General features: G+C 61.2%; 104 protein-coding genes, 1 other RNA gene and 2 pseudogenes (2 of these 107 running past the window's edge). 71 read left to right on the top strand and 36 right to left on the bottom strand.

Translation table 11 applies throughout. The features are described 5' to 3' along the window. The 6 genes from FLQ44_RS21005 to FLQ44_RS20980 all read left to right on the top strand — a co-directional run. On the top strand, nt 1–62 hold the 3' portion of the coding sequence (locus FLQ44_RS21005; protein ID WP_147695927.1) for a YmfQ family protein. Its footprint begins 508 nt before the window's first position; the window shows 62 of its 570 coding nt (coding positions 509–570); the start codon falls outside the window, past its left edge; its stop codon occupies nt 60–62. Between the two features lie 2 nt (nt 63–64). After that, a complete protein-coding gene (locus tag FLQ44_RS21000; protein ID WP_147695926.1) occupies nt 65–940 on the top strand; it encodes a glycine-rich domain-containing protein in 876 nt (291 codons plus the stop codon). 2 nt (nt 941–942) lie between these two features. Next, nucleotides 943–1491 carry an HI_1402-related protein gene (locus tag FLQ44_RS20995; protein WP_240801366.1) on the top strand — a complete coding sequence of 183 codons (549 nt, stop codon included), beginning with the start codon at nt 943–945 and terminating at the stop codon, nt 1489–1491. Then, nucleotides 1479–1781: a hypothetical protein gene (locus FLQ44_RS20990; protein ID WP_147695925.1), complete on the top strand. Its 303-nt coding sequence runs from the start codon at nt 1479–1481 to the stop codon at nt 1779–1781. The genes FLQ44_RS20995 and FLQ44_RS20990 overlap by 13 nt, the downstream gene beginning before the upstream one ends. A gap of 140 nt (nt 1782–1921) precedes the next feature. Next, nucleotides 1922–2122, top strand: a complete 201-nt coding sequence (locus FLQ44_RS20985) for a Com family DNA-binding transcriptional regulator (protein WP_206209033.1) — start codon at nt 1922–1924, stop codon at nt 2120–2122. After that, complete coding sequence (locus FLQ44_RS20980; RefSeq protein ID WP_147695924.1) at nt 2070–2864, top strand: DNA adenine methylase; 795 nt, start codon at nt 2070–2072, stop codon at nt 2862–2864. Before FLQ44_RS20985 ends, FLQ44_RS20980 begins: the two co-directional genes overlap by 53 nt. 184 nt (nt 2865–3048) lie before the next feature. Here the strand turns inward: FLQ44_RS20980 and ssrA are convergent. Further along, nucleotides 3049–3410, bottom strand: a transfer-messenger RNA (tmRNA) gene (ssrA, locus tag FLQ44_RS20975). A 54-nt stretch (nt 3411–3464) separates the two neighbouring features. Further along, a complete protein-coding gene (locus FLQ44_RS20970) occupies nt 3465–4322 on the bottom strand; it encodes a hypothetical protein (RefSeq protein ID WP_147695923.1) in 858 nt (285 codons plus the stop codon). Between the two features lie 115 nt (nt 4323–4437). Between FLQ44_RS20970 and typA the strand changes: the two genes are divergently transcribed. Beyond that, entirely contained in the window at nt 4438–6252 is a 1815-nt protein-coding gene (gene typA, locus FLQ44_RS20965; protein ID WP_147695922.1) for a translational GTPase TypA, read from the top strand. 107 nt (nt 6253–6359) lie between these two features. On the opposite strand, the gene FLQ44_RS20960 is transcribed toward typA, so the two are convergent. The 4 genes from FLQ44_RS20960 to ilvA all read right to left on the bottom strand — a co-directional run bounded on the left by FLQ44_RS20960 (nt 6360) and on the right by ilvA (nt 11887). Next, complete coding sequence (locus FLQ44_RS20960) at nt 6360–7958, bottom strand: diguanylate cyclase domain-containing protein (RefSeq protein ID WP_147695921.1); 1599 nt, start codon at nt 7956–7958, stop codon at nt 6360–6362. A gap of 2 nt (nt 7959–7960) precedes the next feature. Continuing rightward, entirely contained in the window at nt 7961–9490 is a 1530-nt protein-coding gene (locus FLQ44_RS20955; protein WP_147695920.1) for a FecR family protein, read from the bottom strand. Nucleotides 9491–9643: 153 nt separating this feature from the next. Beyond that, nucleotides 9644–10291 carry an HAD family hydrolase gene (locus tag FLQ44_RS20950; RefSeq protein WP_147695919.1) on the bottom strand — a complete coding sequence of 216 codons (648 nt, stop codon included), beginning with the start codon at nt 10289–10291 and terminating at the stop codon, nt 9644–9646. Between the two features lie 66 nt (nt 10292–10357). Then, complete coding sequence (ilvA, locus tag FLQ44_RS20945) at nt 10358–11887, bottom strand: threonine ammonia-lyase, biosynthetic (RefSeq protein WP_147695918.1); 1530 nt, start codon at nt 11885–11887, stop codon at nt 10358–10360. 216 nt (nt 11888–12103) lie between these two features. On the opposite strand from ilvA, the gene FLQ44_RS20940 reads away from it, so the two are divergent. Genes FLQ44_RS20940 through lipA form a run of 4 tightly spaced genes read left to right on the top strand, consistent with a single transcriptional unit; the run spans nt 12104 to nt 15176 of the window. Beyond that, nucleotides 12104–13246 carry a D-alanyl-D-alanine carboxypeptidase family protein gene (locus tag FLQ44_RS20940; protein WP_147695917.1) on the top strand — a complete coding sequence of 381 codons (1143 nt, stop codon included), beginning with the start codon at nt 12104–12106 and terminating at the stop codon, nt 13244–13246. A 56-nt stretch (nt 13247–13302) separates the two neighbouring features. Beyond that, nucleotides 13303–13581 (top strand): HP0495 family protein, encoded by a 279-nt coding sequence (locus tag FLQ44_RS20935; RefSeq protein WP_147695916.1) that lies wholly within the window; start codon nt 13303–13305, stop codon nt 13579–13581. 3 nt (nt 13582–13584) lie between these two features. Next, nucleotides 13585–14208 (top strand): lipoyl(octanoyl) transferase LipB, encoded by a 624-nt coding sequence (gene lipB / locus FLQ44_RS20930; protein WP_147695915.1) that lies wholly within the window; start codon nt 13585–13587, stop codon nt 14206–14208. After that, nucleotides 14205–15176 carry a lipoyl synthase gene (lipA, locus tag FLQ44_RS20925; protein WP_147695914.1) on the top strand — a complete coding sequence of 324 codons (972 nt, stop codon included), beginning with the start codon at nt 14205–14207 and terminating at the stop codon, nt 15174–15176. Before lipB ends, lipA begins: the two co-directional genes overlap by 4 nt. Nucleotides 15177–15318: 142 nt before the next feature. On the opposite strand, the gene FLQ44_RS20920 is transcribed toward lipA, so the two are convergent. The 3 genes from FLQ44_RS20920 to FLQ44_RS20910 form a co-directional block, all read right to left on the bottom strand. Beyond that, nucleotides 15319–16626 carry an NAD(P)/FAD-dependent oxidoreductase gene (locus FLQ44_RS20920; RefSeq protein ID WP_147695913.1) on the bottom strand — a complete coding sequence of 436 codons (1308 nt, stop codon included), beginning with the start codon at nt 16624–16626 and terminating at the stop codon, nt 15319–15321. A 242-nt stretch (nt 16627–16868) separates the two neighbouring features. Continuing rightward, nucleotides 16869–18134: a Y-family DNA polymerase gene (locus tag FLQ44_RS20915; RefSeq protein WP_147695912.1), complete on the bottom strand. Its 1266-nt coding sequence runs from the start codon at nt 18132–18134 to the stop codon at nt 16869–16871. Further along, nucleotides 18131–18559, bottom strand: coding sequence for a LexA family protein (locus FLQ44_RS20910; RefSeq protein ID WP_147695911.1), 429 nt, complete (start codon nt 18557–18559; stop codon nt 18131–18133). The genes FLQ44_RS20915 and FLQ44_RS20910 overlap by 4 nt, the downstream gene beginning before the upstream one ends. Before the next feature lie 281 nt (nt 18560–18840). On the opposite strand from FLQ44_RS20910, the gene FLQ44_RS20905 reads away from it, so the two are divergent. Continuing rightward, nucleotides 18841–20298 (top strand): aminoacyl-histidine dipeptidase, encoded by a 1458-nt coding sequence (locus FLQ44_RS20905; protein ID WP_147695910.1) that lies wholly within the window; start codon nt 18841–18843, stop codon nt 20296–20298. A gap of 547 nt (nt 20299–20845) precedes the next feature. Here the strand turns inward: FLQ44_RS20905 and FLQ44_RS20900 are convergent. The 4 genes from FLQ44_RS20900 to FLQ44_RS20885 all read right to left on the bottom strand — a co-directional run bounded on the left by FLQ44_RS20900 (nt 20846) and on the right by FLQ44_RS20885 (nt 25366). Continuing rightward, nucleotides 20846–22474 (bottom strand): methyl-accepting chemotaxis protein, encoded by a 1629-nt coding sequence (locus FLQ44_RS20900; protein WP_147695909.1) that lies wholly within the window; start codon nt 22472–22474, stop codon nt 20846–20848. A 199-nt stretch (nt 22475–22673) separates the two neighbouring features. Beyond that, nucleotides 22674–23465 (bottom strand): NAD(+) diphosphatase, encoded by a 792-nt coding sequence (gene nudC, locus FLQ44_RS20895; RefSeq protein ID WP_147695908.1) that lies wholly within the window; start codon nt 23463–23465, stop codon nt 22674–22676. 74 nt (nt 23466–23539) lie between these two features. Next, complete coding sequence (locus FLQ44_RS20890) at nt 23540–24223, bottom strand: ATP-binding cassette domain-containing protein (protein ID WP_170253050.1); 684 nt, start codon at nt 24221–24223, stop codon at nt 23540–23542. 111 nt (nt 24224–24334) lie between these two features. Next, nucleotides 24335–25366 carry an NAD(P)H-dependent flavin oxidoreductase gene (locus FLQ44_RS20885; RefSeq protein ID WP_147695906.1) on the bottom strand — a complete coding sequence of 344 codons (1032 nt, stop codon included), beginning with the start codon at nt 25364–25366 and terminating at the stop codon, nt 24335–24337. 72 nt (nt 25367–25438) lie between these two features. Here FLQ44_RS20885 and FLQ44_RS23870 point away from each other — a divergent pair, with 72 nt between their 5' ends. The 23 genes and pseudogenes from FLQ44_RS23870 (at nt 25439) to FLQ44_RS20775 (ending at nt 44182) form a co-directional block, all read left to right on the top strand. Then, complete coding sequence (locus tag FLQ44_RS23870) at nt 25439–25615, top strand: hypothetical protein (protein ID WP_170253049.1); 177 nt, start codon at nt 25439–25441, stop codon at nt 25613–25615. Between the two features lie 142 nt (nt 25616–25757). Then, a complete protein-coding gene (gene rpsB / locus FLQ44_RS20880) occupies nt 25758–26486 on the top strand; it encodes a 30S ribosomal protein S2 (protein ID WP_017509526.1) in 729 nt (242 codons plus the stop codon). Between the two features lie 73 nt (nt 26487–26559). Next, a complete protein-coding gene (gene tsf / locus FLQ44_RS20875; RefSeq protein WP_147695905.1) occupies nt 26560–27426 on the top strand; it encodes a translation elongation factor Ts in 867 nt (288 codons plus the stop codon). Nucleotides 27427–27520: 94 nt separating this feature from the next. Then, nucleotides 27521–28240 carry a UMP kinase gene (gene pyrH / locus FLQ44_RS20870; RefSeq protein ID WP_017509528.1) on the top strand — a complete coding sequence of 240 codons (720 nt, stop codon included), beginning with the start codon at nt 27521–27523 and terminating at the stop codon, nt 28238–28240. Nucleotides 28241–28318: 78 nt separating this feature from the next. Beyond that, nucleotides 28319–28876: a ribosome recycling factor gene (gene frr, locus FLQ44_RS20865; protein WP_147695904.1), complete on the top strand. Its 558-nt coding sequence runs from the start codon at nt 28319–28321 to the stop codon at nt 28874–28876. A gap of 10 nt (nt 28877–28886) precedes the next feature. Beyond that, entirely contained in the window at nt 28887–29636 is a 750-nt protein-coding gene (gene uppS / locus FLQ44_RS20860; RefSeq protein ID WP_439144955.1) for an undecaprenyl pyrophosphate synthase, read from the top strand. Nucleotides 29637–29639: 3 nt separating this feature from the next. Further along, nucleotides 29640–30443 carry a phosphatidate cytidylyltransferase gene (locus FLQ44_RS20855; protein WP_147695903.1) on the top strand — a complete coding sequence of 268 codons (804 nt, stop codon included), beginning with the start codon at nt 29640–29642 and terminating at the stop codon, nt 30441–30443. Between the two features lie 7 nt (nt 30444–30450). Next, the gene (gene ispC / locus FLQ44_RS20850) at nt 30451–31629 is read left to right on the top strand and encodes a 1-deoxy-D-xylulose-5-phosphate reductoisomerase (RefSeq protein WP_147695902.1); all 1179 of its coding nucleotides are present in this window, start codon (nt 30451–30453) and stop codon (nt 31627–31629) included. Continuing rightward, nucleotides 31626–32963: an RIP metalloprotease RseP gene (gene rseP / locus FLQ44_RS20845; protein ID WP_147695901.1), complete on the top strand. Its 1338-nt coding sequence runs from the start codon at nt 31626–31628 to the stop codon at nt 32961–32963. Before ispC ends, rseP begins: the two co-directional genes overlap by 4 nt. A gap of 13 nt (nt 32964–32976) precedes the next feature. Further along, nucleotides 32977–35262, top strand: coding sequence for an outer membrane protein assembly factor BamA (gene bamA, locus FLQ44_RS20840; RefSeq protein ID WP_147695900.1), 2286 nt, complete (start codon nt 32977–32979; stop codon nt 35260–35262). 9 nt (nt 35263–35271) lie between these two features. After that, nucleotides 35272–35760 (top strand): OmpH/Skp family outer membrane protein, encoded by a 489-nt coding sequence (locus tag FLQ44_RS20835; protein WP_147695899.1) that lies wholly within the window; start codon nt 35272–35274, stop codon nt 35758–35760. Nucleotides 35761–35823: 63 nt separating this feature from the next. After that, complete coding sequence (gene lpxD / locus FLQ44_RS20830; protein ID WP_147695898.1) at nt 35824–36867, top strand: UDP-3-O-(3-hydroxymyristoyl)glucosamine N-acyltransferase; 1044 nt, start codon at nt 35824–35826, stop codon at nt 36865–36867. Next, a complete protein-coding gene (gene fabZ / locus FLQ44_RS20825; protein WP_147695897.1) occupies nt 36864–37331 on the top strand; it encodes a 3-hydroxyacyl-ACP dehydratase FabZ in 468 nt (155 codons plus the stop codon). Before lpxD ends, fabZ begins: the two co-directional genes overlap by 4 nt. A gap of 2 nt (nt 37332–37333) precedes the next feature. After that, nucleotides 37334–38110, top strand: coding sequence for an acyl-ACP--UDP-N-acetylglucosamine O-acyltransferase (gene lpxA, locus FLQ44_RS20820; protein WP_147695896.1), 777 nt, complete (start codon nt 37334–37336; stop codon nt 38108–38110). Nucleotides 38111–38113: 3 nt separating this feature from the next. Further along, complete coding sequence (lpxB, locus tag FLQ44_RS20815) at nt 38114–39283, top strand: lipid-A-disaccharide synthase (protein WP_147695895.1); 1170 nt, start codon at nt 38114–38116, stop codon at nt 39281–39283. Continuing rightward, a complete protein-coding gene (gene rnhB, locus FLQ44_RS20810) occupies nt 39277–39861 on the top strand; it encodes a ribonuclease HII (protein ID WP_147683593.1) in 585 nt (194 codons plus the stop codon). The genes lpxB and rnhB overlap by 7 nt, the downstream gene beginning before the upstream one ends. A 10-nt stretch (nt 39862–39871) precedes the next feature. Beyond that, nucleotides 39872–40354, top strand: a complete 483-nt coding sequence (locus tag FLQ44_RS20805) for a DNA-deoxyinosine glycosylase (protein WP_147695894.1) — start codon at nt 39872–39874, stop codon at nt 40352–40354. A 22-nt stretch (nt 40355–40376) separates the two neighbouring features. Beyond that, nucleotides 40377–40583: a hypothetical protein gene (locus FLQ44_RS20800; RefSeq protein ID WP_147695893.1), complete on the top strand. Its 207-nt coding sequence runs from the start codon at nt 40377–40379 to the stop codon at nt 40581–40583. Between the two features lie 73 nt (nt 40584–40656). Next, the gene (locus FLQ44_RS20795) at nt 40657–41844 is read left to right on the top strand and encodes a molybdopterin molybdotransferase MoeA (RefSeq protein WP_240801361.1); all 1188 of its coding nucleotides are present in this window, start codon (nt 40657–40659) and stop codon (nt 41842–41844) included. After that, nucleotides 41841–42182: a 2Fe-2S iron-sulfur cluster-binding protein gene (locus FLQ44_RS20790; RefSeq protein WP_147695891.1), complete on the top strand. Its 342-nt coding sequence runs from the start codon at nt 41841–41843 to the stop codon at nt 42180–42182. The genes FLQ44_RS20795 and FLQ44_RS20790 overlap by 4 nt, the downstream gene beginning before the upstream one ends. A 22-nt stretch (nt 42183–42204) precedes the next feature. After that, nucleotides 42205–43290 (top strand): annotated as a pseudogene (locus FLQ44_RS24495) (DUF3616 domain-containing protein). 41 nt (nt 43291–43331) lie between these two features. Then, the gene (locus FLQ44_RS20780; RefSeq protein ID WP_017509546.1) at nt 43332–43568 is read left to right on the top strand and encodes a hypothetical protein; all 237 of its coding nucleotides are present in this window, start codon (nt 43332–43334) and stop codon (nt 43566–43568) included. Further along, entirely contained in the window at nt 43565–44182 is a 618-nt protein-coding gene (locus FLQ44_RS20775) for a 3'-5' exonuclease (RefSeq protein ID WP_147695890.1), read from the top strand. The genes FLQ44_RS20780 and FLQ44_RS20775 overlap by 4 nt, the downstream gene beginning before the upstream one ends. A 71-nt stretch (nt 44183–44253) precedes the next feature. Here FLQ44_RS20775 and FLQ44_RS20770 read toward each other — a convergent pair whose 3' ends face one another. Next, nucleotides 44254–44823, bottom strand: a complete 570-nt coding sequence (locus FLQ44_RS20770; RefSeq protein WP_147695889.1) for a flavin reductase family protein — start codon at nt 44821–44823, stop codon at nt 44254–44256. Then, the gene (moaC, locus tag FLQ44_RS20765) at nt 44824–45321 is read right to left on the bottom strand and encodes a cyclic pyranopterin monophosphate synthase MoaC (RefSeq protein ID WP_147695888.1); all 498 of its coding nucleotides are present in this window, start codon (nt 45319–45321) and stop codon (nt 44824–44826) included. On the opposite strand from moaC, the gene FLQ44_RS20760 reads away from it, so the two are divergent. The 7 genes from FLQ44_RS20760 to FLQ44_RS20730 all read left to right on the top strand — a co-directional run bounded on the left by FLQ44_RS20760 (nt 45314) and on the right by FLQ44_RS20730 (nt 53930). Then, the gene (locus tag FLQ44_RS20760; protein WP_147695887.1) at nt 45314–45718 is read left to right on the top strand and encodes a hypothetical protein; all 405 of its coding nucleotides are present in this window, start codon (nt 45314–45316) and stop codon (nt 45716–45718) included. The two genes, moaC and FLQ44_RS20760, sit on opposite strands and share 8 nt — an antisense overlap. Then, on the top strand, nt 45694–46995 hold the full coding sequence (gene tig / locus FLQ44_RS20755; RefSeq protein WP_147695886.1) for a trigger factor: 1302 nt from the start codon (nt 45694–45696) through the stop codon (nt 46993–46995). Before FLQ44_RS20760 ends, tig begins: the two co-directional genes overlap by 25 nt. Nucleotides 46996–47022: 27 nt before the next feature. Then, nucleotides 47023–47655 carry an ATP-dependent Clp endopeptidase proteolytic subunit ClpP gene (clpP, locus tag FLQ44_RS20750; RefSeq protein ID WP_147695885.1) on the top strand — a complete coding sequence of 211 codons (633 nt, stop codon included), beginning with the start codon at nt 47023–47025 and terminating at the stop codon, nt 47653–47655. A gap of 17 nt (nt 47656–47672) precedes the next feature. Further along, nucleotides 47673–48956, top strand: a complete 1284-nt coding sequence (clpX, locus tag FLQ44_RS20745) for an ATP-dependent Clp protease ATP-binding subunit ClpX (protein WP_147695884.1) — start codon at nt 47673–47675, stop codon at nt 48954–48956. A 144-nt stretch (nt 48957–49100) separates the two neighbouring features. Next, a complete protein-coding gene (gene lon, locus FLQ44_RS20740) occupies nt 49101–51518 on the top strand; it encodes an endopeptidase La (RefSeq protein ID WP_147695883.1) in 2418 nt (805 codons plus the stop codon). Nucleotides 51519–51692: 174 nt separating this feature from the next. Beyond that, complete coding sequence (locus FLQ44_RS20735) at nt 51693–51962, top strand: HU family DNA-binding protein (protein WP_017509554.1); 270 nt, start codon at nt 51693–51695, stop codon at nt 51960–51962. Nucleotides 51963–52100: 138 nt separating this feature from the next. Continuing rightward, on the top strand, nt 52101–53930 hold the full coding sequence (locus FLQ44_RS20730) for a SurA N-terminal domain-containing protein (protein ID WP_147695882.1): 1830 nt from the start codon (nt 52101–52103) through the stop codon (nt 53928–53930). Between the two features lie 91 nt (nt 53931–54021). Here the strand turns inward: FLQ44_RS20730 and sodB are convergent, their stop codons facing one another. Then, nucleotides 54022–54603, bottom strand: a complete 582-nt coding sequence (sodB, locus tag FLQ44_RS20725; RefSeq protein WP_147695881.1) for a superoxide dismutase [Fe] — start codon at nt 54601–54603, stop codon at nt 54022–54024. Between the two features lie 133 nt (nt 54604–54736). Here sodB and FLQ44_RS20720 point away from each other — a divergent pair, with 133 nt between their 5' ends. The 4 genes from FLQ44_RS20720 to FLQ44_RS20705 all read left to right on the top strand — a co-directional run bounded on the left by FLQ44_RS20720 (nt 54737) and on the right by FLQ44_RS20705 (nt 58371). Beyond that, on the top strand, nt 54737–55906 hold the full coding sequence (locus FLQ44_RS20720) for a BaiN/RdsA family NAD(P)/FAD-dependent oxidoreductase (protein ID WP_147695880.1): 1170 nt from the start codon (nt 54737–54739) through the stop codon (nt 55904–55906). A gap of 92 nt (nt 55907–55998) precedes the next feature. Next, nucleotides 55999–57405 (top strand): replicative DNA helicase, encoded by a 1407-nt coding sequence (dnaB, locus tag FLQ44_RS20715; protein WP_147695879.1) that lies wholly within the window; start codon nt 55999–56001, stop codon nt 57403–57405. 49 nt (nt 57406–57454) lie between these two features. After that, nucleotides 57455–57763 carry a (2Fe-2S) ferredoxin domain-containing protein gene (locus FLQ44_RS20710; RefSeq protein ID WP_147695878.1) on the top strand — a complete coding sequence of 103 codons (309 nt, stop codon included), beginning with the start codon at nt 57455–57457 and terminating at the stop codon, nt 57761–57763. Next, nucleotides 57763–58371: an alpha/beta hydrolase gene (locus FLQ44_RS20705; RefSeq protein WP_147695877.1), complete on the top strand. Its 609-nt coding sequence runs from the start codon at nt 57763–57765 to the stop codon at nt 58369–58371. The genes FLQ44_RS20710 and FLQ44_RS20705 overlap by 1 nt, the downstream gene beginning before the upstream one ends. 58 nt (nt 58372–58429) lie before the next feature. Here the strand turns inward: FLQ44_RS20705 and FLQ44_RS20700 are convergent, their stop codons facing one another. After that, nucleotides 58430–58828, bottom strand: coding sequence for a hypothetical protein (locus FLQ44_RS20700; protein ID WP_147695876.1), 399 nt, complete (start codon nt 58826–58828; stop codon nt 58430–58432). Nucleotides 58829–59011: 183 nt separating this feature from the next. Between FLQ44_RS20700 and FLQ44_RS20695 the strand changes: the two genes are divergently transcribed. Continuing rightward, the gene (locus tag FLQ44_RS20695; RefSeq protein ID WP_147695875.1) at nt 59012–59854 is read left to right on the top strand and encodes a flagellin N-terminal helical domain-containing protein; all 843 of its coding nucleotides are present in this window, start codon (nt 59012–59014) and stop codon (nt 59852–59854) included. Between the two features lie 54 nt (nt 59855–59908). Here the strand turns inward: FLQ44_RS20695 and FLQ44_RS20690 are convergent, their stop codons facing one another. Together FLQ44_RS20690 and FLQ44_RS20685 are read right to left on the bottom strand one after the other, a co-directional pair. After that, entirely contained in the window at nt 59909–61063 is a 1155-nt protein-coding gene (locus tag FLQ44_RS20690) for a GGDEF domain-containing protein (protein WP_147695874.1), read from the bottom strand. A 182-nt stretch (nt 61064–61245) separates the two neighbouring features. Next, on the bottom strand, nt 61246–61899 hold the full coding sequence (locus FLQ44_RS20685) for a GntR family transcriptional regulator (RefSeq protein ID WP_147695873.1): 654 nt from the start codon (nt 61897–61899) through the stop codon (nt 61246–61248). 285 nt (nt 61900–62184) lie between these two features. Here FLQ44_RS20685 and FLQ44_RS20680 point away from each other — a divergent pair, with 285 nt between their 5' ends. The 3 genes from FLQ44_RS20680 to FLQ44_RS20670 all read left to right on the top strand — a co-directional run bounded on the left by FLQ44_RS20680 (nt 62185) and on the right by FLQ44_RS20670 (nt 66992). After that, on the top strand, nt 62185–63522 hold the full coding sequence (locus FLQ44_RS20680; protein WP_147695872.1) for a glutamine synthetase family protein: 1338 nt from the start codon (nt 62185–62187) through the stop codon (nt 63520–63522). Continuing rightward, nucleotides 63515–64966 (top strand): aspartate aminotransferase family protein, encoded by a 1452-nt coding sequence (locus tag FLQ44_RS20675; protein ID WP_240801360.1) that lies wholly within the window; start codon nt 63515–63517, stop codon nt 64964–64966. Before FLQ44_RS20680 ends, FLQ44_RS20675 begins: the two co-directional genes overlap by 8 nt. A gap of 115 nt (nt 64967–65081) precedes the next feature. Next, on the top strand, nt 65082–66992 hold the full coding sequence (locus FLQ44_RS20670) for a hypothetical protein (protein WP_147695871.1): 1911 nt from the start codon (nt 65082–65084) through the stop codon (nt 66990–66992). An 85-nt stretch (nt 66993–67077) separates the two neighbouring features. Here the strand turns inward: FLQ44_RS20670 and recN are convergent, their stop codons facing one another. From recN to FLQ44_RS20630, 8 genes are all read right to left on the bottom strand, one after another. Beyond that, entirely contained in the window at nt 67078–68739 is a 1662-nt protein-coding gene (gene recN, locus FLQ44_RS20665; RefSeq protein WP_147695870.1) for a DNA repair protein RecN, read from the bottom strand. A 9-nt stretch (nt 68740–68748) separates the two neighbouring features. Beyond that, nucleotides 68749–69624: an NAD kinase gene (locus FLQ44_RS20660; protein ID WP_147683541.1), complete on the bottom strand. Its 876-nt coding sequence runs from the start codon at nt 69622–69624 to the stop codon at nt 68749–68751. Further along, complete coding sequence (locus tag FLQ44_RS20655; protein WP_147695869.1) at nt 69621–70268, bottom strand: response regulator transcription factor; 648 nt, start codon at nt 70266–70268, stop codon at nt 69621–69623. Before FLQ44_RS20655 ends, FLQ44_RS20660 begins: the two co-directional genes overlap by 4 nt. Further along, nucleotides 70268–72559, bottom strand: a complete 2292-nt coding sequence (locus tag FLQ44_RS20650) for an ATP-binding protein (RefSeq protein ID WP_147695868.1) — start codon at nt 72557–72559, stop codon at nt 70268–70270. The genes FLQ44_RS20655 and FLQ44_RS20650 overlap by 1 nt, the downstream gene beginning before the upstream one ends. 116 nt (nt 72560–72675) lie before the next feature. Further along, nucleotides 72676–73215, bottom strand: coding sequence for a peptide-methionine (S)-S-oxide reductase MsrA (msrA, locus tag FLQ44_RS20645; RefSeq protein WP_147695867.1), 540 nt, complete (start codon nt 73213–73215; stop codon nt 72676–72678). After that, nucleotides 73215–74120, bottom strand: coding sequence for a histone deacetylase family protein (locus FLQ44_RS20640; protein WP_147695866.1), 906 nt, complete (start codon nt 74118–74120; stop codon nt 73215–73217). The genes msrA and FLQ44_RS20640 overlap by 1 nt, the downstream gene beginning before the upstream one ends. After that, nucleotides 74114–74347 (bottom strand): DUF1653 domain-containing protein, encoded by a 234-nt coding sequence (locus FLQ44_RS20635; protein WP_147695865.1) that lies wholly within the window; start codon nt 74345–74347, stop codon nt 74114–74116. Before FLQ44_RS20635 ends, FLQ44_RS20640 begins: the two co-directional genes overlap by 7 nt. A gap of 48 nt (nt 74348–74395) precedes the next feature. Continuing rightward, on the bottom strand, nt 74396–74881 hold the full coding sequence (locus FLQ44_RS20630; RefSeq protein ID WP_147695864.1) for a GNAT family N-acetyltransferase: 486 nt from the start codon (nt 74879–74881) through the stop codon (nt 74396–74398). A 30-nt stretch (nt 74882–74911) separates the two neighbouring features. On the opposite strand from FLQ44_RS20630, the gene FLQ44_RS20625 reads away from it, so the two are divergent. The 4 genes from FLQ44_RS20625 (at nt 74912) to FLQ44_RS20610 (ending at nt 81759) form a co-directional block, all read left to right on the top strand. Beyond that, nucleotides 74912–75874 carry a tRNA dihydrouridine synthase gene (locus tag FLQ44_RS20625; protein ID WP_147695863.1) on the top strand — a complete coding sequence of 321 codons (963 nt, stop codon included), beginning with the start codon at nt 74912–74914 and terminating at the stop codon, nt 75872–75874. A 293-nt stretch (nt 75875–76167) separates the two neighbouring features. Next, nucleotides 76168–77388, top strand: coding sequence for an exonuclease subunit SbcD (sbcD, locus tag FLQ44_RS20620; RefSeq protein WP_147695862.1), 1221 nt, complete (start codon nt 76168–76170; stop codon nt 77386–77388). Continuing rightward, entirely contained in the window at nt 77385–80798 is a 3414-nt protein-coding gene (locus tag FLQ44_RS20615) for an AAA family ATPase (RefSeq protein ID WP_147695861.1), read from the top strand. Before sbcD ends, FLQ44_RS20615 begins: the two co-directional genes overlap by 4 nt. Nucleotides 80799–80820: 22 nt before the next feature. Next, complete coding sequence (locus FLQ44_RS20610; protein ID WP_147695860.1) at nt 80821–81759, top strand: DUF4394 domain-containing protein; 939 nt, start codon at nt 80821–80823, stop codon at nt 81757–81759. Between the two features lie 86 nt (nt 81760–81845). On the opposite strand, the gene FLQ44_RS20605 is transcribed toward FLQ44_RS20610, so the two are convergent. Both FLQ44_RS20605 and FLQ44_RS20600 read right to left on the bottom strand, forming a co-directional pair. Further along, complete coding sequence (locus FLQ44_RS20605) at nt 81846–82424, bottom strand: HD domain-containing protein (RefSeq protein WP_147695859.1); 579 nt, start codon at nt 82422–82424, stop codon at nt 81846–81848. Between the two features lie 171 nt (nt 82425–82595). Further along, a complete protein-coding gene (locus FLQ44_RS20600) occupies nt 82596–83126 on the bottom strand; it encodes a hypothetical protein (protein ID WP_147695858.1) in 531 nt (176 codons plus the stop codon). A 522-nt stretch (nt 83127–83648) separates the two neighbouring features. Here FLQ44_RS20600 and FLQ44_RS20595 point away from each other — a divergent pair. Then, the gene (locus tag FLQ44_RS20595) at nt 83649–84680 is read left to right on the top strand and encodes an ABC transporter substrate-binding protein (protein ID WP_206209030.1); all 1032 of its coding nucleotides are present in this window, start codon (nt 83649–83651) and stop codon (nt 84678–84680) included. Nucleotides 84681–84716: 36 nt separating this feature from the next. Here the strand turns inward: FLQ44_RS20595 and FLQ44_RS20590 are convergent, their stop codons facing one another. After that, nucleotides 84717–85604 (bottom strand): LysR family transcriptional regulator, encoded by an 888-nt coding sequence (locus FLQ44_RS20590; RefSeq protein WP_147695856.1) that lies wholly within the window; start codon nt 85602–85604, stop codon nt 84717–84719. A gap of 109 nt (nt 85605–85713) precedes the next feature. Here FLQ44_RS20590 and FLQ44_RS20585 point away from each other — a divergent pair, with 109 nt between their 5' ends. From FLQ44_RS20585 to FLQ44_RS20520, 14 genes and pseudogenes are all read left to right on the top strand, one after another. After that, a complete protein-coding gene (locus FLQ44_RS20585) occupies nt 85714–86733 on the top strand; it encodes a zinc-binding alcohol dehydrogenase family protein (protein ID WP_147695855.1) in 1020 nt (339 codons plus the stop codon). 124 nt (nt 86734–86857) lie between these two features. After that, nucleotides 86858–87709: an archaetidylserine decarboxylase gene (asd, locus tag FLQ44_RS20580; protein ID WP_147695854.1), complete on the top strand. Its 852-nt coding sequence runs from the start codon at nt 86858–86860 to the stop codon at nt 87707–87709. A gap of 263 nt (nt 87710–87972) precedes the next feature. After that, nucleotides 87973–89703 (top strand): ShlB/FhaC/HecB family hemolysin secretion/activation protein, encoded by a 1731-nt coding sequence (locus tag FLQ44_RS20575; protein ID WP_147695853.1) that lies wholly within the window; start codon nt 87973–87975, stop codon nt 89701–89703. 11 nt (nt 89704–89714) lie between these two features. Then, nucleotides 89715–90239, top strand: a complete 525-nt coding sequence (locus tag FLQ44_RS20570) for a toxin-activating lysine-acyltransferase (protein ID WP_147695852.1) — start codon at nt 89715–89717, stop codon at nt 90237–90239. Beyond that, on the top strand, nt 90236–96604 hold the full coding sequence (locus FLQ44_RS20565; protein ID WP_147695851.1) for a hemagglutinin repeat-containing protein: 6369 nt from the start codon (nt 90236–90238) through the stop codon (nt 96602–96604). Before FLQ44_RS20570 ends, FLQ44_RS20565 begins: the two co-directional genes overlap by 4 nt. Then, entirely contained in the window at nt 96601–97095 is a 495-nt protein-coding gene (locus tag FLQ44_RS20560) for a hypothetical protein (RefSeq protein ID WP_147695850.1), read from the top strand. The genes FLQ44_RS20565 and FLQ44_RS20560 overlap by 4 nt, the downstream gene beginning before the upstream one ends. 612 nt (nt 97096–97707) lie before the next feature. Next, nucleotides 97708–98142 (top strand): hypothetical protein, encoded by a 435-nt coding sequence (locus tag FLQ44_RS20555; protein ID WP_147695849.1) that lies wholly within the window; start codon nt 97708–97710, stop codon nt 98140–98142. A gap of 19 nt (nt 98143–98161) precedes the next feature. Then, a pseudogene (locus tag FLQ44_RS25110) lies at nt 98162–98308 on the top strand (hemagglutinin repeat-containing protein); the annotation flags it as partial. A gap of 96 nt (nt 98309–98404) precedes the next feature. After that, nucleotides 98405–100099 carry a VENN motif pre-toxin domain-containing protein gene (locus tag FLQ44_RS20545; RefSeq protein WP_147695848.1) on the top strand — a complete coding sequence of 565 codons (1695 nt, stop codon included), beginning with the start codon at nt 98405–98407 and terminating at the stop codon, nt 100097–100099. 2 nt (nt 100100–100101) lie between these two features. Then, nucleotides 100102–100686, top strand: coding sequence for an Imm42 family immunity protein (locus tag FLQ44_RS20540; protein WP_240801363.1), 585 nt, complete (start codon nt 100102–100104; stop codon nt 100684–100686). A 102-nt stretch (nt 100687–100788) separates the two neighbouring features. Next, nucleotides 100789–101343 (top strand): DUF6990 domain-containing protein, encoded by a 555-nt coding sequence (locus FLQ44_RS20535; protein ID WP_147695846.1) that lies wholly within the window; start codon nt 100789–100791, stop codon nt 101341–101343. A 21-nt stretch (nt 101344–101364) separates the two neighbouring features. Further along, nucleotides 101365–101649 (top strand): DNA/RNA non-specific endonuclease, encoded by a 285-nt coding sequence (locus tag FLQ44_RS20530; RefSeq protein WP_147695845.1) that lies wholly within the window; start codon nt 101365–101367, stop codon nt 101647–101649. Between the two features lie 8 nt (nt 101650–101657). Then, on the top strand, nt 101658–102332 hold the full coding sequence (locus tag FLQ44_RS20525; RefSeq protein WP_147695844.1) for a hypothetical protein: 675 nt from the start codon (nt 101658–101660) through the stop codon (nt 102330–102332). 19 nt (nt 102333–102351) lie between these two features. Further along, on the top strand, nt 102352–103041 hold the full coding sequence (locus FLQ44_RS20520) for an outer membrane beta-barrel protein (RefSeq protein WP_147695843.1): 690 nt from the start codon (nt 102352–102354) through the stop codon (nt 103039–103041). 201 nt (nt 103042–103242) lie between these two features. Here FLQ44_RS20520 and FLQ44_RS20515 read toward each other — a convergent pair whose 3' ends face one another. From FLQ44_RS20515 to FLQ44_RS20490, 6 genes are all read right to left on the bottom strand, one after another. Next, on the bottom strand, nt 103243–104445 hold the full coding sequence (locus FLQ44_RS20515; RefSeq protein ID WP_147695842.1) for a branched-chain amino acid ABC transporter substrate-binding protein: 1203 nt from the start codon (nt 104443–104445) through the stop codon (nt 103243–103245). 271 nt (nt 104446–104716) lie between these two features. Continuing rightward, on the bottom strand, nt 104717–105937 hold the full coding sequence (locus FLQ44_RS20510; protein WP_147695841.1) for a branched-chain amino acid ABC transporter substrate-binding protein: 1221 nt from the start codon (nt 105935–105937) through the stop codon (nt 104717–104719). Nucleotides 105938–106198: 261 nt separating this feature from the next. Then, nucleotides 106199–107284 (bottom strand): ferrochelatase, encoded by a 1086-nt coding sequence (hemH, locus tag FLQ44_RS20505; RefSeq protein WP_147695840.1) that lies wholly within the window; start codon nt 107282–107284, stop codon nt 106199–106201. A gap of 98 nt (nt 107285–107382) precedes the next feature. Continuing rightward, the gene (locus tag FLQ44_RS20500; RefSeq protein ID WP_147695839.1) at nt 107383–109683 is read right to left on the bottom strand and encodes a DNA translocase FtsK; all 2301 of its coding nucleotides are present in this window, start codon (nt 109681–109683) and stop codon (nt 107383–107385) included. A 73-nt stretch (nt 109684–109756) separates the two neighbouring features. After that, a complete protein-coding gene (locus FLQ44_RS20495; RefSeq protein ID WP_147695838.1) occupies nt 109757–110866 on the bottom strand; it encodes an anhydro-N-acetylmuramic acid kinase in 1110 nt (369 codons plus the stop codon). A 53-nt stretch (nt 110867–110919) separates the two neighbouring features. After that, on the bottom strand, nt 110920–112254 hold the full coding sequence (locus FLQ44_RS20490) for a M23 family metallopeptidase (RefSeq protein WP_147695837.1): 1335 nt from the start codon (nt 112252–112254) through the stop codon (nt 110920–110922). 269 nt (nt 112255–112523) lie between these two features. On the opposite strand from FLQ44_RS20490, the gene FLQ44_RS20485 reads away from it, so the two are divergent. Both FLQ44_RS20485 and recJ read left to right on the top strand, forming a co-directional pair. After that, nucleotides 112524–113531, top strand: a complete 1008-nt coding sequence (locus FLQ44_RS20485; RefSeq protein WP_147695836.1) for a hypothetical protein — start codon at nt 112524–112526, stop codon at nt 113529–113531. After that, a protein-coding gene (gene recJ, locus FLQ44_RS20480; RefSeq protein ID WP_147695835.1) for a single-stranded-DNA-specific exonuclease RecJ crosses the window boundary here: on the top strand, nt 113528–113874 show its start. Its footprint extends 1339 nt past the window's final position; 347 of the gene's 1686 nt are visible here — the first part of the coding sequence; the start codon lies at nt 113528–113530; its stop codon lies beyond the right edge, outside the window. Before FLQ44_RS20485 ends, recJ begins: the two co-directional genes overlap by 4 nt.

The following is a 113874-nucleotide window of genomic DNA, read 5'->3' as shown; positions in this document are numbered from 1 at the left end:
CGCTGTTCAAGGACCTGAAGCCCGCACACACCTTTGTTTATTTCGCTTATCAGGAGGTTTAACCATGCAGCACAAAATGCCCCCCGTTGCTACAGCCGACGGGATGTTCCATGACGGTAACCCGGCCACGGGTGAGCCGGGGACAATCGTTTCGGCTTTGTGGCTAAACGCATTGCAAAGCGCTACCCGTAATGTGCAGGCCGAGCTGTTATCTGTTCTGGAAGCTGCCGGGGTTGAAGCTGATCCAGACGAAATCAACCAGCTGGAGGCGGCCATCAAGCAGCTGGCCTGGGGGGCGCTACAGCGGCCAAGCACCGTCAGTGGCTATGGCATCACTGATGCCCTGCGCGGACAGGTGCAGCACATTACGGCAACAGGCCAGTTTGTTGTCCCAGCGGGCGTGCACCGAGTTTGCGTCACGCTTGCTGGCGGCGGTGGCGGTGGCGCGGGTGCCATCATGGGTACCCCTTATTTGCCAGCTGGTGGTGGTGCCGGCCAGGTCAAGTACCGCGAGTTTCTGGATGTTGTGCCGGGTCAGCGCATCACGGTCACAGTCGGTACTGGCGGGCAGGAGGGAATAGGTTCTGCCAGTGGGGGGAACTACACGAACAGTAATGGTATGCCTGGTGGGGTCAGCAGCTTTGGAGCGCTACTATCGGCTGCTGGTGGTGCTGGCGGTGCATGCCAGCCTTCGCACAGTTATGGGGGGGCGGCGGGTGGTGGGCCATTTGCCGAACGGGGGGCGGATGGGGATGTGAGTACTGCGCAAACGCTGGGCGCGGTGGGTGGTGGCAATATCCTGGCACCGGCCATGCATGCCAGTTATCACGCCAGTGGTACTGCACTGGGGTATGGGGCGGGTGGTTGTGGCGGTCGGGCGGCGGGTTATTGGCAGAATGGCGCAGCCGGCGGGGCCGGTGTGTGCATCGTGGAGTGGTGAACATGGCTAAAGCAAAATCGGGCGTAACTTATGCGCAAGTAGTGGGTGGCAAGGTGCATTGGCTATTTACACGTGCAGACCTTGCCGAATGGGATGATGGGAGTATCCACGTGGTGGAGGCTGTCGGGCAGGTTGCCATCGGCGATACCTACGATGGGGAGCTGTTTTTACCGGCTGGGACGCCAGAGCCGCAAGCGCTGCGTCTGGCTGGGGTGGCATTGATCAATGCCGCTAGTAATAACGCATTGCAGGCATTGACGGCAGCCTACCCGGAGCGTGAGATCAACAGCTGGCCACAGCAAGAACGCGAGGCACGCAGCCTGGAGCAGGATGTATCAGCGGCTGTGCCATTACTGTCTGCCATCGCTAGTGCACGCGGCCTGGACGTGGCAGAGCTTGCCGCAAGGGTGCGGGAGAAATCCGACGCATTTGCCATCGCCAGTGGAGCCATTATTGGCCGCCGTCAGGCACTGGAAGATGTGCTGGCTGCTATCGACCTGGACGCGCCGGATGCGGCAAGCCAGATTGAGGCCGTGCAATGGGGCGATTGATCCTGCTGGGCTTGTGGCTGGCGGCCCTGACGGCAGTAGCGTTGGCGTTGGCGATGGCACTGCTGCAGGTGCTGGCGGGTAGCACCCGTGCAGTACGTGTATTTGTCGGGGCGGACCAAACCTTGAATGCCGCCATGGGCGGCAGCGAGGACGAAACCATCAGCAGCCGTGCAGGTAAAGGCGCAAAGCAAGGTGTGTGGCGCTACTGCTTGCTGTGCCGGCTGCTGGAGCAAATCGACCCAGGCCACTGCGCACGCAGCATCGAGCCAGACGAAGGTGTAGTGAAATAATCAGAGAACAGCAACCGGCCGGGTGCTACGAACACCCGACCGGCTAGCTGACCCGCAGATGTAGCCTGCAAGTCACCCCTAGGCTGCCACTTTCAGCGCTGAAAGCCCGGCAAGTTTAGCGGTATTTTTGACACTTGCAGATGAAAAACGACATGCGCTGCGATGCCTGCCATCGCAAGCTGGCCGAAGGGCTGGCCATCAGACTCACGATCAAATGCCCGCGTTGCGGTGCAATCAATCACTTTTCAACGACAGAGCGCCCGCGAGCGCCAAGCCAAGGACACACCGATGGATGCGAATCCGGTCATCCCCTGGCTGGGCGGCAAGCGCCGTCTGGCTGACAAGCTGTTCCCGCTGTTCCCCAAGCATGACTGCTATGTGGAGCTGTTCTGCGGCGGTGCCGCGCTGTACTTCCTGCGCCATAGCCGCGCCCACTGCGAAGTGCTGAACGATGTAAACGGCGAGCTGGTGAACCTGTACCGGGTGATCCAGCATCACCTGGAAGAGTTCGTGCGGCAGTTCAAATGGGCACTCAGCAGCCGCGAGGTGTTCAAGTGGCAGCAAATGACGCAGCCGGAAACCCTCACCGACATCCAGCGCGCTGCGCGGTTCTTCTACCTGCAGCACCATGCCTTTAGCGGCAAGGTAGAAGGCCAGCATTACGGCACGGCCACCACCGCACCGATGGTCAACCTGTGCCGCATCGAAGAAAACCTGAGCGCCGCGCACCTGCGGCTATCCGGTACCAATATCGAGCACCTGCCGTGGCAGCAGTGCCTGAAGCGCTACGACCGCCCGCATACCTTCTTCTACGCCGACCCACCGTACTGGCAAACCGAAGGCTACGGCGTACCGTTCGACTTTGACCAATACCAGCAACTGGCCGAGGCCATGCGTAGCTGCAAGGGCAAGGTGATGGTGAGCATTAACGACCATCCGGACATACGGGAGGCGTTCAAGGGCTTCTGGATGGAAGGGCTGGATATCAAGTACAGCACCGCCAACACGCACGGCGCGCCGGAGACCAGCAGGGAGCTGGTGATACTGAACTGGGAGCCGGATGCGATGGGGGGATTGTTCTAAGGTGTGGCACCGGCTAGCTGTGCCAATACCCTAGCAAAGCGACCGGCGCGGCAGGTGACAAAAGCGGCGTGAAAATGTGCCAAAATGCGCGCGACGCTACATAATGTCAGTGTCGATGTCAGTATTTGCGAGAATGTCGGACTAAAAGAAAAAAGCCCTGAAAAATCAGGGCTTTTGAGTGTTCTGGTGGAGGCGGCGGGAATCGAACCCGCGTCCGGAAATCCTCTACGAAGAGATCTACATACTTAGTCGTGTCATTTGGATTTAACCGCTACCACGCCGACGGACAGGCTGGGTATTGGCGAGTTACCTTAAGTTTAGCCTCTGATCAAGTAACCCGGTCAAAGGCGATCTGATGTGAAATGACTCTACCGGGGTTGCCCCCACAGCCCATCAGCAAGCTGCTGTAGAGTCTAGCTGCGATTAAGCAGCTAGAGCGTAAGTTTCGTCGTTTGCGACTAAAAAAATTCAGTGTTTAACGGGATGACTGAAATCCCGGTATGCCCTCATCCGCTTCGCAACCCCCGTCGAAACCAGGTCGCCCCCAGATAAGAGTGCAGAGTATAGCGCCATTCCCGCACGGGCGCTAGCGTGCGGGGCTTATTGTACGGGGGACAGCGCTTCGATCAGGGCCACTTCCTGGGTGTAGCTCAGGGCTTTCAGGCGCTCCAGCAGGGCGTCGCCGTCGGCCTGGTGTTTTTGGTCCAGCTCGTCGTGCAGGATGCGGCTTTCTACGGCCAGCCACAGGCCGCGGCACGATTCGGCAGTTTCAAAACGGGTGCTGCGCAATACTTCGGCTACCAGGCGCAGCTCGTTGTCGCTGAAGCGGCGCGACAGCATGGCTTGTTCGCGGCGGATGATTTCGGCGTAGCGGTCACACATTTCCTGGATGCGCGCGTCGAGCGGCGGCTCGGCCGGGGCGTCTTCCAGTGCTTCGGCGTTGTACCAGGCGGCGGCGTCCAGGGTGAGGCTTTCGGCGGCTTCTTGCCAGGCTTGCTGCAGGGCTTGGGTAAATTGCGGGTTGGCCGCAAAGCTCAGATTAAAGGCCATGGCGGGCGGCTCGTCGGGGTGGAGCAGGGCGCCGTTGGCGGCCAGCTCGCCGTCTTCCGTGCAGCTGACTTCGGCGCGCCAGATGCCTTCTTCTTCGGTGGCCAGGTTGTCTACCAGCACTTCGAGGTAGGGCAGCGCCAGTGCCTGGCCTTCGTCGGCGGTCACCAGGCGGATGGCGATGTCGAACAGGTGCTGTTTGGCCAGGGTCATGATCTGCAGGCCGTTGTCGTGGCGCAGCAGGGTGTAGCTGCTGCCGGTGTCGTACACGGCCAGGTCGTGTGCGTCGCGCGCGCTCTTGCTGAGTATGCCGTTTAGCTGGCTGGCCAGCTGGTTTATGTCGGTGTCTGGCGCACCGTAGCTGGTGCGATAGTCAAGGTGGGCGTGCCACAGTGCGTTCCAGTCGTACATATGTGTTCTTTCTTGCTAGAAAACGGCGCCAGTGTACAGAAAAAATCACGTGAGAACTGTAGAGTTGGCCGCGGCATGGTAGAATCCGCGCGACTTTTTAAAATGACGTATCCCCATGACCCGACAAATTCGTAACATCGCCATTATTGCTCACGTTGACCACGGCAAGACTACGCTGGTTGACCAACTGCTGCGCCAGTCCGGCACATTCCGCGAAAACCAGCAGGTTGACGAGCGTGTAATGGACTCCAACGATCTGGAAAAAGAACGCGGCATTACCATTCTGGCCAAGAACACCGCCATCGATTACGAAGGCGTGCATATCAACATCGTTGACACCCCGGGCCACGCCGACTTCGGCGGTGAAGTAGAGCGCGTTCTGGGTATGGTGGATGGCGTACTGCTGCTGGTGGATGCTGTAGAAGGCCCGATGCCGCAAACCCGCTTTGTTACTAAGAAAGCCCTGGCCCTGGGCCTGCGCCCTATCGTGGTAATCAACAAGGTAGACCGCCCGGGCGCACGCCCTGACTGGGTGGTAGACCAGACTTTCGACCTGTTCGACAAGCTGGGCGCGACCGACGAGCAGCTGGACTTCCCGATCATCTACGCTTCCGGCCTGAACGGCTTTGCCAAGCTGGAGCTGGAAGAAGAGTCCGACAACATGCGCCCGCTGTTCGAAACCGTGCTCAAGCACGTGCCTACCCCACCGGGTAGCCCGGACGCGCCGCTGCAGCTGCAGATTTCTGCACTGGACTACTCTACTTATACCGGCCGCCTGGGTGTGGGCCGCGTACTGAACGGCCGTATCAAGCCAGGCCAGGCTGTGGTGGTGATGAACCATGACGACCAGGTGGCTTCGGGCCGTATCAACCAGGTGCTGGGTTACCAGGGTCTGGACCGCGTACCGGTAGAAAGCGCCGAAGCTGGTGACATCATTATTATTTCCGGTATCGAGGATATCGGTATCGGTGTGACCATCTGCGACAAAGAGCAGCCAGTTGGCCTGCCTATGCTGTCGGTGGATGAGCCTACCCTGACCATGGACTTCATGGTGAACTCGTCCCCGCTGGCCGGTACCGAAGGCAAGTTCGTAACTAGCCGCCAGATTCGCGACCGTCTGACCAAAGAGCTGCTGACCAACGTGGCCCTGCGTGTTGAAGACACCGAAGATTCCGACGTGTTCCGTGTATCCGGCCGTGGCGAGCTGCACCTGACCATTCTGCTGGAAAACATGCGTCGCGAAGGTTTTGAAATGGCTGTAGCCAAGCCGCGCGTGGTGTTCAAGGACATCGACGGCGAGAAGAGCGAGCCGTACGAAAACCTGACCATCGACCTGGAAGATTCGCACCAGGGCGGCGTGATGGAAGAAATCGGCCGTCGTCGTGGCGAGCTGACCAATATGGAATCGGATGGCCAGGGCCGTACCCGTCTGGAATACCACATTCCGGCACGTGGCCTGATCGGCTTCCAGTCCGATTTCATGACCATGACCCGCGGTACCGGCCTGATGAGCCACGTATTTGACGACTACGGTCCGGTAAAAGCCGACCTGCCAGGCCGTCACAATGGCGTGCTGATCTCGCAGGATAACGGCGAAGCCGTAGCCTACGCACTGTGGAACCTGGAAGATCGCGGCCGTATGTTCGTGTCCCCGGGCGACAAACTGTACGAAGGCATGATCATCGGTATCCACAGCCGTGATAACGACCTGGTGGTTAACCCGCTGAAAGGCAAGAAGCTGACCAACGTTCGTGCCTCCGGTACTGACGAAGCCGTGCGTCTGACTACCCCGATCAAGCTGACGCTGGAATCGGCCGTAGAGTTCATCGACGACGACGAACTGGTGGAAATCACCCCGAAATCCATCCGTATCCGCAAGCGCTTCCTGCAAGAGCACGAGCGTCGCCGTATGTCCAAGCAAGAAAACTAAGCAGCGTTTAGCCTGCTAGCCATGCCGCCCCGGTGCAAGCCGCGGCGGCATTTTTCATGGTGGTGGCGGGTAAAAGGTTGGCCGCAGGCCGTGGCCGGCTGGGTGAATTAGACGCGGGTGGCCAGCAGGCCGTCGGCTACGCAGGCCTGGTCGCGGCCGTTGCGTTTGGCTTGGTACAGGGCCTGGTCGGCTTGCTCGAAGATGCTGCGCACGGTGGCGTCCGGCTCGGGTGTGCCGGCATAGATGCCGATACTGCAGCTGACGCGGCCAAGCGGGCTGCTGTGATGGGGAATCTGGCGGCTGAGCAGACGAAAGCGCAGCTCGTTGGCGATGGCCTCGGCTTGCTTTTGCGAGGTATCGGGCAGCAGCAGCGCAAATTCTTCGCCGCCAATGCGCGCCACGGTGTCTTGCGGGTTGCGCACCATGCTGGCAATCACCTGGGCGATCTGGCGCAGGATGTCGTCACCGGCGGCGTGGCCGTAGTGGTCGTTGTAGCGTTTGAAATGGTCTACATCCAGAATCAGCAGCGCCAGTGCTTGCTGCTCCAGCTGGCTGTGCTGCAGTGCCATCACAATGCGTTCGTCAAAGTGGTGGCGGTTGGCCAGACCGGTAAGCTTGTCGGTAAAAGCCAGCTTCTTGAAGTGGCTTTGCAGCAGGAAGAAGTTGCTGGCGGCGGCCAGCAAGATCAGCAGGCCGAGTGTGGCGGTGCCCAGCTCGATGTGCAGCAGCTGGTAAAGCAGGGTGTCGCCCAGCAGCATGGCGCCAACAAACAGCGCGGCCTGGCGGATGGGGTGCTGGCTTTTGCGGCGGCTGGCCAGTAGCTGCCAGCCTAGCGCCAGCCCGAGTAACAAGCCGGCACGCCAGGCCGGTGACAGGGGGCTGGCCAGGCGGTTTTGCTGCAGGCCTTGTGCCAGCGCGGCGTTGATGAAGACGCCGCTGGTTTTGGGCTGGCTGCGCTGGATGGCGGTGAAGTGCTCGTCGCCGCTGCCCGCGGCAGTTACGCCGATAAACACGGTTTTGTCTTGCAGGCGCGGGTCTGGCTGGCTGGACGATAGCAGCACCGTCATGGAAAGGGTGGTAAAGCCCGTGTCGCTGGCCAGATAGGGCAGCAAGCGGGGCTGGCTGCGGCTCCAGTCGCCTTGCCCGGTGCCTGTGGTGGTGGCAACTGGCTGGCCGGCCACCAGGGCGGCAAACGAGGCTAGCCGCGTGTCGCCGGGCCCGCTGGCCAGGTAGGTGCGGCGGATTTCGCCATGGCTTTCTGGCGGAAAGTCGCTTATGCCTACGCCGCGGGCAGCGTGGGCCAGCATAGGCAAGGGCAAGGTTGGCCGCAGGGTGTTGCCATCCGGCTCGGGGAAGGCGGGCAGGTAGACTTTGCCGTTTTGCGCAATGGCCTGCGCCAGTACCTGGTCGGATTCCGGGTGTTCGGAATGCTCGGCCAGCAGCAGGTTCAGCCCCACGGCCCGGGCGTGGCCCAGTTTACCGATGGCGTCGGCCAGCAGCTCGCGCGGCCAGGGCCAGCGCCCCAGCTGGGCCAGGCTTTTTTCATCGATGGCCACAATCACGATCTGTTCGCTGGCGTCCGGTGCCAGGGCCTGGTTGATCAGGTCCTGTACGCGGTAGTCCAGTGTCGAGGGGGCCATGCCTAGCCAGACGGCAGCGAGTGGCAGCAGGATGCCAGGCAGGGTGCGTGATGTGGGGGTGGGCATGGCTAGTCGACCAGCAGAATGTCTTCCAGTTCGGTGGCCTGGTAGCCATCTGGCGTGCTGACTTTGTAGCTTACCCGGTAGCGGCCACTAAACAGGCGTTCGCTGTCTTGCCATGCGGGCTTGTCGTTGCTGTAGACAAAGGCCTGGCTGTCGCGGCCCAGCAGCTGCAGCGTAAGCTGGTAGCGCGCATTGGCCAGCGGGTAAGGCCGGCCGCTGATCTGCATGCCGCGCTGGTAGCTGGCGCGCCACAGGCCGGCATCGGCTTGCAGGCTGTAGGTCTGGCTATAGGGGCCGGGCTTGCCTTGCTTGTCCAGGCGGGCTACCTGCCAGTACCACTGGCCACCGTCTTCCAGCTGGCGGGTGGTGTCGGGCTGGCTGATATCCCAGCTGGTAGCCAGTTGCTGCATGTCTGGCTGGCGCGACAGCGCTACGCGGTAGCGTGTGCCGTTGTCGCCACTGAAGCGGAAGGTGACCTGGCGGCCCGCCAGGCGGCTGCCATCTGCCGGGCTCATGACCAGCGGCGGGGTGGGGTGGGCGTGTACGACAAAGTCTTGCTTTGCCGGGTAGCCCTGCAGCCCGTTGGGCAGCTGGCTGCGCACGGTAAGCTGGTATTGGCCGTTTTCCAGTGCGGGGTACCACTGTGCGGTTTTTAGCAGCTTGTCGTCCACCATGCGGCGGCCAGGCTGGGTGCGCATCAGGTTGGCCTGGTAGGCGGCCATGCCTTCGGCAGGCACCCATTGCAATATGGCGGGCGAAAAGGCCTGCACGGCTGGCAGCGGGCTCAGGTCGGGGGCGGCGGGTAGTTTGATGCTACCGCTGGGCGCTTCACCACGGCGGGTAACGCTGCCGAAGCCTGCCGCCACGGCCTGGCTGCCGCTGTGGCCGCTCACTTCTACCTGGCCTTCTACTACCTCGGTGGCCGAGCTGTCGCTATCGGCCACATTCACACGAAACCCGGTGCCACGTACTGCAGTGATGGCGCTGGGGGTCTGGATGGTATGCCGGTTTTGCATGAGCGGGTTTTTCACCACGCTATTGTCCAGGCTGCCGCTTTCTATGCTGAGCCAGGTGGTGCTGGCGCCGGTGCTGGGGAAGTGCGTGGCTTCCTTGATAATAAAGCGGGCATTGGGGCCAATGCTCACCAGGCTGCCTTCTTCCATCAGCAGCTTCAGTGCGCTGTTAGGGCCGGTGCGGATAATCTTGCCGGCCTCCAGCGGGTAGCGCCTGCCGGCGTCCAGTACCTGGCCGTCCAGTGTGGCCTCGCCGACCAGGTCGGTGACGGTGGCGCTGGCGCCGTGCTGGCGCATCAGCTGCAGCGGGATGCGCAGCGTGGTGTCCGGTTTGAGTGCGTACGGGTTGCGTATGGCGTTCAGCTTTTGCAGTGCGGGGGCATGCGCCAGGCTGCCCAGGTGGGCGCGGGCAATGCTCCATAGCGTATCGCCTGGTTTGATGATGTATTGCCAGTCGTTGCTATCGGCATGGCTGGTGCCGGCTAGGCAGAGTGTCAGGGCTATCAGGCGTTTGGCGTGCATGGCGGGCGGTGGCGGATGGCCAAAATTGATTCGCTGCAATTATAAAATGACAATTGTAAAACTTGTAACTGCTTTGTGCAGCAAAGGCTCGGCTTGCTGTGGCATGGCGGTGGCGCGGGTGGTGTGCGCCGCGCCATGCTATCTGTCGGGTGCTTACAGGTGAGCCAGTAGCTCGCCTGGCTGGTTGATGGTGATATCGGCCTGCCAGCTGGCGGTGTCGTCGCTGTCGGCAATATAGCCCCAGTTCACCAGCACGGTTTTCATGCCCACGGCGCGGCCGGCCTGGATGTCGCGCTCGGCGTCGCCCACGTACAGGCAGTGGCGCGGGTCGGTGTCGATCAGCTGGCAGGCGTGCAGCATGGGCGCCGGGTCCGGCTTGGCGATGCCCACGGTGTCGCCGCTGACCACTACGGCTGGCGGGGTGGCAAACGGTAGTACCGGCACCAGGCGGTCGGTAAAGCGCATGGGTTTGTTGGTGATGATGCCCCACTGCAGGCCGCGTGCCTCCAGCGCCAGGATCAGCTCGTTGATGCCGTCAAACAGCGTGGTGTGGCTGGAAAAATCGTGGTCGTACTGCTCCAGAAAGCGCAGGCGGTATTCCTCGAAGCGCGGGTGGGTTTTGTCTATGCCAAAACCCAGGCTCACCAGGCCGCGCGCGCCGTGGCTGGCGATGGGGCGCACCGCTTCGTAGGGCTGTGGCGGCAGGTTTTCTTCGGCCAGCAGGCGGTTAAGGGCGGCGCCCAGGTCGCGGGCGGTGTCGGCCAGGGTGCCGTCCAGGTCAAACAATACTGCCTTGATCATGCAAGCGTTCTCCAAAGAAATGCGGCCAACCTTTAATAAAAGGTTGGCCGCAAGTTTACGTGAGCCTCAGCGTACTGTCTTGCCGAGGAACAGCTTGTAGGCCGGGTTGTCGGTTTCTTCTACCCACGGGTAGCCCAGCTGCGCCAGGAAGGTCTGGAACGCGGCGTTGTCTTCGTGCGGTACCTGGATGCCGATCAGCACGCGGCCGTAGTCGGCACCGTGGTTGCGGTAGTGGAACAGGCTGATGTTCCAGCCGGTCTGCATGGCTTCCAGAAAGCGCATCAGCGCGCCCGGGCGCTCGGGGAACTCGAAGCGCAGCACGCGCTCGTCTTTCAGCTGTGGCGCATGGCCGCCTACCAGGTGGCGGATATGCAGCTTGGCCAGCTCGTTGTCGGTCAGGTCCAGGCCGTCCAGCTCGTTGGCCTGCAGGTCGGCCACGATGCGGCCAACGTCTTCGCGGCCGGTAATCTGTACGCCCACAAAGACATGCGCGGTGCCGGGGTCGGCAAAGCGGTAGTTGAACTCGGTAATATTGCGGCTGCCGATCACGCTGCAAAACTTCTTGAAGCTGCCCGGCTTTTCGGGAATGGTCACGGCAATCACCGCCTCGCGGCGCTCGCCCAGCTCGGAGCGCTCGGACACGTGGCGCAGGCGGTCGAAGTTCATGTTGGCGCCGCAGTTGATGGCCACCAGCGTTTTGCCGCTGCAGCCCTCGCGCTCTACATAGGCCTTGGCCGCTGCCACGGCCAGTGCGCCGGCCGGCTCGGTAATGGAGCGGGTATCCTCGAAAATGTCCTTGATCGCGGCGCAGATGGCGTCGGTATCCACCAGCATGATTTCATCCAGCAGCTCGCGGCAGATACGGAAGGTTTCCTCGCCCACCAGCTTTACCGCCACGCCATCGGCAAACAGGCCCACGTCTTTCAGCTCCACGCGGTAGCCAGCGTCGATGGACTGCTTCATGGCGCTGGAATCCACCGGCTGCACGCCGATGATCTTGATCTGCGGCTTCAGGCGCTTGATGTAGCTGGCCACGCCAGCGGCCAGGCCGCCACCGCCGATGGCGACGAATACCGCCTCGATATCGCCCGGGTGCTGGCGCAGGATTTCCATGCCGATGGTACCCTGGCCGGCAATCACGTCCGGGTCGTCAAACGGCGGGATATAGGTCTTGCCGGTTTCTTCCACCAGCGTCATGGCGTGCTGGAAGGCATCGCTGAACGATTCGCCAGCCAGTACCACCTTGCCGCCACGGCGGGTAACACCGTCGATCTTGATGGCCGGGGTAGTGGCGGGCATCACGATGGTGGCTTCACAGCCGAGCTTGCTGGCCGATAGCGCCACGCCCTGGGCGTGGTTGCCGGCGCTGGCGGTAATCACGCCGCGCGCGCGCTGCTCGGGGGTAAGCTTGGACATTTTGTTGTAAGCGCCGCGCAGCTTGAACGAGAACACCGGCTGCAAGTCTTCGCGCTTTAGCAGAATGGTATTGCCGGTACGGCGGCTTAGGTTGGTGGCCAGCTCCAGCGGGCTTTCGATGGCAACGTCGTAGACGTTGGAAGTAAGGATGCGCTCCAGATAGTCCTTGGGGTGTGGCATGGCGATATATTCCGAGTAATTTTTTTGTCCCTGAAAGGGCAGAGTAACAGGAACTAAGCGAGCTGCGAAGGGTATAAAAGGCTCTGTAGTGCGGGCTGCCACCCGCTGGCGCCGGTACTATGCGGGCAATATTTTGTATCCCGTGGCGCAACCTCCGCTGGCCCGGCGTGTATAATGCCCGGCTGTTTTGCGACAAACCCACCGTCTATTGTTTCAATGAAAAAAACCACCTCGCTTTTGCTGACGGCAGCCTTGTCGCTGTCCACCCTCGCACACGCCACCACGCCGTTTGTGCCCCCTGTGCCGGAAATCGCCGGCAAGGCCTACTTTATTACCGATTTTTACAGCGGGCAGGTTGTTGCCGCCCGCGACCCGGATACCCGCATCGAGCCTGCGTCGCTGACCAAGCTGATGACGGCGTACCTCACCTTCAAGGCGCTGAAGGAAAAGCGCCTGACGCTGGACCAGATGCTGACCGTGTCCCAGGTGGGCTGGAAGCAGGAAGGCTCGCGCATGTTCCTCGACCCGAAAGTGCCGGTGTCGGTGGACAACCTTATCAAAGGCATGATCGTGCAGTCCGGCAACGATGCCTGCGTCACGCTGGCCGAAGCCATTGCCGGTAGCGAAGAAGTGTTTTCGCAGATGATGACAACCGAGGCCAAGCGCCTGGGCATGAACGCCAGCAGCTTCAAGAACTCCACCGGCCTGCCGCACCCGGAGCACTACACCACCACGCGCGACCTGGCCACGCTGTCTACCGCCATCATTCATGACTTCCCCGAGTTCTACCCCATCTACTCGATGAAGTCGTTCAGCTATAACAACATCACCCAGCCAAACCGCAACCTGCTGCTGTACCGCGACCCGAACGTAGACGGCATGAAAACCGGCCACACCGCCAGCGCCGGCTACAACCTGATTGCCTCCAGCAAACGCGATGGCCGCCGTGTGGTATCGGTCGTGGTAGGCACCACCAGCCCCGAAGCCCGTGCGGTGGAAAGCTCCAAGCTGCTGAACTACGCACTGCAGTTCTTTGAAACGCCCAAGCTGTACGACGCCAAAAAGCCGGTATCGGAAGTAGCCGTCTATAAAGGCGCCAGCAGCAAGCTGCCGATAGGCTTTGCCAGCGACGTGTACATCACCGTGCCCAAAGGCCAGGCCAGCCAGCTGAAAGCCGACCTGACCACCACGCAGCCCATGATTGCCCCGGTAGCCGCCGGCCAGACAGTCGGCAAGCTGACCGTGAGCCTGGCAGGCAAAGTGGTGCTGGAGCGCCCTGTGGTCGCGCTGCAGGCAGTGGAAGAGGGCGGTTTCTTCAGCCGCCTGTGGGATAGCATCAAGCTGTGGCTGGGCTGGTAATTTGAATGGTTGGCCGCATGTATGCGGCCAACCCTTTTTGTATTCAGGATGTGCATATGAGCAACCCGACAAGCGATATCAAAGACCTGCTGGAATTCCCGGCACGCTTCCCCATCAAGGTAATGGGCGAGCGCACCGACGCCTTCCTGCCTACCATCTTCGACGTCGTGCGCCTGCACGCGCCAGACCTGGAGCAGGCGCATATCGTGTCGCGCGACAGTTCCAGTGGCAAATACGTGTCGCTGACCGTGACCGTTACCGCTACGTCCAAAGAGCAGCTGGACAACATCTACCGCGCGCTGTCCGGCCACCCGCTGGTGAAGTGGGCCCTGTAAAACATGAGCCGCATCGTCAAACACCTGGGGCAGGTTGACTACACGCCCACCTGGCACGCCATGCAGGCGTTTACCGAAGCCCGTACCGACACCACGCCAGACGAGCTGTGGTGCCTGGAGCACCCGCCGGTATACACCCTGGGTCTGGCCGGCAAGCCGGAACACCTGATCATGCCCAGCAGCATCGAGGTGGTAAAGTGCGACCGCGGCGGCCAGGTCACCTACCACGGCCCCGGCCAGCTGGTGGTGTACCTGATGATCGATTTCAAGCGCATGGGCATTGGCGTGCGCGAGCTGGTGCGTCGTATCGAGCAATCGGTCATCGACCTGCTGGCCGAACTGGGCATTACCGCCTACGGCGACGTCAACGCGCCGGGGGTGTATGTCGCGGGCGAGAAAATCGCTTCGCTGGGGCTAAGAATCAAAAACGGTGCGGTGTACCACGGGCTAAGCCTGAACGTGGACATGGACCTGACACCGTTCAGCTGGATTAACCCTTGCGGCTATGCCGGCCTCAAGGTGACGCAACTCAAACACCACGGAGCCACCCTTACCGTGGCAGAAACCGCCGCACAACTGCTGCCCCATCTGGAGCGCAACCTGACGGTGATGAAGGAGACAGCATGAAACTGGACAACCAGGCAGGCGTAAAACACAAAGGCGCCGACAAGACCGCACGCATTCCCATCAAGATCGTGCCGCTGGACGAAAAGCTCAAAAAGCCGGAGTGGATTCGCGCCAAGCTGCCCAATGGCCAGCGCTTCAACGAGATCAAGCAGATCCTGCGCGAGCAGAAGCTGCACACTGTCTGTGAAGAAGCCACCTGCCCGAATATCGGCGAATGCTTCAGCAAAGGCACCGCCACCTTCATGATCATGGGTGACATCTGCACCCGCCGCTGCCCGTTCTGCGACGTAGGCCACGGCCGCCCGAACCCGCTGGACGTGAACGAGCCGCGCCATCTGGCCGAAACCGTGGCCGCGCTCAAGCTGCGCTATGTGGTGATTACCTCGGTAGACCGCGACGACCTGCGCGACGGCGGTGCCCAGCACTTTGCCGACTGCATCAGTGAAATCCGCAAACTGTCGCCCGATACCCAGATCGAAGTACTGGTGCCGGACTTCCGCGGCCGCCTGGACGTAGCGCTGGATATCCTCAGCAAAACCCCGCCGGACGTGATGAACCACAACCTGGAAACCGCGCCGCGCCTGTACAAGCAGGCTCGCCCGGGTGCCGACTACATCCACTCGCTGGAGCTGCTCAAGCAGTTCAAGGCCCTGTGCCCGGACGTGCCGACCAAATCCGGCATCATGGTCGGCCTGGGTGAAACCGACGAAGAAGTGTACGAAGTGATGGCCGATATGCGCCGTTACAACATCGACATGATCACCATCGGCCAGTACCTGCAGCCTACCGACGGCCACCTGCCGGTACTGCGCTACGTACACCCGGACCTGTTCAAAGCCTTCGAGAACAAGGCTTACGACATCGGCTTCAAACACGCCGCCGTCGGCGCCATGGTGCGTTCCAGCTACCACGCCGACGTACAAGCCCACGAAGCTGGCGTGGTGGATGCCAGCGCGATCGTCGGTTAATGCCCGCTAGCCAGGGCACTGCGTAGCCGGTGCCTGGCCCGCCACAGCCCCCCTCTGGCCACGCCAGACGGGGGCTGTTTGCATGTGGGCGGGTCTTTCTGGTGGTGCAGCGTACTGGGGTTGCGGGCAGGGGCAGCCTGCCTTAGCGCAGCTTTTCCAGCATCTGGTAGTACCACATGCCGGCGGCCAGTAGCGGGTTGCCCAGCTTGCTGCCTAGCGGTACGCGGATGTGTTTGCAGGCGGCAAAGGTGTCGAACTGGCCCAGGGTGCCGGTGATGGCTTCGGCCATGATTTCGCCCATGATGTGGCTGGTGGCCACACCGTGGCCGGAGTAGCCCTGGCAGTACCATACGTTGTCCGATAGCTTGCCCAGCTGCGGGATGCGGTTCACCACAATGCCCATGGCGCAGCTCCACTGGTAGTCGATTTCCACCCCTTTCAGCTGCGGGAAGGTGCGCTCTATGCAGGGGCGCAGCTCGGCGGCGATGTCGCGCGAGTCGCGGCCGCTGTAGTTGGCACCGCCGCCAAATAGCAGGCGGCCGTCGGCGGTCATGCGGTAGTAGTCCAGCACAAAGCGGCAGTCGTATACCGCCAGGTCGTGCGGGTTCAGGGTGCGGGCCAGCTCGCCCAGCGGGCGGGTGGTGACGATACCGCCCATGGCGGGGAAGATCTTGCCGCCCAGCTTGTCTTGCGCCAGCTTGTGGTACACGTCGCCGGCCAGCAGGATGTGGCTGGCGTTGACGCGGCCTTGCGCGGTGACGATGGCGGGGCGGCTGCCGTGCACGATGTCCAGCACTTCGGTGTGTTCGTATAGCTGTGCGCCCAGGCTGGCGGCGGCGCGGGCTTCGCCCAGGCACAGGTTGAGCGGGTGAAGGTGCAGGTTGCGGCGGTTTTTCAGGGCGCCGCAGTACAGGTCGGTGGCCAGGTGTTCGCGCACGCCGGCGGCGTCCAGCAGGGTCACGTCGTCGCCCATGCCACGGCGTTGAGCCTCGTGGTAGCTGGCTTGCAGCTCGGCCATGTGGGCGGGCTTCATGGCGGCGTGCAGGTGGCCGTGCTTGAGGTCGCAGGCAATGCCGTAGCGCGCCACACGCTGCTGGATGATGTCGTGGCCGCGCCAGCGTAGCTGCCAGATAAAGTCGTCTACGTCCTGGCCCAGGGTTGGCCGCATCTGCTGGCGCATGGCGCCGTCGCCGGACAGGCTGCCGGTCACCTGGCCGCCGTTACGGCCGCTGGCACCCCAGCCTATCTTGTTTTGCTCCAGCAGCACCACGCGCAGGCCGCGCTCGGCCAGCTCTACGGCGGTGGCCACGCCGGTAAAGCCGCCGCCGATAATGGCCACATCGGCGTCTACGGTGCCTTGTAGCGTGGGGTAATCGCTTTCCTGGGTGAGGGTGGCGCTGTAGTAGGAGGGGCTGCGTGGCTGGCTGGCGGGCTGGTGGCGTGCGTTCATGGTGGTTCCTGTGGCGGTGGTGCGCTGTGCGGCAGGCGGGCGCTCGTCATGCGGGGCAATGCTTTGTCAAACGGTGCTGGCAGGGGTTGCCCTGCTGCGGTTTTTCGCATATTGCCGCCTGACAGGCGCCGCCGTATCAAAAATAGCGTTAACAGGCCCTAGCTTGCGACAGGATGATGTGTGAGTTAAATCATCACTTTCTTATGTAAACTTTTACTTTTTCTCAACTGATGCGCTGCGCCCTAGCGTACCCGTGGCAGCTCGTCCCATTGCGTGGTCCAGCGTGGCGAGCGCAGCTCCTGGCGCATGGCCCAGCCGTCGTGCAGGTTTTCTGCGGCCAACCTGAGCGTGCCATGGCCAAACTGGCGGTTGATGCGGTCCAGCGTGTGCATGAGCTGCTGGCGGCGCGGGTTGGCGGCGCTGCCCAGCAGGCTTTGCTGGCCATGTGTGGTGCTGCCTAGCCCCATCAGTACCACGCCAGCTTTTTTGTAGCTGCAGTCTTCTCGATAAATCTGGCGCAGGCCGGCCAGCGCCGCGCGGGTGAGGTCGGCACTGTCGCTGCTGGGGCCGGGCAGGGCGACCACAATCCAGCCACGGTATTGGCGATCTTGCTCGCGAAAGCGGTTGGTACGGATGCTGACGCCTACCAGGTTGGCCAGGCCGTGCTGGCGGCGCAGCTTTTCGGCGCAGCGCGCGGCGTGGTGGCTGATGGCGCTGGCCAGGGTGTCGAAGTCGCTTACCTGCCGGGCAAAGCTGCGGCTGGAGATGAGCTGCTGTTTGTCGGCGTGAATGTCGTCGGGGCCGATGCAGGCTTCGCCGTTGAGCTCGGCCACGGTGCGGGCTACCACCACATTGAACTGGCGCTGGATGTTGGCCGCATCGGCGTGTTTGAGCGCCAGTGCGCTGTGTATGCCGCAGGCGGCCAGGCGGCTGGCCAGCTGCCGGCCTATGCCCCATACCTCGCCCACGGCTAGCCGGCTCAGCAGCAGGTCCTGGTAGTGCGGTGTCAGCCAGTCCCAGCCGAATACCCCTTGGCATTGCGGCCGTGTCTTGGCTACGTGGTTGGCCAGCTTGGCCAGCGTTTTGCTGCGGCCTATGCCCACGCAGCAGGGGATGCCGACGCGCAGCAGGACGTCGGCGCGAAGGTTGGCCGCATGCTGGCGCTGATCGGTGATGCCATCCAGGCCAAGAAAGCATTCGTCGATGCTGTATACCTCCTGGCTGACGCCCCAGCGTGCAATCACCTGCATCATGCGCCGGCTCATGTCGCCGTACAGGGCGTAGTTGGAGCTGAACACCGCTACGCCATGGTGGCGGCATAGCGCCTCTACCTGGTGGTAAGGCGCAAAGCCGGGGATGCCCAGCGCCTTGGCTTCGGCGCTGCGCGCCACCACGCAGCCGTCGTTATTGCTTAGCACGATGATGGGCTTGCCGGCCAGGTCGGGGCGGAACACGCGTTCGCAGCTGGTATAGAAGCTGTTGCCGTCTACCAGGGCAAGGCTGCTCATGGCAGCAGGCGCCGCACGCAGGCGCTCACCACGCCCCAGATGTGCAGCTCCTGGCCGGGGCCGATGTCGATGGGCGGGTAGGCGGGGTTGTCCGGTAGCAGCGCGGTGCGGCCGCCCTGCTGGTGCAGGCGCTTCACGGTAAAGTCGCCTTCTACCACCGCCAGCACGATGTGGCCGTGGCGGGCGGCCAGGCTGCGGTTGATCACCAGCAGGTCGCCATCGAGTATGCCTGCGCCCTGCATGCTGTCGCCGCTGACCCGTACCATGAAGCAGGCCGCGCTGTCGTCTATCAGGTAGCGGTTCAGGTCCAGCTGGCCTTCCAGATAGTCGTCGGCAGGCGAGGGGAAGCCTGCCGGCACCCGGCTGCCGTATAGCGGCAGGGGGCAGGCGGTGGCGGCGGGGTGGGGCAGGTAGCAGGCGGGCATGGCGATCTCCTTTTGTTGATTATGTACAAAATCAAAAGCCGCGCCAAGTGCCCGTTAACTAGCCTGTGCACCAAAGGCAGTACGCTGCGCTATTGATAAATGCCACCGCCGCTTTGTTGCTGTGGGCGGGCAAATACTGGCCGATTAGTGCAAATGACGCTGGGTGGGCTGCGTGTTACAGTACAGGCAAGCAGATTGTGGGGCGGCACCGCGGCCGCCCCTTGTTCATGGCGCACAAGGCTGTGAGCTGTCCCCTGAATACCGCAAAGGAGCTTGTTGTCGTGGTAAACATTGCCGAATTCGAACCCCGTGTCGTCTGGGAACACTTCCAGACCCTGTGTGACATCCCGCGCCCGTCCAAGCACGAGCAGGCGCTGCGCGACTACCTGAAAGGCTGGGCCGAGCTGCGTGGCCTGGACACCGCCGTGGACGAGGTGGGCAACCTGGTGGTGCGCAAACCCGCCACGCCCGGCATGGAAGACCGTATCGGCGTGGTGCTGCAGGGCCACCTGGACATGGTGTGCCAGGCCAATACCGGCACGGTGCACGACTTCTTCAACGACCCGATCCGCCCGGTGCTGAAAGACGGCTGGCTGATCGCCGAAAACACCACGCTGGGCGCCGATAACGGCATTGGCGTGGCGCTGGGCCTGGCCGTACTGTCGGCCGACGACATCGCCCACGGCCCGGTAGAAGTACTGATGACGCTGGACGAAGAAGCCGGCATGGGCGGCGCGCTGGGACTGTCGCCCACGCTGCTGCAGGGCCAGATGATGATCAATATCGATACCGAAGAGTGGGGCGAGTTCTACATGGGCTGCGCCGGCGGTATCGATGTGAACGTACGCCGCACTTACGCCGCAGAGCCGCTGCCGGCTGGCTACACCGCGCAGCAGCTGGTGGTATCCGGCCTGGTGGGTGGGCACTCCGGTGCCGATATCCACCTGGGGCGCGGTAACGCCAACAAAGTGCTGGTGCGCCTGCTGGCCGAGCTGGCCGCCACGCTGCCGCTGCGCCTGGTGTCGTTCAACGGTGGCACCGCCCGCAATGCCCTGGCGCGCGAAGCTTTTGCCGTGGTGGCCTACCCGGCAGCGCAGGCCGAGCAAGTGGCCGCCGCGATCGATGCCTACCAGGCGCTGATGCGCTTCGAGCTGGCCGGCGTGGACGAGGGCGTTACCCTGGCTACCCGGCCCGCCGCTGCCAGCAGCATGATGGCGCAAGCCGATCAGGACGCCATTCTGGCCGCGCTGCATGCCGCACCGCATGGCGTGAAGCGCATGAGCCAGCGTGTGGCCGGCGTGGTGGAAACCTCCAACAACCTGGGCGTGATTGCCATCGACGAGGGCAAAGTGTTTGCCAACCTGATGGTACGCTCGCTGCTGGACAGCGGCTTCCGCAACCTGGCCGCCGAGATCGTAGCGCTGTTCCAGCTGGCCGGTTTTGCCACCGAAACCGAAGGCGGCTACCCCGGCTGGGCGCCGAACCCGGCATCGCCGCTGTTGGCGCTGTGCCAGCGCGTGTACCAAGCGCAGTTTGGTGCCGAATCGGGCGTGCAGGTGATTCACGCCGGCCTGGAGTGCGGCATTATCGGCGCCAAGTACCCGCATATGGATATGGTGTCGTTTGGCCCCAATATCCGCGGCGCGCACGCCCCGGGCGAGCGCGTGGAGGTGGCCTCGGTCGGCCACGCCTGGCAGCTGCTGAAAGCGGTGCTGGCGGCGGTACCGGCCAAAGCCTGAGCGTAGCCTGGCCGTCTTCTCGTGCAACACCCCCTTGCTATCGTGGCAAGGGGGTGTTGTTTTTGGCGGGCGCAAGGTTGGCCGCAGGCGTGAAAAAGCCACCCCGTGGGGTAATGCCAGTCAGTTAGGCGAATAGGCTTGGCCATCAAGTGGTAGCGCGCGAGTGAAACGCCCCATCCCGTTGGCGCGAGCCGGGCACAATGGTGCGCCCCAGGATTGTGCTGAGCGAATCAAAGATTCGCACGCGCAAGCAGCCGATTTGTTTGAGCCGCGTGACGTTAGCACGCGGCGAGTTCGGCGGCGCCTGGGGCGTGCCATTTTGGCCGGGGTTTCGAGCAGCCCCGGGTTGCGGGGGAATGAAAAGGGGGTGGCAATCCGCCCCCTTTCCCGTCTGCCGGGCGGAACCGGCATTTAAGTATCGTCCGCATGGCGGACTCGCAAGCCGCTTTAGCGCAACAAACCGCCAGCCAAAAAAATGCCAGTCAGCGTTAACTGACTGGCATTAACCCCGTGGGGTGGCTGTGTATTGGCGGCCTTGCGGCCAACCTTAGTTGGTGCGGAAGCGGCTAAAGCTCTGGCGAATTTCTTCGGTGAGCTCGCTCATGCGCGCGGCGGCGCGGGCGGCTTCGTCGGCGGCTTCGCGGTTACGGTGGGCAATGCTGGTAATGCGCTCGACTTCGCGCGATACCTGCTCGCCGGAGCGGGCCTGCTCGGACAGGGCGCTGGCAATGGACAGCACGCTCTGGCCCACGTTTTCGGTGCCGTCCTGGATGGCCACGATGGACTCGCCAGCGCGCTGGCCCTGGGTGGCGCTGGTATGGGCGCGCTCTACCGACTGGTTCATGGCCTCCACAGCTTGCTGCGAGCTGACGCGGATGGCGCCGATCATCTGGGCAATTTCGCCGGTGGCCTTGGTGGTGCGCTCGGCCAGCTTGCGCACTTCGTCGGCCACCACGGCAAAGCCACGGCCTTGCTCGCCGGCGCGGGCGGCTTCGATGGCGGCGTTCAGGGCCAGCAGGTTGGTCTGGTCGGCTACGTCACGAATCACCGAGACAATGTTGTCGATGGTTTGCGACTGGCGGCCCAGCTCGTGGATGCTGCCTGCGGTGCTCTGGATCAGGGTGCTGATGGCGTCCATCTCCTTCACGGCGCCTTTGATAACCTCTACGCCTTCGCGGGCATCGCCGCTGGCGTTGCGGGCGGCCATTTCGGCACTACCTGCACTTTGGTGCAGCTCGCGCACACCCACGGCCATTTGCTGGATAACGGTGGCCATTTCGTCCGCGGCGCGGTTTTGTTCTTCGCTGCGGCTCATCAGGCGCTGCATGGTGTCGCGCAGCTCTTGCGAGGCATTGCCGCTTTCCTGCACGCTGCGCTCCACGGTGCGTAGCGCGTCGTTCAGCTCGCGGGTCATGCGCGACAGGTTGTACAGCAGGGAGCTGTTGTCGCCCTTGCTCAGGTTGACCTGTACGCCCAGGTTGCCGTGAGCGATTTCTTTCATCACGGTGGCGGCGTAGTCCGGCTCGCCGCCGATCTGGCGGGTAAGGGTACGGGCAATCAGCAGGGCCACGACCACGCTGGCGCCCACGCTAGCGATGATGGCAATGATGGCCGCCACCATGGTGTCGCGCAGGGTGCTGGTGGTGGACGACTTTTGCTCTTCCATTACTTTGGTATGGTGCGCAATCAGCTTATCGAGCTGCATGCCCAGCAGGCCTTCTTGTGGCTCCATTTTTTCGCTGACAATAATGGAGGCATCCCATTTTTGCTTGGTAATCATGGGGATAAGCTTATCGGTGAGCCGGTTGAATTCGGCTAGCGATTTGCCGATTTTCTCTACCAGTACCAGTTCTTCCGGGTCGGACGAGATTTCCTGCATCAGCTTGAACTGCTGGTTGGCGGTGATCACGGATTTTTTCAGGATCGCCATTTTTTCTTCTACCAGCTTGTCGTCACTTTCCAGCAGGATGGTGCGTGCCGCGTTGGTAGAGGCCAGCAGCGAGCCGCTGAGCGTACGCGAGTACTGGATCACCGGAATGCGGTGTTCTACCAGCTCGGAAACGCGGGTCTGGATCACGGTAAGGCGGTAGAGCGTGAAAGCGGAACCCAGGACCAATAGCAGAATGACAGCGCCAAAGCCTAAGCCCAGGCGCTGTGCCAGCGTCAATTTCCCCATGATTTTTATCCTTGCAGATGTGCTTTGATTGGGTGACGGCGGCTATCGTTGGGCCGCCTGTTTTTTATGTGTTTTGATATTAAAACGACTAGGGCGGTTTTTAAAGGACTGAGTAGAAAATAGCGCGGTGCAGATAGCATTTTTTAATAGAAAAAGCCATGTGCTGAACATGGCTTGCGGGGGGCGGGGGGCTGGTGCGTTACGCTGCCGGCTGGCTGCGTAACTGCTGAATGTGTTCTGTAATCAAAAAGTAAGCGATGGAGCGTTCCGGCGGGATGACAGGGAGCGCATCAATATCGAACCAGGCGGCATCTTCGATTTCGCCGGGCTGCGGCGTGATGTCACCACTGTGGTATTCCGCCACAAAGGCCAGCATCAGCGAGTGCGGAAAGGGCCACGATTGCGACATGGCATAGCGCGGCGTGTGCAGGCGTACGCCTACTTCTTCGAAGGCCTCGCGGTGTACGCAGGCTTCCAGCGTTTCGCCAGGCTCGACAAAACCGGCCAGCGCGCTGTACATGCCGGGGGCAAAGTGCGGGCTGCGCGCCAGTAGCACCTCGCGGCCACGGGTAATCAGCACCATCATGGCGGGCGACAGGCGCGGGTAATACACCTCGCCGCAGGCCGGGCAGTGGCGGCCTTGGTCGTGCAGGTGTGCTTGTAGCGGGCCGGCACAAGCGCCGCAGTAGCGGTGGGTCTGGTGAAAGCGGCGCAGCTGGGCGGCACGCGCCAGCAGCGCACTGGTGTCGGCCGGCAGGGCGTAGAGCGCCTGGCGCAGGGTGACTTTCTGCCAGCCTGCCGGGGCAGGGCCAATCAGCTCGGTGCTGTACAGGTTGGCCGCATCGTTATGGCCGATATAGCAGGGCGGGCTGTGCGGGCCGGGCGGCGTGGCCGGCAGCTGGTTGTCTTGCAGGTACAGGCTGTTACCGTCGAACAGGCACCAGCGGGTGGGTAGGTGCGGGTCGGGCTGGGCGGGCAGGTGCAGGCTCATGGGCAAAGGCAGGCAGAGGGCTGGGGCGGCCATTCTACGCTGCACGGCAGCGCCTGCCCACTTGCTGGCGTATGTCAGGCCGCCAGTGCCGGTGTGTGCTGCTGCGTGGGTACGCCTTGTCGTGCGTGGCCATCTGCATGGAGTTGTATCAGCCAGTGGGCGCATGCCTGGCTGGCCTGGCTGCCTTGCAGTGTGCAGATAATGGTGCGGCCACGTAGTGCCAGTGCGGCCAACTTGCGTAGCAGGATGTCGCGGCTGGCGGGTGCCAACAGGCTGGCAGGCTCGTCCAGTAGCAGCACGGGGGCATGGCCGGCCAGGGCTTGTGCCAGGCAGGCCAGCTGGCGTTGCGCTGCGTTCAGGGTGTGGAGCTTGTGCTGCGCCAGCTCGCTGATGCCCAGGGTGTGCAGTGCGTGGCTAACGGCTTCGTGGTCGATGGCGTGCGGCCTGGCCAGCCAGTGCTGGCGGCGGGCTTGCATCACGAAATCACCCAGCCGCAGCCGGCTGTGGGTGGTGGTCTGCGCGCCCAGGCGGGCGATGGCCACGCGGCCGTGCGATAGCGGCTGGCCGAAGAGTTGGCCGCATAGCTGCCCCTGGCACCCGGCTAGCGTATCCAGTACGGCGCGGCTGTGCTGGCTGTCCGGGCTGCTAATGAGGGTGAGCCGGTTGGCGGGTATGCGCAAACCATGGCATGGCTGCTGGCAGCCTGGCGAGGGCGTGCAGGTATGGATGTGTTGGATGTCGTAGGCAAGCTCGATCATGGCGTTTTCCTGTGCAAGGGGTGCACGGGCGCTTGCCATGCTGTGGCAGGCGCATTGCTATTTGATAATAAATATCATTTGCAAAATAAGCAATGCGCTGCCGTCAGGCAATCAGAAGCGGGGCAGGTTTTGCTGGCAGCGGCGTGCCTCGTCTTGCAGGCGGATAAATAGCTCGGCCACGGTAGGTACGTCGTCGATCAAGCCTTGTACCTGGCCAATCAGCTGCACGCCTTGCTCGTGGTTGCCTTCCTCGATAGACAGGCGGATGGATTCGGTAGCGGCGCCAAACTGCGCCAGCTGGCGCAGTGACTGCGGCTGGGTGAGCAGGCCGCCAACGACTACCTTGGCCACTGGCATGTGCATTTTGCGGCTGATGCGCATGGCACGCCAGGCGGCGGTAAGCAGGCCCAGCGGCTTGCGGGTGGCTTTGCGGGCGGTGGCAGAATCCATGACCCGGCACCACAGGCCGTCAAAATTCTTGGAATAAATAGTATCGGCCACGCTGCGCTCGCGAATCATCTCTTTGGTGCGTTGGTGTACCGGGCTTTCGCGGGTCATGGCCAGGCGGCTGCCCATGGCAATGCCGTCTGCGCCCAGTGCCAGTGCGGCCACCAGCCCGCTACCGGTGCCAAAACCGCCGGCGGCGATAATGGGCAGGCTGCACACCTTGCGGATGGCGGGGATCAGCACCAGCGAGGTGACTTCGCCACCGTGCGCGGCTGCTTCGTGGCCGGTTACCAGCAGGGCGTCGACGCCGGCTTTTTCTGCCGAGATGGCGTGCTTTTCGGTAACCACTGTGGCGATGACCTTGCCGCCGTATTCACGCGCGCGCTTGACGATCCAGTCGCCCTTGCCCAACGAGAAGTTGATCACCGGCACTTTTTCTTGCAGTGCGACTTCGGCGTTTTCCCGGGCGCCGGGCATCATCAGCGTACAGCCGATACCGAATGGCTTGTCTGTCAGCTCGCGAATGCGGCGGATGGCGGCGCGGGTTTGTTCGGCGCTAAGCGGGCCGGTAGCCAGGATGCCCAGGCCGCCTGCATTGCTGGTGGCGGCCACCAGCTCGGGCACGGCAATGTAGCTCATGCCGGGGCAAACCAGGGGGAGGGTAATGCCGAAGGTGTCGGTGAGGCGGGTTTGCATGATGTGTCACTCTGTCTGTGCGGTGCGGTATTCTTGTCAGAATTCCGATAATTTTTCAAACGGACGTTTGATATGTACCTCGTTCTGATAGGTTGGCTGTATGTGGTGCTGATGTTGGCCGTGGCGCAAGAGAGCGCAATCCGCAGCGGCATCATCGTGTTTTTTCTGGGGGTTTTGCCCACTTGGCTCATTTTGTGGATAGTGCGCCGCCGCCATCTGCGCAAGCAGAACCCGGATGGCGATATCTGAACGGCTTGAAGGCTGCGGTTCGATAGTGCTAGAATTGCGAGTTCCCTCAATTTTTGGGGGATATCACGCACATCCGTACCAAAGGGTGCCCGCTAGCGGGTTGTCTGTACGGATGGAGGCATAACCCTTTTGGAGATTCAGAATGTCCACCAATGTGACCATGCGTCAAATGCTTGAGGCCGGCGTACACTTCGGCCACCAAACCCGCTTCTGGAACCCGAAGATGGCTCAGTACATCTTTGGCAGCCGCAACAAGATTCACATCATCAACCTGGAAAAAACCCTGCCGCTGTTCGTGCAGGCTCAGGAATATGTGCGTCGTCTGACTGCCAACAAGGGTAACGTTCTGTTTGTGGGTACCAAGCGTCAGGCGCGTGAGATCGTCCGCGAAGAAGCCACCCGTGCAGGTGCGCCGTTCGTGGATCACCGCTGGCTGGGCGGCATGCTGACCAACTACAAGACCGTGAAGCAGTCCATCAAGCGTCTTGAAGACAAGCGTGCTCAGCTCGAAGCTGGCGATCAGTCCGGTTTCAACAAGAAAGAACTGCTGGACCTGCAACGCGACGTTGAAAAACTGGAGCGTTCGCTGGGCGGTATCAAGGATATGAAAGGTCTGCCGGACGCGATCTTCGTAATCGATACCGGCTACCAGAAAGGTGCTGTTGTTGAAGCCAAAAAGCTGGGTATCCCGGTAATTGGTGTTGTTGATACCAACAACTCGCCGGAAGGCATCGACTACGTTATCCCGGGTAACGATGACTCCAGCCGCGCTATCCGCCTGTACGCTCGCGGTATCGCCGATGCTGTTCTGGAAGGCCGCGCTCAGGCAATCCAGGAAATCATCGCTGCTGAACCGGCTGCTGCCGAGTAAGCAGAAAAGGGGCGAAAGCCCCTTTTTTTAGACCTCAGTTTCAACGTATCCGAATATATTCAAGGAGTTCACCATGGCGGAAATCACCGCAAAGATGGTATCCGACCTGCGCAATGCGACCGGTCTGGGCATGATGGAGTGCAAAAAAGCACTGGTAGAATCTGAAGGCGACCTGGCAAAAGCAGAAGAAATCCTGCGTATCAAGTCCGGTGCCAAAGCCTCCAAAATGGCTGGCCGTGTAGCCGCTGAAGGTATCATCGGTTCTTTCGTAGCTGGTGGCGTTGGCGCCCTGGTTGAAGTGAACTGCGAAACCGACTTCGTTGCCAAAGACCCTACCTTCATCGCCCTGGTTACTGCTGCAGCCCAAGCTGTTGTAGAAGCCAACCCTGCCGATGTTGAAGCGCTGTCTGCTGTTGTGATCGACGGCCAGTCCGTAGAAGACATCCGCAAGGCTGCTATCGCCAAACTGGGCGAAAACATGACCATCCGCCGTTTCGTACGTTACGAAACCGACGGTGCCATCGCTACCTACCTGCACGGCGCGAAGATCGGCGTGATCGTTGACTTCAAAGGCGACGAGCAAATCGGTAAAGATGTGGCCATGCACGTTGCTGCATCCAAGCCTATCTGCGTATCCAAAGCCGAAGTGTCTGCCGACACCCTGGAACAAGAGCGCAAGATCTACACCGCACAGGCTGCCGAATCCGGCAAGCCGGCTGATATCGTTGCCAAAATGGTTGAAGGCCGCGTGAACAAGTTCCTGGCTGAAGTGACCCTGCTGGGTCAGCAGTTCGTCAAGAACCCTGACATCACCGTAGAAAAACTGCTGGCCGAAAAAGGCGCTTCCGTAAAAGCATTTGCCATGTTTGTTGTTGGCGAAGGCATCGAGAAGAAAGTGGTTGACTACGCTGCAGAGGTTGCTGCTGCTGCCAAGCTCTGATCGCTAGCTTAAGCTGATCGAATCAACGGCACCCTGCAAAACAGGGTGCCGTTTCGCAAATTAAAGAATCCCCAACCGCATGCCAGAGGTAATCATGAGCCAATCCCCCGCCTATAAACGCATTCTGCTGAAACTTTCCGGTGAAGCCCTGATGGGTGATGACAGCTACGGGATTAACCGCAACACCATCCAGCAGATCGTTGGCCAGATCAAAGAGGTCGTCGACCTGGGTGTGCAAGTAGGTATCGTGATTGGTGGCGGTAACATTTTCCGCGGCGTAGCGCCTGCAGCGGCCGGCATGGACCGTGCCACGGCAGACTACATGGGCATGATGGCCACTGTCATGAACGCGCTGGCGCTGAAAGATGCCATGACCAAAGCGGGTCTGATTGCCCGCGTGCAGTCCGCACTGACCATGCAGCAGATTGCCGAGCCGTATGTGCGCGGCAAGGCCATGCAGTACCTGGAAGAAGGCAAAGTTGTGATTTTTGCTGCCGGTACCGGCAACCCGTTCTTTACCACCGACACCGCAGCAGCGCTGCGCGGTATGGAAATGAACGTGGACATCATGCTGAAAGCCACCAAGGTCGACGGCGTATACACCGATGATCCGAAAAAGAACCCGGACGCCGTGCGCTACCAGACCCTGACATTTGACGAAGCCATCTCGCGCAACCTGAAAGTCATGGATGCAACGGCCTTTGCCCTGTGCCGTGACCAGCAGCTGAATATCAAAGTGTTCAGCATCTTCAAGCAAGGCGCGCTGACCCGCGTGGTGCTTGGCGAAGACGAAGGCACGCTGGTACACTGCTGATTTTAACGAATCCTCATAGGCGGAAACGGCTCAGAGCCGCTTTCCGCCTTGTTTTTCAGAAAGACAACGGGAGTAATCATGATCAATGACGTGAAGAAGTCAGCCGAGCACAAAATGCAAAAAACGCTCGAAACCTTCAAGACCGATCTGGCCAAAGTGCGCACAGGCCGCGCACACGCCGGTCTGTTGGACCACGTTATGGTGGACTACTACGGTAGCGATGTGCCTGTGAACCAAGTGGCCAACGTTACCAATATCGATGCACGTACCCTGGGTGTGCAAGCCTGGGAAAAAAGCATGGTTGCCAAGATCGAAAAAGCGATTCGCGATAGCGATCTGGGCCTGAACCCGTCCTCTATGGGCGAGCTGATTCGTGTGCCGATGCCAGCACTGACCGAAGAGCGCCGTCGCGACCTGATCAAGGTGGTGCGTGGCGAAGCCGAAGGCGCACGCGTAGCCGTACGCAATGTACGCCGCGATGCCAATAACGACTTTAAAAACCTGCTGAAAGACAAAGCCATTACCGAGGACGAAGAGCGCCGCGGTCAGGACGACATCCAGAAGCTGACGGACAAGTTCATTGCCGAAGTCGATAAAGCGCTTGCTACCAAAGAAGCTGAACTGCTGGCCGTATAAGGGGTAGCCCTTGTTTGCAAGCTCTACTCAAGATGTGACCGGGGCGCCTGTGGTGCCTCGGCATATCGCCATCATCATGGATGGCAACGGGCGCTGGGCCAAAAAGCGCTTCCTGCCCCGCGTAGCCGGGCACAAGCGTGGCCTTGATGCCGTGCGCGATACGGTAAAAGCCTGCAGCGAGCTGGGGGTGGAGTTTCTTACCCTTTTTGCATTTTCCACCGAGAACTGGCGCCGCCCGGAAGAAGAAGTCAGCTTCCTGATGGAGCTGTTCTTTGTCGCGCTGGAGCGTGAGGTGGAACGCCTGCATCGCAATAATATCCGCTTGAAAATCATTGGTTCTCGCGAGCGGTTTTCCACTGCGATTCTGGCGCGTATCGATGCAGCCGAAAGCCTGACGGCAGCCAATACCGGCTTGACGCTCACTATCGCCGCCGACTACGGCGGGCGCTGGGATGTCTTGCAGGCTGTGGCCCGGCTGCAGGCGCAGGGTGTGGCGCAGATAGACGAAGCCGCGCTGGCGGCCAACCTGTCTACCGCCTACGCCCCGGAGCCTGACCTGTTCATCCGCACGGGTGGCGAGCAGCGTATCAGTAACTTCCTGCTGTGGCAGCTGGCGTATAGCGAGCTGTATTTTACCGACCTGCTGTGGCCGGACTTCGACCGTAAGGCGCTACACGACGCGCTGGCATCTTTTCATTCGCGTGAGCGCCGTTTTGGCCGCACCAGCGAACAGCTGCCCGAAGCGCAACGCCGAGGCTAATTCATGCTGAAAACGCGTATTCTCACGGCGCTCGTCCTGCTTCCATTGATGCTGGCGGCGCTGTTTTTCTTTCCTCCCCACGCCTGGGCGGCTTTTTCGTGGCTGATTATTGGTTTGGCGCTATGGGAATTCTGCCGTATGGCGGCCATCGCTGGCGTGCAACAATGGGCCTATCTGGCTGCCTGTACAGCCTTGGCCGGCTTGGCTTGGTGGGCGGGCTATATGCCAGGTGCGCTGACGATGAGTATCTCGTTGCTGGTCTGGCTGGTGCTGGCACCTATGTGGCTGCGCAAACGTTGGCCGATTCCCACGGGTATCCCGGCCATGCTGCTGGGGGTGTTGCTGATGTTTCCGGCCTGGTTTGCCTTTCTGGCCTGGCACCCGGATAACTCGGCCATTAGTGGCAAGCAGCTGCTGGCGGTGATGGGTTTGGTATGGGTGGCCGATGTGGCCGCTTATTTCGCCGGCAAAACTTTTGGCAAGCATAAACTGGCACCCGCCATCAGCCCCGGCAAGAGCTGGGAAGGTGTCATTGGTGCCATCGTGGGTGTGGCCGCCTATGTCTGGTTTGTTAACGACCTGGGCTGGCTGAATATCCCGCTGCCGCTGGCGGTGTTGTTGCCATTGGCCATGGGCCTGACCGCGGTGAGCGTGGTGGGCGACCTGCTGGAATCCTGGTTCAAACGTAGCGCCGGCATCAAGGACAGCAGTAGCCTGCTGCCGGGCCACGGCGGTGTTTACGACCGTATCGATAGCCTGATTGCCGTTCTGGCCGTATCGCACGCACTGCGTTTGCTGCTTGCATGAGTACTGCATGACTATTCAACTGATAACTGTACTGGGCGCGACCGGTAGCATTGGCACCAACACGCTGGACGTGGTGGCCATGCACCCGTCGCGCTATCGTGTTTTTGCCCTGGCGGCACATAGCCAGGCCGACAAGCTATTCGCCCAATGCCTGCAACACAACCCGCGCTACGCCGTGCTGGTGGACCCGCAGGCAGCGCACCGCCTACGCGGCCTGCTGGCCGACGCCGGTAGCCAGACCCAAGTACTGGACGGCGAAGCGGCATTAACCGAGGTATCTACCGCAGTCGAGGTAGATATGGTGATGGCGGCCATCGTCGGTGCGGCCGGCCTGCGGCCAACCCTGGCGGCTGCGCGGGCGGGTAAGCGCATTCTGCTGGCCAATAAGGAATCGTTGGTGGTGGCTGGCGACCTGTTCATGCGCGCCGTGCAAGAGGGTGGTGCGACGCTGCTGCCGGTAGATAGCGAACACAATGCACTGTTCCAGGCCCTGCCTGCCGGGTTTGACGGTGACTTGGCCGCCGCGGGCGTGGTAGAGCTGATCCTTACCGCGTCTGGCGGCCCTTTCCGTCACCATACGCTGGCGCAGCTGCAACACGTTACCGCCGACGATGCCTGCAAGCACCCGAACTGGGTGATGGGCCGCAAGATTTCAGTAGACTCTGCCAGCCTGATGAACAAAGGGCTGGAAGTGATCGAGGCGCACTGGCTGTTCCGTACGCCGCCCGAGCAAATCAAGGTGGTGGTGCACCCGCAAAGCGTTATTCATTCCATGGTGCGCTATCACGATGGCAGCATTCTGGCGCAGCTGGGCTCGCCCGATATGCGTACGCCCATCGCCTACGCTATGGCCTGGCCGCAGCGTATTGCCGCGCCGGTACAGCCGCTGGATTTTCTGGCCATGGGCGCACTGACTTTCGAAGCGCCCGACCTGCAGCGCTTCCCCTGCCTGAAATTGGCGTTCGACTGCCTGAAAGCAGGTGGCGATGCCTCCGCCGTGATGAATGCGGCCAACGAGGTGGCGGTAGCCAGCTTTCTGGCCGGGCGCATCGGCTTCCTGCAGATTCCGCAGCTTATCGAGCGGGCGCTGGCGCAGAGTGACCTGGCGCTGAGCCATGACCTGGAAAGCCTGCTGGCCAAGGATGCCGCTACGCGCGCCCTGGTGGGCGAATGGGTGGTGGCATGACCATCCTGGCCTTCTTGCTGGTTATTGGCGTGCTGGTCACCTTTCACGAGTTTGGCCATTTTCTGGCCGCGCGTTTGTGTGGCGTGAAGGTGCTGACTTTCTCCATCGGTTTTGGCAAAACCATCTATGCCCGCACCGTGGGGGACACCGAGTGGCGTCTGGCGTGGATACCGCTGGGCGGCTATGTGCGCATGCTGGACGAACGCGAGGCGCCGGTAGAAAGCCAGGATCGCCACCGCGCGTTTAACCAGCGCCCGGTGTGGCAGCGCATGATCATCGTGCTGGCGGGCCCGGTAGCCAACCTGCTGCTGGCAGTGGTGCTGTTTGCCATCACCATGAGCGGCGAGCAAACCCGCTTGCAGCCATTGGTGGGTACCGTGGCGGCGCAAACCGCGGCCGCTGCTGCCGGCGTGCGTGCGGGTGACCGTATCGTCAGTGTCAATGGCACACCGGTGGCAGACTGGGCGGATGCCCGCCAGGCCATGGGCATGGCCATTGTGAATGATGGGCAGCTTGCCTTGGGCCTGCAGCGGGCAGGGCAGCCGCTGGTGGCCCGTCTGGACCTGCCAGCATTCGGGCTGGAAAAATTCGACCAGGCCACCATGGGCAAGCTGGGCGTGATGCCTGCGCGCTATCTGCCGCAAATCGGCGCCGTGCTGCCGGATGGTGCGGCAGCGCGGGCCGGATTATTGGCGGGTGACAAGCTGATAGCGGTGGGCGGCAAGCCTATAGCCAGCTGGGAGGCCTGGGTGCTCTGGGTGCACAACCACCCGGGCGAACAATTTGTCCTGACCGTGCAGCGTGCGGGCAAGCAGCTGCAGCTGCCGCTGCGCCCGGACAGTATCGATCAGGATGGCGTAAAGGTTGGCCGCATCGGTGCCGCCCCGGCAGTGGACGAAGCCTGGCTCGCCGGCCTGCAGCAGCGCGTGCACGTGCCTGCCAGCGATGCGGTGCCGGCTGCGTTGGCGCGCACGTGGGCGCTGTGCCAGAGCACGCTGGGTACGCTGGGCGCCATGCTGACTGGCGGTGTGTCGCTGGACGCCTTGAGCGGCCCGATCACCATTGCCGAGTACGCGGGCAAAAGTGCCGATATCGGCATCATTGCCTTGCTGGAATTCATGGCGCTGATCAGTGTCAGTCTTGGGGTATTCAATCTGCTACCCGTGCCAGTGCTGGATGGTGGGCACTTGCTGTATCATGTGGCAGAACTGATTCGGGGGCGACCGCTTCCCGATCGCGTGTACGAAGTCGGTCAGCGTCTGGGGATGGCTTTCATTCTGATAGTCATGATGCTGGCCCTGTTTAATGACTTCGCCCGGTTGCTGGCCGGCTAGGATCATAACAACTATGAACAAACGCTTTCTTGCAGCCGCTGTTGCCGCTGCCTTTTTGTCCCCGGCCTGGGCCGCGGACAGTTTTGTTATCAAGGACATTCGTGTTGAAGGCCTGCAGCGTACCGAGCCGGGTACCGTCTTCAACTACCTGCCGTTGAAAGTGGGGGATACCTTCACCCAGCAGCGCGCATCAGAGGCCATCAAGGCCCTGTTTGCTACCGGTTTCTTTAACGATGTGCGCGTCGAGTCGGATGGCGATGTGCTGGTGCTGGCGGTAAGCGAGCGCCCGGTGATCGCACAGTTGCAAGTCAACGGCAGCAAAGAGTTTCCGAAAGAGCAGCTGATCAAGGCCATGAAAGACAACGGCCTGGCCGAGTCGCGCATTTTCGACCAGGGCCTGCTGGACCAGGCGGTGCAAGAGCTCAAACGCCAGTATTTCAGCAAGGGCAAGTACTCGGCCGAGATCCAGACGCAGATTACCCGCCTGGAGCGTAACCGCGTGGCGGTGACGCTGGATATCGTGGAAGGCGTGACCGCCAAGATCAAGGATATCCGCATTGTAGGCAACCGAGCTTTTGACGAAGATACCCTGCTGGACGAAATGTCGCTGACGCCATCAGGCTTCATGACCTGGCTGTCGCGCTCGGACCGCTACTCGCGCCAGCAATTGTCGGCCGATCTGGAAAAACTGCGTGCCTACTACCTGAACCAGGGCTACGCCGAGTTCAATATCGAATCCACGCAGGTAGCCATCAGCGCGGACAAGCAGGCCATGTACGTTACGGCCAACCTGTCCGAAGGCAAACAGTACAAGATTTCCGATATCCGTCTGGCGGGCGACCTGCGCGTGCCAGAAGCAGAGCTGCGCCAGCTGATTACCATCAAGCAAGGTGCGCTGTTCAACCGTGAAGAAATCAATGCTTCCATCACGGCACTGACCGAGCGCCTGGAGGCAGACGGCTACGCTTTTGTCAGCGTGAACCCGGTGCCGGAGATCGATCAGGAGAAAAGCACGGTTGCGCTGACCTTCTTTGTCGACCCGGGCCGCCTGACCAGCGTGCGCCGCGTGAGCATTTCCGGTAACACCCGCACCCGCGATGAAGTGATTCGCCGCGAGCTGCGCCAGCTGGAAAGCGCGCAATATAACGGCGCCGCCATCAAGCGCAGTAAAGAGCGTCTTGAGCTGCTGGGTTACTTTGAAACCGTGAATATCGAGACCCCGGCTGTGGTAGATACCGCAGACCAGGTCGATATGAATGTGGTGGTAAAAGAGCGTGCTACCGGCTCGATCAATGCCGGTATCGGCTATGCCCAGGGCGATGGTTTGCAGCTGAGCGCCTCGGTATCGCAAGCCAACGTGCTGGGTTCGGGCAAGTCTTTGTCGTTCAGCTTTTCCACAGGCAAGACTTCCAAAAATGCAACGCTGTCGTTTACCGACCCGTATTACACGGTGGATGGTGTCAGCGTAGGCTACGACGTGTACCGCCGCGTGTACAACCCGTCGGCCACGGATACCAACAAGTACAAGACCAGCACGACCGGTGCAGCCGTACGTTTTGGTGTGCCGGTAACCGAATTTGACCGCATCAACTACAGTTTTGGTGCGGAAAATACCGCTATCACGCTGTTTAGCGATAGCCCGCAGCGCTACAAGGACTTTGTTAACCAATACGGCCGCTCCAACATGACGCTATTGTCGTCGGCCGGCTGGTCGCGCGACACCCGCGATAGCGCCTTGTGGCCAACGCGTGGCTACAGCATGGGGGTTTACCTGGATGCCGGCGTGCCGGGCGGGGATATCCAGTACTACCGCATGTCGCACAACCAGGCGTGGTTCTGGCCGCTGTCGAAAAACTTTACCCTGGCCGCCAGCGGTGAAGTAGGGTTCGCCAATGGTTATGGCAGAACCAAGCGCCTGCCGTTCTTCCAGAACTACTATCTGGGTGGCCTGGGTTCGGTGCGCGGCTATGAAAATGGCAGCATGGGCCCGCTGGACACCAACGGCGATGCACTGGGTGGTACACGCAAGATCACCAGCTCGCTGGAGCTGCTGTTCCCCTTCCCGGGCATGCGTGATAACCGTAGCTTGCGTACCAGCCTGTTCTTTGATGCCGGTACGCTGTGGGACCCGAAAGAAGCGTCGGTGAGTGCCTCGGATGGCCTGCGTTACTCTGCCGGCCTGGCCATGACCTGGCTGTCACCTATTGGCCCGCTCAAGTTCAGCTATGCCTTGCCGCTGAAGAAAGAAAGTGGCGACCAGCTGCAGCGCTTCCAGTTTACGATTGGTCAAGTGTTCTAAGGAGTTAGCATGCCATTCAAACGCCTGCTGCTGGCACTGCCCCTGGTGCTGGCATCGATCAGTGCCACCGCAGCCGACATGAAAATCGGTTACGTCAACACAGAACGCGTCTACCGCGAAGCCGCCCCTGCGCTGAATGCGCAGAAAAAGCTGGAGCGCGAGTTTGCCAACCGCGAGGCCGAGCTGAAAAAGCTGGCTGCACGGGGTAAAGAGCTGGAGTCGCAGCTGGCCAAAGGCAAGCCTAGTGATAGCGAGCGCCGCGCCATAGAGCGGGAGCTGGCATCGGTAGACCGCGAGTACCAGGCCAAGTCGCGCGATTTTCGCGAAGACCTGAACCAGCGCCGCAACGAAGAGTTTGCTGCGGTGCAGGAGCGGGCCAACCGCGTGATCAGGCAGCTGGCCGAGCGCGAGCAGTTTGACCTTATCCTGCAGGACGTGGTGTATGTAAGCGGCAAGCTGGACATTACGCCCAAGGTGCTGAAAGAGCTGGAAAAATAAGCCGGAAGGCTTCTTACAACACTCGAAGCCGACGCCAAGTCGGCTTCGTCATTGCTAGAACCCATGAAACTATCGCACATTGTGGCCGCCCTGGGCGGTGAGCTGCGCGGCGAAGACCGCGATATCGACCGCCTGGCCTCCATGGAAGAGGCCGGCGCTGGCCAGATCACTTTTCTGGCCAACCCCAAATACCGTAGCCAGCTCGACAGCACGGCTGCGGGTGCCGTTATCGTCAAGCCTGCACTGGCAGACGCCGCCAGCAAGGTTGGCCGCAGCCTGATCCTGGCTGCCGACCCGTACCTGTATTTTGCCCGCGTGGCCACGCTGCTGAACCCGCCGCCAGCGGCCGTGCCGGGTGTACACCCGCGTGCCGTGGTGGGCGAGGGCAGTGTGGTGGCGGCCAGCGCCGAGGTGCGCGAAATGGTCAGCATCGGTCGCCATGTCACCATTGGCGAGCGCTGCATCATTCACCCCGGTGTCGTCATTGGCGATAACGTGACCATTGGCGACGATGCGCTGATTTACCCCAATGTCAGCCTCTACCACGGCTGCCGTCTGGGTAGCCGCGTTATCCTGCACGCCGGTGCCGTGATTGGTGCCGACGGCTTTGGCCTGGCATGGAACACCGACCGCTGGTTCAAGATTCCGCAAACCGGCGTGGTGGTGATTGGCGACGATGTAGAGGTCGGCGCCAATACAACCATCGACCGTGGTGCGCTGAAAGACACCATTATTGGCGAAGGCGTGAAGCTGGATAACCAGATTCAGCTGGCGCACAACGTCCAGGTGGGCGCGCATACCGCTATGGCCGGTTGCGCTGCGGTGGCAGGTAGCACCAAGATTGGCGCGCGCTGCACCATTGGCGGTGCCGCCCGCATCATTGGCCACCTGGATATTGCCGACGGTACCCACGTGGGTGCCGGCACCCTGATTTCCAAATCCATCCGCCAGGCCGACGCCTACACCGCGGTGTACCCGATGGCTACCCACAAAGAGTGGCTGGCCAACGCGGCGCATCTGCGCCACCTGGGCGAGCTGGTTACCCGTGTAAAACAACTTGAAAAAGCGCTGCAACAAGCGCAAGACAATAAGGATTCCCAACCATGACCGAAGCCGTGAGCACCGACGCAGCCGTATCCATCGACGTACGCGAGATCATGCGCTACCTGCCGCACCGCTACCCGTTCCTGCTGGTAGACCGCGTGACCGAGTTTGTGGCCAACCAGCGTATCAAGGCCATCAAGAACGTGACGATCAACGAGCCGTTCTTCATGGGCCACTTCGAGCAGTACCCGGTGATGCCGGGCGTGCTGATTATCGAGGCGCTGGCACAGGCAGCGGGCATTCTGTCGATTCGCAGCGAAGGCGAGCGCCCGGAAAACGAGCTGTACTTCTTTGTGGGCATCGATAACGCCCGCTTCAAGCGCCAGGTGGTGCCGGGCGACCAGCTGACCCTGGAAGTGGAACAGCTGGCCATGAAGCGCGGCATTGCCAAATATAGTGCCCGTGCGCTGGTAGACGGCCAGGTGGCCTGTGAAGCGCAAATCATGTGTGCCAAACGCGAGGTATAAACATGGCCATTCATCCTACCGCCATCATTGCCGATGGCGCGCAGATTGCCGACGATGTTGAGATCGGCGCCTACAGCATTATCGGTGCCAATGTCAGCATCGGCAGCGGCACCTGGGTAGGGCCGCACGTGGTTATCGAAGGCCACACCAGCATTGGCAAGAACAACCGTATTTTCCAGTTCTGCTCGCTGGGCGCCGTACCGCAAGACAAGAAATACGCCGGTGAGCCTACCCGCCTGGAAATCGGCGACGGCAATACCATCCGCGAGTTCTGCACCTTCAATATCGGCACCGCGCAAGATATCGGTGTGACCCGCCTGGGTAACAACAACTGGATCATGGCCTATGTCCACCTGGGCCACGACTGCCAGATTGGCGATAACACCATTTTTGCCAACAACGCCACGCTGGGCGGCCACGTGCACGTAGGCGACTGGGTGATTCTGGGCGGCTTTACCAGCGTGCACCAGTTCTGCCACATCGGCGACCACGCCATGACGGCTTTCTCCAGCGCCGTGGCGCAGGATGTGCCGCCGTACGTGATGGCACACGGCAACCGCGCCGTACCGGCCGGCATTAACGCCGAAGGCCTGAAGCGTCGCGGCTTCAGCCCCGAGCAGATCCGGAGCATCCGCAACGCCTACAAGGCGCTGTACCGCAAAGGCCTGCCGTTTGACGATGCCCGCGCCGAAATCGAAACCGACGCCGCTGCCGGCAAGGACGAGTTGGCCGCATTTGTGCGTTTCTTTGCCGCCGCCAGCCGCGGCATTATCCGCTAGACCATGACAGACAAGCTGTTTACCCGCCCGGGTGCGCTCAAGGTGGCCATGGTCGCCGGCGAGGCCTCGGGCGACCTGCTGGGCGCCCATTTGATGGACGCGCTCAAGGCGGCGCACCCCGATGTCGAGTTTGCCGGCATCGGCGGCCCGCGCATGCTGGCGCGCGGTTTCACCAGCCAGGTGCCGCAAGAGCGCCTGGCGGTGCGCGGCTACGTGGAGGTGCTGTCGCGCCTGCCCGAGCTGTTGCGCATCCGCCGTACGCTGCGCGACACGCTGCTGGCCGAGAAGCCCGACGTGTTCATCGGCATCGACGCACCGGATTTCAACCTGGGGCTGGAAAAGTGGCTAAAGCAGGCCGGCCTGCATACCGTGCACTACGTCAGCCCGTCGGTCTGGGCGTGGCGGCCGGAGCGCGTGGTGAAAATCGGCGACAGCGCCGACCAGGTGCTGTGCCTGTTCCCCATGGAAAAACCGCTGTACGACGCCGCGGGCGTGCCGGCCACCTTTGTCGGCCACCCGCTGGCCAGCGAGATCGACATCGCCCCCGACCAGAACGCCATGCGCGAACAGCTGGGCCTGCCCAAGGCTGCGCCGGTGTTTGCCCTGCTGCCGGGCAGCCGCAAGAGCGAGCTGGAGTTCATGGGTGGCCTGTATCTGGACGTGGCCCGCCAGCTGCTGGCGCGCTATCCGGACGCGCAGTTTCTGGTGCCGCTGGCCACGCGGCCAACCATGGACCAGTTTGACCAGCTGCTCACCCGCCACAAGGCCTGGGACCTGCCCATCCGCAAGCTGTTTGGCCACGCCCAGATGGCGATGATTGCCGCCGACGTGGTGCTGGTGACCAGTGGCACCGCCACGCTGGAAGTGGCGCTCACCAAAAAACCGATGGTGATCAGCTACAAGCTGTCTTGGCTCACTTACCAGCTAGTGAAGCGCAAGCTCAAGCTGCCGTATGTGGGCCTGCCCAATATCTTGGCCAAGCGCTTTGTGGTGCCCGAGCTGCTGCAAAAAGACGCCACAGTCGACAAGCTGACCGCCGCCGTGGCCGAGCTGTACGACAACCAGGACAGCCGGCAGGACATCATCGATACCTTTACCGCGCTGCATCACAGCCTGAAAGCCGACTCGGCACGGCTGGCGGCCGAGGCCATCCTCAAGGTGGCGCGATGCTGATCTGCGGTGTGGACGAAGCAGGCCGCGGCCCGCTGATCGGCTCGGTGTTTACCGCCGCGGTCATCCTGGACCCGGCTCGGCCCATTGCTGGCCTGGCCGACTCGAAAAAACTGAGCGAGGCTCGGCGCGCGGCGCTGGCGCTGGAGATCAAGGAAAAGGCGCTGGCCTGGCACATTGCCCACGCCAGTGCTGCCGAAATCGACCAGCTCAATATTTTTCAGGCCACCATGCTGGCCATGGTGCGTGCGGTGGATGGCCTGGCCATCACCCCCGGCAAGGTGCTGATTGACGGTAACAAAATCCCCAAGACGCTGACCTTGCCCGCCGAGGCCATTGTGAAGGGCGACGCCAAGGTGCAGGAAATCTCCGCCGCATCGATTCTGGCCAAGACCGCACGCGACGCCGAAATGATCGCGCTGGACGCGCTGCACCCGCAGTACGGTTTTGCCCGCCACAAGGGCTACCCCACAGCCGAGCACATGAAGGCACTGGCGCAGCACGGCGCACTGGCCGAGCATCGCCGCAGCTTTGGCCCGGTGCGCCTCCAGCTGGCCGCCGAGCAGGGCAGCCTGTTTTAAAGTTGGCCGCATGCGTAAAGCCAGCTTTGCCCCGGTAGTCGATCCCGATACCCGCATCCTGATCCTGGGTTCGCTGCCCGGCGACGCCTCGCTGGCGGCCGCGCAGTATTACGCGCACCCGCGTAACCAGTTCTGGCGGCTGCTGGGCACGGTGGCGGGCAGCGAGTTGGCCGCATTGTCTTACCCGCAGCGCCTGGCGGCCATGCAGGCATTGGGCGTGGGGCTGTGGGACGTGGTGGCCGAGGCCACGCGCCGTGGCAGCCTCGATAGCGATATCCGCGACGCGCGCGCCAACCCGCTGGCCGAGCTGGTGGCCACGCTACCCGCCTTGCAGCTGGTGGCGTTCAATGGCCAGACCGCTGGCAAAGCAGCGCCCACTTTGGCGGGCTGTGGGGTGGATGTATTGGTGCTGTCATCCAGCAGCCCGGCGCACACCTTGGCTTTCGATAAAAAACTTCAAGAATGGCAGGCACTGCGCCGATATATGGTTTAAGCCTATTTCGCCGGTGCCTGTCATGAATCGCTATTGCATCTGGTTTGTTACGCCGGGCAACCCGGTAAGCCGTCATGCCGAAATCACCCTCGGCGGCACGATTCATAACCACCATGTGCTGGAAGACATCGAAAAGCGCCTGGCCGCCAGCTTGCAGCTGCCGCACATCCTGATTACCGACTGGAAGCGTTTCGAAGCGCCGCCTGCGGCCAACCCTGTGGCCGCCTAGCCCGCTAGCCGCCTTACCGTACAAGCCGCGTCTGTGAGAAGATGCGGCTTTCGTCATTCATGCTATCCGACTCATGCAAACCGTAGAGCAAACCCGCGACTGGCTGCTGGCGCGCGCCCGCGTACCGGCCCGTACCGACAGGGTCGACCTGCTGGCGGCCGCTGGCCGTGTGCTGGCGCAAGACCTGGTATCTACCCTGGATGTACCCCCTTGTGACAATAGCGCCATGGATGGCTACGCCGTGCGCGCCGCCGACGCCGCGGCCACGCTGCCGGTGAGCCAGCGCATCCCCGCCGGCAGTGTGCCGCAGCCATTGCTACCGGCCAGCGCCGCACGCATCTTTACCGGTGCCCCGCTGCCGCTGCAGGCCGACGCGGTGGTGATGCAGGAGCAGGCCGAGCTGCAGCCGGATGGCAGCGTGGGCTTCACCGCGCCGGTGCTGGCCGGGCAGAACATCCGCCGCCGCGGCGAGGACATTGCCGAGGGGCAAACCGTGCTGGCCTGCGGCCAACGTTTGCGCGATGCCGACCTGGGTCTGGCCGCATCGGTAGGTGTGGCGCAGCTGCAGGTGTACAGCCAGCTGCGCGTAGCGGTGTTCTTTACCGGTGACGAGCTGGTGGAGCCCGGCACGCCGGCCGGTGCCGGCAAAATCTACAACTCCAACCGCTACTGGCTGGTGCCGGCGCTGCGCGCGCTGGGCTGCCAAGTGCTGGACCTGGGCATCATCCCCGACACACTGGCCGCCACGCGCCAGGCACTGCGCGATGCCGCATCAGAGGCCGACGTGGTGATGACCTGCGGTGGCGTGTCGGTCGGCGAGGAGGATCACGTCAAAGCAGCGGTAGAAGCCGAGGGCGAGCTGCAGCTGTGGAAAATCGCCATCAAGCCCGGTAAGCCGCTGGCCAGTGGCCGCGTAGGCGAGGCCGACTTTATCGGCCTGCCGGGCAACCCGGTATCGGGCTATGTCACCTTTGCCGTGCTGGTGCGTGATTTCCTGCGTGCGCGCATGGGCGAGGTGGTGCCGGCGTGGCAGCCGCTGTACTACCTGCCCGCCGCGTTTGACTGGCGTAAACCCGACACCCGCCGCGAAGAATACCTGCGTGTGCGTGTGGCACAGCAGGGCGGCCAGCTGGTGCTGCAGCGCTACCCCAATCAGGGCTCTGGCGTGCTGACATCCTGCGCCTGGGCCGACGCGCTGGTGCGCCTGCAGCCAGGCCAGCAAGTGCAGCCCGGCGACGTGCTGCCGGTGTACGCGCTGTGACACGGCTGGTTTTCGCGCGCGGCGGGCAAAGCATTGCCGAGCTGGACGCCAGCCCCGGCGACGCACTGATCGACGTAGCGCGTTTTCATGATGTACCGCTGCACTGGCGCTGCGGCCAGGGCACCTGCGGCACCTGTGCCGTGCGCCTGCAGCACGCCGCGCAGCCACGGCAGGTGCAGGTTGGCCGCAAGGAGCGCAATGTGCTGCTGCGCGCCGGGCTGTGCAGTGCCAGCGCCGCCGCCAGCGAGCAGTGGCCGGACGCGCCGGAAACGGTGCGCCTGGCCTGCCATTTATACGTAGGCGACGTGCCTTGGCACATTACCCTGCCAGACGATTAACCCGCTTTAGCCGAGGTAAACCATGCCCAATAAACTGTCCGTCAATGCTGTCAGCCTGGCGCTGGATAGCGCCCAGCTGGTGCACGATAACCTGTCCGGCGCCGTGGCCATCGGTGACACGCTGTGGGTGGCCGGCGACGAAGCCTGCGGCCTGGACCGCCTGCTGCGCGACCGCACAGCAGAGGGCCTGCACTTTGTGGCAGACCGCCACTACCCGCTGGCCGATTATCTGCCGCTGCCGGACAGCGCCGATATCGAGGCCGACCTAGAAGGCCTGGCCGTGGCCGATGGCTATCTGTGGCTGGTAGGCTCGCACGGGCTCAAGCGCAAGGCGCCGCAGCCGGCGCGCGACGCTGCGGCCAACCTCAAGCGCCTGGCCACGGTAACGCACGATGGCAACCGCTGCCTGCTGGCGCGCATTCCTCTGCTGGACGAGGGCGACGGTGTGTAGTCGCTGCAAAAAACCACGGCAGACGGGCGCACGGCAGCTACGCTGAAAGGCAAGAAGAAATTTAACGAACTCACCACTTTGCTGGCCGATGACCCGCAGCTGGCACCGTTCATGGCCATACCCGGCAAGGACAACGGTTTTGACGTGGAAGGCCTGGCAGCGGTAGACGGCAAGCTGCTATTGGGCCTGCGCGGGCCGGTGCTGCGCGGCTGGAGCTGCCTGCTAGAGCTGCGTCTGGAAGAACGCAAGGGCGAGCTGCGCCTGGCACCGCTGGACGACAGCGGCCAACTGTACCGCAAGCATTTCCTGCCGCTGGCAGGCCTGGGCGTGCGAGACCTGCACCTGGATGGCGACGATCTGCTGCTGTTGGCCGGCCCCACCATGGTGCTGGATGGCGCTGTGCGGGTGTTCCGCTGGGTGGGTGCGCGGGCCGCATTGGCTGGCGTCACGGCAGGCGAGGGCGCCGCGCTGTGGTGGGAAGGCGTGGCCGAGCATATGGTGTTGCCGCACGGCAAAGGTACCGACCGCGCCGAGGCGCTGTGCAGGCTGCCGCCACACTGGGCCGGGCCAGACGCCTGGCTGGTGCTGTACGACGCGCCATCGGCCAAGCGCAAGCCGCAGCCGGGCCTGGTGTACGGCGACCTGATGACGCGCTAGGGCGCGGCAGGCAAAAGCTGCGTACAATGCGCGGCTGTTAAATGACGAAGCAAGTAAAGGAAAACACCATGTCGCGCAAGAAAAACGAAATCGACGAGCTGGACGACGAAACCCTGGCGCTGCTGGCCTGGTGTACCGAGGTGGAAACCCACCTGGTGGCGGCGGGTGCCACCGAGGCAGAAGCGCAAGACCATATCGAAGAGCAGGCCGAGTGGTATACCGATATGTTCTACGATGGCCTGAGCCCTGCCGAGGCAGCCAAGCAGGCGCTGGCATGAGCCAAAGGCTGGCCGTTATCGACTTCGAGACCACGGCCATCGGGCCAGGCCCCGATGGCCGTGCCACCGAGATCGGCATTGTGCTGCTGGAAAACGGCCAGGTGGTAGACCGCTATCAAAGCCTGATGAATGCCGGCGTGTGGGTGCCGCCGATGATCCAGCAGCTCACCGGTATCAGCAACGCCATGCTCAAGGCCGCACCACCGGCCGCGCAGGTCATGCGCGAGGCAGCGGCGTTTGTCGGCACGGCACCGCTGGTGGCGCATAACGCCAGCTTTGACCGCAAGTTCTGGGACTACGAGCTGGGTTTGCTGGGCCTGCAGCGCCAGCAGGATTTTGCCTGCACGCTGCTACTGTCGCGCCGCCTGCTACCTACGGCGCCGGATCACAAGCTGGGCACGCTCACGCGCTGGGCTGGCCTGCCGGCCACGGGGCAGGCGCACCGGGCCTTGGCCGATGCCGAGATGGCGGCCAACCTGTTGCAGTATTTGCAGGCGACCTTGCGGCAAAAGCACGGTCTGGCGCAGGTGAGCCATGGCTTGCTGTGCAAGCTGCAGAAAGTGACCGCGGCCAAAGTGCCGCAGTATCTGCGCGAGCTGACGGTAAGCGCCTGAGCGCTGGCGCGTAGCCATCAGCAAAAAGCCCCGCATCACAGTGCGGGGCTTTTTGTTGCCTGCTGCCGGTTTTATGTCTGGCCGCTAACGGTATCGCCGCTGACAAAAAAATGGCCACCGGCTACGTGGTGCAGGCTGCGCAGCGCGTCGTGGCCGTCAAAATGCCAGCGCCCGTTGCTGAATACGCGGCTGTCGGCCTGGGCGGCGACCACTTCGGCAATAAACAGGTCGTATTGCTGCTGGTTATGCGGCTCCTGGATGATGCGGCATTCCAGATAGGCGCTGCAGCCTTGCACCAGCGGGGCGGCAATGCGCTGCGCCGGCATGGCCTGCAGGCCGCTGGCGGCAAACTTGTCGCAGTCGGCACCGCTGGCGCTACCGGCGGCTACCACTGCCTGTGCCTGGTAGCGGCAGGGCACGTTCAGGGCAAATTCGCCGGAGGCTTCCATCAGTTTGCGGGTGTGGGTGGCCTTGTCGATCACCACCAGTATCTTGGGCGGGTCAAAATCCAGCGGCATGGCCCAGGCGGCGGCCATCACGTTTTGCTGGCCGGCGTGGGCGCTGCTCACCAGCACGGTAGGGCCGTGGTTGAGCAGGCGGTAGGCTTGCGCTAGCGGCACATCTTGCAGTGTATTCATCATTCAGGTTCCCAAGTGGTCGTGGTCGCCAGCGTGCCAGTGCCCGCTCTTGCCACCCTGTTTTTCCAGCAGCCGTACCCCGGCGATCTCCATGCCGCGATCCACCGCCTTCAGCATGTCGTACACGGTAAGCAGGCCGGCCATCACGGCGCTGAGCGCCTCCATTTCCACGCCGGTGCGGCCAACTGTTTCAGCGGTCACGGTGATGTGCAGGCGGCAGGCGGCGTCTTCGGGGTGGAAATCCACTGCCACACGGCTCAGGGCCAGCGGGTGGCATAGCGGAATCAGGTCGGCGGTGCGCTTGCTGCCCTGTATGGCAGCGATGCGGGCAATGCCGATTACATCGCCTTTTTTACTGTTGCCGGACTGCAGCAGGGCGTAGGTGGCGGGCTGCATGGTGATGTGGCCGGTGGCGACGGCTACGCGCCGGGTTTCTGCCTTGTGGCCTACGTCAACCATGTGCGCCTGGCCATGGCTGTCAAAGTGCGTGAGGGTGGACATGGTGTCTTGCCTGTATCAAGGTGCAATCGCCGGTACGATACCGGCACGGCAAGCCGGCGGCAATGAAGGCGTGCGGCATGGCCTGTTGGTGGCAGTTTGGCCTGGCGTGCCGTGCAGGCTATGTGCCGCCATGGCTGGCAGGACAGGGCGCTGGCATCACGCACTGTTCAATTTGACGCTGCATGCTATACTCGCCCCTTGCTTTAGCCGCCTGGTTTCGCCTGCCCTGCAGGTAGACACGCTGCTTAACAATACAAAATTCATGGCGCAGGAAAGCAAAATCAGCATGGTTCCCCGAGCATTTCTGCTCAACCCGTTGGGCTTTCCCGCTTCTGGCTTCAACCCCACACCTTTTGAATCTAAGGATTGGACATGCAAGTACAACTGGAAACGTTGAGCGGCCTCGAGCGTCGCATGAGCATTGCACTGCCGCTGGCTGCAATCGACGCACAAGTAGCCGAGCGCCTGAAGCGCGTTGCCCGCACTGCCAAAATTCAGGGTTTCCGCCCAGGTAAAGCACCGGCCAAAATCGTTGAAGCAAACTACGGCGCACAAGTGCGCGAAGAAGTGCTGGGCGAACAGGTTCAGCAAAGCTTCTACAAAGCTGCTGTCGAGCAAAAACTGCGCGTAGCTGGCTACCCGCGTTTTGAACCGGCACAGGGCGATGCAGAAAGCTTCAAGTTTGCTGCTGCTTTCGAGGTTTACCCGGAAATCACCATCGGTGAGCTGGCTGGCAAAGACATCGAGAAGCCAAACACCGAAGTGACCGACGCCGAAATCGACAAGACCGTTGATATCCTGCGCAAGCAACGCACCCGCTTCAACCGTGTAGAGCGCGAAGCTGCTGACGGCGACCGCGTCATCATCGACTTCAAAGGCACCATCGACGGCGTAGCCTTCGAAGGCGGCAGCAGCGAGAACTTCCCGTTCATGCTGGGCCAGGGCCAGATGCTGCCAGAATTCGAAGCCGGTGTGATCGGCGCGAAAGAAGGCGAAACCAAGACTGTTGCCGTGAACTTCCCGGCTGACTACCACGGTAAAGACGTAGCCGGCAAAACCGCCAGCTTCGAGATCACCGTGAAAAACGTTGCCGCTGCCGAGCTGCCGGAAGTGAACGAAGAGTTCGCCAAGTTGCTGGGTATTGCTGATGGCGACGTGGCCAAGATGCGCGCTGAAATCCGCAAAAACGTGGAGCGTGAAGTAAAACGCCGCCTGTCTGCCCAGGTGAAAGAAAACGTGATGCAGGCGCTGATCGACGTGACCCCGATCGACCTGCCTAAAGCTCTGGTAGAGCTGGAAGTTGGCCGCCTGATGGACCAGGCCCGCAAAGACCTGGAACAACGTGGCATGCAGCTGAAAGACATGCCGCTGCCGGCAGACCTGTTCACCCAGCAAGCCGAGCGCCGCGTAGCGCTGGGCCTGATCCTGGCCGAAGCGGTAGAAGCCAACAAGCTGGAAGCCAAGCCGGAACAAGTCAAAGCCCTGGTAGAAGAATTTGCCGAGAGCTACGAGCAGCCACAAGACGTGATCGACTGGTACTACGCCGAAGCCGGCCGCCTGGAAGGCCCGACTTCGATGGTACTGGAAGACAATGTGGTTGAATTTGTGCTGGGTCGCGCCAATGTTATCCAGAAGGACGTTTCTTTCGAAACCCTGATGGGCAACAACGCCTGATCTGTTTAACTGATACCGGAGAGGTCGATGAAATCGATGTTTGAACCGCAAGGTATGGGCCTGGTGCCCATGGTGGTGGAGCAAAGTGGCCGTGGCGAACGCGCCTACGACATTTTCTCCCGCCTGCTGAAGGAGCGTATCGTGTTCCTGGTCGGCCCTGTTACCGACGACTCGGCCAATCTGGTGGTAGCACAGCTGCTGTTCCTGGAATCGGAAAACCCGGACAAGGACATCTATCTGTATATCAACTCGCCAGGCGGTTCCATTACCGCCGGCATGTCGATCTACGACACGATGAACTTCATCAAGCCGGACGTTTCCACCCTGTGCATTGGCCAGGCAGCCAGCATGGGCGCCTTCCTGCTGTCGGCAGGCGCCAAGGGCAAGCGTTTTGCGCTGCCGAACAGCCGCGTGATGATCCACCAGCCGCTGTTGTACGGTGGCGGCCTGAGTGGCCAGGTGACCGACATCGAAATTCATGCCCGCGAACTGGTGAAAACCAAGGCGCACATGAATAAGCTGCTGGCCAAGCACACCGGCCAGACCATGGAACAAGTACAAGCCGATACCGAACGCGACAACTTCATGTCTGCCGAACAGAGCCGTGAATACGGCCTGATCGACAAGGTGCTGAGCTCGCGTCTGGATGCGGCCGTTTAATTCGGGATGTCTATCTGATGGCAGATAAAGGCAGTAAGGACAAGCTGCTGTACTGCTCTTTTTGCGGCAAGAGCCAGCACGAAGTGCAGCGACTGATCGCCGGCCCGCAGGTCTACATTTGTAACGAGTGTGTAGATCTGTGCGGCGATATCATTCGCGATGAAACAGAAGCGACAATCGGTGCTGCAGACGAGCAGGGCGAAGCACCAGCCCTGCCGACACCGCAGGAAATCCGCGCCTCGCTGGACCAGTACATCATTGGCCAGGACCCGGCCAAGAAGTCGCTGGCCGTGGCGGTGTACAACCACTACAAGCGCCTCTACACGCCCAGCACCAAGGACGACGTAGAGCTGTCCAAGAGCAATATCCTGCTGATCGGCCCTACCGGCTCCGGTAAGACGCTGTTGGCGCAGACGCTGGCCAGGCTGCTGGACGTGCCGTTTGTCATTGCCGATGCCACCACGCTGACCGAAGCCGGTTATGTGGGCGAGGACGTTGAGCACATCATCCAGAAGCTCTTGCAAAAGTGCGACTACGATGTGACCAAAGCCCAGCGCGGCATTGTGTACCTGGACGAAATCGACAAGATTTCCCGCAAGTCGGAAAACCCGTCGATTACCCGCGATGTCTCCGGTGAAGGCGTACAGCAGGCCCTGCTGAAGCTGATCGAAGGCACGGTAGCGTCGGTACCGCCGCAAGGTGGCCGCAAGCACCCGAACCAGGAATTCATCCAGGTGGATACCACCAATATCCTGTTCATTTGCGGTGGTGCGTTCGATGGTCTGGAAAAGATCATTCGTCGCCGTTCCGAAAAAGGCGGGATCGGCTTTGGTGCCGAGGTGATGTCCAAGGAAGATGGCAAATCCATCAGCACCCTGTTCCGCGAAGTGGAGCCGGAAGACCTGATCAAGTTTGGCCTGATTCCCGAGCTGATCGGCCGCCTGCCCGTGGTGACCACGCTGGAAGAGCTGGACGAAGAAGCGCTGGTGAGCATCCTGACCCAGCCGCGCAATGCCCTGATCAAACAGTATCAGCGCCTGTTTGCCATGGAGCAGGTAACACTGGAGGTGCTGCCTTCCGCGTTACGTGTGATTGCCAAGCAAGCCCTGATCCGCAAGACCGGTGCGCGTGGTTTGCGTTCCATTCTGGAGCGCTCGCTGCTGGATACCATGTACGAGCTGCCGTCCCTCGAAGGCGTCAGCAAGGTCGTGGTAGACGAGAAAGTGATCGAGCTGGGCGAAAAGCCTGCCTACATCCTGCAGCAGGAAGACGCTGCGCCGGATACTGCCCAGTCCGCCTGAGCCCGCCCAGGCAGTGAAACAAACCGCCCGTGAGGGCGGTTTTTGTTTGCAGCTACTATTAAGTGCTTTAGCATGCTTGATATGGATGAATTTGCCCTAATTTGTCCTGTTAACTGAATTCCACCAAGAGCAAGGTTAGGTGATATGCCACAGCCCGCCGAACTAAAAGATCAAACCACACTGGCCCTATTGCCGCTGCGCGATGTCGTTGTGTTCCCGCACATGGTGATTCCGCTGTTTGTTGGCCGCCCCAAATCCATCAAGGCGCTGGAAAAGGCCATGGACGAAGGCAAACAGATCCTGCTGGTTGCCCAGCGTGCTGCCGACAAGGACGAACCCCTGTCGGAAGACCTGCACGAGATCGGCACCATTGCCAGCATCCTGCAAATGCTGAAGCTGCCCGACGGCACCGTGAAGGTGCTGGTAGAAGGCCGTCAGCGTGCCAGGTTGGCCGCAGTGCAGGACCACGAAGAATACTTTACCGCCACCATCGACCCGCTGCCGTTCGACAGCGAGGATACGCCCGAGGTGGAGGCGCTGCGCCGCGCACTGCTGGCGCAGTTCGAGCAGTTCGTCAAACTGAACAAGAAAATCCCGAGCGAAGTCCTGTCGTCGTTGTCTGGCGTGGACAAAGCCGGCCGCCTGGCCGACTCGGTGGTAGTGCACCTGCCGCTGCGTCTGGAAAACAAGCAGGAAGTGCTGGAGATGTTCGACATCAAGGCACGTATCGAGCACCTGCTGGCCATGATGGAAAGCGAGATCGACATCCTGCAGGTAGAAAAGCGCATCCGTGGCCGCGTGAAGCGCCAGATGGAAAAGAGCCAGCGCGAGTACTACCTGAACGAACAGGTAAAAGCCATCCAGAAAGAGCTGGGTGAAGGCGAAGAAGGCAACGATCTGGACGAGCTGGAGCGCAAGATCAAGGTAGCCGGCATGTCCAAGGAAGGCCGCGAGAAAGTCACGGCCGAGCTGAAAAAACTGCGCATGATGTCGCCCATGTCGGCTGAGGCCACCGTGGTGCGCAACTACATCGAAACCCTGATCGATCTGCCGTGGAAGAAAAAGACCAAGGTCAGCAAGGATATCGATGGGGCGGAGGATGTGCTGGACGAAGACCACTTTGGCCTGGAAAAGGTCAAAGAGCGCATTCTGGAGTATCTGGCAGTGCAGCAGCGTGTCGACCGCCTGAAAGCGCCTATTTTGTGCCTTGTCGGGCCGCCAGGCGTGGGTAAGACCTCGCTGGGGCAGTCGATTGCCCGTGCTACCGGCCGCAAGTTTGTGCGCATGGCGCTGGGCGGTGTGCGCGACGAATCCGAAATCCGCGGTCATCGCCGTACCTATATCGGCTCCATGCCGGGCAAGGTGCTGCAGAACATGACCAAAGTGGGCGTGAAAAACCCGCTGTTCCTGCTGGACGAAGTGGACAAGCTGGGTGCCGACTTCCGTGGCGACCCTTCCGCTGCGCTGCTGGAGGTGCTGGACCCGGAGCAGAACCATGCGTTTGCCGACCATTACGCCGAGGTGGATTTCGACCTGTCCGACGTGATGTTCGTGGCCACGGCCAACTCGCTGAATATCCCGGCGGCGCTGCTGGACCGGATGGAAATCATCCGCCTGGCCGGCTACACCGAAGACGAGAAGGTCAATATCGCCACCAAGTATCTGCTGCCCAAGCAGATAAAGAACAATGGCGTGGTAGAAGGCGAGCTGGTAGTGCAGGAAAGCGCGCTGCGCGACATCGTGCGCTACTACACCCGTGAGGCAGGCGTACGTAGCCTGGACCGCGAGATCGCCAAGATCTGCCGCAAGGTGGTGACCGAGCACAGCAAGAAAGCCAGCGCAGACAAGGCGGTGAAAACCACGGTAAACGGCAAGAACCTGGAGAAATATCTGGGTGTGCGTCGCTTCGACTTTGGCCTGGCCGAAGAAGAAAACCGCATCGGCCAGGTCACCGGCCTGGCGTGGACCGAAGTGGGCGGCGAGCTGCTCACCATCGAGGCCGTTGCGCTGCCGGGCAAGGGCAACATCATTCGTACCGGCCAGCTGGGCGAGGTGATGCAGGAGTCCATTACCGCCGCCATGAGCGTGGTGCGTAGCCGTGCCCGTTTGCTGGGCATCAAGCCGGATTTCTACGAAAAGCACGACATGCACATCCACGTACCGGAAGGCGCCACGCCAAAAGATGGCCCATCCGCGGGTATCGCCATGACCACGGCGCTGGTTTCCGTGCTCACCGGCATCCCTGTGCGTGCCGATGTAGCGATGACCGGCGAAATCACCTTGCGTGGTGAAGTACTGCCCATTGGCGGCCTGAAAGAGAAGCTGTTGGCCGCCCAGCGTGGTGGCATCAAACGTGCGCTGATCCCCAAAGGCAACGTCAAGGATCTGGCCGAGATCCCGGCTAACATCAAGAACAAGCTGGAGATTTTGCCAGTGAAGTGGATTGATGAGGTTTTGTCATACGCGCTGGAACGCGAGCCGCAAGCGCTGTCAGAAGAGGCTGTGGCTGTAACGCCCGCCACTGCTGAACTTGCGACAAAGTCCGCGCCAATGACACATTAATGACTCATTGTTTTGATTTGCTGGTAAAACCGCGCTAGCATCAGCTTTCAGGAGGGGGTGAAAACATGAGCTCCCCCGCTGAAAGCCGCTTGACACAAGGATTTTGCCCTTGCTATAAAGCTAGCGGTTTTATTCAGTACTCCGTACACCGAGAACGACGAAAGGGGACTTAACGTGAACAAGTCTGAACTGATTGACGCTATCGCCGCCAAGGCAGACATTTCCAAAGCAGCTGCCGGTAAGGCACTGGATGGCATGATCGATGCTGTAACCGATGCGCTGAAGGCTGGCGACACTGTCACTGTTGTGGGCTTTGGTACTTTCTACGTAGGCGAGCGCGCCGAGCGTAGTGGTCGTAACCCGAAGACTGGCGAGACCATTACCATCGCTGCTGCCAAGTCTCCGAAATTCCGTGCTGGTAAAGCACTGAAAGACGCACTGTAATCAGCACCTGCCCGGTGCTTGCACCGGGCGTTTGCTTGCCAGTCACTCTGTATGGGTTTGCGAAAGCAGGCTCCACCAGACAATCAACAAGGTGAACGGCCAACGTTCACCTTGTTTCTTTGGTAGACCCCGAACCTCATGTTTGATTTCGTTCAGAACAACAATCTTGCCATCAAGATCATTCTTGGTGCCGTGGCGCTCACCTTCGTGGGTTTCGGCGTCGGTAGTTACAGTGCCGCTGTGGAAGACCCGTATCTGGCCAAAGTGGGCGATGCCAAGATCTACCAGAAAGACGTGGAGCGCCAGCTGGAAGGCCAGCCTACCAACGCCGCATCACGCCAGGCGGTGCTGGAAAACCTGATCCGCCAGGAAATGCTGCTGGCCGAGGCCCGTGGCCACCATCTGGCTGTCGCCCCGCAGCAGCTGCGCAATGTGATTGCCGGCATTCCTGCTTTCCAGGAAAACGGCAGCTTCAGCGCGGCACGCTATACCGAATTCCTGCAGGGCCGTTACATGACGGCCGATGCATTTGAAGAGCAGATCAGCCGTGACATCCTGCTGCAAACGCAGGTGGCACCTTACCTGAACGGCAGCTTTGTTTCCCGTACCCTGGCAGAGCGCATGAGCGCCCTGGTGTCCGAAGTGCGCGATGTGCGCGCCTACACCCTCAAGCCAGAACAGTTTGCTGCCAGCGTCAAGCTGGACGATGCCATGATCAAGGCCTATTACGAGGCCAATCTGAAGCGTTTCAAGACCACTGACCAGGTACGCATCGAGTATGTTGCCTTGTCGCAAGATGCCATGGCGCAGGCGCTGACCATCAGCGATGCGGATGCCAAGGCCTATTACGACAAGAATGCGGGCGAGTTCTCGTCCGAAGAGCGCCAGGTGGCACACATCCTGTTGGCCGTCGACAAGAGTGCACCCGCCGCCGACAAAGCCAAGGTCAAGGCACAAGCCGACGCCATCCTGAAAGAAGTGCGTGCCAACCCGGCCAAGTTTGCCGAGCTGGCTAAAGCCCGCTCGCAAGACCCGGGCTCTGCGGCCAACGGTGGCGACCTGGGCTTCTTTGGCCGTGGCGTGATGACCAAGCCGTTCGAGAGCGTGGCTTTTGCCATGAAGCAAGGCCAGATCAGCGAAGTAGTCGAAACCGAATTCGGTTATCACATCCTGCAGCTCAATGCGATCAAGGCCAGCGATTTCGAATCGCAAAAAGCCGCCGTGGTAGACAAGTTGCGCAAGCAAAAAGCCGCCGCTGCCTACCGTGCTGCCGCCGAGAAAATGGGCGAGCTGGCTTACCAGCAGGGTGATTCGCTCAAAGCGGTAGAAACCGCGCTGAGCCTGAAAGCCCAGCAAAGCGAGCTGCTGCCACGCACCGGCAAGCCGGGTGATGCCGTACTGGGCAATGCCAAGCTGCTGGAAGCGGCATTCAGCGACGACGTGCTGAACAAAAAGCACAATAGCGAGCCGGTAGACGTGGGTAACAACACGCTGGTGGTGGTGCGTGTCGCCGAGCACCAGCCTGCGCGTCAGCGCACGCTGGCCGAGGTGCAGGACACCATCCGGGCCGAGCTGGTGGCCAAAGAGGGCGCCAAATTGGCAGCGCAGCGCGGTGCGGCCATGCTGGCCGAGCTGAAAGCGGGCAAAGCTGCCGCTGTTGCCTGGGGCGAGGTGAAGAACCTGTCGCGCCGTAACCCGGCGGGTACGCCGGTAGCCGAGCTGCGCGCCGTGTTTGCGGCCAACCCCAAGCAGCTACCTGCTTTTGCCGGGGTCAAGCGTGACAATGGCGAGTACGTGCTGTACAGCGTAGACAAAGTACAGCCCGCCCAGGCACTGGCCCCGCAGGAGTCGGCCCAGCTGGGCATGCTGCTGGGCGAGATGTCGTCGCAAAGCGTGATGGCCGCGTATCTGGAGCAGCTGCGCCAGAAACACAAGGTGATGATCAGCCAGACGCCGGCCGAGCAGTAAGCACACGCCCGCCTGCGGGTGGGCAGTGCGCTGTGGCAGGCAACAAAAAAGGCCCCGCAAGGGGCCTTTTTCATCACGATGCTGTCAAAAATCAGGCAGCAAAGTTTTCGGCAACAAAGTTCCAGTTCACCAGCTTCCAGAAGCCTTCCATGTAGTTCGGGCGGCTGTTGCGGTAGTCGATGTAGTAGGCGTGCTCCCATACGTCGCAAGTCAGCAGTGCCTTCTTGTCGGTAGTCAGCGGGGTAGCGGCGTTGCTGGTGGACACCAGGTCCAGGCTGCCATCGGCATTTTTTACCAGCCAGGCCCAGCCGGAACCGAAGGTGCCAACGGCACAGGCGGCAAAGGCTTTCTTGAACTCGTCGAAGGAGCCCCATTTGGCGTTGATGGCATCAGCCAGCGCGCCAGTCGGTTCGCCGCCGGCGTTCGGTGCCAGGCCAAACCAGTAGAAGGTGTGGTTCCACACCTGGGCAGCGTTATTGAAGATGCCGCCGGAGGATTTTTTTACGATCTCTTCCAGGGAGGCATTTTCGAACTCGGTGCCCTTGATCAGGTTGTTCAGGTTGGTGATGTAGGTCTGGTGATGTTTGCCGTAGTGGAATTCCAGGGTTTCCTTGGAAATGATCGGCGCCAGGGCGTCCAGTGCGTACGGCAGTTCGGGCAGTTTGTGTTCCATCGTGCTCTCCAGAGTTAACAAGCAAAACAGCATGCGCTGTTCGACTGCTACAGTTTACTGTAATTGGCCAGCATCGCCAATTGTTGACCAAATCACTACACTATATAAGCTCATTCTTTTTGAGGTTCGCCACGTGCAGTTTGATGTAATCGTGTTAGGTGCCGGTGCTGCCGGCATGATGTGCGCCGCCACCGCCGGCCAGCGTGGCCGCAAGGTGCTGCTGCTGGACCACGCCAGCAAGCTGGCAGAAAAAATCCGCATCTCCGGGGGCGGGCGCAGTAACTTCACTAATATCCATGCCCGGCATGACTGTTATGTGTCAGACAACCCCAATTTCTGCCGCTCGGCTTTGTCGCAGTACACGCCGCAGCACTTTATCGAGCTGATCGCCAGGCACGGCATTGCCTATCACGAGAAAAAGCTGGGCCAGCTGTTTTGCGATGACAGCAGCCAGCAGCTGATCGACATGCTGGACGCAGAATGCCAGGCCGCCGGGGTAGACCGCCGCATGGGGGTTACCATCGAAAAGGTTGGCCGCGACGGTCTTTTCCAGCTGGCGACCAGTGCCGGCAGCTTTAGCTGCGAATCGCTGGTGGTGGCCACCGGCGGGCTATCCATCCCGCAAATCGGCGCCACGGCCTTTGGTTACCAGCTGGCCGAGCAGTTTGGCCTGCCGGTAACCAAGCTGGACCCGGCGCTGGTGCCGCTGACTTTTCACGTGGACGACGCCGCGCGCTTTGCGCCGCTAGCCGGCGTGTCGCTGGATGCCGAAGTGCGCATCGGCAAGGTGCGTTTTCGTGAAAACGTGCTGTTTACCCACAAAGGGCTGTCCGGCCCGGCCATCTTGCAGATCTCCAGCTACTGGCAGCCGGGGCAGGAAATCATCATCGATCTGCTGCCCGATACCGACGCCGAAGCCTGGCTGGAAGCGCGTGCCGGCAGCGATCAGCTGCTGGCCAATGCCATGGGCGAGCTGGGCTGGCCCAAGCGTTTTGCCGAAGCCTGGCTGGAAGGCCAGGGCGCCAATGTGCGCGGCCGCGACCTGTCACCCAAAAAACGCCGCCAGCTGGCCGAGGCGCTGCACCACTGGCGCGTGCTGCCCAATGGTACCCAGGGCTATAAAAAAGCCGAGGTCACCCGCGGTGGCGTCTCCACCAAGGCGCTGTCGTCCAAGACCATGATGGCCAACGACGTACCGGGGCTGTTCTTTATCGGCGAAGTGGTGGATATCACTGGCTGGCTGGGTGGCTATAACTTTCAGTGGGCGTGGTCTTCCGGCTTTGTAGCGGGTAAAAACTGCTAGAATCACAGCCAGATCAGGCAGGGGCTTTGGCCACCTGCACCCAGGGTTGGCCGCGGCCAACCTTTGTTGTCTTGTCGGGTAAGCCAGGATTTATGAGCGATTTTGATATCAACGACGCCTCTGTGGCGGCCATTCGTACACCACCACACTCTATCGAAGCCGAGCAATCGGTACTGGGCGGCCTGCTGCTGGATAACAGCGCCTGGGAAAAAGTAGCCGACTTGCTGACGGACAGCGATTTTTACCGTCACGACCACCGCATCATCTTCCGCCACATTGCCCGCCTGGTGGATATTGCCCGCCCGGCCGATGTGGTCACCGTGTCGGAAAGCCTGGACAAAAACGCCGAGCTGGCCAGCATTGGCGGCCTGGCCTACCTGGCCTCGCTGGCGCAAAACACGCCGTCTGCGGCCAACATCCGCCGCTACGCCGAAATCGTGCGCGAGCGCTCGGTGATGCGTGCCTTGGCGCAGGTGGGTACCGAGATTGCCGAGTCCGCCTACAACCCGCTGGGCCGCGATGCCGCGCAGCTGCTGGACGAAGCCGAGGGCAAGGTGTTCCAGATTGCCGAATCCACCGCCAAGTCCAAACAAGGCTTTCTGGAAATGCCGGCGCTGCTGAAAGAGGTGGTCGAGCGCATCGACATGCTGTACAGCCGTGACAACCCGGACGAAGTCACCGGCGTGCCCACCGGCTTCCACGACCTGGACGCACGTACCTCTGGCCTGCAGCCGGGCGACCTCATCATCGTGGCGGGGCGCCCATCGATGGGTAAAACCGCTTTCTCCATGAACATTGCCGAAAACGTGGCCATCGAAACCGGCCTGCCGGTGGCGGTGTTTTCCATGGAAATGGGCGGTGCACAGCTGGTGATGCGGATGCTGGGCTCGGTAGGGCGCCTGGATCAGCACATTCTGCGTACCGGCAAGCTGGGTGACGAAGACTGGCAAAAGCTGACCTACGCCATCGGCAAGCTATCCGACGCGCCGATGTACATCGACGAAACCCCGGCGCTGACCGCGCTGGAGCTGCGCGCCCGCGCCCGCCGCCTGGCGCGCCAGCACGGCGGCAAGCTCGGCCTGATCGTGATCGACTACCTGCAGCTGATGAGCGGCTCGGGCCGTAACGACAACCGTACCGCCGAGCTGGGCGAGATCTCGCGTGGCCTGAAAGGCCTGGCCAAAGAGCTGCAAGTGCCGGTGATTGCGCTGTCGCAGCTGTCGCGTGCGGTGGAGCAGCGTACCGACAAACGCCCGATGATGTCCGACTTGCGTGAATCCGGCGCCATCGAGCAGGACGCCGACTTGATCATCTTCATGTACCGCGAGGCGTATTACAAACCCGATGAAATCGACCTGAAAAACCAGGCCGAGGCCATTATCGGTAAACACCGTAACGGCCCCACCGGCCGCGTGCGGCTGGCGTTTATCGGCCAGTATGCCAAGTTTGATAACGCTGCCAGCATCGGCATTGCCGGCTGGGCAGATTCTGACGAATAACACCCCGGGCCAGCCCACCAGGCTGGCCGTCTACCTGCAAGAGACAAACATGAGCTACTTCGACAAACACGTATTCATCTGCTGCAACCAGCGCGCCGAAGGCGAAATGTGCTGTAACAACCATGGCGCCAGCGAGCTGCTGGGCTATATGAAAGACCAGATCAAGGCGCGTGGCCTGGCGGGTAATGGCCAGATTCGTGTCAACAAGGCCGGCTGCCTGGGCCGCTGCGACGAAGGCCCGGTGATGGTGGTGTACCCGCAAGAGACCTGGTACACCTTCATCGACAAAGAAGATATCGATGAAATTGTGGAAGAGCACATGGTAAACGGCCGCATCGTGGAAAGGCTGAAAGTCTGATGCTGAAGCAGCCGCACAAACTCGACATTGCCGGCCCGGTAGGCAAGCTGGAAACCATCTTTGTGCCGGCGGCGGGCGACACCACCGGTATCGCGGTGATTTGCCACCCCAACCCTACCCAGGGCGGCACCAATACCAATAAGGTCATCCAGACTGCCGCCAAGTCGCTATCGCAGCTGGGCTATGCCTGCTACCTGCCCAACCTGCGCGGTGTGGGCCAGAGCGAAGGCACGCACGATTACGGCGTAGGCGAGGTGGACGATGTGCTGGCGGTGGTAGCGCATGCCCGCGCCGAGCAGGGCGAGCTGCCGCTGGCGCTGGCCGGTTTCTCGTTTGGCGGTTTTGTGGCCGCGCGCACGCGTGCTGTCATCGAGGCAGACAAGCTGTTGCTGATGGGCGTGGCGGTAGGCAAATACGAGATTGCCACGCCCGATGTACCTGCCGAAACCCTGGTGATCCACGGCGAGGAAGACGAAGTCATCCCGCTGGGTGCGGTGATGGACTGGGCGCGCCCGCAGCAGCTGCCGGTGCTTGTGCTGCCTGCGGCTGGCCACTTTTTCCATGGCAGGCTCATCCAGCTGGGCGCCTTGATCAAGCGCTGCTGGTAAGGTTGGCCGCAAGCGGGCAAAAACACCGTACGCAGTAAGCGTGCGGTGTTTTTTTGGCTCAGGCGGGCTGTTGTTCACTGGCCAGGCGCAGCTGGCAGTTTTGTAGCGCGGCACGGGTGAGGGTCAGCAGGATGCGCTGCTGGCGGCGCTGCTGCGCATTGCGCCATTGCCAGACCGGCCCTGGCAGCGGCAGGCCATAAGCCTGGCTCCAGTGGCGGTATACCTGGTCGTACTCTTGCTGCAAGGCGACGGTGTCGTAGCCTAAGGCCGCCTGGTCGGCAATCAGTCGCAGCAGCAGCCGACGATAGTGTTCGGGCTGGTTGCGGTCTTCTTTCAGCAGGTGGGTGTTCCAGCGGTTTTGCAGCTGTAGCAGGGCAGCCAGCAGCAGCTGGTGGCTGTGCCAGGCAGTTTGCAGGGCGTTCAGGGCCGGGTCTGGGGTGGGGGTAGCAGGGCGCATGGCGATCTCCTTTTGTGCAGTGCACAATGCCATTTATAAGCTTTGTCTTTTATCGATGGCAAGCGTCATGGCTGTGGTTTATGTGGCGCGGCACAGAAGAAAAGTGTTTTACAACAGTAGTTTGTTATTGAATGTGGTGGGGTTGCCGCTAGAATAAATTATCAGTAGCCGAGGTGTGTCACCATGCCACTCAGCATCAATAGCAATCTTTCTGCCCTGAACAACCAGGCCCAGCTGCGGCAAACCGAGCAAGCCAAAAGGCAGGTGCTGGCCCAGCTTGCCTCGGGCAAAGGCATCAATAGCGCCGCCGATAACGCGGCCGGCCTGGCCGTGGCCGAAGGGCTGCGCAGCCAGCAGCTAGGGGATACCCAGGGCATCCGCAATGCCTACGACGGTATCTCGCTCACGCAAACGGCCGACGGTGCGCTGTCGCAAATTACCCAGAACAGCCAGCGCATAGAAGAACTGGCGGTGCAGGCTGGCAACGGCATACTCAGCGCCGATAACCGTGCGGCCTTGCAAAAAGAGGTCGATCAGCTGACCCAGGCGAATTCCCGGATTGTCGAAAGCACCACGTTTAACGGGCAGCAGCTGTTTAACGGCGGGAACACGGCCACCTTTCAGGTAGGCGGGCAGGGCACGTCTACGGCGCAGCTGAGCGTAACGGCACCCGACCTGGCCAACGGCGCCAGCAAGCTGAACGCTTACAGCAGTAACGCCAATGCAACAGGCACGATCGATTTGTCCAACCCCGGCGCGGCGCTGTCGCAGATACAGTCTGATCTCAAACAGCTGGGCAACTACCGCGCAGACCTGGGGGCTACGGCCAACCGCTTTGGCAGTGCCATCGACAACCTCACCACCTCGTCCATCAATACCGAAGCGGCGCGCAGCCGCATACAGGATGCCGATTACGCTGCCGCCAGCAGCGAGCTGGCGCGGCAGCAGATTCTGAGCAGTAGCAGCCAGGCCGTGCAGGCACAGGCCAACCTGACGCCGCAGTACGCCATCAGCCTGTTGCGCTAAGCGGGTAGCGGCAAAAAGCCCCTTGTCTGGTGCAAGGGGCTTTTTTTGTGGGGCTTACAGGGCTTGCGTGCTGCTGCGCACGCAGTTACGGCCGTGCTGTTTGGCCTGATATAGCGCCATGTCGGCCTCCATCACCAGCTGGCGCAACGCGCCTTGGGCCGACGTGCCGCCAGCGATGCCGATGCTGGTTGTTTGCAAGACCTGCTGGCCATCGCTGGTCTGGATGGCATAGGCGGCCAGTGCGCTGCGGATACTCTCGGCAATGACGGGCGCCAGGTTGGCCGCATTGCCCGTGAGCATCATGACAAACTCTTCGCCACCGCTACGGGCATACAGCGCATCAAACGGGGCCAGCTGGGCGTGCAGCAGCCTGGCCAGGTGTACCAGCACGTCGTCGCCTGCCTGGTGGCCGTAGCGGTCGTTTACTTGCTTGAAGTAATCCAGATCCAGCACCAGCAAGGCCACGGTCGCGCCGGCCTGTGCGGCCAGCCTTTGCTGTGCCTGCTCGTGAAAGGCCCGCCGGTTATACAGGCCGGTGAGCGGGTCGCGCATGGCCAGCTGGTACAGGCGGATTTCCAGGCCTTCGAAGCAGACAAAAATCAAGGCCAGGATTTTGGCGAACTCCAGCAGGATCAGCACAAAGTTGGCCAGCGCAAAGTACGGCGAGCCGGCCAGCCCGCCATGGCCAAAGTACATCGCCAGCGTGATGCGGGCTATCTGGCCCAGCATCAGTAGCAGCACCAGCGTGCAAATCAGCCGGTAGCCCAGGCGCCGCCGGTGCGGGCTGCTGATGAATACTTTCAGGGTGAGCAGGTTGAACAGCATATAGCAGGCGCTGTATAGCGCAGCGCGCTGTTCAAAGTAGGCCGGGCTATTGGATATGCCTACCAGCAGCACGCTGGCCAGCAGCACCAGGGCCAGCTGCACGCGCCAGCGCACCGGGCGCTGCTCCAGCGCCAGTGCACCGCTCCAGGTAAGCGATAGCGCCACAAACAGTACGATATTGGCAAGGTCTACTGACAGCCAGGCGGGAATCACCGGGCGTAGTGCAATCAGCAGCATGCTGATACTGGCCAGCACGCCGCCTATGCCCCAGTGTCGTAGCGCCTGCTCCTGCGGGTAGCGTAGGCCCATCAGTAATACGGCCAGGGTCAGGAGCGAAAAGGTGGTGAGTTGCACCACGTACAGCGTGCCTAGATGCAGTTGCATTGCCTGCTTTGCTTGAAGCCGGGGGGCTTAATGATAAGCAATGCTTACGACGGCGTCGACTATACGGCTAGGCGGCGCTGACAAAATGTTGCAGCGCACCTGAGCCCAGGCGTGCCGACGCAGACCATGCCCGTAGTACGGCAAGGCGACTCAACGCAGGGTAGGAGTGCTGTCAGCGGCGCCTAGCCCGCGCGGCAGAGGCCCCGCAGATAGCTGCCGGCTGTGCGCAGGTCTTGCTCGATAGCGGCGCGCACGCCGTCGGCATCGTTGGCCAATAGCGCTTGCAGCAGGGCGCTGTGCGCGTCGTTCATGGTTTTCCACACCGCCAGGTCTTGATGCAGCTGGTTGGAAATGGGGCCCACGTACAGCCACACGGTTTCGATAAGCGACAGCAGCACCGGCGAGCCGCTGGCCTGGTACAGCAGCAGGTGGAACTGCTCATTGGCGTCCAGGTAGGCTTTTACGTCGTCCGCGGCGATGGCGGCGTCCATGGCGTGGCACAGCGCGGCCAGCTGGCTGCGCTGTGGCTCGCTGAGCTGGCGGGCGCCCAGCCAGGCAGCCTGGCCTTCCAGCAGGATACGGTTTAGCAGGATGTCGTCAAACTGGCTCACCGTCAGCTGCGGCACGGCCACGCCGCAGTTGGGGATGTTCACCAGCGCTTTTTCTGCGGCCAACCTTTGCAGGGCGGCGCGCACCGGCATCTGGCTCACGCCCATTTCATCGGCCAGGTGTTTGATTTTCAGGCGTTCGCCGGGCAGCCAGCGGCCCAGCATCAGCCAGTGGCGCAGCGTGTCGTAGGTTTCGTCTTGCAGGGTAGAGGCGTTGGCAGTCTTCATGGCGTCTTACAGCTGTAGCCGGCGGGTGGCACGCTGCAGGGGCAAGGAACTGCTTGCGGTGTGTGCTGCGCTGGCGTGTCAGGCTCACAGGGCGATTGGCGCCCGCCAGCATAGCAGAAAGGCGACAGCCTGCGCTGCCAAGATTTGATCAAATGTTGACATTGATATTTGATCAAATTTATATTGCCAGCCATCACGCCTGCATTTGCTGCGGTTTTCTGTTTTGCAAGGGATGGATCGCTGGGCAAGGACGGGAACCTACGGGCTTACCAGAGGAGAACGACCATGAACGAGACACTGGCCGCGTTTATACGCCAGCATCAGATACACGAAATCGAATGCGTGATACCGGACATGACCGGCGTGGCGCGCGGCAAGATCGTGCCCAAGAACCTGTTTCTGGCCGAAGACAGCATGAAGATGTCCAAGGCGGTGCTCACCATTACCGTCAACGGCGAGTTTGCCGAGTTCGAGCGCTTTGCCGGCGCCAATGACCCGGACATGGTGTGCCGGCCCGACCCGGCCACCATCCGCCTGGTGCCGTGGGCCATCGAACCGGTAGCGGTGGTGATTCACGACTGCGAGGATTTTGACGGTAAGCCGGTGGGCATTTCGCCGCGTGCCGTGCTGCGCAAAGTGCTGAAACTGTACGAAGACAAGGGCTGGCGCCCGGTGGTGGCACCAGAAATGGAGTTCTACCTGATCCGCCAGAACAACAACCCGCACGAGCCGCTGCGCCCGCCGTCGGGGCGGGCAGGGCGCTCCGAGGTGGGCCGCCAGTCGTTTTCCATCGATGCGGTCAACGACTTTGACCCCTTCTTCCAGGAGCTGTCCACCTTCTGCCAGGCCGCCCAGCTGAATGTGGAAACGCTGATCCACGAAGTGGGCGCGGCGCAAATGGAGATCAATTTCAGCCATGGCGACGCCATGTCGCTGGCCGACCAGGTGTTCCTGTTCAAGCGCGCCGTGCGCGAAACCGCCTACCGTCACAATATCTTTGCCACCTTCATGGCCAAGCCGATGGAAGGTGAGCCGGGCAGCGCCATGCACATCCACCAGAGCATCGTTAGCAGCGACACCGGAGACAATATCTTCTCGCTGCCCGACGGCAGCCCCAGCCCGCTGTTCTTCCACCACATTGGCGGCATGCAGCGCTACCTGCCGCAGGCCATGCCGATGTTCGCACCCTACGTTAACAGCTACCGCCGCCTGAGCCGCCACACCGCCGCGCCGATCAATGTGCGCTGGGGCTACGACAACCGCACCTGCGGCATCCGCATACCGCCATCCGGCCCCGCTGCGCGGCGGCTGGAAAACCGCGTGCCCGGCGTGGATGTGAACCCCTACCTGGCCATGGCCGCCACGCTGGCCTGCGGCTACCTGGGCATGGTGCAGGCCATCGAGCCATCCGCCCCCATGAACGACAGCGCCTACGACATGGACTACGAGCTGCCGCGCAGCCTGGAAGACGCGGTAGAGCTGATGCAGGCCTGCCCCGAGCTGGCCGACATTCTGGGCAATGATTTTGTGCAGGCGTTTTGCGCGGTAAAAGAGAAGGAGTTTGAAACCTTCAACCGCGCCATTACCGCCTGGGAGCGCGAGCACCTGCAGCTGCATGTTTGACCCTCTGGATATCGATAAAACACTGGCTGCGCAGCCCAAGGTTGGCCGCAGCATGGGCAAGACAAAGGAGCACACCATGACCCCATCCCGCCACGGCATAGACTGGGACAAAGCCCAGACCCTGATGGCCGCCGAACGCGATGCCTTTATCGCCCGCATGCCGCGCTCGCGCGCGCTGTCTGCCGATGCGGCCAACCATCTGCTCTTTGGTGTGCCGCTGCACTGGATGAACGACTGGTCCACGCCGTTTTCGCTGTATGTCGATGAGGCACGCGGCGCACGTTTTCGCGATGTGGACGGCCACGACTACGTGGATTTTTGCCTGGGCGACACCGGCGCCATGTTCGGCCATAGCCCGCAGCCGGTGGCCGACGCCATCGCCCGCCAGGCGCAGCGCGGCTACACCGCCATGCTGCCCAGCGCCGACGGCGTGTGGGTAGCCGAGGAGCTGGCGCGCCGCTTTGGCCTGCCGTACTGGCAGTTTGCGCTGTCGGCGTCCGACGCCAACCGCTTTGCCATCCGCTGGGCACGTGCCATCACCGGCCGCAGCCAGGTGTTGATCTTTAATGGTTGCTACCACGGCACGGTGGACGACGTGTTTGTCGACCTGGTAGACGGCCAGCCGCAAACCCGCGACAGCCTGCTGGGTCAGGTGTACGACATTACGCAGCACACGCGCAGCATCGAATTCAACGACCTGGCCGCGCTGGAAGCCGCGCTGCAGGACGGGCAGGTGGCCTGCCTGCTGGCCGAGCCGGCCATGACCAATATCGGCATGGTGCTGCCCGCGCCCGGTTTCTGGCAGCAGGCGCAGGCGCTGTGCCGTCAGTACGGCACGCTGCTGCTGATAGACGAAACCCACACCATCAGCAGCGGCCCCAGCGGTTACACCGGCGCCCACGGCCTGCAGCCAGACCTGTTTGTGGTGGGCAAGCCGGTCGCCGGCGGCGTGCCATGCGCGGTGTACGGCTTTACCGAAGATGTCGCACGCCGCGCCGAAGCGGCCAAGCGCCAGGCACCGGCCGGGCATAGCGGCATTGGCACCACGCTGACCGCCAACCTGCTGGCCATGGCCGCCATGCGCGCCAACCTGGCCCAGGTGATGACCGATACCGCCTACCAGCATATGTTCGGCCTGGCCGAAAGGTTGGCCGCAGGCCTGCGCGACGTGATCGCCCGCCACCAGCTGCCGTGGTGTGTGACCCAGGTGGGGGCGCGTACCGAGTTCCAGTTCACCGCCACGCCCCCGCGCAACGGCAGCGAAGCCGACGCCATTCTGGATGGCGAGCTGGAGCACATCGTGCACCTGTTTCTGCTGAACCGCGGCCTGCTGATTACACCGTTCCACAACATGATTCTGGTGTGCCCGGATACGCGTGTGACCGATGTGGACCGCCTGGTGCAGGCGGTAGACCAGTTTGCCACGGCGGTGTCCATGCGCTAGCTAGCTGGCCCCGGGCCGGCACGCAGCCCGCTGCCAGCTTGGGGCTATGCTATTGAAATGTGGTGTTTTGCCGCGCGTTTGCTACACTATTGCACCCCCACGCCGGCTGCACGACATGAACGCACAGCACACTACAGACGAACACACCCCCGCCAGCCGCTACGACCTGATCGTCCGCCTGCCCGAATCCCCCGACATGGCGCAGCTGCAGCAGCAAGCCAGCACCCACCTGCAGCTGGGTCAGGAAAAAGCAGCACGCCTGATGCAGCACCTGGAGCAGCGCGGCGCCACCCGTATCAAGGCCGACATCCCGCAGGACGAAGCCGAGCGCACCGCCCAGAACTTCCGCGATGCCGGCTTTCAGGTAGAAATGAAACCGGCGCTGGCGCTGCTGGACAAAAACGCCACCCTGGCCGACAGCGAATGCCCTGGCTGCCAGCGCATGATGCGGCCAACCCCACAGCGCCAATGCCCGTATTGCCATATCTATCTGGATAAGATCGACCCGGAAAAGCTGCGCCTCAAGCAGATACGCGAGGAAGAACTGCGCAAACTGAACGCCCGCTTGCAGCGCGAAGGCGAGCTGGGCAGCCGCCAAAGCCAGGAAGACAGCGAGCGCGCGCTGCGTAACCGCATCCGCGCCGAGCTGGAAAAAGAACTGGGCCTGCACCAGCCGTGGCTGGCGTTTTTCCGTGGCAGCCGCGGCGTGTTGCGCGCTGGCAGTATCGTCGTCTTGCTGGGTGCGGCGTTTTTTGGCGGCTACCGCCTGGCTGCGCCATCCGGCCAGGCGCTGGCGCCCGAGCAGCGGGCAGCGCTGGCGCAGGGCATGCTGAACCAGATCATGGGGGGCGGGCTGGCCGGCCAGCCGGCCGACCTGGAAGCCTTCGCCCAGTCGCCGGACGGCGCGGCGCTGGCGCAGGGCAGCAGTGATTCGCTGCTCACCACGCCGGTGGCGGGCGTAGCGGGCGGCAGTGGCGAGTGGCAAGGGGTGGCCGCCAGCGTGCAGAAGGTGTCGGCTCAAACCGGTGCCGCATTGGGCGAAAAACAAAATCTGGCGCTCGCGCTGGTGGTGGCGCTGGCCGAAAGCGGCCAGGCGCAGCGCGCCAACGAGCTCTTGGCCCGCCTGCAAGCCACGCCTGGCTACCAGGCGGGCAGTGCCCGCAGCGCCGAGCTGCTGGCCAGCGCCTGGACACTGCTGCAACGCCCTGGTGGCATCAGCACGCAAGCGCTGGACGAGCTGGCCACCGAGGCGGGCCAGCTCAAACCACAAGATGCCGCCCTGTTCTATGCGCGGGTCGCCAGCATGCTGGCAGCCAGCCCGCAGCTATCTGCCGCCGCCTGGCAAGCCTGGCTGGATAAAGCCAAGGCCCAGCTGCCGCAGCTGTCCGGTGCCGTCATGCGCGATTACACCACCAGCCAGCTGCAGCGCTGGCACGCGCAAGCGCTGCTTAATGCCCTGCAGGCCAATGCGGCCAAGGGGCGCTGGGCCGAGGTCAAACCCCTGCTAAGCCAGCTGCAGGCCAGCCACGCTGCCACGCCCGGGCCGGTGTTTGGCCTGTTGCGTAGCCAGGGCGAGTTGGCCGCAGGCAATGCGCCGGCCGCGGCGCAGCAGCTGCAGCAGGCGTATGCACAAACCGTGCAGGCCGCGGCTAAGGGTGATACCGCACTGGGCGCGCTAGCCGACCACCAAGGCGCGCTGGCGGTAGCGCCCTTGCTGACACAACTGGACGCCACCGTGGCCGCACAGCAGGCCAGCATGCAGGCGCCGCTATACAGTGCCATGGCGACCATGGCCGCGGCGGCAGGCATGGCAGACGCCAGCACGCTGTACCAGCAGCGCGTGGCCGCCGCACTCACCGGTAGCGAAGGCCGCGACGAGCAGATGCTGGCGCTGAGTGTGGCGTGTAGTACGCGGCTGGCACAGTATTACCTGCGCGCCCGCCAGCCGGCGCTGGCAGAGCAGCAGCTACGCAAGGCCGCCGCTGTGGTGGTGCCACTGCTACCTGCTGTACCAGCGGCTGGCTGAGGCGCTTGACGGGGTGATCCCCAGCAAAGCCCAAGGGCCTGTCGCATGGCGACAGGCCCTTGGGCTTTTGCCTTGCGCGGCGTGCTCAGGCGTTGCTGTCCAGCATCTCGCTGGCGTGCTGGCGCGTGGTGGCGGTAATGTCTTCGCCGCCCAGCATGCGGGCAATTTCCAGCACACGGCCTTCGCCGTCCAGCGGGCTGATGCGGCTGACCGTGCGCCCGTCAGCGCTGCTTTTGCTCACGCGCCAGTGCTGGTCACCACACGAGGCAACCTGCGGCAGGTGGGTGACGCACAGCACCTGGTAGCGCTGGCCCAGCTGCTTGAGCAGCTTGCCCACCACCTCGGCTACGCGGCCGCCTATACCGACATCCACCTCGTCAAAAATCAGCGTTGGTACGCTGGCCACCTGGCTGATCACCACCTGCATGGCCAGGCTGATGCGCGACAGCTCGCCGCCGGACGCTACCTTGGCCAGCGGGCGTAGCGTGCTGCCCTGGTTGGCCGCCACCAGGTATTCGATGGTTTCCAGGCCGTGGGCGGTGGGCTCGCTGGCGGCGGAGAGCTCGATGGCAAAGCGGGCGCCTTCCATGGCCAGGCGCTGCATCTCGGTGCTGATGCGTGCCGATAGCTCGCTGGCCGCCTGGCGGCGTTTGCCAGACAGGCTTTCGGCCTGCGCACGGTAGCGCGCCAGTGCGGCGGCTTCGGCGGTGGCCAGGGCTTCCTGGTCGGTGGCGGCTTCCAGTGCGGCCAACTGTGTTTCCCAGTCGGCCAGTTTTTTGATCAGGTCTTCCGGCTGGCAGCGGTACTTGCGCGCCATGCTCATCAGCGCGTCGATGCGCGCTTCGACCTGCACCAGCTGCTGCGGGTCGTCGTCGAAGCTGCTGCCGTAGTCGCGCAGGCTGTACACCACCTCGCGCAGCTCGGCGTCTACCGAGTCCAGCAGCGCCAGCGATTCGGCCAGGCGCGGGTCGAAGCCGGACAGCTTGCCCAGCCGGTTTTGTACCTGCGATAGCAGCGACAGGCAGTTGCCGTCCATGTCGGACAACACATCCACCGCCGACTGCGCCGACTGCGCCAGCTCGGCCGCGTTGGCCAGGCGCGAGTGCTGCTGGTTCAGCTGCGGCCATTCGTCGGCTTGCAGCGCCAGCTCGGCCAGCTCGCCGATCTGCCAGGTCAGGCGTTCGCGTTCCACTTCGGACTCGCGCAGGCGCTTTTCGGCGTCTTCGCGCGCTTTGCGGGCGTGCTGCCAGTCTTGCCAGGCGGCGCGCACGTCCCGCGATAGCTGGCTGGCGCCGGCGTAGGCGTCCAGCAGGCCGCGTTGCATCTCGGGCCGTACCAGCGACTGGTGCGCGTGTTGGCCGTGGATGTCTACCAGGTATTCGCCGATGGCCTTGAGTTGGGCCTGGGTAGCTTGCTGGCCATTGATAAAGCTGCGCGAACGGCCATTGCGGTCTACCAGGCGGCGGATCAGCAGCTCGCTATCGTCGCCGGACAGGGCGTTGTCGGCCAGCCAGGCTTGCAGGTCGGGCTGGCGGGCGATATCGAAGCTGGCGCTGATTTCGGCACGGTCGGCGCCGTCGCGTATCTGGCCTGCCTCGGCGCGGTCGCCCAGCAGCAGGCCCAGCGCGTCCAGCATGATGGATTTGCCGGCGCCGGTTTCACCGGTCAGTACGGTAAAGCCGGGCTCGAACTCCAGCTGCAGCTGGTCCACGATGACAAAGTCTTTGACGTTGAGCGTAAGCAGCATGGTGTTATCTCACAGCAGGCGCTCGCCCCAGTGGAGCTTGTGCCGCAGCATGTCGTAGTAGTTGTAGCCGATGGGGTGCAGCAGCTTCAGCGTGTTGCGGTAGCTGCGCACGATGACGCGGTCCATTTCCATCAGGTCGCAGTGCGACTGGCCGTCGAAATGCACGCGGGCGTCCAGGCCGCGCGTGAGCATGAAGGCCACCTCGCAGCTATTGCTGATGGCAATAGGGCGGTTGCTGAGAGACTGCGGGCAGATCGGCACCAGCGCTACCGCTTGCAGGGTGGGGTGCAGGATGGGCCCGCCGGACGCCAGCGAGTACGCCGTGGAGCCGGTAGGCGTGCTGATGATCAGGCCATCGGAGCGCTGGCTGTAGACAAACTGGTTGTCCACAAACACCTCGAACTCGATCATGGCGCCCAGCGCACCGCGGCTGATCACCACATCGTTAAAGGCCAGCGCGCTGGCGATTTCGGCGTCTTCGCGTATCACCGAGGCCTGCAGCAGGATGCGCTCTTCGGGCACGAACTGGCCATCCAGAATGCGGTCGATGGCGTCCAGCATTTCGTGCAGCGAGATATCGGTCATGAAGCCCAGCCGCCCCTGGTTGATGCCAACCAGCGGTACGCGATAGGGCGCCAGCACGCGGGCGACCGACAGCATGGTGCCATCGCCGCCCAGCACGATAACCAGGTCGGCCAGCTTGCCCAGGTCGACACGCTCTACTACCGGGTAGTTGCCGCTTTCCAGCCCGGCGCAGCTTTCGGCGTCTACGACGATATGAAAGCCACGGCTGGTCAGGTGTGCGGCCAACTTCAGCAGCGATTCGATGATCTGCGGCTTGCTGTGGCGTGCCACCAGGCCGATTTTGTTGAACAGACGGGTCATGGTGTAGTGTCTTGCGCGGGCACGGGTTGTACGGCGTCCAGTGCCTTCAGGTAAAAACGCACCAGCTCGGCCAGCGAGTTGATGTCCAGTTTTTCAAACAGTTTGGCGCGGTGGGCTTCCACCGTGCGCGGCGACAGCGCCAGCTCGCGGGCGATTTCCTTGCTGGAGCGGCCTTCGGCCACATAGCGCAGAATCAGGCGCTCGCGCTCGGTAATGCGCTCCAGCTTCTGGCGCACTTCCTGGGTTTCTGCTTCTTGCTTTTGCTGCTGGATGCTGATGCGGATGGCTTTTTTCAGGCTTTCCAGCAGCTGTACGGCGTTAATCGGCTTGGTCAGGAAATCGACCGCACCACCGCGAAACGCGCGGCGGCATTCTTCCAGGTCGCCATGGCCGGTAATGAAGATGATGGGCATCTGGATGTTTTGCAGGTTCAGCATGTCCTGCAGCGCCAGGCCGGAGGTTTGCGGCATGCGGATATCCAGCACCAGGCAGCCGATTTCGTCCGGGCGGAATTTGTCCAGAAAGGCTTCGGCGTGCTCGAAGGTTTGTACGCGCAAGCCCTGGGTGCCGATGAGCAAAGCGAGCGAGTCCCTTACGGCCGGGTCGTCATCGATGACAAAAATCGTTGGGGTCATGGATGCCATTACACGCTTACTCCTTCGCTTTCATAGGGGGTAGTCATTACCGGTAGTTCAAAATAAAACTCTGCGCCGCCAGAGGGCAGGTTGTCCGCGCACAGCACGCCTTCCATGTTTTCAATGATGGTGTGGCTGATGGTGAGCCCCAGCCCCATGCCCTGCGCCTTGGAGCTGAAAAACGGCTGGAATATGCGCTTGAGCACGTCTTCCGGCATGCCGGGGCCATTGTCCCGCACGCCAACGCGTACGCGGTTGCCACGCTGTTCGCTATACAGGAACAGCCGGTGCTCGCCCGGGGTTTCCATCATGGCTTCCATGGCATTTTTGCACAGGTTCAGGATGACTTGCTCTACCTGGATGGTATCGGCAAACACCAGTGGCAGGGCGCTGGCCAGGTCGGTTTTTACCTGTACCTGATGGCCGCGCAGCTCGGGCTCGATCAGGGTCACAATGTTCAGCACCGCCTGGTTCAGGTCTACCGCCGAGAACTCGGCCTGTTTGCTGGCCACGAATTCTCTTAGTTTTTTCACGATATGCCCAGCCCGTTGCGCCTGCTTTACCGATGAACGCAAGGCGGTAATGAGCAGGATGCGGTCTGGCTCTTCGTCTTCCAGCATCCCCAGGCAGGCTTCGTTGTAGCTGACAATGGCCGACAGCGGCTGGTTGATTTCGTGGGCAATGCCTGAGGTCATTTCGCCCAGGGTATTGATACGCGCCACGCGGGCCAGCTCGGCTTGGTGCTGCTTTAGCCGCTCTTCGCTGCGTTCCAGTGCCTCGGCCATGCGCTGGCGCAGTGGTGCCATGTCGCGAAAGGTAATCACCAGCCCGCGCATGAGGCCATCCGCGCCTGGCAGCGGCGAGACGGTACCTTCTACGTAGAACACTTTGCCGCCCTGGTCGATGTAGGCGTTTTCTGGCAGGTCGACTTTTTGGCCGCTGGCCAGGCAGCTTTGCAGTGGGTCCAGCATGGCTTCCCTGGCCAGGTCGAAGCGCAGGCGCCATAGCTCGCTCATTTGCCGGCCAATGGCCAGCGCTGCGGCCGTATTCAGTAGCAGTGCCGCCTTGGGGTTCAGGTATTCCACTTGCAGGCCGCGGCTCATCACCAGTACGGCATCGTCAATATTTTCCAGCGTCACCATGGCCTGCTGCCGTTCGCGGTGCAGGGTGTCGTGATAGTGCTCGCGCTGCATGCGCTCGTTGTGTTGCGAGGCGGCGATCAGCATCAGCAAGGCGTTGATCAGCGCCGAGGCACCCATGGCCAAGACATACAGAGACCAAGGGATGTGCCCCGGCGAGGTTGGCCGCGTAATGGAAAGCTTGTACGGGAAGTAGTCGCGGTCTATCGAAACCTCGGTGTAGCGGGCCGGAAACAGCCATGCGCTGAGCCAGCTGCTATTGTGCGCGGCTTGCGGCGGGCGGATGTTGATAGCCGGGCTGGTCTGCGTGGGCAGGGTGGGCAGCAGGCGGATGCTGAGCTGCTGGGTGTTGCCGCTTTGCATGGACAGCAGCGTTTCGGCCTTGATGCCTACCGTAATCACCCCGATGGCGGCGCTGATACGTTCGTCGGGCGATGGCGGCGCTACGCCTTCGGCGTAAATGGCTTTGACAAAGCCAAAGCCGTGGCCGCCTTCGCGCATCTGGTAGGGCTGGGTGATTTCAATATCACTGCTGCGGATGGCCCGCTGCACGGCGGGGCCCAGAATGGCATCCTGCAGGATGTCCAGGCCTTGCATGAAGCTGTACTGGTTGGCGGAAGGGGGCTCGGCATCCACGAGCGGGATGTAAAACGGCCTGGCGGTGGAAGGGCGCCATAGCTGGTTATTCAGCCAGCCCGGGTCGCCATTGCCCTGGTAGTCCTTGATGAAAAACGGCTGGTAACGCTGAAAGCTGATCGAGGCTTCGTAGTTTTCGCGCTCGGCCAGGCTGACTTTGGGCTGAAAACCCATCAGATAGATATACGGGTAGCGGTTGCCTATGCCTTGGGCGTACTGGCGAAAACGCAGCTTGTCCATGCCGTAGTTGGCCGCAGACAGCTCGGTAAAGCCGTACACGGCGGTTTCGCAGATCAGCAGGCGTTCTTCCAGCGTTTTCTTGATATGCAGGCTGGCCGCATCAAACTGCTGTTGCCGGCTTTCTTCGGTCAGCAGGATGGCTACCACCAGAATGGCGATGGACAACAATGCCCACAGTAACAGGAACGCGCCTTTTACCCGCCAGGGCAGCTCTTTGACAAGGTGTGGCCATTGCCGGATGCGAAAAAAACCAGTGTTGGCCGGGGCGTGCTCGCTAGGGGTCATGGTGGCCGCTACGGTATCGGGGGGCTAATTGTAACGCAGGATAGCCATAAATCTGCAATTGGCATGCGCCCGGCCGGGGCGCTCGGCCAGGCTTGCCTTGCATCACAGGCGGTTTTTTAGCTGCTTTTCAGCAAGGCCGGTGCGCTGCGGTACAGCTTGTGCAGTTTGGGGGCGATGACTACCTGGCAGTAGCCCGCGCTCTGGTTGCGCGCATAGTAATCGTGGTGATAGACCTCGGCCGGGTAAAAGTGGCTGGCCGGTTTGACCTCAGTGACGATGGCGGCGGGGTAATCGCCGCTGGCGTCCAGCTGCTGGATGAAGGCCAATGCTTGCTGCTGCTGGCTGTCATCGTGGGTATAAATGGCCGAGCGGTACTGCGTGCCTACATCATTGCCCTGCCGGTTGAGCGTGGTGGGGTCGTGCGTCAGGAAAAACACCTGCAGCAAGGTGGCATAGCTGATGGTATCGGGCTGATAGTGCAGCTCGATGGCTTCGGCATGCCCGCTGTCGCCACGGCATACGCTTTCGTAGTCCGGTTCGGCCAGGTGGCCATCTGTATAGCCGGGGATCACGGCGGTCACGCCTTGCAGCTGGCGGAATACGGCTTCGGTGCACCAGAAGCACCCACCGGCAAACGTGGCTTTGGCGGTATTCATCAGCAAGTTCCTTTCAGGCTATGGCGTGCCAGCAGGGCACGCACGGTTTGGCAATGTATGGCGACTGTATCACCGATGGGCACGGCATAGCCGCCAGCCATCATCACGGCCAGTGGCCATTGTTTTTGTTCGCACAAGTCAAAAACACGGGCATCGCGCTGCAGCAGGCCGGCCTGGCTCAGGTTTAACCTGCCCAGGCGGTCGCCGCTGTAGGGGTCGGCGCCGGCCAGGTAAAACACGATATCCGGCTGGAAACGGGCCGCCAGCGTAGCCAGTGCCTGCTCCAGCGCAGCCAGGTAGTCGGCATCGCCGGTGCCATCCGGCAGGTTGACATCCAGCGTAGAGGCCACGCGGCGGAAGGGAAAGTTCTTTTCCCCGTGCAGGGACAGGGTAAACACGCGGGCGTCGCCGCTAAACAGCTCGGCGGTGCCGTTGCCCTGGTGCACGTCCAGGTCGATAACGGCAGCGCGGCGGATCAGGCCCTCTTGCTGCAGCACGCGAATGCTCACGGCGACATCATTAAATACGCAAAAACCGCCACCCTTGGCGTGGCCTGCGTGGTGGGTGCCCCCCGCCAGATTAACGCCGGCACCGTATAACAGGGCGCTGCGGGCGGCGGCCAGGGTGGCGCCCACCGAGCGGCGGCTGCGCTCCACCAGACCAGCGCTCCAGGGCAGGCCGATTTCACGCATGATGGCCGGTGCCACGCTGCCATCGAGCATGCGGCCAACGTAGTCGGCATCGTGCGCCAGCATCAGCTCGCCCGGTGTGGCCGCGGGCGCTTCCGCCAGCCGGTCTGGCGCCATGTCGGCTACTGCTTGCCCCAGCAGGGCGTATTTTTCTGCCGGAAAGCGGTGGCCGGCCGGCAGTGGCATGGCGAACTGGTCGGTACGGTAGATCAGCACGGCGTGTCCAGCAGGCGAAAGCGTGGCTGGGTCACGCCATCAATGGTGACCTGTTCGCAAAACATGGCCAGCGGGCGCACCCATAGCCCCATGTCACCGTATAGCGGGCGATACACCGCCATCAGCTCGTGGCTTTCACTGTGGCGGGCAAAGTCGATCAGCTGGTAATGGTTGCCCTTGTAGTGCTGGTAACGCCCCAGCGGGGGCAAGGTGATGTCGGTGGTCATGGCGGGCTCCTGCAAAGTTGGCCGCATTGTGCCGTGTTGCGGGCGGCTTCACAAATCAGCCGGGCGCTGCCAGCTCATGGTCAGAAAAGCGCTATCCGGTACAAAGCCCAGCCCCAGATAGAGTGCCTGCGCGCCGTGGTTGCTGTGCGCGGTTTCCAGCCACAGGCTGCCACCTGGCGGAATGCTGTGCTGGATGGCCTGCAGCAGTGCGGCGGCAATGCCATGCCTGCGCCAGCCGGGGTCGACATACAGGTCATGCAGCAGATCGTTACGCGCCAGGCTGAGGGTGGAGTAACCGCGGTAGCACAGCGCCACGGCTACCGGCTGGTCAGCTTGAGTCGCCAGCCACAGCGTAGCCTCGCCGGCGCTCAGGCGTGCCTGTAGATAAGCAGCCAGCGCCGTGCTGTCGGTGGGCAAGCCATAAAACGCCCGGTATGCCGCCAGCAGGGGCAGGGCAGTAGGGATGTCGCTGATACCGCCCTGGCGCAGGTGGATGCCTGCCGGCGTGGTGTCGGGTGGCGTGCTTGTATACAATGCGCTGCTCCTTAAGTACTGGCGGTAAACATGAAAATTGTACTAGCCCCCATGGAGGGCCTGGTAGACGACATCATGCGTGATGTCCTGACGCGCATTGGCGGCATTGACCTTTGTGTGACCGAGTTTGTGCGCGTCACCAACTCGCTACTGCCGGTGCGCACGTTCGAACGGCTGGCCCCCGAGCTGCAAACCGCCTCGGCCACGCGCTGCGGGGTGCCGGTGCGCGTGCAGCTGCTGGGCTCCGAACCAGAGTGGTTGGCACAGAATGCCGTGCGGGCGGCCGAAATGGGGGCGGTGGGCATAGACCTGAACTTTGGCTGCCCGGCGCCTACCGTGAACAGGCACCGTGGTGGTGCGGTATTGCTGAAAGAGCCTGACGTTCTTTATAGCATCGTGCACGCGGTGCGCAGCGCGGTGCCCGCCAGTACGCCAGTCACCGCCAAAATGCGCCTGGGCTACGAGGACACCAGCCTGACACTGGAATGCGCCCATGCCATCCAGCAAGGCGGTGCACAGGAGCTGTGTGTGCATGCGCGTACCAAGGTAGAAGGCTACCGCCCGCCCGCGCACTGGGAATGGCTGGCGCGCATCCGCGAGGCGATGACCATACCGGTAGTGGCCAATGGCGAGGTGTGGACACTGGAAGACTATCAGGCCATTCGCGACATCAGCGGCTGCGATACGGTGATGATCGGGCGCGGCCTGGTAGCCAGCCCCGACCTGGCCTGGCGCATCCGCCATCTGCAGCAAACCGGCGAGATGCTGCCACCGGCAGCGTGGCCGCAGGCGCTGGCCTGGCTACGCGATTTGACTGAACAATGTCAGTTGCGTGCTGATGGCGGCCGCTATGCGGTCAGCCGTAGCAAGCAATGGGCAAAATTGCTGCAGCGCACCTATGGCGAGGCGGAAAATTTCTTTAATGAAATCAAAAGAATAGAGAGCGACGAGCAGTTGATGGCGGTGTTTGATCGCCACATGGGTGATGCCTAGGTATTTTTACGCATAGTCACACAGCCCCATGAGCCTATATCATTCAACCATCTTCTGACATTACTGCTTCCTCGCAGCCTGTTCAGAGGCGGGCCACGGCCCGAACTTACAAAACCTCCTGACTTGTGACGATTCAGGAGGTTATTTTTTTGCCCGCCCACACGTCATAAGCCCATTCCGTATGGGTATTCACGCCTAGTGCCCGCTCGCCGTACTGCAATATGTATCTAGCGGTATCCTGTCGGGGTAAAATCGCCCCATTGATGACACGCTTTATTTCTTCGGCATTATCCATGCGTATTTTTCATACCTCCGACTGGCATTTGGGCCAGCATTTCATGGGGAAAAGCCGGCAGGCAGAGCATCAGGCTTTTCTGGATTGGCTACTGCAGCAAGTCGCAGTGCAGCAAGCCGATGCCGTGCTGGTGGCGGGCGATATTTTCGATACCGGCGCACCACCCAGCTACGCCCGCGAGCTGTACAACCGCCTGGTGGTGGCGCTGCACGAACTGGGTGTGCAGCTGATCCTGCTGGCGGGCAACCACGACTCGGTGGCCACACTGGCCGAGAGCCAGCCCCTGCTGGCACGGCTGAATACCCTGGTGGTACCCGCCATCGACCCAGACCCCGCCCGCATGGTGCACGTGCTGCGCAATAAACAAGGGCAGCCGGCAGCGCTGCTGTGCGCGCTACCGTTTATCCGCCCGCGCGACGTGCTGCGCAGCGAGGCAGGGCAGAGCGCCGAAGACAAGCAGCGCTCGCTACAGCAGGCCATTGCCAGCTATTACCAGCAGGTCTACGACGCCGCGTGCGTGCAGCGCCAGGCATTGGGCCAGCCGCTGCCCATCGTTGCTACCGGCCACCTCACCACGGTGGGGGCCAGCAGCAGCGAAGCGGTGCGCGAAATCTATGTGGGCGCACTGGAAGCCTTTCCTACTGCGGCCTTTCCGCCTGCCGACTACATCGCGCTGGGCCACATTCACCGCCCGCAGGCAGTGGGTGGCTTGGCGCATATCCGCTACAGCGGCTCGCCCATCGCCCTGGGTTTTGACGAGTGCCGCCAGCAAAAAGAAGTCTTGCTGGTAACGCTGGGCAGCCAGGGCGTGCAGCACATTACCCCCTTGCCCGTGCCGGTGTTCCAGCCTATGGCCCAGCTGCGTGGCACGCTGGCCAGCCTGGGCCCGCAGTTGGCCGCAGCCGCGCAGGCCGGCAGCGCCGCACAGCCGGTATGGCTGGAGGTGTGCGTACAAGCCGACGACTACCTGGCCGACCTGCAGCAAAGGCTGGCGCAGCTGTGCGACGGCTTGCCGCTGGACATATTGCGCCTGCGCCGCGAGCGCCCGCAGCTAGCCGCCAGCCTGGCCGGCAACCCACGCGAAACGCTGGACGAGCTCAGCCCGCAAGAGGTCTTTGCCCGCCGCCTGGCACTGGAAACATTTGATGAGGCGCTGGCGGCCGAGCTGGCCACCCGCCACCAGCACATCCTGCAGCAACTACAGGCAGGGCAAGCATGAAAATACTGAGCGTACGCCTGAAAAACCTGAACTCTCTACAAGGCGAGTGGCAGATCGATTTCAACCAGCCCCCCTTGGCCGATTGCAGCCTGTTTGCCATTACCGGTGCCACCGGCGCCGGCAAATCCACCCTGCTGGATGCCATCTGCCTGGCGTTGTACCACGAAACGCCGCGCCTGAAGAGCATCTCGGCCGGGAGCAACGACATCATGAGCCGCCACACGGCAGACTGCCTGGCCGAGGTGGTGTTCGAGGTAAAAGGCCAGAGCTACCGCGCCTTCTGGAGCCAGCGCCGCGCGCGCGATAAAGCCGACGGCGCGCTGCAGGCACCCAAAGTAGAGCTGGCACACGCCGATGGCCGCATCCTCAGCACGCAGGTTAACGACAAACTGCGCCAGACCATTGCCCTCTCCGGTCTGGACTTTGCCCGCTTTACCAAATCCATGCTGCTGGCACAGGGCGGCTTTGCTGCCTTTCTCAATGCCAGCGCCAACGACCGTGCCGAGCTACTGGAAGAGCTGACCGGTACCGACATTTACGGCCAGATATCGCAGCGCGTATTCGAGCACACCCGCGAGCAGCGCCAGCTGCTGGCCCAGCTGCAATCGCGCGCCAGCGGGGCAGACCTGCTGGACGATACGCGCCGGCAAGCCATGCATAGCGAGCTGGCACAGTGGCAACAGCAGGCGCACGACAGCGCGCAGGCAGGCCAGCTGCTCTCGGGGCAGATACAGCAGCAGCAAGCGCTACTCGCTGCTCGGCAGGACGCCACAGAAGCTATGCAGCAGCTGCAGCACGCCACGCAAAGCTGGCAAGCCGCCGCGCCATGGCAGGCCAGCCTGGCTGCGCACCAGCCTGCCGCTGCCATCTTGCCGCTGCAGCGTGCCCACCAGCACGCCGCCGAACAGCTGGCACAGCAGCAACAGCACAGCCTGGCCCTGCAGCAAGAGCTGGCGCAAGCAGAGCAAAACCTGGCAGCGGGTAAGCGGCAGGCACTGGCGCTGGCGCTGCAGCAGCAGATGCAAGCCGATGCGGCCTTGGCGCAGGCAAAAGACCAGCACCAGCAGCTGGCACATAGCCTGGCCGAGCGCAGCCAGCACGCCGAACTAGGCCAGTGGCTACCCCTGTGGCAAAGCCAGCTTGGCCAGCTGGCACAGCAGCGCGGCGCACTACACGCCGAGCAAACCGCGCAAACGCATAGCCAGCAACGCCTGCAGCAGCAACAAGCCAGCGCCGCCACCGTGGCCGCACGGCTGGCCGCCACGCAAGCAGGGGCACAGCAAACCGAGTTGGCCGCACAGCAGGCGCAAGCCCGGCTACAGGATCTGCTGCAAGGCCAAGACCTGGCCGGCCTGCGCCAGCAGTGGCAGCTGGCGCAGCAGCACAGCACGCAGCTGGCCCAGCTGGCCAGCCAGGCTGCCGAGCTGCGTGCCCAAGCCGCCAGCCTGCAACACACACAGCAACAGCAGCAGGCGCTGCAAGCACAAATAGACGCCGTACAGCAGCAGCTAGACACGCAGCGCCAGCAGTACAAAACCACGCGCAGCATGCTGGCCGACCAGCAACGCATACTGGCGCTGGAGCAGCGTATCCAGAGCCTGGAAGCGCACCGCCAGCAGCTGCAGCCGGGCGAAGCCTGCCCGCTGTGCGGCGCGCACGAGCACCCCGCCATTGCGCATTATCAGCAGCTGGACTGTGGCCCCACCCAGCAAGCCATTGCCCGGCTACAAACCGAGCTGGAGGCACTGGAAGACAGCGGCCGTGCGGCCAACCAGCAGCTGGCACAGCTACAAGCCAGCCAGCAGGCAGCCCTGCAGCAACAGCACAGCCTGGCAGCCAGCCATGATGCCTTGCTGGGCAGCTGGCACCTACTGGCGCAGCACCATGGCCTGCCAGGCGACAGCTGGCAGCAGGCCGATGCCTGGCCCGCGCGGCTGGCTGCGGCCGACGCCACCTTGGCCGCCTGTGCCCGCCAGCTGGAGGCGGCCGACGCTGCCAGCCAGGCCAGCCAAGCGGCACAAGCCAGCGTGGCGCATGCCCACCAGCTGCAGCAGCAGGCAAGTAGCGAGCACGCACTGCTGCTGCAAGCCATGCAAGACAACCAGCAACAATGCCAGCAGCAAGACGTGCGGCTGACGCAGCTGCAAAGCGGGCTTACCCAGCTGGAAACCACCCTGGCCAGCAGCCTGGCCGACGCGGGCTATGCCATGCCTGCCCAGCCGGACAGCTGGCTGGCACAGTGCCAGCAAGAATGGGCGCAGTGGCAGGCCGATCAAGCCACCCTGCAAACACTGGCGCACAGCCTGCAGCAGCACATACTGCAGAGCCAGCAGGCACACAGCACGCTCGCGCATTGGCAGGCGCAGTGGCCTGCGGGGGCAGCACCCGCCCATGCGGCCAACCCTGCTGCCGAGCTGGCAGCGTTGGCCGACAGCCTGCCACAGCTGGCGCAAACGGCCAGCCAGCTGCAGGGGCAGCAAGCGCAGCAGCAACAGCAGCTGCAGCACGCCGCCAGTGCGGCGCAACAAGCCAGCACGCAGTGGCTGCAGGCCTTGGCCGATAGCGGCTTTGCCGATGAAGCCGCCTGGCAGCATGTACTGCTGGATGACGCCACCGTGCAGCATTACGAAACCCGGCTAGCCTTGCTGGCTAGCCAGCTGGCACAGCGCCAGGCGGTAGCCGATAGCGCAGCGCACAGGTTGGCCGCAGCCCAGGCCCAGGCCACCAGCCTGCCAAGCCTGGCCGAGCTGGAGCAGGCACTGGCCACGCACGACGCCAGCCGCCAGCAAGCGCTGACACGGAAAGGCGCCTTGCAAAGCCTGCTGGACGACGACAAGCGCCGCGCGGCCGAGCACCAGCAGCTACTGGCGGACATGGCACGCCAGCAGGCCGAGCTGGACATCTGGCTGCGGCTCGATAGCCTGATCGGCTCGGCCAAAGGCGACAAATACCGCAAGTTTGCCCAAGGGCTGACACTGGACCACCTGGTGCACCTGGCCAACCGCCAGCTGGGCCGCCTGCATGGGCGCTACCTGCTGCAGCGGCAGCTGGGGGGCGAGCTGGAGCTGGATATTGTGGACACCTGGCAGGGCGACACCCGGCGCGACACCCGTACCCTGTCTGGTGGCGAAAGCTTTCTGGTGAGCCTGGCGCTGGCGCTGGCGTTATCAGACCTGGTAAGCCATAAAACATCGATAGACTCGCTGTTTCTGGATGAAGGCTTTGGCACACTAGACCCGGAAACACTGGATGTGGCCCTGGATGCATTGGACAGCCTGCACGCCAGTGGCAAAATGATCGGCGTGATCTCCCACGTAGAAGGCCTGAAGGAACGCATACCGGTACAAATACGCGTTCATAAGGGCAGTGGCGGTTTATCTACGCTTTCCCTCGCTAGCCGTGGCGCCTGAGGCGCTGCAAACAAGGACACGCATGAAGACTCAACGCCAAGCGCCATACCGGCTGAGCCTGCCCGCCCTGGCCGCCAGCCTGCTGGCCGGCTGCGCCAGCTTGCCACCCGAAGCGCCGGGGCCGCTGCGCACCGAGCAGCTGTATGTGCTAACCCAGGACATGGTGCTGATCCGCATCAATGCCAGCCAGCCCTCGCGTGAGCTGTCGCGTCAGCCACTGGCCGGCCTGCCGGCGGGCGACACGCTGGTCGGCATCGATTACCGCGTAGCACGTGGCGTGCTGTATGGCCTGTCACGTGCTGGCCGTATTTACACCATTGCCCCCGAAACTGGCCAGCTTACCCAGGCAGGGCCCCCGCAGGCGCTGCCGCAGCTTGCCGGGCAGCGTTTCGGGTTTGATTTCAACCCGGCGGTAGACCGCATGCGCATCGTGAGCGACAGTGGCGCCAACCTGCGCATGCACCCGGATACCGGCGCGCAGATCGATGGCAACGCGGCGCAAGACGGTGTACAGGCCGATAAGGCTTTGCACTATGCCGACGGCGACAGCCAGGCTGGCCAACAGCCTGTGATTCTGGCGGCGGCGTACACGTATAACGCCCGTAACGACAAGATCACCACGCTGTACACCATCGATGCGCTGCGCGGCACACTGGCCATGCAGGGCTCGAAAGAAGGGGTGCAGCCATTCGTGTCGCCGGACGGCGGCCAGCTGCGCACGGTAGGCAGCCTGGGCTTGTCGGCGGATATGCTGGGTATACAGCCTGGCGGGGTGGGTTACGGTGACTTGCAAGCGGCATCGCTGGATATTTCCGACGTCAAAAACACGGCGTTTCTGGCGGCGCGGCAAAAACTGGGCGCCAGCCAGCTGTACGAAGTGAATCTGCAAACCGGCAAAGCCAGCCGCCTGGGGCGCATTGCCCAGGGGCAGCCGCTGGCCGGGCTGGCGATCATTCCCTAAGCCATTGGCGATCGCGTATTGGCTCGCCCGCGCCAAACAAAAAGCCGCCAGAGCAAGGCGGCTTTTTTCATGAGGCTTACGATTTGTCAGGCACCAAACCAGCCTTGGGTTTCGGCATAGGCCAGGCGTTCGGCCAGATAGGCCCACAGCGCCGGGCAGCCTGTTTCGATAGGTTCGCGGATGCGGCCAACCACACGCTGGTAGCTAATGCCGTTTTCACGCCAGCTCTGGCCGTTATTGGCCAGGTTCAGCAGTACGGGCATGGCACGGTCAGCGGCATTGGCAAAGCGTGACTCGGCGCTTTCGGCAGCGTCGAACTCTTGCCATAGCGCCAGAAACGGCTCGCCCTGCGCGGCGGGTAGCAGGCCAAAGATACGTTTTACGGCGGCCAGCTCGGCAGCCTTGCGCTCTTCCCAGCCTTCGGTGGCGTAGACGATGGTGTCGCCGGTGTCGATCTCGCCGATATCGTGCACCAGCAGCATGGCGATGACGCGGTTCATGTCCACAGGCTCGGGCGCGTAGGGGGCGAGCGACGCGGCCAACATGGCAATTTGCCAGCTGTGTTCGGCCGAGTTTTCCTGGCGGTCCAGCCCCAGTGGCCGGGTTTTGCGGGTGACGCCCTTGAGCTTGTCCAGCTCCAGGATAAAGTCAACGATCTGCTGCATGATGGCGCTTTCTGATGAGAGGCGCCTATTTTAGCCTAGGCATCGCTGACACCCCCCTGATTCTGCGCTGCGCCTCTTTGGGGTAATACTTGTACTGTCCTGTGGCGGTGCGCCTTGGCGCAGGTGCTTTGTGAGGTTTTGTTAGCGGCGGTAAGCCGGCCCCACCGACAGTCATGCGCCCGGTTCGCTATCCAGATAACCCAGCTTTACCGTGCGCGCCAGCAAGTCATTGGCCTGCTGCATGGCGGGCGATTCGGCCAGGTTGACTTGCTGCTGCAGCAAACGCAGCACCAGACGCAGGCAGCCATACACCTGCTGGGCTTCGGACTGGCTCACTGCATCCAGCCGGTTTTGTCGTGTCGGTACGTGGCGGCGCTCATGCAGGCCACGGTGGCCGCTTGCCTTGCTGGCCGAGCCTGGTGTGTTTTCCGGCGCATAGAGGCGCACCGGCAGTGGCCACTCGTCCGCTGGTGGCATCACACGGCCGGTCAGCTCGCCTATCACCTGCTCGAACTCCTGGCACAGGGCTTGTGCCTCGGCCAGCTGCGGGTGGTGCAGCTGGCCGAGCATGGCCTTGTCGCGTAACAGGCTGCTGCGGCGCAGGATAAAGCGCAGCTTGCCTTTGGCTAGCGCTTGTACGGCGGCGTACTCGCCGCCTCGGGCCGAATCGCGCAGGGTGTCCAGCCAGCGGGCCCAGTTCAAAAATTCGCCAGACAGGGCAGACGTGTCTGCTGCCGGTGGTGGCATGGTGCTTACTTTGCCTTGATGAGTGGGGCCCCAGGGGCTTGGCTCGTGCTGCAAAGCCATAAATGGTTTGCGTTGTATTCGATTCATTGTGCGCTCCCGACATGCCTGTACGTGTTAATTATCATGCCAAATCAGGTAAATCTTTAGCCTGCCAAGTCATATTGATGGTGCGCCCCATGTTTTATTAATCAATTCGATAATTAATTTTGTTTTTAATGGCATTTCCTGCTGATTTTAGCGGCCGGGCAAAAAAGGCGAAACGTGATGTGCCATATTCTTTGCGGAATATATAGATATAAAAATTGTTTTTATAGGTATTGTTTCCTGTTTTATGCCGAGAATGGATGCCTGTGTATCAGGCATGGGTGATGTGATATTGCTGCGGGCAGCCCGCCGGCATTAACAACGGGGAACCACATAATGAAGCGTATCGTACTGGGCATTGGGTTGTGCTGCTGTGCCATACAGGCGTTGGCCATGTCAGTTGTTTTTATCAATCCGGGAAAAAGCGACGAGCTGTACTGGCTCAGTGCGGGGAAAGCCATGCAGGCCGCAGCAGATGATCTGGGGGTGACGCTGGAGGTTCGCTATGCCGAACGTAACCACGCCCAGGCGCTAGCGCAGGTGCGGGAGATTATTGCCAGGCCCTTATCAAATCGGCCTGAGTATGTGATTTTTTCCAATGAGAAAGGCACTGGGCCCGAGCTACTAAAGCTGCTGGACGGTGCGGGTATCAAGACCTTCATGGCATTTAATGGTCGCCTGCCTGGTGTGGGTGATATTGGCCAGCCCAGGCAGCAATACAAAGGCTGGCTGGGCTCATTGGAGCCGGATGCCGAGCAGGCGGGCTACCTGACTGCCAGATCCTTGATCAATAAAGCACGCCATGCTGGTGTGCCGCGCGTACACGGCAAGCTGCAAATGGTAGCCATCAGTGGCGACCCGGCCACCCCGTCTTCTTTACGGCGCAGTGATGGCATGCGCCGCGCCATTAAAGAAGCGGGTGATGTAAGGCTGGTTGATGAGGTTTACGCCAGCTGGTCGCAAGAACACGCCCTAGCGCAGGGTGGCTGGTTATATGTGCGCTACCCGCAGGCCCGTATGGTGTGGGCAGGCAATGACCTGATGGCCATGGGCGCCATGCAGGTGTGGGGACACCGCGGCAAGCAGGCCGGCAAGGATGTGTTTTTCAGCGCGGTCAATACTTCGGACGAGGCCCTGCAGGCAGTGCGGGATGGCCGCTTGAGCGCGCTGGCAGGTGGGCACTTTATTGCCGGTGCCATGTCGCTGGTGCTGCTGTACGACTACGACAAAGGGCGGGATTTTGCCAGCGAGGGGCTGGAGCAGCGTTGGCCGCTCTTCATGCTGTTCGATGCCAATAGTGCACAGCAGTTTATGCGCCTGTATGGCAAACAGGATTTTTCCCGCATCGATTTTCGCCGTTATAGCAAGGTGCTGAATCCGGCGCTGAAACGCTACAGTTTCAGCTTTAAACCCTTGCTGAAATAAATGGCTGCTGCAGCAGTGGCATTGGGCGGGTGGTATTCAGGCCAGCTGCGCGGCCAAACCGTATTCATCGATAAAATCCAGCAGGGCAGTCAGCGCTGCAGGGCGGTGGCTGCGGCTGGGGTAAACCGCGTAATAGTGGTTTTCCGGCACGGGGTTTGCAGGAAGCAGGTGTTGCAGGCTGCCGTTGGCCAGGTCGTGGCGCACCATAAAGCGCGGTAGCAGCGCAATGCCGGCCCCGGCTAGCGCCAGCTGGCGCAGGGTATTCAGGTTATTGGCGCGTAGCCCGGCATGGCTGGCGTCTATCAGCATCACGTCGCCGTCCTGTTGCAGTGGCCACTGCGGCAGCACGGTATGCAGTAGCAGCTGGTGTCGGGCCAGCTCGGCTGGCTGTTGCGGCCAACCTTTAGCGGCCAGATAGCCCGGTGCCGCTACCAGCACCCGGCCTACGGCGCCGACCTTGCGTGATACAAAGCTGGAATCCGCCAGCTGCCCGGTGCGTAGCGCAAGGTCGATGCGCTCGGCAACCAGATCCAGCTGTGCATCGGTAATGAGGCAGGCCACCTGTACGGCGGGGTAACGCTCGGCAAAGGCTGCCAGTAATGCTGGCAGCAGCAGGGTGCCGGATGCCTCTGGCGCGGTAATGCGTAGCTGCCCGCTGGGGGCATCGCGCAAACGCGAGATAGCCGCCTCGGCTGCCTCGGCCGCTTCCAGCATGGCCTGGCAGTGCACCAGATAGGCCTGGCCGGCAGTGGTAAGGCTTAGCCGCCGTGTGGTGCGTTGTAGCAGGCGCATGCCCAGCTGGCTTTCCAGCTCTGCTATACGCTGGCTTAGCGTGGATTTGGGCAGGCCGCACACGCGTGCGGCGGCGGTAAAGCTGCCTTCGTTCGCCACAACGGCAAACAGGGCCATGGCATCCAGTTTCATGTCTAGCCTTATTGTCTGGCTGTACGGATAGTATTTCCTGATTGTAGCGGCTAATCGTATCAATATAAACGCGGCACACTGTCTGCCTGCTTACCAGAAAGGACAGACCATGAAAGCCATCGCCGCCTTTGCCAACCTGCCAGCCACGCACGAGCTGGCGCTGCAAGACATTACCCTGCCAGCCCCCCAGGCCAGCGGGCACGACCTGCTGGTGCGGGTAGAAGCCATCTCGGTAAACCCGGTGGATACCAAAATCCGTCGAAGCCTGCCTGCCCAGGCGCAGCAACAGCCTAAGGTGCTGGGCTGGGATGCCGCCGGCGTGGTAGAGGCGGTGGGCGAGCAGGTTACCCTGTTCCGCCCCGGCGACCGCGTGTGGTACGCCGGCGCGATCCACCGCGATGGCAGTAATAGCGAGCTGCAGCTGGTGGACGAGCGTATTGTTGGCCGCATGCCGGCTACACTGGGCTTTGCCGAGGCCGCCGCGCTGCCGCTCACTGCCATTACCGCCTGGGAGCTGCTGTTCGACCGCCTGGGCCTGCAAGAGGGCGCCCATCACGGCGAGCGCTTGCTCATTGTGGGGGCGGCCGGTGGCGTGGGCTCCATCCTGATTCAGCTGGCGCGTGTGCTCACCGGCCTGCAGGTCATTGCCACAGCGTCCCGCCCGGAAAGCCAGGCCTGGGTGCGCGAGCTGGGCGCCCAGCACGTTGTCAACCACCAGCAGCCGCTTGGCGAAGGGTTGGCCGAACAGGGTATCGCCGAGGTGGATTACGTGATCAGCCTGAACCAGACCGACCGCCATTTCGATGAAATCGTCAAAGTATTAAAGCCGCAAGGCAAGCTGGCGCTGATTGACGACCCCGAGCCGATTGATATCCGCCAGCTCAAGCGCAAGAGTATTTCGCTGCATTGGGAGCTGATGTTCACCCGCTCGCTGTTTGCCACGCCAGACATGATTGCCCAGCACCATCTGCTGTGCCGTGTGGCCGAGCTGGTAGACGCCGGCCGTATCCGCAGCACCTTGTCCACCAGCCTGGGCAGTATTAATGCGGCCAACCTGCGCCGCGCCCACGCGCTGCTGGAAAGCAATAGCGCCACCGGCAAGGTGGTGCTGGCCGGCTTTGGCGACTAGCACCTGATAGGGTGGCTGGCGGCCCGGCATGATCTACCGCGCTAGCGGGCGGGTTGATGTCGGGCTGCCACCGGCAAAGCCGGGCTGTTATAATGCGCGGTTTGCTAATCCCCAGGGTGTCATCGTGCGCTACCGTCTAGCTGTGTTGCCGCAATACTTTCTGCCAAAACAGGCGCTCACCTTGCTGGCGGGCCGCATAGCCAATACCGAAGCAGGCGAAGCCACCACCCGTCTTATCCGCTGGTTTATTGGCCGCTACAACGTGAATATGGCCGAGGCGGCCAACCCGGACCCGGCCAGCTATAGCAGTTTCAACAGCTTTTTCACCCGTGCGCTCAAACCGGGTGCCCGCCCGCTAGCAAAAGCGGCCTTTATCTGCCCGGTAGATGGTGCCATCAGCCAGTTTGGCCCTATCCGCCAAGACCAGATATTCCAGGCCAAAGGCCACGACTACAGCACCACCGCGCTGGTAGGCGGGGATACTGCACTGGCTGCCAAGTTCGATAACGGCCACTTTGCCACCATCTACCTCAGCCCGCGCGACTACCACCGCATCCACATGCCGGCAGATGGCCGCCTGCTGCGCATGATTCACGTGCCCGGCGACCTGTTTTCGGTGAACCCCACCACCGCGCGTGGCGTACCGGGCCTGTTTGCCCGTAACGAACGCGTGGTGTGCGAGTTTGAAACCGATAGCGGCCCGTTCGTGCTGGTGTTGGTGGGGGCCACCATTGTCGGCAGCATGGCCACCGTCTGGCACGGCGTCGTAAACCCGCCACGCAGTGGCGAAGTGCGCGAGTGGCGCTACCACGACCAGCAGATCGTGCTGAAGAAGGGCGAGGAAATGGGCCGCTTCCTGCTGGGTTCTACCGTGGTATTGCTGTACCCCAAAGACACCGTCCGCTTTGACAGCAGCTGGGTGGCAGCCAAACCCGTACGCCTGGGCGAGGCGATGGCAGAGCACGCCAGCGCCTAAGCACTGTGTAAGCCCCATCCCAAAAGCCGCCCGCCAGGGCGGTTTTTTTATGCCTTACCACACCACGCATACATGCCAAACGGGCCGGCGTGGTGATGCGGCAATGCAACATGGCATGCCATTTGTATTTATAGATATGCTGAGCAGCGCAACATTACTTGTTAAGGTGCGATTTGCTGAATTGTTGAAAATGTCATTCAACAATATTTATCGAATACAGCCGGCGCATCCCAGATGCTGGCAGCACCACGGTGAATGTCGACATGCCCGCACCACGCCTTACCCAATGCCCACGCCCAATAGCGTTTAGTAGCCTGCTCTGGCTTGCCTGCCCCTTAGCCCTGGCCCAGACACTGCCAGATAATGCACTGGACCAGCGCGAGCAACAGCTGCAACAACAGCGTGCCTTGCAACAGCAGGCACCCGCCGCCCCCGATGTGCGCCTGGAGTCCGCCACCCAGCCCGATATGCCACGCTATCCACATGGCGAGCAGCCCTGCTTTGTCATGGGCGAGCTGCGGCTGGCAGGCGAGGGCGCCGAGGATTTTCAATGGGCACTTGGCGCGGCAGACCGCGATGGGCAGGGCCAGCCAGACGAACTGGTAGGCCATTGCACCGGGACGCAGGGCATCAACCTGGCCGCCAGCCGGGTACAAAACGCCATCATGGCACGGGGCTTCATTACCACCCGCATTTTGGTACAGCCACAAAATCTGGCTACCGGCGTCCTCACCCTCACCGTCGTGCCTGGCCGCATCCATGCCATCCGTTACGCCCAGCCAGCAGACCCGCGCCTGCATGCGGCCAACGCTTTACCCATGCAAGAGGGTGATCTGCTGAACCTGCGGGACATCGAGCAAGGCCTGGAAAACCTCAAGCGCGTCCCCACCGCCGAGGCGGATATCCGTATCGAGCCGGCTAGCGGCCAGGGTAGCCGCCCCGGGGATAGCGACCTGGTCGTGCAATGGCAGCAGGGCAACCCCTACCGCCTGACGCTTACCGCCGACGACGGCGGCAGCCAGGCCACGGGCGTCTACCAGGGCAGCGTGACGCTATCGTACGACCACCTGTTCACCCTGAATGACCTGTTCTACATCACGCACAACCAGGACATGGGGGGCGGGGCAGATGGCGAGCGCGGCAGCGAAAGCAACGCCTGGCACTACAGCATCCCCTTCGGCTACTGGCTGCTCGCCTACAGTGGCAGCCGTAACCGCTACCACCAGCAAGTCGCCGGCGCCAGCCAGACCTATCGCTATAGCGGCAAAAGCGACAACAGCGACATCAAGCTCACCCGGCTGGCCTACCGTGATGCCGTACGCAAAATCAGCCTGTCACTAAAAGGCTGGGAACGTGGCAGTAGTAATTTCATCGACGACACCGAAATCCAGGTGCAGCGCCGCCGCATGGCCGGCTGGGAAGCCGGCGCCAGCTGGCGTGAATTCATCGGCCCCGCCACGCTGGACCTGAACCTGGCCTACCGCCGTGGCACCGGCGCCCGCAACGCCATGCCGGCACCAGAAGAAGCCTTTGGCGAAGGCAGCTCGCGCCCGCGCTTGTATCTGGCCGATGCCCAGCTGGATGCCCCGTTTAGCCTGGGTGGGCAAAAGCTGCGCTACGGCCTGGCGTGGCGGGCGCAATGGAACCGCAACCCGCTGGTGCCGCAAGACCGTTTTGCCATAGGCAGCCGTTACACCGTGCGCGGTTATAACGGGGAAAGCCAGCTCAGCGCAGAACGTGGCTGGTTTGTGCGCAACGAGCTGGGCTGGCAGCTGGCCGGGCAAGAAGTGTATCTGGGCTACGACTACGGCCGTGTAGCCGGCCCCAGTGCCAGCATGCTGCTGGGGCAGCGCCTGGCCGGTGCCACGCTAGGGGTGCGCGGCAAGGTCATGCGGCTAGGCTACGAGCTATTTGTCAGCCAGCCCTTCGGCCAGCCCGAGTACATGCGCACGCCCCGCACCACGGGTGGTTTCAGCGTCAACCTGCAGTACTAAGGAGCCTGCCTGTGCAACAGCTCCATATTCTGGCGCCCGCATTCATACCGGGCCAGTGGCAGGAAACCACGGCGTTTGGCGCAGCGGTATGGCTATTCATGCATAGCCCGCAGCATATCGATGCGCCGCTGTACACCCTGCAGCGCCTGCTGCTACCGGCCATACGCCAGCAGCAGTTTGTCTTGCTGTTTCAAGGTAGCAAGCCCGTGGCCTACGCCGCCTGGGCCAGGTTCAGCGCCGAGGCAGAGCAGCGCTACCTCACCGCCCACCCCGCCACCATGCCAGAGCAGGACTGGGCCAGTGGCCCCCGCTACTGGCTGCCCGATTTTATCGCCCCCTTTGGCCATGCCCGGCAGCTAAGCCGGGTACTGCGCCAGCTGTTAGCCGGCCACTGCTTGCGCTCGCTGTACCACAAAGACCGCGCAGCTGGCCCGCGCATCATGCAGTTTCGCACTGACCACCTTAGCGCACAGGCGGCGCGTGACTGGTTCCACCAGCACCCGGCTGCGCTTGCCCGCACAGAAAGATCATCATGAACCAGCACTGTTATCGTCTTGTTTTCAACCGCCGCCGCGGCATGCTGATGGCCGTAGCCGAAACCACCCCGTCACAAGGGCAAGCAAGCGCTAGCACCCAGGGCAGGCCCGCCCGCCGTGCCGCCTTCAGCCTGCGCCACTGCACCCTGGCGTTATGGGCGGCATTTTGCCTGCCGCTATGCCACGCCCAGATCGTGGCGGACAAACAAGCACCTGGCCAGCAGCAAGCTACCGTACTGAATGCGGCCAACGGTGTGCCCCTGGTCAATATCCAGAGCCCCAGCCCGGCGGGCGTATCGCGTAATACCTATAGCCAGTTTGACGTGCAGCAGCAGGGCGCCATCCTCAACAACAGCCGTGGCCATGCCCAAACCCAGCTGGGTGGCTGGGTACAAGCCAACCCATGGTTGGCCGCAGGGGCGGCCAGAGTCATTCTGAACGAGGTAAACAGCAGCCAGCCCAGCCAGCTGCGCGGCTATATCGAGGTAGCTGGCCAGCGCGCCGAAGTGATTATTGCCAACCCGGCCGGCCTGCATCTGGATGGCGCAGGTTTTATCAATGCCAGCAAAGTCACGCTCACTACCGGCAGCCCGGTATGGCAGGGCGGCAACCTGGATAGCTACCGGGTAGCCGGTGGCCAGGTCAGCGTAGCGGGTGCCGGTGCAGACCTGGCACAGGCAGACCAGGCCAGCATTCTGGCGCGTGCCGTCCAGATTAATGCAGGCCTGTGGGCAAAAGACCTGAAGCTGGCTACCGGGGTAAACCAGATCAGCCCGGACGCAAGCCAGGCTACTGCACAGCCAGGCGCGGCAGCTGGCACAGCGCCGGCCTATGCGCTGGATGTGGCAGCGCTAGGCGGCATGTACGCAGGCAAAATCCATCTGATCGGCACCGAAGCCGGCCTGGGGGTGCGCAACGCCGGCGCCATCATCAGCAATGCCGGAGACCTCACCCTGCAAGCCGATGGCCAACTGCTGAATACCGGCCATCAGGCCAGTCAGCAGGGTATGCGGCTGCAAGGACAGTCGCTGGATAACCAAGGCACCAGCTATGCCGCCGGTACCCAAACCATCTCGGTAAGCCAGGTGCTAGCCAACAGCAGCCTGTTGGCCGCAGGGCAGAACCTGTCCATACAGGCAAACCAGATCACGCAGCCCGCCAGCGGCACCATGGTGGCCGGTGTACTAGCAGACGGTAGCCTAAGCGGCCAGGCGCAATTGTCCGTGCAGGCCACGCAAGCCATCGACATCATCGGTGGCAAGCAGTTTGCCAGTGGCTTGTTGCAGCAGCAGGCGGCCACGCTGAATCTGGCAGGCGCACAGCTACAAGCCAGCAGCATCCAGCTGCAAGCCAGTCGTGGCGATACCAGCCTGCGCAACGCAACCGTATTGGCCAGCGACCAGCTCATCATCCACAGCCAGCAAACCCTGGACACCACCGGCGCCACGGTAGAGGCCAGCCAGCACATGCAGCTCAAGGCCACCACGCTGAGCAACGGCCTGCAAGGCAGCCTGAAAGCCGGGCAGCTGCAGGCCGAGCTAAGCGGTAGCGTAGAGAACCGGGGCCTGATAGATGCCAACATCACCACCATCCGCACCGCCACACTCACCAACACCGGTACCGGCAGAATCTATGGCGACCACCTGCAGCTAGCGGCCACCACACTGCAAAACCGCGAAGAAAGCGGCCAGGCAGCCGTCATAGCAGCCCGTGAGCGCCTGGATATCGCGGCCGGCGATCTGGAAAACCGCGAGCACGCCTTATTGTTTAGCGCCGGGGATCTGCACCTGGGCGGCCAGCTCGACCAGCAAGGCCATGCCACCGGGCAGGCCGGCGCACTCATCAACGCCAGCGCCACGATAGAAGCACTGGGCAGCATCAGCCTCGACGCCCGCACCATCCACAACCTCAATCAGCACTTTTCCCTGACAACAGAAACACTGCCTATCGAGCAAATCAGCGAATATCAAGGCAGCGGTGCAGCCCGGCGCTACACCCCTGGCAGTGAAGGCGTGTACATCTACAACGATGAATCCGACCACCTGCATACGCCGGAAGGTAATTACGAAACCTGGCTGGCGTACCAGTACAGCCGCACCACCGTGGTGCCCAAAATCGCCACCAGCGACCCCGCCAAGATCCATGCCGCAGGCAATATCAGCCTGAAAGCGGCATTACTCGAAAACCAGCATAGCGAGATCATGGCCGGCGGTGCCCTGGCCATTCAGGCCAGCGTGTTCAATAACCCGCAAGCCTACGGCACGCAGACTGTCACCGAGCTGGGCGGCGTCACCAACTACTGGCGCGATCGCAAAAAAGGCCGGGATAGAACCGGCAGCGCCTGGGCCGCCTACCAGCCACCTGCCGTAGAAACCCAGGTACCGCTATCGCCATCACGCGTGCTGGCATACCAGACGCTAGCCCTGGCTGGCGGGCCAGCCGCACTGGGCCTCAGCACCCCGGCCAACCCTGGCTGGCCAAGCAGCAGCCTGTACCGCCAGGCGCCCGCCACCACCAGCAGCTATCTGATAGAAACCGACCCGCGCTTTGCCAGCTATCGGCGGTGGCTCAGCAGCGACTACATGCTAGCCGCCATGGGTAGCGACCCCGCCACCGCCCAAAAACGCCTGGGCGACGGCTTCTACGAACAAAAGCTCATCCGCGACCAGGTCGCCCAGCTCACCGGGCGCCGCTTCCTCACCGGCTACGCCAGCGACGAAGCGCAATACCGCGCCCTGATGGATAGCGGCGTCACCTTCGCCCAAACCTATGGCCTGCGCCCCGGCATCGCGCTTAGCGCCGAGCAAATAGCCCGCCTCACCAGCGACATCGTCTGGCTGGTGGCCCAAACCATCACCCTGCCGGACGGCAGCCAGCAAACCGCCCTGGTGCCACAGGTGTACGTACGCGCCCAGCCCGGCGACCTTACCGCCGGTGGCAGCCTGCTATCCGCCGACACCCTGCAGCTCAACGTCAGCGACACCCTCAATAACAGCGGCACGCTAGCCGGCCGCCAGCTGGTCAGCATCCAGGCCGGTACGCTGGACAGCATCGGCGGGCGCATCCGTGGCGAAGCCGTCAGCCTCACCGCGCGTAACGACATCAACCTGACCGGTGCCGAAGTACGCGCCGGCAGCAGCCTGGCCATCAATGCCGGGCGCGACCTCAACATCGCAAGTACCACCGCCAGCAGCAACAACGCCCAGGGCAGCCGCACCGTAGTGGACCGCGTCGCCGGCCTGTACGTAGAGGGCGGCGCCGGCCAGCTGCTGGCCAGCGCCGGGCGTAACCTCACCCTTACCGCGGCCAACTTGCAAAACGATGCCACAGGCGGCCTCACCCAGCTGCAAGCCGGGCAAAACCTCACCCTGGCCACCGTCCAGACCGGCAGCAGCAACCAGCTGCAATGGCAAGGCAACAACGCCCGCAGCGATAGCCAAAGCCAGGACGTGGGCAGCAGCATTGCCAGCGCGGGTGACATCACGCTGAAGGCAGGCGACAACGTGCACACCACTGCGGCCAACCTCAGCAGCCAAACCGGCGCCATCAGCCTGCAAGCCGCCGGCAATGTACAGCTGGACGCCGGCCAGAGCCGCGTGCAAGTAGACGAAAGCCACCAGTACAGTGGCAGCAACGGCGCGCTGTCCCGTAAAACCACCACCACCCGCGACACGCTGGACCAAACCCAGGCCATCGGCAGCCAGCTCTCCGGCCAGACAGTCACCATCAACGCCGACAAGGACATCAACGTCATCGGCAGCAGCATCGCCAGTGACCAGGCCACCACCCTAAAAGCGACAGGCAACGTCACCCTCGCCGCCGCACAGAACAGCAGCAGCGAAAGCCACAGCCGCGACGAGAAAAAATCCGGCCTGATGAGCAGCGGCGGCTTGGGCTTTACCGTCGGCAAAGCCCAGCAAGGCAACGCCAACACCGTCACTACCACCCAAGCGGTGGGCAGCACCGTGGGCAGCGTGCAGGGCGATGTGTCGATACAGGCCGGCCAGGCCTACCGCCAGACCGGTTCCAGCGTGCTGACGCCACAGGGCGATATCGATGTACAGGCGCAAAGCATCACCATCGAAGAAGCGCGCCAGCAAACCCGCGTTGACAGCAGCAGCTACAGCAAGCAAAGCGGCTTGACTGTAGGCTTGGGGGGCGGGGTGCTGGATATGGCGCAGAACACATTGCAGGCTGGTAAAGCAGCAGCCAGCGCCGGCAACCAACGGAACCAGGCATTGAATGCGCTAATGACTTATGCCGCAGGTGCCGATCTGATTGAGCAGGGTAAGGCAGTGTCGCAAGCGGCAGAGCGCAATGGCGTGATGGGGAGTGATGGCCAGCCCGGCGCAGCGGCTGCCAGCGGTATCAAAGTCAGCGTAAGCGTAGGATCTAGCCAGAGTCAGAGTCACAGTCTGAGCAACAGTGATACTGCCGCAGCGTCCATGCTCAAAGCAGGGGGTGATATCAGGCTGAATGCAACGCAAGCCGACCTTACCGTGCAGGGCAGCTCGGTGCAGGCTGCGCAAGTGCTGGCGTTGAAGGCCGCACAGGCCATCAACCTGACAGCCAGTGCATCCACGGAAAGCAACCGTAGCAGCAATAGCAGTAGCGCTGCCAGCCTGGGTGTGAGTGTGGGGATAGGGGAAGGTAGTGCGGGTTTGAGCGCAGACGTGGCCGCCAGCCGTGGTAAGGGCCAGGCTAATGCTGACAGCACCACCTATAACAACAGCCATCTCAGCGCAGGCCAGCAGCTCACCCTCGATAGCGGCAGCGATACCACCGTGCGTGGCGCCACCATCAGTGCACCGCAAGTGGTGGCCAACGTTGGCCGCAACCTCAACGTAGAAAGCCTGCAAGACACCGCCACCAGCCAGGCAACACAACGTTCGACAGGCATCACCGCCAGCGTGCCACTGGTGGGTAGCGGTGGTAATGCCAGCATCAATCTGGCCAAGCAGAACAGTGATAGCCAATACCGCAGCGTGTTTGAGCAAAGCGGTATTCAGGCAGGCGATGGTGGCTTCCAGATAACGGTACAGGGTAATACCGACCTTAAGGGTGCAGTCATCGCCAGCCAGGCCGACGCTAGCCGCAACACGCTACAAACGGCCACGCTCACCACCAGCCATATCAGCAACAGCATGAGCGCCAGTGCTAGCAGCAGCGGGTTGAGCGTGGGCACGGGCATGCTGGATGGCAAATACGCAGCCAGCAAAGCCATTGCCGGCAACCTGCTCAACCAAGGGGGCGCCAGCCAGAGCGATAATAGCACGACGCACAGTGCCATTAGTGCTGCGCAGATCAGCGTAGCGGGCAAGACTACCGATAGCAGCCAGGCCACACTGCTGGATAGCCAGGGCCAGACGGTGAGTACGGATACCGCCGACGCACACCGTGCGTTGGCTAAGCCGGATGTGGCCGCGCTGGAGCAACAGGCACAGCAAAAGCAGGCAGACAATATGCTGCTGTTCAAAACAGCGGTGGCGTTTACTGATGGCGCTTTCAAGAAGATGTTTCTGACCGAAGCGAAGATGTATACCTTGGTAACAGATAAAGAGGGAAATGTGCTTTTGGATGAAAACCGTAAACCAAAATTTCGGGAGCTTAGCGCTGAAGAAAAAGCCAATCTGAAGCCAGGTCCGGATGGCAAGGTGCATATTGCCAATAACGGCATCTTTAACGGTAGTGAGTTGGACCCGTCGGCGGCAGCAAAATATGCCGATCAAAACAATGGTGCGACGTATTTCATTCACTTTCCCGAGGCCAATAACATAGTGTCAGAGCTGTTGATTGCCGCGTATCAAAAACATCTGGAGAGTGATGTATTCGGCCTGACCAATGCTACGCAGGAGGTGAAGAACGCGATGCAGCAATACGGGCAAAGCGGCTTGCAGCTAGACGGCCATAGCCGTGGCACCATGACAGTGGGTAATGCCATGACGTTCTTGACCAAAGAGCCGGAGGCGCAAGGTGCATTAAACAAGACCAACGTCAATTTCTACGGGCCTGCGTATAACGTGCGCCAAGCCGATGAACTGCTGGCCTGGCTACAAAATCGGGACAGCATGAGCCCGGAGGAAAAGAACAAAGCCATGCTGATGTTCCAGAACCACAATGTCGACCCGGTAGGCGGCTGGCCGGTTGTTGGTAATAACGCGGGGACGGGTGGGAGTATTCCTGATGGTTCTAATATTTTGCTGGAGCAGATAAAAGCGGTGACCGGGCAGGAGAATACCGTGCATAATTGTTATGGAACTGGCAGTAAAGATGGGGCTTGTGTGAACTTTTGGAAAGATACTGGAGGGAAGCCGGTTTCTCTGCCAGCAAGACCTGATTTATTGAATGAGGGAGTGGTCAAATGATTTTGTTAGCTTTGCGGGTGTCGCTGTTCTCGTCAATTTTTTTGTTGTCTGGCTGCCGTAGTGCATTTCAGCCACCTCCTGAGTCTTTTGAGCGTTGGAAGAAAGATGGTGCTTCGGTTCAGTATGTGATAGCTGCACTGCTGGAGTGCGGTTATCCATGGCCAGGTCCGACTGTCGATCAATGGATTGCTGTTTATGGACCTAACTGGGAGGCAAATAAATTGTTAGCGATGAAGTGCATGGAATCCAAGGGCTTCGTTGAGAAGTATGATTACGGCAGTATTGCAGCGTGTAGGTATTACTCCTATGCGAAAACACAGAAGTATCAGACAGAAGAGCAAAACCTTGCGATCGCTAAAGCCTGTCATCCTGATACGCCACCCACAGTGCCTAGCGTTGAAAGGCGGCTAAGCAGCCGATATTGCAAAACGGAATGGGCAAGTAAATTTTCAGAGTGTCAGCCGGCGGTGGTGCCGAGTGTGAAAAAATAAGGAGAAATCTGTCTTTTATTTTCAGCTTCTGAAAGGGCTATTTTTCAAATGAGGCCTGAAAGGTTGTGGAGGTTGTTAGCCGTAATGATCTTTTTAGTGTCAGGCTGCAGAAGTGCATTTCAACCACCTCCTGATTCTTTTGAGCGTTGGAGAAAAGAAGATACTTTTGTGCAGCAGGTCATGGCTGTATTGTTGGAGTGTGGCTATCCGTGGCCGGGATCTTCTGTGGGGGACTGGGGGAAAGCATATGGGGTAACATGGGAGTCAAATATGATATTGGCGAAAAGGTGCATGGAGAAACAAGGATTTGTTGAGAGGTATAACAATGGTAGCGCCGCAGAGTGTAAGTACTATTCATCCGAGCAAACAAAAAAGTATCAGACGGAAGAGCAAAAGCTTGCGATCGCTAAAGCCTGCCATCCTGACACCCCAGCCACAGTGCCTAGTGTTGAAAGGCGGCTAAGCAGTCGATATTGCAAAACGGAATGGGCAAGTAAATTTTCAGAGTGTCAGCCTGTGGTAGTGCCGCGTGTGAAGAAATGATGGCAGGCTGTAAAGCGGGTGCAGTCTTGGCAAAGTGAGCTTGTTTCAATATCTGGAAAGGATTTTCCTATGAAAACCAAAGTGAAATATACGGTGTGTCTTGCATTAGCCTTACTATTAACAGCGTGTGCAAGCATCTCGCCAGAGCAGGCCATCCGAACGGCTCAGGCCAGGTACGCAGACAGCAACCTGCTGTATGTGGAGGCATCCGGCAATGAGCTGACCAATGCCCTGATGGTGGCGGCCTTGGGCACGTCAGCCTCGACTAGTTCTACTGCACTGGTGACGCTGCTGCAACGTAGTAGTCAAAAACCGGTGGTGGTTGCGGGGCAATCGGAACGCGTTACGGCAGCTACCATCCGTCGGGCCATCAACGATGCTGGCACCAGTTTGCCAAGCAGAGGCAAGCTGGTGATTATCGGGGATGCCAACGCTTTTGCAGAGGTTGTGACTACGGCACAAAGCCGGGGGCTGGCAGTCGAAGTGATAGCCCCTTCACCGTAAGCTCCCCAGCAACACCCGCGTCAACGCCGGCCAGCAACTCACGCTGAGCAGCGCTGGCGATACCACGCTACAAGGCGCCGTCGCCAGCGGGCAACGTGTCACTGGCGACATCGGCGGCCAACTACGCATCGACAGCCTGCAAGACAGCAGCCGCTACGACAGCCGCCAGCAGAACGCCGGCTTTAGCGTCGCCGCCGGGGTTGGTAGCGCCAGAGGCAGCGTTAGCGCCGGTAAAACCCGCATCGATAGCGACTACCTGAGCGTGACCGAACAAAGCGGACTTAAGGCCGGCGACGGCGGTTTCCAGCTCACAGTAAAAGGCGACACCACCCTCACCGGCGGTGTCATCGCCAGCACCGCCGCCGCCGTGCAAGCCGGTGTTAACCGGCTGGATACCGCTGCCACCCACCTGAGCGACCTGCACAACCAGGCCAGCTACAAGGCCAGCGCCTACAGCGTCAACGTCGGCGTCAGCAGCGGCAAGCCCAACGGCAGCGCCGGTATCGGGCAAGACAGCGGCAGCGCCGCCTCCGACACCCGCGCCGGTATCAGCGGCATAGCCGGCAACAGCAGCGTGCGTAGCGGCGACGCCGAAACCGGCATTGCCAACCCGTGCGACGCCCAGCGTGTTGCGGCCAACGTGGGTGCCCAGGTAGCCATCACTGCCGAATTCGGCCGCCAGGCCCCGCGCGCGTGGGCCGACTACGCGCAGGCGCAGTACAAGGCAGCGCAAGCGAGTGGCAACGCCGAGGACGCAGCCAAATGGGCCGAAGGCGGCGCCTACCGCGTTGCCGGCCATACCCTGCTGGGCGGGCTGTCCGGCGGGGTGGCAGGGGCGGCCGGTGCCGCCAGCAGCGCCAGCCTGGTGCCCAAGCTGGGCGAGCAGCTGGACAGCAGCAACCTGCCCACCGCCGTCAAGCAAGCCATCGGCATGGTAGCCAGCACCACGCTGGGCGCAGTCAGCGGCGGTGCCGCCGGCGCCGGCAGCGCCCCGCTCATCGCCGCCACCTTGGCACAAAACCTGTACGGCAGCGATGCGGCCAATCTGAGCGAAAGCCAGAAAGACACCGTAGCCGCCCTCACCACACTGGCTGGCAGCCTGGCAGGCGGTATCGCCGGCGGCAACACCGCGTCGGCGCTAGCGGGCGGGCAAGGGGCGAAGAATGAGGTAGAGAATAACTCGCTCAACACCCGTGCTGCCGCCACCCTGATGCAAACACTGCGCGCCTGCGCGGGCCGTTGTGATGTGGCGCAGCTCAGCCAGGAGATACAGCAGCAGGAACAATACTGGGATAAGGTCGTGGCCGAGCGTTGTGGCGGCGGCGGTGCCAGCCTGGCTGTGTGTGCCAGCACGTTGAATGGCTTGCAGGAAAGCCTGTCCTTTATCTCCAGCGCGCTGGGCATGGCCAAGACCCCGCAGGAGCGGGCGCTGCTGCTGGCCACTTACAATGAGCAAGTACGCGACATCAACACAGCCACGGCGCAGTTTGAGAAACTGGGCGCCTCGGCGAGCGTCATCGATGTGTTCATGACGCAAACGGCGCTGATTCTGCCGGATCTGGCGTTGTCGGTTGGTGGTAACGGCCGGCCCGCACTGGCGGTGAAGCCGGCAGAGACTGTAAGAAGTAGCCCTCTGCCAGTTGCCGAGAGAATAGTTGCCAGCAATGGTTTGGCATATCAGTCAAATCCTAAACATACATTGGGTGCTGCTGGAAATAGGCCCAATGCTGGTATAGAGCCTAAAAATTCATTGTATCTTTTCGAAAACTCAATTCCGGGTAGGCGTAATGATCGTTATGCGCTTGATGCCAATGGACAAGTGCATAGGTTTTATTCCGATCATGGCGGTGTTTATCACTGGTCTGGTAGTACTGGACAAGGGGCGAGCTCACTGAGTGGGCGCGACGTTCCCAACGAAATTAAGGATATTTTTAATCTTCCGAAGAAGGGGTGGTGATTATGTTATTTGGTGATCCATATAAGGCGGCCTTCCTTTTAGAAGTTGTTGATGAATGGAGTGATGATTATTTCAAGAATGGATTGCTATTTCTGTTTTTGAATGGAGAAGCTTTCTCATGCCGTAAGGATAAGGCGAAAGAAGAGGTTCTGAGTGTAAGCCTGGCCACAGAAACCATCCCGATGTTGTGCAGTGGGGGGGTGTCAAGTTCATTCGATTTTATTGAAAGTGATTTCTTATTTGCTCTTGAGCCTGCTGCGGCATTTATTTTCATGCTTGAAAAGCACTTTGGAATAGAGGCTGATGAGGATGATTGGTGTTATGGTGATTTGCATGACCATTGCTTTGTTGATAATTTTTATGGGTATACTCTTTCACCGCAATCATTAATGGAGAGTGGTTGTTTTGTATTTGCAGTGGCCAGTGGTGGTAAGGTTAGGATTTTGGCTTGCAATGTTTCGCTGCGAGATGGTGATTTCAAATCTTCTAATGTTAAAAATACGCGCGTAAGAGAAATTGTGCTTGATAGGAATTATTTACACTCTGTGATTGGTGACTTGCAATTTTATGCTCTTGGATTGTGCTGATTTTCAAATCGCCGGCGCAAATTTTTTGGAATTCTGAATTTAAGGGGTTGTTTTTGTGCGAAATGGGTGGTTTGCGGTGGGTACATTTCTTGGGGCTGTAAAATGAATGAATCAGATTTCATCTCTATTCTTCAACAGTATGGCTGGAAGTGTAGGGCAGATGAGGTGGGAGTGTGTGTTTGCTTTTTTGATATTAATGAGAAAGTGGTGGCAGTGATTCCTACTATCGGTAAGCGAGTTGATCATTTTAGAGTTAGCTTAATGCCTTCGATTTCATCTGTTGATTTTTCCAGTTGCGTGGCATTCATTGCTGGGGAGGAAATCGCATATGAGCCTATATTTTCTCTGAACGAATCTCCAGAGAAATTATCTAGCCTTTTGGTGGAGGATGTTTTGCGGCTTTCTGAGAAGGCTATTACTTGGGCTGATACGCAGAGTCTTGAAGATGGGCTGGTGGCTTATCGTAATTTACCAACCAACGCCAAAGGTGCGATGCCCCTCCGCCATCTGGCAGCGTTGGCAGTGGCAGGAGATGTGGCCCGCCTGGTGTACTACCGTAAAAGTTTTGAGCAGGGTGATCGGTTGGGTTTTGTCCCATACATCACTTCTGAAATGCTGGATCGTGCGATAGAGCTGGCAAAGCAATATCAGACTTGACCGAGTGGTCAGCAAGCCTGCGTGGGCAAGTGTGGGCAGGCTGGTGATGAAGGTGGCCATCTGGTAGCGGCTAGCCTGGGTGGCGCCGGTGACCGCATCAACCTGGTGCCACAATCGTCAACGCTGAACCGCAAGGACTGGAGAGCCATGGAAAACTATCTGCGCAAAGAGCTGGAGGCGGGCAAGACGGTCAGTATCAAGATCGATGTGGGTTATTCTGCGAGTGGTGGGGTGAGACCGAGTGGGTTTGGAGTGACAATTGAAGTGAATGGTATTCGCCAACCACCGCGTTATTTTATTCAGTGAGTGTGCGTATGATTGGACTAGATAATTTATTTGGTAATTTTGAAAGATTAGTTCATTGGTATGTTGCCGATGATGATTGGCAGTATGTAGTGCTTGAGTCCTCGATTTGGGAGGAGTCGACTCAAACAAGTCTGACAAGAGTTGTAGATGGCTTTGCTATTGTGAATGACAAGAGCCCTCCCTTTGACTTGGGGATAGTATGTTCCCGTTCATTGGTTTGTTTCCGCGACGAACACTTAGGCACCACGGGCCGCCGTATCTGGGGCCTCACCTTCACCCTGTACCCCGACGGCACATACCACATCGAATACGACTACCAGAAACCGGCCGATTACGAAGATGACCCGGACGACACCATCGATGGCGATGAGATCAACCAGCGCCTGCAGCAGCTGCAAGCGCCCACAGCTGTCATGCCGGCAGAGCAAGTCTATCAACAGATAGGCTATTGCTTGCTGCAAGGCGCCGTCGCCAGCGGGCAACACATCACCGGCTGCGGCCAACTACTTAATGCCCTGGCATGTCGGATACGGATGGCTATTTCACCGGAGCAAGCCCCCCGATTTGCTCAACAGAACCCCTTGCAAGACAACTCTCTGCAAAGCAAGACCTGGATCTATTGCAAAATAAGCACAGATTCACTTGTATATTCTGTAAGGATGCGCAGCCTATCAATAATTTAAAAATTGAAATGGACAATTCATGCTGTGCGCATTTTTATTCTATGCGATAGTTGCTTGGCATTTATTTTTGATGCAATTAACCAATCACAACGGAGTGAAAATGAACAGGCGTCCTTCTTCAAAATATCTGGGGCTGATTCTTTGTGTTGCCTTTAGCCATGCAGCAATGGCTGGTGATGGTGCATGGTACGCTGGCGCTGCCGTAGGTAGCGGCTATGTAAAAGATGATGCACCTGATAGCGGGTTGGCAGTTACACGGGATAGCACTACCACAGGTTATAAGCTGTACGCTGGATATCAGATCATGCCCAATATGGCGATAGAGGGTGCCTATACGGATGTAGGTAAAGAGAAGTTTGCTTGGCGATATAGTGCAACAGAAAGTGGGGCCGGCACCATTAAGGTGAAAGCGCTATCGCTATCTGCTATTGCTATTGCACCGCTATCGGGAAATTTTTCCGCATTTGCCAAGCTGGGCGTAGCAAATCTCAACACGAATTACAATGAAAGCTGGTCTCAGACTGGTTATGCAGCAACTTTAAGCGAGAAGAAATCTAAAACCGTGGCGCACTACGGGGCTGGCATTACCTACGCACTGCAAAAAGGGTTGGCTATTCGCGCAGAGTTTGAGGCGTTCGGTAAAGGCAAGGTAGGCGATACTGCGATCAAGTCACGTCTGCTGTCTTTGGGGTTGCAGTCTCAATTCTGATAGCAGCACAGTATTAAAAAAGCGCTCTAGGGTGCTTCTGGCTGCTGACAAAGTACTGGCGCTGGTTTGGCCGGACCCGGCAAAGCCGGGCCGCTTCATGTAAGTATTTGAATGCGCGGGCCCTCTACTTACAAAACAAACCCGGCTTGCATTGCAAGCCGGGTTTGTCATCAATCACAAGCGCCCTAGGGCGCTTTTTTATTACTGTGCAGCAGAGGCTGTTTTGGCTGTATCTGGTGTCAGGCCTTTCCAGCTACCGGCTTGTAGCTGGTACAGGCTCACTGCACCATTCTTGATATCGCCATTTGGTTCGAATGCAATCTCGCCCGTTACCCCTTGCAGCTGGGTTTTGGCAATTTCTGGCATGAATTTTTTCGGGTCTGCTGACTCTGCGCGCTTCATGGCATCCAGCAGAACGCGAGCTGCATCGTAGGTGTAAGGGGCGTACGCCTGGATGTCGGTCTTGAAACGGGCTTTGAATTTGTCATTAAAGCTGGCGTAGCCTGGCATGGCTTCTTTTGGTGCGCCGGCGCTGGAGGCGTAGGCACCTTCTGCGTCTTTACCTGCCAGCTTGGCAAACTCTGGCGTATTCACGCCATCCGCACCCATGAATGCGGCTTTCATGCCCAGTTTGCGTAGCTGTTTCACCATTGGGCCGGCTTGGGCGTCCATGCCACCGTAGAAGATCAGATCCGGGTTCTGCGCTTTGAGCGAAGTCAGAATAGCCATGAAGTCGGTAGCACTGTTAGTGGTGTACTCGCGCTTCACAACTTTGCCGCCCGCGGCTTCTACCGATTTGGCAAAATCGTCTGCCAGGCCTTGGCCATAGGTGGTGCGGTCGTCAATGACGGCAATGCGCTGTGCTTTTAGCTGGCCAACCGCAAACTTGGCCAATGCCTGACCTTGTTGCAGGTCATTGGCAATGATGCGGAAGGTGTTGTTGTAGCCTTGCTGGGTGAATTTCGGGCTGGTGACCGAACCCGCCACCATCGGCACGCCTGCATCGTTGTAGATGCGCGATGCGGGAATGGCTGCGCCAGAGGTCAGGTGGCCGACGACTGCCACAACACCGCTGTCGATAAAGCGTTGCGCTACTTGCGTGGCGGCTTTGGGGTCTGCCTGGTCGTCTTCGGATACCACTTCGAATTTTACTTTTTGGCCACCCAGGGTTACACCTGCGGCATTGGCTTCTTCAATCGCCAGCTGAACCCCGTTATCTGCGTCACGACCCCAATGGGCAAATGGGCCGGTGAGCGGGTTGGCCGAACCGATTTTTACAGTCAGCTGGTCTGCACTAGCGGCAGGCGTGCTGCTTTCTGTGGTCGCGGCTTTGTCGGAGGCGCCACATGCGGCCAGAGCAGCAGCCGTGGCGGCTACCAGCGAAGCATTGATGATTTTGTTCATGGTAAAGCTTGTCCCTGCCCCTGCGCGGGGGCATTGTTTTATAGGTGATGGCAGGTGGATTTCAGGCGTGATACCGGCCCTGTTGGGGCGGGTAATACAGCGGGTGCGTTTTCAGCAGGCCCATGGGTGGCGGGCTGCAAGAAAAGCGGGGAGTGGCGAAAGGATACAATCGGCACTGCAGCGCAACATATTAGCCAGCCATGTATTGTTGTGCAAGTGCAAATAAAAAACGGCGCCCGAGGGCGCCGTTTCATGGCGGTGTCAGTAAGAATTACTGAGCAGCGCTAGCAGCTGGGGCGGCAGAAGCCGGGCCGCCTACAGTGGAAACCACTTCCCACTTACCGCCTTTAACCTGGTAAACGGTCACGGCGCCGTCTTTGATGTCACCTTTCTCATCAAAGGCGATCGGGCCGGTTACGCCGGTGTAGTTGGTTTTGCCAACTTCAGCCAGGTAGGTTTTCGGGTCGGTGGAGCCTGCACGTTTCATGGCTTCTACCAGTACGCGAACAGCATCGTACTCGTATGGTGCGTAGATCTGTACTTCGGTGTTGAACTTGGCCTTGAACTTGTCATTGAAGGCAGCGAAGCCAGGCATCTTGTCACGTGGCATACCGCAGCTGGAGGAGTACTGGCCTTCAGAGGCTTCGCCTGCCAGCTTGATGAACTCCGGGGTCTGCCAACCGTCACCACCCATCAGCTTGGCTTTGATACCCAGGCGCTGCATTTGCTTGGCCAGCGGGCCTGCTTGTGCATCCATACCGCCGTAGAAGATGACGTCCGGTGCGGAGCCTTTGATCGAAGTCAGAATGGCGTTGAAGTCAGTGGCGGTGTTGGTGGTGAATTCGCGTTTAACGATGGCGCCACCTTTGGCTTTGATCGCTTTTTCGAATTCATCAGCCAGACCTTGGCCGTAAGCAGTACGGTCATCAATGATGGCTACTTTTTTGGCTTTCAGGCCGTCAACTGCAAACTCGCCCAGTGCTTTACCTTGCTGTACATCGTTAGCGATAACGCGGAAGGTAGTTTTGTAACCCTGCTTGGTGTAGTCAGGGTTAGTGGCGGATGGGGAGATTTGTGGCAGGCCAGCGTCGGAGTAGATTTTGGAAGCCGGGATGGTGGTGCCGGAGTTCAGGTGGCCTACTACGCCAACGACGCCTGCATCAACCAGGCGTTGAGCAACCTGGGTGCCGATTTTCGGGTCGGCCTGGTCATCTTCGGATACCAGTTCGAATTTGATTTTCTTGCCACCGATCTCAACGCCTTCAGCGTTCAGGTCTTCGATAGCCAGCTTGGCGCCCAGCTCGTTGTCTTTACCCAGGTGGGCAATCGGGCCAGTCAGCGGCGACACTTGACCGATTTTGACAACGGTTTCACCGCCAGCTTCAGCAGCTGCGGCGGATGCTTCGCCAGCCGGTTTTTCTTCCTTGTTGCCGCAGGCAGTGAGTGCAATGGCGGCAGCCGCAAAAAGGCTCAGACGAGCAAATTTATTCATCTTGTGTTTCCCCTGATCTTAAGTCTGTGACTTGAAAAACCTGCGTTACATCTTTTGGATGAGCAGATGGCAGGGATTATGCGGAGCCGTTTCTTTCAGTGTCAACGAAGGTCGCAAACAATGTTTTGAATATTGTTCGACATAAATTTGTCTCATGCCTCTTTATGGTGTGCTGCACCATGCACTTATTGAACAAAGTTTTCACAAATGAACAAAGGCGCACCATTGAGGTGCGCCTTTGTGAAAAAAATTGGCCTTTTTCTAGCTTTTTGCGCCACAGCTGCGGGCACGTAGTTGTCGCATTTCTGCATCATCCGGTGTTGTTATCCAGCCACCCAGGTTGGCCGCAGCGATTTCTGCCAGGGCGGTAATCCATGCCGGGCGCTCGTTCAGGCAGGCTATATAGCGGTACTCCTTGCCGCCGTGGGTCAGGAAATCTTCTTTTCCTTCCATGGCAATTTCTTCCAGGGTCTCCAGGCAGTCGCCCACAAAGCCCGGGCACATGATGTCAATTTTCGATACGCCATCGCGCGCCAACTGGCTGAGTACCTCGGTGGTGTAGGGTTTGATCCATTCTGCTTTGCCAAACCGGCTCTGGAAGCTGACCACGTATTCCGCCTTGCTCAGCCCCAGCTCTTCGGCCAGCAAACGGCCGGTTTTGAGGCATTCGCAGTGGTAGGGGTCCCCTTTGTCCAGCGTGAAGCGTGGCACACCATGAAAGCTCATCACCAGTTTTTCTGCCCGACCGTTCAGGCGCCAGTGTTCGCGCACGCTATCTGCCAGTGCCTGTATATAGGCGGGGTGATCGTGAAAGTGGCGTACGGTGCGCACTTCCGGCATGTTGCGCATTTTTTGCAGGGTGCGGAACACGTCGTCCAGCGCGGTGGCGCTGGATGAGCCAGCGTATTGCGGGTACAGCGGTATCACTAGCAGGCGCTCTACGCCGGCTTCCCGCATCTTGATCATGGTTTGCTCGACAGATGGCTGGCCGTAGCGCATGGCGTAGTCCACCACCAGGTTGCGCATGCCTTGCTCGCCCAGCAGGCCTTTTAGCAGCGTTGCCTGCTTTTGGGTGTGCACCAGCAAGGGGGAGCCATCCGGTGTCCAGATCGTGGCGTATTTCGCCGCACTTTTTGCCGGGCGTACATTCAGAATGATGCCGTTAAGAATGAACCACCAGATCGCCTTGGGGATTTCAATGACACGGCTATCGGACAAAAACTGCTTTAGATAGGGGCGGAGTGCTTTGGCTGTAGGTGCCGTTGGCGTACCCAGATTAATCAGCAGAATGCCTGTTTTCGGGGTGTAATCGTGGCGAAACGCGGGTTCTTTCAGTAGTGCGGGCATGATTTGTCCAGTACAAAGCGAGTGCGCCTAGCTTAACCGGCTAGCGATAAAAAGCAATGGCCGCAAGGCGGCCATTGTAGATAAAAGAGGGCAGGGGCTTACTCTTCGCGCATGGGCACCAGCACGCTGCGGTTACCGTTGGTTTCCATGGCAGAGACAATACCCGTGGCTTCCATTTGTTCAATCAGCCGGGCCGCGCGGTTATAGCCGATGCGTAGCTGGCGCTGCACGGATGAAATGGACGCTTTGCGGGTTTTTATCACAATCGCCACGGCTTCGTCGTACAGCGGGTCGGCTTCCATATCGCCACCGCCACCAGCAGCCCCCGCATCACCACCCGCTTCATCGCCCTCGGGCGTGCCGGTGAGAATGCCGTCTACGTAGTCTGGCTCGCCCGTGGTTTTGAGGAACTCCACCACATGATGCACTTCTTCGTCGGCCACAAAGGCGCCGTGTACGCGCAGCGGGTAGTTGGTGCCGGGGGGCTGGTACAGCATATCGCCCTGGCCTAGCAGGGTTTCTGCGCCCATTTGGTCCAGAATGGTACGGCTATCTATCTTGCTGGATACCTGGAAGGCAATACGGGTAGGAATGTTGGCCTTGATCAGGCCGGTGATCACATCCACCGACGGGCGCTGCGTGGCCAAAATCAGGTGGATGCCGGCCGCCCGCGCTTTTTGGGCTAGGCGGGCAATCAGCTCTTCGATTTTCTTACCCGCTACCATCATCAGGTCGGCCAGCTCGTCGATGACTACCACGATCAGCGGCAGCGTTTCCAGCGGCTCTGGCATGTCGGGCGTCAGGCTGAACGGGTTGGGTATTTTCTCGCCCGCTTTTTCGGCGTCACGAATCTTCTGGTTAAAGCCGGCCAGGTTGCGTACACCCAGTTTGGACATCAGCCGGTAGCGGCGCTCCATTTCGCCCACACACCAGTTCAGTGCGTTGGCCGCTTGCTTCATGTCGGTTACCACCGGGGCCAGCAGATGCGGGATGCCTTCGTATACCGATAGCTCCAGCATTTTCGGGTCCACCATGATCAGGCGGGCTTCTTTTGGCGTGGCCTTATATAGCACCGACAGAATCATGGCATTGATGGCCACCGACTTGCCGGATCCGGTGGTGCCCGCCACCAGTACGTGTGGCATCTTTGCCAGGTCGGCAGAGACGGGCTGCCCGGCAATGTCCTTGCCCAGTGCCATGGCCAGCTTGGATGGCATGTTCTGGTAGCTTTCCGAGCCGACGATTTCAGACATGCGCACGATCTGGCGCTTGGGGTTCGGCAGCTCCAGGCCCATATAGGTTTTGCCCGGGATGGTTTCTACTACGCGAATGGATACCAGGCTCAGGGCGCGGGCCAGATCTTTCATCAGGTTGACGATCTGTGCGCCCTTTACCCCGATGGCGGGCTCGATTTCATAGCGTGTAATCACCGGGCCGGGGTAGGCGGCAATTACCTTCACATCTACGCCAAAGTCGGCCAACTTGCGCTCGATCAGGCGCGAGGTGTATTCCACGGTTTCTGCAGAAACCGGTTCGCCTTGTTCTTTGGGTGGTGCCAGCAGGGTCAGACCTGGCAGGGCGTCGTCACCCGGGGCGGCAAACAGCGATTGTTGTACCGGCTTCACCGCCTTGGGTGATACCGGTACTTCCAGCACCGGGGCTTCTATGCGTACCGGGGGTTTCTCGTCGATCTTTTTCTTTTCCTGCACCACTTTTTCTTCGCGCTGCTTGGCCACCTCGCGGCCGATCTCGCGGTCTTTACTAGCCTGCCAGGCTTGCCAGGCGCCTACCGTGGCATCTTCGATCTTGCCACCCAGGCTTTCCATCAGGTTTAACCAGGACAAGCCGGTAAAGAGTGAGGTGCCAATGGCCGCCAGCACCAGCAATAGCAGGCCCGCGCCGGTACCGCCGAAAGCATGTGCGGCGGCATAGCCCAGCGACTTGCCCAGCATGCCGCCAGCACCGGCCGGCAGTGCCAGTACCTTGTTGCCCAGTATCAGCGCTTCGATGCTGGCGACGCTGGTGAGGGTGACGAGAAAGCCCAGCAAGGCGGCCCAGGTCATGGGGCCGGTTTGGAAATCGGCTTGCTCGATCTTGCGGTAGCCCCAGGCAATGGCAAACAGGCAGAAGCCCACCAGCAGCCATGCCGCATAGCCAAACAGATAGAGCAGGATGTCGGACAGCCAGGCACCAAAGGTGCCGCCGTAATTACGCACCTGCGTGTCGGCGGAGCTGTGCGACCAGCTAGGGTCGGCCGGATTGAAGCTGGCCAGGGTGATAACCAGATAAACAGCCGTCACGGCCATGAGTAGCCACCACGCTTCGCGCAGTAGCGCGGTGAGCTTGGGTGGTAGGGGTTGGGTATTGCGTACGGCAGCTTTACGCTTGAACAGGCGCATTGTTATTTAATGTATGAAGTCAGCCATGCATTATATCGGCAATTTACCCGGTATTTTATCGATCACTTTACATTTACCTCGGATAAAGTGCGCCGAGTACGCGTAAACCGCGCGCGCCGGTCACTTCTGGCAGGTTGGCCGCATGGCGGTGGCTGAAGCACCAGCCCAGCCAGGCAAAGGCAGCCGCTTCGACTTGCTGCGGGCCCAGGCCCAATGCCTCGGTAGTTTCGATATAAATACCTGCAAGGTTGGCCGCAAGGCTGGCCATCAGCACCGGGTTTTGCGCCCCGCCGCCGCAGACATACAGCTCGCGGCAGCATGGCGCAAAGCGCTGCACGGCCGCCGCAATACTGTGGCTGGTGAGTGCCAGTAGCGTGGCTTGCACATCGGCATCGCGCACCGGGCCGTGTAGCCGGGTATGCGCGGCTAGCTGCGCATCCAGCCAGGGCAGGTCAAACAAGTCCCGCCCGGTGCTTTTGGGCAGGTTGGCCGCAAAGTAGGGCTCCGCCACCAGGCGGTCCAGCAGTACGCCCTGTACCTGGCCACTGGCAGCCCACGCGCCGCCCGCGTCGTAGTCCAGGCCGCGATGGCGGCGTATCCAGGCGTCCAGCAGCATATTGCCCGGGCCGGTATCAAAGCCGATTACCGGCAAGCCCGGGCTCAGGCGGGTGAGGTTGGCAATGCCGCCAATATTCAGAATGACGCGCGACACGCTGGTGCTGGCAAAGACGGCCTGGTGAAAAGCCGGTACCAGTGGTGCACCCTGGCCGCCGGCGGCGACATCACGGCTGCGCACATCGCCGATGACATCGATGCCGCATAGCTCGGCCAGCAAGGCGTGGTTGCCGATTTGCAAGGTATAGCCATGCTGCGGAGCGTGGCGGATGGTCTGGCCGTGGCACAGCACCGCCCGTATGTCACCAGCAGCCAGGCCGCTGGCCTGCAGTGCCTGCTGCACAGCCTGGGCATACAGCGTGGCTAGTGTATTGCCCAGCAAGGCACTGCGCGCCAGCTCATCATGGCCAACCGGCTGCAGGGTAAGCACCTGCTCGCGTACGTCTGCGGGGTAGGGTACAAACGCCTCGCCCAGCACGCGCATGGGCTGCGTGGCAAAGTCCACCACAAGGGCGTCGACACCATCCAGACTGGTGCCCGACATTAAACCGATATAAATCTCAGACATAAAAAAGCCCTGGCAAAGAGTGGCTGCCAGGGCGGTGCATGGGTGCGGCCGGTTTAGTCCAGCTGCGCCACGCTGACCGGGATATCCCTGAGCAGCTGAAGGTTGGCCGCCAGCTTAACGCTAGCCTGGCGGAAGGCCAAGCGCTGGCTGGGCGCCAGGCCCGGCACCGGCAGCGCGGTGGTGGCCGGATCGACTGGCTGGCCGTCGATCATCACCTCCATATGCAGATGCGGGCCGGTGGAGCGGCCTGTACTGCCGACAAAGCCGATGACGTCGCCGGCTTTTACCTTGTCGCCAGGGCGCAGGCCTGCCTGGAAGCTGCTCATGTGGGCGTACAGCGTAGACAGCTTGCTGCTGTGCTTCAGCACCACCACATTGCCATAGCCGCTTTGCTGCGCCACGGTGGCCACAGTGGCATCAGATGGCGCCACAATGGGCGTGCCGCTGGCCGCCGCGTAATCCACACCCTCGTGCATGCGCAGCGAGCGCAGAATAGGGTGGAAGCGCATGCCAAAGCCGGAGCTGATGCGGGCGTTAACCGGCTGCATGGTAAAGCCCTTTTTCAGCGGCTTGCCGGCTGCGTCGTAATAGCCGCCAGACTCGCTGTCGTGCTCAAAGTAAAATGCCTGGTAGACCTTGCCTGCCCGAACAATCTCGGCCCCCAGGATATTGCCACTGGCCAGCGGCGTGCCTTTGTACTGCAGGGTCTCGTACACCAGGCTGATCTTGTCACCCGGGCGCAGCGCGGCCAGCGGTAGCTGGTCGGCAAAAATCTCGGACAAACTGGTGCGAATCTCCACCGGCACTTGTGCCTGTGCCAGTGCACCGGTAGCGCTGGTTTTGACCAGCACCGACCTCACCGTCTGCACGGTTTGCATCTCGGGCGCATCGGCACTGGCCTGCCACTGGTCACCGTTTTTCTCGATCACCACCAGCACTTTTTCGCCGTTTTCATCATCATTCAGAAAGCGCAGGCCAAACAGCTCGCCTTGGTCGTTCAGCTCCACCGACAAGGTGGCGCCAGAGCGCAGCTTCAGCAGATCACGCGATAGCGGGCTGGCATGGATAAAGCGCGTGGCTTCGCCGTCGTCCACGCCCAAGCGGTTCAGCAGGCGGGCAATGGTGTCGCCACGCTGCACCGCTTCGTCACGCCAGTAACGCAGGCCAGAAGACTTTGCGGCGGGCAGGGGGGGTAGCACCAGCTGTTCGGTAAACTGCTGTGCCAGCGGCGCCGCTGGTTTGGGCAGCGCCTGCTCCTGGGTAATCGCCAGCGCCGTCACAGCGCCCATAAACGGCAAGCAGGCAGTGGCGCCCAGCCAGGTCATGGGGTTGTTGATCAGCCGTGCTACCCACTTTTGCGGGAAGGCCAGCAGTTTGCGATAATCCATATTCTGATGACTCGTGTGGCATAAGCCTTCATCGCATGACGAATCAGCTTAAATACTGCGCCGCTAAAGTGCTACTTTGGCAGCAATAAATAACAAAGCAGGGCATGCTAGCAAAAACACGGCACCACTGCAAACCAGAAACCCCTGCCAAATCAATCTACTAGTCAAACGGCCAGGGCAACCTGCACCAACAGACAGCGCGCGGGGGCGGATGGTTCTACATACCCCACATTTGTTTTGTTAAGAAACAAAAACAGCCTGGCACTTTTATGAAACTCACCCTGCACTTGCCCGGCCTGGCCTGGTACGACGCTTATGATGGCGCAGACGTCTGCCGTGACCTCGCCACCCCGGCACTGTCGCTGATGCTAGCCCGCGGCCAACGTAGCGCCCGCCCGGCTCTGCCAAGCCAGCACCTGCTGCAAAGTTTTAACGTGCCCGCATTGGCCATCGCCGCCACCCTGGCCCGCCAGGCCGGGCTGGATACTACCGGCCGGCACTGGCTGATTGCCGACCCGGTCAATTTGCGGGTAGACCGCGATCGCGCCTTGCTGGGCGATGTAGGCATCATGAACCTGGCGCAAAGCGAAGCTGACCAGCTTGTCGCCAGCCTGAACCAGCTCTTTGCCGAAGATGGTTTTACGTTCCACGCCCCGACACCGGCGCGCTGGTTCATTTCATTACCGGCAGCCACCGGCGCCAGCTTCACCCCCTTGCCCGATGTCATTGGCCAGGACATCAACCACCATCTGCCAAGCGGGCAAAACGGTATGCGCTGGAGCCGTTATCTGAACGAAATGCAGATGCTGCTCTACACCCATGCGGCCAACGATGCGCGTGAGCTGCGTGGCGATACGCCGGTTAACAGTGTGTGGTTATGGGGAGAGCAGGGTGCCAGCAGCCCCGCGCCGCAAGCCTTTGCCCCGCTGCTATATAGTGACAACCCGCTTTATCAGGCACTGGCCGCAGAGTGCGGCATGGCTATTGAAGCTGCTCCCTATCAGTTTTCCGGCCTGCAGGGCGAGCACGTGCACCTGGTGATGGACCAGCTGGAGGCCGCCGCACAGTTTCGCGACGCCTGGGGCTGGCGCGAAACACTGAAGCGGCTGGAGCAAGACTGGTTCGCCCCCATGTTGGCCGCACTCAAGGCCGGCAAACTACAGGTGCTCGAACTCAGCTGCGATGGCGATGCCGGCTTCACCCTGCGCATCACCCCGCGCCAGCTGTGGAAATTCTGGCAATCCGGCCAACCTCTCGCCACTCTGTACCCGCAATGACCCAGATCACCACCCGCAGCTACCCGGCCAGCCGGCAACAAACCCTGTGCGAGCAAGGCATCCACCCGCTGATGGCACGCCTGTACGCCGCCCGCGGCATCGACAATGCAGGCGACGTGGACTACGCACTCAAAGGCCTGCTGCCGTACCACAGCATGAAAAACATCCTGGCCATGGCAGCCCGGCTGGCCGATGCCATCAGCCAGCGGCAGCGCATGCTGGTGGTGGCCGATTACGACGCCGACGGCGCCACCGCCTGCACCGTGGCGGTAAAAGGCCTGGCGGCCATGGGGGGCGTGATTGACTTTATCGTGCCGAACCGTTTCGAGTACGGCTACGGTCT

The sequence above is a fragment of the Vogesella mureinivorans genome (assembly GCF_007644035.1).
Classification (GTDB): domain Bacteria; phylum Pseudomonadota; class Gammaproteobacteria; order Burkholderiales; family Chromobacteriaceae; genus Vogesella; species Vogesella mureinivorans.
The sequence above is the reverse complement of the archived record's forward strand: the minus strand, read 5'-3'. Positions and strand labels throughout refer to the sequence as shown.

Coding starts and splice junctions, on each gene's coding strand:
- FLQ44_RS21000 (WP_147695926.1), top strand. CDS start 65: ATGCAGCACAAAATGCCCCCCGTTGCTACAGCCGACGGGATGTTCCAT.
- FLQ44_RS20995 (WP_240801366.1), top strand. CDS start 943: ATGGCTAAAGCAAAATCGGGCGTAACTTATGCGCAAGTAGTGGGTGGC.
- FLQ44_RS20990 (WP_147695925.1), top strand. CDS start 1,479: ATGGGGCGATTGATCCTGCTGGGCTTGTGGCTGGCGGCCCTGACGGCA.
- FLQ44_RS20985 (WP_206209033.1), top strand. CDS start 1,922: ATGAAAAACGACATGCGCTGCGATGCCTGCCATCGCAAGCTGGCCGAA.
- FLQ44_RS20980 (WP_147695924.1), top strand. CDS start 2,070: ATGGATGCGAATCCGGTCATCCCCTGGCTGGGCGGCAAGCGCCGTCTG.
- FLQ44_RS20970 (WP_147695923.1), bottom strand. CDS start 4,322: ATGTACGACTGGAACGCACTGTGGCACGCCCACCTTGACTATCGCACC.
- typA (WP_147695922.1), top strand. CDS start 4,438: ATGACCCGACAAATTCGTAACATCGCCATTATTGCTCACGTTGACCAC.
- FLQ44_RS20960 (WP_147695921.1), bottom strand. CDS start 7,958: ATGCCCACCCCCACATCACGCACCCTGCCTGGCATCCTGCTGCCACTC.
- FLQ44_RS20955 (WP_147695920.1), bottom strand. CDS start 9,490: ATGCACGCCAAACGCCTGATAGCCCTGACACTCTGCCTAGCCGGCACC.
- FLQ44_RS20950 (WP_147695919.1), bottom strand. CDS start 10,291: ATGATCAAGGCAGTATTGTTTGACCTGGACGGCACCCTGGCCGACACC.
- ilvA (WP_147695918.1), bottom strand. CDS start 11,887: ATGCCACACCCCAAGGACTATCTGGAGCGCATCCTTACTTCCAACGTC.
- FLQ44_RS20940 (WP_147695917.1), top strand. CDS start 12,104: ATGAAAAAAACCACCTCGCTTTTGCTGACGGCAGCCTTGTCGCTGTCC.
- FLQ44_RS20935 (WP_147695916.1), top strand. CDS start 13,303: ATGAGCAACCCGACAAGCGATATCAAAGACCTGCTGGAATTCCCGGCA.
- lipB (WP_147695915.1), top strand. CDS start 13,585: ATGAGCCGCATCGTCAAACACCTGGGGCAGGTTGACTACACGCCCACC.
- lipA (WP_147695914.1), top strand. CDS start 14,205: ATGAAACTGGACAACCAGGCAGGCGTAAAACACAAAGGCGCCGACAAG.
- FLQ44_RS20920 (WP_147695913.1), bottom strand. CDS start 16,626: ATGAACGCACGCCACCAGCCCGCCAGCCAGCCACGCAGCCCCTCCTAC.
- FLQ44_RS20915 (WP_147695912.1), bottom strand. CDS start 18,134: ATGAGCAGCCTTGCCCTGGTAGACGGCAACAGCTTCTATACCAGCTGC.
- FLQ44_RS20910 (WP_147695911.1), bottom strand. CDS start 18,559: ATGCCCGCCTGCTACCTGCCCCACCCCGCCGCCACCGCCTGCCCCCTG.
- FLQ44_RS20900 (WP_147695909.1), bottom strand. CDS start 22,474: ATGGGGAAATTGACGCTGGCACAGCGCCTGGGCTTAGGCTTTGGCGCT.
- nudC (WP_147695908.1), bottom strand. CDS start 23,465: ATGAGCCTGCACCTGCCCGCCCAGCCCGACCCGCACCTACCCACCCGC.
- FLQ44_RS20890 (WP_170253050.1), bottom strand. CDS start 24,223: ATGATCGAGCTTGCCTACGACATCCAACACATCCATACCTGCACGCCC.
- FLQ44_RS20885 (WP_147695906.1), bottom strand. CDS start 25,366: ATGCAAACCCGCCTCACCGACACCTTCGGCATTACCCTCCCCCTGGTT.
- FLQ44_RS23870 (WP_170253049.1), top strand. CDS start 25,439: ATGTACCTCGTTCTGATAGGTTGGCTGTATGTGGTGCTGATGTTGGCC.
- rpsB (WP_017509526.1), top strand. CDS start 25,758: ATGTCCACCAATGTGACCATGCGTCAAATGCTTGAGGCCGGCGTACAC.
- tsf (WP_147695905.1), top strand. CDS start 26,560: ATGGCGGAAATCACCGCAAAGATGGTATCCGACCTGCGCAATGCGACC.
- pyrH (WP_017509528.1), top strand. CDS start 27,521: ATGAGCCAATCCCCCGCCTATAAACGCATTCTGCTGAAACTTTCCGGT.
- frr (WP_147695904.1), top strand. CDS start 28,319: ATGATCAATGACGTGAAGAAGTCAGCCGAGCACAAAATGCAAAAAACG.
- FLQ44_RS20855 (WP_147695903.1), top strand. CDS start 29,640: ATGCTGAAAACGCGTATTCTCACGGCGCTCGTCCTGCTTCCATTGATG.
- ispC (WP_147695902.1), top strand. CDS start 30,451: ATGACTATTCAACTGATAACTGTACTGGGCGCGACCGGTAGCATTGGC.
- rseP (WP_147695901.1), top strand. CDS start 31,626: ATGACCATCCTGGCCTTCTTGCTGGTTATTGGCGTGCTGGTCACCTTT.
- bamA (WP_147695900.1), top strand. CDS start 32,977: ATGAACAAACGCTTTCTTGCAGCCGCTGTTGCCGCTGCCTTTTTGTCC.
- FLQ44_RS20835 (WP_147695899.1), top strand. CDS start 35,272: ATGCCATTCAAACGCCTGCTGCTGGCACTGCCCCTGGTGCTGGCATCG.
- lpxD (WP_147695898.1), top strand. CDS start 35,824: ATGAAACTATCGCACATTGTGGCCGCCCTGGGCGGTGAGCTGCGCGGC.
- fabZ (WP_147695897.1), top strand. CDS start 36,864: ATGACCGAAGCCGTGAGCACCGACGCAGCCGTATCCATCGACGTACGC.
- lpxA (WP_147695896.1), top strand. CDS start 37,334: ATGGCCATTCATCCTACCGCCATCATTGCCGATGGCGCGCAGATTGCC.
- lpxB (WP_147695895.1), top strand. CDS start 38,114: ATGACAGACAAGCTGTTTACCCGCCCGGGTGCGCTCAAGGTGGCCATG.
- rnhB (WP_147683593.1), top strand. CDS start 39,277: ATGCTGATCTGCGGTGTGGACGAAGCAGGCCGCGGCCCGCTGATCGGC.
- FLQ44_RS20805 (WP_147695894.1), top strand. CDS start 39,872: ATGCGTAAAGCCAGCTTTGCCCCGGTAGTCGATCCCGATACCCGCATC.
- FLQ44_RS20800 (WP_147695893.1), top strand. CDS start 40,377: ATGAATCGCTATTGCATCTGGTTTGTTACGCCGGGCAACCCGGTAAGC.
- FLQ44_RS20795 (WP_240801361.1), top strand. CDS start 40,657: ATGCAAACCGTAGAGCAAACCCGCGACTGGCTGCTGGCGCGCGCCCGC.
- FLQ44_RS20780 (WP_017509546.1), top strand. CDS start 43,332: ATGACGAAGCAAGTAAAGGAAAACACCATGTCGCGCAAGAAAAACGAA.
- FLQ44_RS20775 (WP_147695890.1), top strand. CDS start 43,565: ATGAGCCAAAGGCTGGCCGTTATCGACTTCGAGACCACGGCCATCGGG.
- FLQ44_RS20770 (WP_147695889.1), bottom strand. CDS start 44,823: ATGATGAATACACTGCAAGATGTGCCGCTAGCGCAAGCCTACCGCCTG.
- moaC (WP_147695888.1), bottom strand. CDS start 45,321: ATGTCCACCCTCACGCACTTTGACAGCCATGGCCAGGCGCACATGGTT.
- tig (WP_147695886.1), top strand. CDS start 45,694: ATGCAAGTACAACTGGAAACGTTGAGCGGCCTCGAGCGTCGCATGAGC.
- clpP (WP_147695885.1), top strand. CDS start 47,023: ATGAAATCGATGTTTGAACCGCAAGGTATGGGCCTGGTGCCCATGGTG.
- clpX (WP_147695884.1), top strand. CDS start 47,673: ATGGCAGATAAAGGCAGTAAGGACAAGCTGCTGTACTGCTCTTTTTGC.
- lon (WP_147695883.1), top strand. CDS start 49,101: ATGCCACAGCCCGCCGAACTAAAAGATCAAACCACACTGGCCCTATTG.
- FLQ44_RS20730 (WP_147695882.1), top strand. CDS start 52,101: ATGTTTGATTTCGTTCAGAACAACAATCTTGCCATCAAGATCATTCTT.
- sodB (WP_147695881.1), bottom strand. CDS start 54,603: ATGGAACACAAACTGCCCGAACTGCCGTACGCACTGGACGCCCTGGCG.
- dnaB (WP_147695879.1), top strand. CDS start 55,999: ATGAGCGATTTTGATATCAACGACGCCTCTGTGGCGGCCATTCGTACA.
- FLQ44_RS20710 (WP_147695878.1), top strand. CDS start 57,455: ATGAGCTACTTCGACAAACACGTATTCATCTGCTGCAACCAGCGCGCC.
- FLQ44_RS20705 (WP_147695877.1), top strand. CDS start 57,763: ATGCTGAAGCAGCCGCACAAACTCGACATTGCCGGCCCGGTAGGCAAG.
- FLQ44_RS20700 (WP_147695876.1), bottom strand. CDS start 58,828: ATGCGCCCTGCTACCCCCACCCCAGACCCGGCCCTGAACGCCCTGCAA.
- FLQ44_RS20695 (WP_147695875.1), top strand. CDS start 59,012: ATGCCACTCAGCATCAATAGCAATCTTTCTGCCCTGAACAACCAGGCC.
- FLQ44_RS20690 (WP_147695874.1), bottom strand. CDS start 61,063: ATGCAACTGCATCTAGGCACGCTGTACGTGGTGCAACTCACCACCTTT.
- FLQ44_RS20685 (WP_147695873.1), bottom strand. CDS start 61,899: ATGAAGACTGCCAACGCCTCTACCCTGCAAGACGAAACCTACGACACG.
- FLQ44_RS20680 (WP_147695872.1), top strand. CDS start 62,185: ATGAACGAGACACTGGCCGCGTTTATACGCCAGCATCAGATACACGAA.
- FLQ44_RS20675 (WP_240801360.1), top strand. CDS start 63,515: ATGTTTGACCCTCTGGATATCGATAAAACACTGGCTGCGCAGCCCAAG.
- FLQ44_RS20670 (WP_147695871.1), top strand. CDS start 65,082: ATGAACGCACAGCACACTACAGACGAACACACCCCCGCCAGCCGCTAC.
- recN (WP_147695870.1), bottom strand. CDS start 68,739: ATGCTGCTTACGCTCAACGTCAAAGACTTTGTCATCGTGGACCAGCTG.
- FLQ44_RS20660 (WP_147683541.1), bottom strand. CDS start 69,624: ATGACCCGTCTGTTCAACAAAATCGGCCTGGTGGCACGCCACAGCAAG.
- FLQ44_RS20655 (WP_147695869.1), bottom strand. CDS start 70,268: ATGGCATCCATGACCCCAACGATTTTTGTCATCGATGACGACCCGGCC.
- FLQ44_RS20650 (WP_147695868.1), bottom strand. CDS start 72,559: ATGACCCCTAGCGAGCACGCCCCGGCCAACACTGGTTTTTTTCGCATC.
- msrA (WP_147695867.1), bottom strand. CDS start 73,215: ATGAATACCGCCAAAGCCACGTTTGCCGGTGGGTGCTTCTGGTGCACC.
- FLQ44_RS20635 (WP_147695865.1), bottom strand. CDS start 74,347: ATGACCACCGACATCACCTTGCCCCCGCTGGGGCGTTACCAGCACTAC.
- FLQ44_RS20625 (WP_147695863.1), top strand. CDS start 74,912: ATGAAAATTGTACTAGCCCCCATGGAGGGCCTGGTAGACGACATCATG.
- sbcD (WP_147695862.1), top strand. CDS start 76,168: ATGCGTATTTTTCATACCTCCGACTGGCATTTGGGCCAGCATTTCATG.
- FLQ44_RS20615 (WP_147695861.1), top strand. CDS start 77,385: ATGAAAATACTGAGCGTACGCCTGAAAAACCTGAACTCTCTACAAGGC.
- FLQ44_RS20610 (WP_147695860.1), top strand. CDS start 80,821: ATGAAGACTCAACGCCAAGCGCCATACCGGCTGAGCCTGCCCGCCCTG.
- FLQ44_RS20605 (WP_147695859.1), bottom strand. CDS start 82,424: ATGCAGCAGATCGTTGACTTTATCCTGGAGCTGGACAAGCTCAAGGGC.
- FLQ44_RS20595 (WP_206209030.1), top strand. CDS start 83,649: ATGTCAGTTGTTTTTATCAATCCGGGAAAAAGCGACGAGCTGTACTGG.
- FLQ44_RS20590 (WP_147695856.1), bottom strand. CDS start 85,604: ATGAAACTGGATGCCATGGCCCTGTTTGCCGTTGTGGCGAACGAAGGC.
- FLQ44_RS20585 (WP_147695855.1), top strand. CDS start 85,714: ATGAAAGCCATCGCCGCCTTTGCCAACCTGCCAGCCACGCACGAGCTG.
- FLQ44_RS20575 (WP_147695853.1), top strand. CDS start 87,973: ATGCCCGCACCACGCCTTACCCAATGCCCACGCCCAATAGCGTTTAGT.
- FLQ44_RS20565 (WP_147695851.1), top strand. CDS start 90,236: ATGAACCAGCACTGTTATCGTCTTGTTTTCAACCGCCGCCGCGGCATG.
- FLQ44_RS20560 (WP_147695850.1), top strand. CDS start 96,601: ATGATTTTGTTAGCTTTGCGGGTGTCGCTGTTCTCGTCAATTTTTTTG.
- FLQ44_RS20555 (WP_147695849.1), top strand. CDS start 97,708: ATGAAAACCAAAGTGAAATATACGGTGTGTCTTGCATTAGCCTTACTA.
- FLQ44_RS20540 (WP_240801363.1), top strand. CDS start 100,102: ATGTTATTTGGTGATCCATATAAGGCGGCCTTCCTTTTAGAAGTTGTT.
- FLQ44_RS20535 (WP_147695846.1), top strand. CDS start 100,789: ATGAATGAATCAGATTTCATCTCTATTCTTCAACAGTATGGCTGGAAG.
- FLQ44_RS20525 (WP_147695844.1), top strand. CDS start 101,658: ATGATTGGACTAGATAATTTATTTGGTAATTTTGAAAGATTAGTTCAT.
- FLQ44_RS20520 (WP_147695843.1), top strand. CDS start 102,352: ATGCTGTGCGCATTTTTATTCTATGCGATAGTTGCTTGGCATTTATTT.
- FLQ44_RS20515 (WP_147695842.1), bottom strand. CDS start 104,445: ATGAACAAAATCATCAATGCTTCGCTGGTAGCCGCCACGGCTGCTGCT.
- FLQ44_RS20510 (WP_147695841.1), bottom strand. CDS start 105,937: ATGAATAAATTTGCTCGTCTGAGCCTTTTTGCGGCTGCCGCCATTGCA.
- hemH (WP_147695840.1), bottom strand. CDS start 107,284: ATGCCCGCACTACTGAAAGAACCCGCGTTTCGCCACGATTACACCCCG.
- FLQ44_RS20500 (WP_147695839.1), bottom strand. CDS start 109,683: ATGCGCCTGTTCAAGCGTAAAGCTGCCGTACGCAATACCCAACCCCTA.
- FLQ44_RS20495 (WP_147695838.1), bottom strand. CDS start 110,866: ATGTCTGAGATTTATATCGGTTTAATGTCGGGCACCAGTCTGGATGGT.
- FLQ44_RS20490 (WP_147695837.1), bottom strand. CDS start 112,254: ATGGATTATCGCAAACTGCTGGCCTTCCCGCAAAAGTGGGTAGCACGG.
- FLQ44_RS20485 (WP_147695836.1), top strand. CDS start 112,524: ATGAAACTCACCCTGCACTTGCCCGGCCTGGCCTGGTACGACGCTTAT.